We start from the raw sequence: 115,090 nt of genomic DNA, 5'->3' as shown, positions 1-115,090 counted from the left end.
AACTGCAAACGGCCCGCAAACCCGACGCGCGCACCTGGGACGGTCCCGCGTCCCGCATCCGCGAGGCGCTGGACCGCTGTCCCCGGCTGGCCCTGTCCCATGGGCCAACGCCGCTGGAACGGATGGAGCGTCTCGAGGCGGCGCTGGGTGGGCCGAAACTGTGGGTCAAGCGGGATGATTGCACCGGCCTCGCCACCGGCGGGAACAAGACGCGCAAGCTGGAATATCTGGTCGGCGAAGCGCTGGCAGTAGATGCGGACACGTTGATCACCACGGGCGCCGTCCAGTCGAACCACGCTCGCCAGACCGCTGCGGCGGCGGCCAAGGCAGGCTTGGACTGCGTTCTCGTCCTGCTGGACAAGGTGCCGATCCAGGACGCGGCCTACCAGTTCGGCGGCAACGTGCTGCTGGATCACCTGCTGGGCGCGACCATCCGGCGCTATCCCGCGGACGCCGACCCCGTGGCTGAGATGGAGCGAATCGCGGCGGAGTTGCGGGCGGCCGGCAAGCGGCCCTACATCATCCCCGGCGGCGGCTCTAACCCGGTCGGCAGCCGCGGCTACGTCGAATGCGCGCTGGAGTTGGCCGAACAATCGGCGGCGCAGGGGTTCGAGCCTGATGCGGTCATTGTCGGTGCGGGGAGTGCCGGCACACAGGCAGGCCTCGTCGCGGGTCTCGTCGGGCTGGGCCTAAAAACGCAGGTCATCGGCGTCAGCGTGGGACCGGAGCGCGCACCGCTGGAGGAACTGGTTGCGCAGATGACGGCACAGACCATGGCTGAACTGGACCTCGGCCCGCTCGACCGTGCGCGCATCGAGGCCGACGACGGCTACGTCGGGCCGGGCTACGGCCTGCCGACCGACGCGATGGTCGAGGCCGTCGGCATGGCCGCGCGGCTGGAGGCGCTGGTGCTGGACCCGGTCTACACCGGCAAGGCCATGTCCGGCCTGATCGGTGCGGCGCGCGCGGGCCGTTTCGATGGCATGCGGAACGCGATCTTCATTCATACCGGCGGCAGCGTCGTCATCGGCAATTATCGCGGCTCCTTCGCTGTGCCGGGCGATCCCGCATGACCGCGCCCTTCAGCGCAGTCATTTGCAGCTCGCCGGTCCTGTCGGTCCAGAACCTGACGGTCGAATTCCCGACTGACGAAGGCGCGCCGTTTCGCGCGGTGGACGATCTGTCACTGAGCATCGCCCCCGGCGAGGCGCTGGCGGTGGTCGGGGAATCCGGGTCGGGCAAGTCGGTGACCTCGCTTGCGGTAATGCGGCTGGTCGAGTTCGGCGGCGGCAAGATCACCGGCGGCACGGTCCAGCTGACCGGCCGCTCGGGCGAGGCGATGGACCTGACCCGCACCGACCTGCAAGCGATGGAGAAGATCCGCGGCAACGACGTCGCGATGATTTTTCAAGAGCCGATGACCGCGCTGAATCCCGTCTTTACCGTCGGCGAGCAGATCGCCGAGGTGGTGCGGCTGCATGAAAACCTCGGCCAGCGCGAGGCGCGGGCCGAGGCGCTGCGGATGCTGGAAAAGGTCCGCATCCCCGATGCCAAGGGCATCCTCGATCGGCACCCGCACCAACTGTCCGGCGGGATGCGCCAGCGGGTCATGATCGCCATGGCCCTGGCGTGCCGGCCGCGCCTGCTTATCGCGGACGAGCCGACGACCGCGCTCGACGTGACGATCCAGGCGCAGATCCTGCGGCTGATCCGGCTTTTGCAGGACGAGATGGGCATGGCCGTGATGTTCGTCACCCATGACATGGGCGTCGTGGCCGAGGTGGCAGACCGCGTGCTGGTAATGCGCCACGGCAAGAAGGTCGAGGAAGGGACGGTCGAGGCTGTCTTTCACGCCCCGCGGCACCCCTATACCAAGGCCCTGCTTGCGGCGGTCCCCCGGCTCGGCGCGCTGAATGGCCAACCGTTGCCGCGCCGGTTTCCGCTGCTGAATGCGGATGCCGATGTCGCCCCGGTCGAGGCTGCGGCGCAGGATACCGTGACGGGCGAGGCCCCGGTCCTGCAAGTGCGCGACCTCGTCACCCGCTTTGATATCCGCAAGGGACTGTTCGGCCGCGTCACTGGCCGTGTCCATGCGACAGAGCATGTCAGCTTTGACCTCAAGCGTGGCGAGACGCTGGCGCTGGTCGGGGAATCCGGCTGCGGAAAATCGACCACCGGGCGCACGATCATGATGTTGCAGCCGCCAGACAGCGGGCAGGTGCTGCTGCATGGCGCCGACATCTTCAGCACGCGCGGCGCAGACCGCCAGAAGATGCGCCAGCGCATCCAGTACATCTTTCAGGACCCGGCGGCCTCGCTCGATCCCAGGATCAGGGTCGGCTATTCGATTGCCGAGCCGCTGATTACCCACGGCCTTGCCAAGGGCGCGGACATGCAGCGCCGGGTGGCCGAGTTGCTGGTCGATGTGGGGCTGCAGCCCGAACACGCCGCGCGCTATCCGCACCAGTTCTCGGGCGGGCAGCGCCAGCGGATCTGCATCGCCCGGGCGCTCGCAGGCGATCCCGAAGTGCTGATCGCCGACGAGGCGGTCGCGGCGCTTGATGTCTCGATCCAGGCGCAGGTCGTCAACCTGCTGATGGACCTGCAGCAAAAGCGCGGCCTCAGCTACATCTTCATCAGCCATGACATGGCCGTCGTCGAGCGGGTCAGTCACCGCGTTGCAGTCATGTACCTTGGCCAGATCGTCGAGATCGGCCCGCGCGCCGCGATCTTCGAGAACCCGCAGCATCCCTACACCCGGCGCCTGCTTGCGGCCGTGCCGATTGCCGATCCAGAGCAGCGCAACCGCGAGCGCCCGCTGATCGAGGGCGAGATTCCCAGTCCGATCCGTGCGCTCGATAACCCGCCTGTCCTGGCCCCGCTGGTGCCTGTCGGGCCAGGCCATTTCGTCGCCAGGCATCCGATCGGCGACTTCAACTGACTGATTTTCAAGGGGAGGAAAGAAAAATGAACCTGAGATCCATCCTGCGGACCACCGCGCTTGCCGCATCGGTCCTGCTGCCCTCGGCCCTTTGGGCCAAGCCGGTTACGGTCGCGGTCTATGCCAACCTGACCGGCCTCGATCCGGCCAACGTCAACGACTTCCTGTCGCAAAGCTCGACCCGGCTGATGTACCAGGGCCTGTTCAGCTTTGACCAGAAGATGAAGATCACCCCTTTGCTGGCCGAGAGCTACGAGGCCAACGACGACGCCACCGAATTCACGATCAAGCTGAAGTCCGGCATCAAGTTCCACGACGGCACCGATTTCAACGCCGAAGCCGTCAAGGTGAACATCGACCGCCTGCGCGATCCGGCCAACAACCTGTCGCGCCGCAGCCTGGTGTCCATGGTCAGCGACGTGCAGGTTGTCGATGACACGACCGTCAAGCTGATCCTTGAAAAGCCGTTCGGTGCGATGATCGCCTCGCTGGCGCACCCGGGCGCGATGATGATCTCTCCCGCGGCGCTTGAAAAGCACGGCAAGGAGGTAAATCGCAACCCGGTCGGCACCGGCCCCTTCAAGTTCGTCAGCTGGTCGGCCGACACGCTGGAAGTGACCAAGAACGACGACTACTGGAAAGAGGGCTTGCCCAAGGTCGAGGGCGTGACCGTCAAGTCGGTGCCCGAATCCGGCGCGCGCTTTGCGATGCTGCAAACCGGCGAGGCGCAGTTTGTTCCGTCCTTCCCGCCCGAACTTCTGGAAGCCGCCGCCAAGAATCCGAAACTGGACGTCATCACTGAGGATTCAATCTTTGAATTCTACACGACGATGAACACGACCAAAAAGCCGTTCGACGACAAGCGCGTGCGCCAGGCGATGAACTACGCGATCGACAAGGAGGCCTTCTGCAAGGTCGCCTTCGGCCCGGGCTGCATGCCGGCGGATTCGATCATTCCGCCGCTGCTGTCCTTCCACGCGGCTCAGACGCCCTATCCCTATGACCCGGAAAAGGCCAAGGCACTGCTGAAGGAGGCCGGCTACGAGAACGGCTTCGAGACCGACCTGTGGAGCGGCTCGTCCACGGAAGTCCAGCGTGGTGCGCAGGTGCTGCAGCAGCAACTGGCTCAGGTCGGGGTCAAGGCGAACGTCATGCCGCTGGAATCCGGCGTTGCCACCGAAAAGATCTGGTCGGTTCAAAAGCCCGAGGATGCCACGGTGCAGATGTATTACACCGGCTGGTCCTCCTCGACCGGGGATGCCGACTGGGGCATCCGCCCGCTGCTCTACTCGGAAAGCTTCCCGCCCAACCTCTTCAACGTCGCCTACTACAAGAACGACCAGGCCGACGCCGCGATCAAGGGCGCCATCGGCACCGCCAAGGACGAGGACCGCGCCAAGTTCTATGCCGAGGCCCAGAAGATCGTCTGGGACGACGCGCCCTGGATCTTCCTGTCCGTGCCCAAGAACTATTCGGCCAAGCAGAAGGCGCTGTCGGGCGTCTATATCCAGCCCGACCGCATGTTCGTTGTCGAGGAGGCCGAGTTCACCGAGTGATCGACGGCGCCCGCCCCCCGCGACGGGGGGGCGGGCACGCTATCGGGGCGATCTCCACCGCTGAAATCAGGATGGGTGCATGCTGGGTTATCTGGCCAAACGACTCGTATCGACCGGGACGGTTCTCGTTCTGGTGATGATGTGCACATTTGCATTCGTGCACATGCTGCCGGGCGATCCCGCGCGCCTGGTCGCCGGACCGACCGCCGCGGTCGAGGATGTGCAGGCGGTGCGCCAGGCCCTGGGCCTCGACAAGCCGCTGCCCGAGCAATTCGTCAGCTACGTCAGCCGGCTCGCCCATGGGGATCTGGGAACCTCCCTGAAGACCCGCCGGCCCGTCGCGACCGAGATTGGCGAGCGCCTCATGCCCACGGTCTGGCTGACGGTGACGGCGATGAGCTGGTCGACCCTGATCGGCCTTCTGATTGGGGTGATGTCCGCGGTCAGGCGTGGCCGCTGGCAGGACCACCTGGGGATGCTGGTCGCGGTGTCCGGCATTTCCTTCCCGCCGTTCTGGCTGGGCCTTTTGCTGATTAACCTGCTGTCCGTCCGCCTCGGATGGCTGCCGACCGGTGGTTACGGCACCTGGCAGCATTTCATCATGCCCTCGATCACGCTGGGCGTGGGCGTCGCCGCCGTCATGGCGCGCTTTACCCGCAGCTCGTTCGTCGAGGTCGCGCGCGAGGATTATGTGCGCACCGCCCGCGCCAAGGGCGTACCAGAGCGTCAGGTCATCTGGCGCCATGCCCTGCGTAACGCGCTCATCCCCATCACCACGATGGTCGGCTTGCAGTTCGGCTTTCTTCTCGGCGGCTCGATCGTGGTCGAGAGCGTCTTTTCCTGGCCGGGCCTCGGCCGGCTGCTGGTCGATTCCGTTTCCTACCGCGACTACCCCGTGATCCAGGCGCTGATCTTGCTGTTTTCGATCCAGTTCATCCTGATCAACCTCATTGTCGACGTCCTCTATGTCGTGGCCAATCCGGAGATCCGATACTCATGAGCATTGCATCCCCGATCGACACTGCACCCACCGCGCGCGGGGTCAGCCGCCCGACCACCGAGTTCTGGCGCCGCTTCCGGCGGCAAAAGCTGGCGCTCGGCGCGCTGGGTTTCCTGGTGCTGCTCGTGCTCGCGGCGATCTGCGCGCCCTGGATTGCGCCCTATGATCCGACCGCGGCCGACTATAACGCCGTTCTGCAGGGACCGACCCAAGGCCACTGGGCCGGCACCGACGCCTATGGCCGGGACATCTTCAGCCGGATCATCTGGGGCGCGCGCATCTCGCTGACGGTCGGCCTGCTGTCGGTCAGCATCGGCGCCCTGGTCGGCGTCACAATCGGCATGATCGCTGGTTATTACGGCGGCATCATCGATGGCTTCATCATGCGGTTTTGCGATCTGTTGCTGGCCTTTCCCGGCATCCTGCTGGCTATCGCGGTCATCGCGATCCTCGGGCCGGGCGTGACCAACGTCATCTGGGCGGTCGCGGTGTTCTCGATCCCGGTCTTTGCGCGCCTCGCGCGCGGCACCACGCTGCAGCTGAAGCGCGCGGTCTATGTCGATGCGGCCCGCGCCATCGGCGTGTCCGACCGAGCGACCATTCTGCGCCATATCCTGCCGGGCACGCTGCCGAACATCATTGTCTATTTCTCGCTGCGGATCGGAACTTCGATCCTGACGGCGGCGGCGCTGTCCTTCATCGGCCTCGGCGCGCAGCCGCCCAGCCCCGAATGGGGCGCGATGCTGGCGGACGGGCGGACATACATGGGCGTCGCCGATCACCTGACGCTGTTCCCGGGCCTCGCGATCTTCCTGACCGTGCTTGCCTTCAACCTGCTGGGCGACGGGCTGCGCGACGCGCTGGACCCCAAGCTGAACCGCAACTGACGCCTGGAAGCGACGAACATGACCCCGAGTTTTGACGAAACCATCGAGCGCCGCGGCACTCTGTGCCGCAAGTGGGATGATCTGCAGCCGTTTTACGGCGTGACCGATCCCGCGGCGCTGGGTATGTGGGTTGCCGACATGGATTTTCGCGCGCCGCCCTGCGTGCGCGCCGCACTGGAAACCACTGTCGCGCATGGCATCTATGGCTATCCGGGCAACAACGCCCCTTATCTCGCCGCGATCCGCTGGTGGATGGCGAACCGCCACGGCTGGCAGATCACCGACGCGGACATCATGACGGTGAACGGCTTGGTCAATGGCACGGCCATGGCTATCGAGGCGCTGACCCAGCCGGGCGACGGCATCATTCTGATGACACCGGTCTATCACAACTTCGCCCGCGTGATCCGCGCCGCCGGTCGCGAGGTCGTGGGCCTGCCCATGGCGCTGCGCGATGGCCGGTACGAGCTCGACTGGCCGGCGTGGGAGGGGATGCTGACGGGGCGCGAGCGGATGTTCATCCTGTGCTCGCCGCACAACCCCGGCGGCCGCGTCTGGTCCAAGGCTGAACTGCGTCAAATTGCCGATTTCTGTCGCAGCCATGATCTAATCCTCGTCAGCGACGAGATTCACCACGACCTCGTGTTGCCCGGCGGACCCGCCCACCACGTCACGGCGACCGTCGCGCCCGACATCGCCGACCGGCTGGTCACGATGACAGCGGCGACCAAGACCTTCAACATCGCTGGCGCGCATCTGGGCAATGTGATCGTCACCGATCCGGCCCTGCGCGCGCGGTACCAGGCGCGGGTGCAAGCGCTGGGCATCTCGCCGGGCCTGTTCGGCCTGCCAATGGTAACGGCCGCCTACTCGCCCGAAGGCGCGGCCTGGGTCGATCAGCTAACGGCATACATCGACGGCAATGCGCGGCTGTTCAACGCGGCGATGAACGCGATCCCTGGGGTGCAGGCGATGGACCTGGAGGCGACCTATCTGGCTTGGGTAGACTTTGGTGCGTTGGGTATGACCAGCGACAAGCTGCATCAGAGGATCGAGGGGAGCGCCCTGATTGCCGCCAACCATGGCGAGACTTTCGGGCCCGGCGGCGAGAACCGGATGCGCTTCAACCTCGCCATGCCGCGTGCGCAGGTGGCCGAGGCGGCCGAGCGCTTGCAGCGGGCCTTTGCGGATATTCAGTGATGGCAAGGGCAGCTCAGGCGGCCTGCGCGACGCGAGCCTTTGCACCAAGGTTTAGTCTCGAGGCTGCTACCTTGACCGGCACGTCTCACCGCGGCGTGAGGAATTGATAGCTATCCTCGGCTTGGGCCTCCGGGACTATTGACGCCGCCGGCGATAAGTCTCGTCCATTGATGGATTTTTCTCGCTCGCCAGAAAAGTTCCCTAGGGTTCCCGTCTTGAAGCAATCGTGATCGACGCATAGTCTGGTTAACCAGAAAGGCTGCGCCGACTTGTCCTTTGCGACCGTCGCGGTCCCATCCATCCATCCGTGCCGGACCATCAAAGATGAAATGCTTCCGCTCGATTCTGCATGCCGGCCTGATGGCGGGTGGGCTTACCGTGGCACCGCTGTCCGTCTTCGCGCAGGAGGGGGGGCCTCCCGGCGCGCCGCCGCCGCCCCCGGTCACGGTGGTCACCGTGCAGCCCGAGGATGTGACGCTGACCGCGATGCTGCCCGGCCGGGCCCTGCCCTCGGCCGAGGCCGAGCTGCGCCCGCAGGTCAGCGGCATCATTACCGAGCGGTTGTTCGACGAGGGCCGCGCGGTCAAGAAGGACCAACCCCTCTACCGCATCGATCCGCGCAGCTACCAGGCCGCCGTCGCGCAGGCCGAGGCGGTGCTGTCGCAAGCCACCGCCACCGCCGACGCGGCGCGCCGCGATGCCGAGCGGGTCGGCACCCTGCGGGACCGCCGAGTCGCCAGCGAGCAGACCCAGGACACCGCGATCGCGACCCGCGATGCCGCCGAGGCTGCGGTCGATGCCGCCCGCGCAGGGCTGGACGGCGCGCGGCTGGACCTCGAGCGGACGACCATCACCGCGCCGCTGGACGGGGTGATCGGCCTCGCGCTCGCCTCGCAGGGGCAACTGGTCACGGCCAGCCAGACCAGCCCGCTGGCCGTGATCCGCCGGATCGATCCGATCCAGGTTGATGTGACCCAATCCGCGGCCGAGATCGTCCGGTGGCAGCGTCAGGGCGGTGCCGCCTCGCTGCCGGCCGGCGCCGACCAGACGGTCCGGCTGCATCTGGCCGATGGCACGGTCTACGACCACACCGGCTCGCTGACGGGGGCCGAGCCGCATGTCGACGAGACCACCGGCGTCGTGACCCTGCGGATGGAGTTCGAGAACCCGGACCGTCTGTTACTGCCGGGCATGTATGTGCTGGCCGAGATTCCGCAGGCAAAGCTTTCGGGTGTCGTCCTCGCCCCGCAGGAGGGCGTGACGCGCGACCGCCGCGGCCGCCCGATTGCCTATGTGATCGGGGCCGACAACAAGGTCGAGGAACGCCAACTCGATATCGTTCAGGACCGCGGGAATAGCTGGGTGGTGCGCGAGGGCCTCGCCGTCGGTGACCGGCTGGTGGTCGCGGGCTTCCAGTCCATCCAGCCTGGCATCGTGGTGAGCCCGGAGGAACGCGGCGCCGCGCCGCCGGAGGGCGGCGCACCGGGCCAACCGGGTGCGGGGGCTGGGGGCGGCGCCGCCGCCGGATCGGCCGCGACGGGCGATGCAGCAACCGGCGCCGAGCCGGCCAACGCTGGCGCGGATACACCAGCCCGCAGGGAGGGTGCGACTGGCGCAGCGGCCGAGCCGAGCACGGGGGTTGCGGGTCCCACAGGCAAGGCCGCTGCTGACCAAGCAAAGCCCGAGACAACAACTGCACCTGCCGCGGAGCCGGCCAATACAGACACCTCGGCGCCGACAGATACAGCCGCCCCGGAAACCGACTCTCCCGCAGAGAAGCCGGCAACGACGGCGGCACCGGGCGCAGAGCCAAACGCCGCGCCCGCAGATACCCCCGCGGCGGATGCCGCTGCCCCCGATGCGAAACCCGCGCCGGATGCAGGGCCCCCAGCGACCCCAACCGAAAGCCAGGCCGGCGGCAACTAGGCCGTACCCCGGAACGCCAGCGAAAGCACAGTCATGGCCCGATTTTTCATTGATCGACCGGTTTTCGCTTGGGTCATCTCGATCATCATCATGGGCATCGGCATCCTGTCGATCCTGACGCTGCCGGTCGCCCAATATCCGCAGATCGCGCCGCCTTCGGTGTCGATCCGCGCCGTCTATCCGGGCGCCTCGGCGGATACTGTGTCGAACACCGTCACGCAGGTTATCGAGCAGCAGATGACCGGCCTCGACGGGCTGCGCTACATGTCGTCCAGTTCGACCTCGGCCGGCACGTCCTCCACCACGCTGACCTTCGAAACAGGGACCGACGTCGACATCGCGCAGGTGCAGGTCCAGAACAAGCTGTCGCAGGCGACGGCGCTTTTGCCCGGTCCGGTGCAGCGCCAGGGGCTGACCGTGGAAAAGGCCGCCTCGGGCTTTTTGATGGTCATCGGCCTGATCGGTGACGAGAATTACGACGGCACCGACCTGTCCGACTACATGGTCACGAACCTCGTCGAGGATCTGTCGCGGGTCGAGGGCATCGGCAGCGTGCAAGTGTTCGGCGCGCAATACGCCATGCGCATCTGGCTCGATCCGTCGCGACTGGCCGGCTACGAGATGACGCCGGCCGACGTGGTCGCCGCAGTCTCGGCCCAGAACACGCAGATCTCGGCCGGCGAGTTCGGGGGCCTGCCGACCGTCGCGGGCCAGCAGTTGAACGCCACGGTCACCGCGCAGACCCTGCTGTCCACCCCAGAGGAATTCCGCAAAATCGTCCTGCGCGCCGAGGAAAACGGCGGCCTCGTGCTGTTGCAAGACGTCGCGCGGGTCGAGATCGGCTCGGAAACCTACAGCGCCGAGGCGACCTACAACGGCCGCCCCGCCACCGGCATGGCGCTGAGCCTCGCGCCAGGGGCAAACGCGCTGGACACGGCCAAGCGCGTCAAGGAGCGGATGGCCGAACTCTCGCAGTTCTTCCCCGCGGGCGTGGAATACGTGATCCCCTTCGACACTTCGCCATTCGTGCAGATCTCTATCGAGGAGGTGGTCAAGACGCTGGTCGAGGCGGTTGCCTTGGTCTTTGTGGTGATGTTCGTCTTTCTGCAGAACTGGCGCGCGACGCTGATCCCGACTCTGGCGGTGCCGATCGTTTTGCTCGGTACCTTCGGAATCATGGCGGCTTTCGGGTTTACCATCAACACGCTGACCATGCTGGCCATGGTGCTGGCGATTGGCCTGCTGGTCGACGACGCCATCGTCGTGGTCGAGAACGTCGAGCGGATCATGGAGGAGGAGGGCCTGTCCCCACGCGATGCCACGCGCAAGTCCATGGACCAGATCACGGGGGCGCTGATCGGCATCGCCCTCGTGCTGTCTGCCGTCTTCGTGCCGATGGCTTTCTTTGGCGGCTCGACCGGTGTCATCTATCAGCAGTTCGCCATCACCATCGTCTCGGCCATGGGCCTTTCGGTGGTCGTCGCGCTGACACTGACACCGGCGCTCTGTGCCTCGCTGCTGCGAAACACCCACGGCCACAAGACGCGCGGCCTATTTGGCCTTTTCAACCGCGGCTTCGACCGGACAAGCAATGGCTATACCGGCGCGGTCGGCTGGATCGTGCGCCGACCGCTGCGGGTGCTGCTGGTCTATGCGTCGCTGGGTGCGGCGATGGTGTTCCTTTTCCTGCGCACCCCCGACGGTTTCCTGCCGGACGAGGACCAAGGCATCATGTTCGTGCTGATCCAAGGCCCGACCGGCGCCACGACCGAGCGCACGCAGGCGGTGCTGGACCAGGTCGAGCAATATTTCATCAACCAGGAGGGCGCCTCGGTCGACTCCATGTTCGGGGTTGCCGGGTTCAGCTTTGCGGGCCAAGGGCAGAACGTCGGCATGGCCTTCGTGCGGCTGAAGGACTGGAACGAGCGCCTCGATCCCTCGCAATCGGTCAACGCGATTGCCGGACGGGCCTATGGCGCGCTTAGCCAGATTCGTGATGCGATGGTGTTTCCGATCGTGCCGCCGTCGGTGATCGAGCTTGGCAACGTCTCGGGCTTTGACTTCTACCTGCAGGCCCGCGGCGGGCAGAGCCACGAGCAGTTGCTCGAGGCGCGCAACCAGATGCTAGGCATGGCCTCGCAAAGCAAGGTCATCACCCAGACCCGCCCCTCGGGGCTGGAGGATGCGGCCCAGTACCGGCTGAACATCGACTGGCAACGCGCCGGCGCGATGGGCGTCTCGGCCAATGAGGTCGCCAACCTGCTGCAGGTCGCCTGGACCGGCTCCTACGTGAATGACTTCATCGACCGCGGCCGGATCAAGAAGGTCTATGTCCAGGGCGAGGCCGACAGCCGCGCCGTTCCCACGGACATCGACAAGTGGCGGGTGCGCAACTCGAGCGGCGGGCTGGTCCCGTTCTCGAACTTCGCGACGGGCGAATGGACGTTCGGCCCGCAGGGTCTGACCCGCTACAACGGCGTGCCCGCCATGCAGATGCAGGGCAGCCCGATGCCCGGTGTCAGCACCGGCGCGGCAATGGAGGAAATCGAACACCTCGCCACGCAACTGCCGACCGGGTTCAACGTGGCCTGGACCGGCCTGTCGCTCGAGGAACGAGAGTCCGGAAGTCAGACCACGCTGCTCTATGCGCTGTCGCTGGCCGCCGTATTCCTGTGCCTCGCTGCGCTTTACGAAAGCTGGTCCATCCCGATGGCGGTCATCCTTGTCATGCCGATCGGCGTGCTGGGCGCCCTCCTGGGGGCATGGGTCGGGAAGTTCGACAACGGCGTGTTCTTTCAGGTCGGCCTGCTGACCGTCATCGGTCTGACCGGCAAGAACGCGATCCTGATCGTGGAGTTTGCGCGCGAGCAGTCGCAGGCGGGCGTTCCCCTCTACCGCGCTGTGACCGAGGCCGCCCGGCAGCGCTTTCGGCCCATCATCATGACCTCGATCGCGTTCTCGCTGGGCGTGCTGCCACTGGCCCTGTCGTCAGGCGCGGGCGCCAGCGGCCGCAACGCCATCGGCGCAACGGTCCTCGGCGGCACCTTGGCCGCCACGGCGCTGGGCGTGCTGTTCGCGCCGCTGTTCTACGTGCTGATGCGCCGGCTGCTGGGACGCGGGGACCAGTCTGAAGATACGCCAGCGGCAGTGGCAGAGGCGCCAGTGCGCCCGTGAGCAGCGGCCTACTTTAAGGTCGGCGCAGACGTGGCGTCGTGCCCAGCCCGCCCAAGAACGCCGGGCCCCAGGTCAGAACCGCCTATGTCGTCTTGATGCACGCGCTGAAGTGGTCCTTGCCGACCGGGACCAGCGGGGGAATTAGCTGGGCACAGGCCTCGCTCGCCAGCGGGCATCGCGTGCGGAACACGCAACCTGATGGCGGGTTGATCGGGCTGGGAATGTCCCCTTGCAGGATCACGCGCTGACGTTTGGCCCCCGGCTTTGGCAGGGGCACGGCGGATAGCAGCGCCTTGGTGTAGGGGTGATTGGGTCGGGCATACAGATCCTCGGCCGAGGCGATCTCCATGATCCGGCCGAGGTACATGACGATCACTCGGTCGCAGATATGTTCGACCACCGCGAGGTCATGGGCGATGAACAGCATCGTCAGGCCGAAATCGCGCCGCAGATCGTCCAGCAGGTTGATGACCTGCGCCTGGATCGACACGTCCAGCGCGCTGACCGGCTCATCGGCAACGATGAATTCGGGCTCGACAGCGAGGGCCCGGGCGATGCCAATCCTCTGGCGCTGACCGCCGCTGAATTCGTGCGGAAAGCGGTCGAGGTAGTCGGCCGGCAGGCCAACCCGCTCCAGCAGCGCCGCCGCGCGATCAGGCCGGTCGGCGGCCGTGCCGATACCATGAAGCGACAGGGCATGCTGCAGAACGGTGCCAATCCGCTCGCGCGGGTTCAGGCTGGCATAAGGGTCCTGAAAGACGATCTGCATCCGCTTTCGGAACCGGCGCAACCGGTCCTTGGGCAGGGCCGTGACGTCGGTGCCATCGAACGACACCTTGCCGGCCGTCGCATTTTCCAGGCGCAACAGCAGCCGGCCGACGGTGGTCTTGCCGGATCCGCTCTCGCCGACCAGCCCGACGACTTCGCCGCGGCGGATGTTGAAGCTGATCTCCTGCACCGCCTTCACATGGTTCACGACCCTGTTCAGCACGCCCCCGCGGATGGGGAAGTGCTTGGTCAGACCCTCGACCTGCAGCAAATCCGCGTTCATGCCGTCAGCCTTTCGCCGAGATTCAGTTCGCGCCAACGGATGCACCGCACACTGCGGTCGGGGCCGGCTGCTTCAAGCGGCGGGCGCGTTTCGCGGCAACGATCCTGGACAAAGGGGCAGCGGGTCGAGAAACGGCAACCCTTGGGCAGGCGCGTCATCGCCGGCACCTGTCCGGGGATGGCGTCCAGCCGCTTGCCGCGCGAGGCGCCGAGGTGCGGGATCGAGCGCATCAGTCCCGCGGTATAAGGCATCAATGGCTGCGAAAAGAGGTCGCCCACCGGCGCACTTTCGACGACTTCGCTGGCATACATGACGATCACCCGGTCGGCCATTTCCGCCACCACGCCAAGATCATGGGTGATGAACACGATGGCCATGCCAAGGCGCTGCTGCAGCTCGCGCATCAGCTCAAGGATCTGCGCCTGGATCGTCACGTCCAGCGCGGTGGTCGGCTCGTCCGCGATCAGCAGTGCGGGCTGGCAGGCCAGTGCCATGGCGATCATGGCTCGCTGGCGCATGCCGCCTGACATCTCGTGCGGATAGTTGTCGGCGCGGCGGCGCGGCTCGGGGATACCGACCAGCGCCAGCATCTCGACCGCGCGCTCGTGAGCGGCGCGGGCGGACAGTCGCTCATGGCGGATCACGACCTCGGCGATCTGGCGGCCGATTGTGTGGACCGGGTTCAGGCTGGTCATCGGCTCCTGAAAGATCATTCCGATATCGCGCCCGCGCACCGCCCGCATCTCGGCCTCGGGCAGGGTGGTCAGTTCGCGTCCGCGCAGGCGGACCGAACCCCGCGTGATGCGTCCCACCTTGCTGGGCAGCAGGCGGATGATCGACAGCGACGTCACCGATTTTCCAGAGCCGCTTTCACCCACGATGGCGACGGTCTCGCCCGCATTCACGGTAAAGCTGATGCCGTCCGCGGCCGTGACCGACAGGTTGCCCGACAACTGGAACTGGGTCTGCAGGTCGGTGACCTCCAGCAGATGCGTATCGGTCATTGCGAACCTCCGTGCAGGGTGCGGGGGGAAACGAAGCGTCCAGTGCCCGCCGGGCCGGTATGCGCGCCGTCCCAGGCAGAGCGTCCCGCGACCAGCGTGCGCGTGAGCCGCCCGCGTAGGCGCGCGCCATGCGACAGCCGGGCGATAGCGCGAGCGGCTGTCTGGAGGCCTGCCTCCGTGACGTGTGTCTCGGCCCCGAGGTCGGCGAGGATCAGATCGGCGGCAGCGCCGACGGCGATCTTGCCCTTGTCCGCGAGGCCAAAGCGGCGCGCGCCCGCGCCCGACAGGCGGTCCATCATGCTGGCGAGGTCCATGCGGCCGCCCGCGACTGCGTCCAGCATCGACGGCAGCATCGTATCGAGGCCGGGGTGGCCGGGTGGCGCGGTGAGGAAGTTACCCTCCACCGCGCCCTTTTCCGCCGGCGCGAAGGCGGCATGGTCGGAAGCCACATGGCCGAGCGTTCCGTCCGCTACCGCCGCCCAAAGCGCCTCGCGGTCGGCGGCAGTGCGCACCGGCGGGTTGATCTTGGCGCAGACGCCGATCCGTTCGATGTCCTCGATCGTGTGGAGCAGGTAGTGCGGACAGGTCTCGGCCGAAAAATCGGAACTGCCGGCAAAGCGGCGCAGCATGTCGACCGCCGCGGCCGAGGTCACATGCGCGATGTGAAGCCGCGCGCCGGCGGCGATGTTCAGCGTCAGAAGCTGCGCCAGCGCGAGAACTTCGGCCAGAGCTGGGCGGCCGGCCTCATGTGTAGTGGCCCGCGCGGCGTCCAGTGATGCGGCATTCGCTGCGGCCCGGGCCAGCAACTCCGGATGTTCGGCATGGACGACCACAGGTAGGCCCACGCGCGCGGCCAGTTGCAGCACGCGCAGCTGGTCGGCGGCGTCGGGCCATGACAGCCCCGCGAACTCCGCCTCGCGACCGGGAGGTGCGGGAGTGGTAAAGATTTTCAACCCGATCGCGCCGGCCTCGGCCAAGGCCTCGAAGGCGGCCTCGGTCAGGGTCGCCGGGGCGGCATAGAGCGCGAAATCCACATGCGCGCTCGGGGCGAAATGATCGCGCCGCAGCCGCAGCCGCTCCGGGCTGTTGCAGCAGGGGTCGGTGATCGGCATTTCGAACACTGTCGTTATGCCGCCCGCGGCGGCCGCCGCGGTCTCGCTGGCGACGCTGCCGCGCTGGGGGTAGGCGGGCGAGCGGATATGGCAATGAATGTCGATGACGCCGGGCAGGACATGCAGCCCGGCGGCATCGATCACCTCGGCGGCCGGCACCGCCTCTTCCGGCCCGGCCAGACCTGCGACGCGGCCATCCCGCACAAGTACGGTGACAGGCCGCAGCCCTTCTGGCGTCAGCACCGTGCCGCCGTTGATGGCCAGATCAACGCTCATTTCAGCCCCAATTCGGTCAGGGCCCGCGCTACCCCGTCAAGATGGGTCAGCCGCATCGAACTGTAGTTCGGCGACAGTACAACGCCGTGTCCGCCCGCCCGATAAGTCGCCATGACCGAGCGATAGGCGATGTCGGCGGTCATCTTCGCCGTGTCAGGGCGCGAGCGGGGCGCGTCGACGCCAATGCCCATATACACGTCCGCCTTGCCCTCGACCCCGCGCAGCGCGTCGGCGCATTGGCCATAGACATAGGTATCGGGGTCCATGCCGGCGCTGACAATGGCGTCCCACGGCGCCTCGTCGAACCCGAGGATGTGGAACAGCGCCGCCTGCGCCTCTGCCGGGGCAAAGTCGCGCAGGACGGTCTTGCGGAAGAAACCCAGTTCTTTCGCCCAGACTTCGCCCGCCTGATGCTGATAGGTGATCGGTTTGACGAAATCGGCATAGCGCGTTTGTTCAGCCCAAGGCCACTGCGCGCGGCGCAAAATATTGAAATGGTTACGATTCCAGATGTTCAGCCCGAACGGCAGCGTCGGCTTGCACCATTTCACCAGGCCGTACAATTCGCGGTCCAGATCCTTGTTGCGCTCAAGCCAGAACTTTTCCCAGATCAGCGCCTCGGGGTTTTCCAGAAGCACGCGCAGGAAGGCAATCAGGTTGCCATCGGCAAAGGACTTGCCGGCCGCCGCTTCCTGGCAGAAATCATAGAGGCGCAACAGCGCCTGCCGGCAGGCCTCGACATTCACGCCCCGGCTTTCGGCTTCGGCGCGCGCAGGGGCCGAAAAATCCCCGGGGCAGCCGCCCTGGATCAGCGTGTCCAGCGGGCTGTTGCGCTCGTTGCACCACATGAACCCGTCGAGATCATGGTTGCGCACCTGGTCTTCGATCATCGAATGGATCCAGGTCCGATAGCCGGGGTTCGACGTCGAGGGCTCGCCGCCCAGACGGCCAAAGAGGTCGACTTCCATCGCCTGCGGCAGTGTCGGGATCTCGACCGCCGCGGCCGAGCCGTGGCCCGCGTATTTGAAGAACGGCTCCATCAACTCGACGTAAACCTTCATCCCGCGCGCATGGGCGGCGGGAATGACCATCTTCAGCACGTCCTTGCCCGTGAATTCAGGGTCGCGCGAGCGGTAGTCGGCCATGAAGGTGTCGCGGTAATAGCGCGGGTCGGGATCAAAGTAGGCCCCGCCGCGCATCTGGTAGGGCTCGGGCACGCCGTGATCGGGCCAGCCGTCCAATTCGTGGCTGATCGAGCGGCCAGACTTCAGGCCAAGCCAGGACACCGTGCCCAGCATCAGAACATTGGCCCCAACCCGGTCCTGCAGGGTGTCCAAGACCGCGTCGACACCTTCGTCGACAAAGCTGATCGGACTGATCTGCACGCCGACGAATTTTTTCGCCGGATCGGGCCGCGAGCCTTCGGTATTGTGCATGTCGGTCATGCGGCGTCCTTTCGCTCGGCGACGAAGCGCTGAATGCGCCCCATCGCCTCCTGAATGACGGGCAGCGGCTGGACGTAGCCGACGCGGATATAATCGCGGCTGTCGTCGCCGAACATCGTGCCGGGGAAGACCATCACGCCGGTCTCGCGCAGCAGCGCCTCGCAGAACTGCGGGGCTTCCATCCCTGTGCCTGCGATGTTGACGTAGAAGTAGAAAGCCCCGCCCGGGTGGCCATAGGTGAAACCGGCCTCGGTCAGCGCGGTCATCAGCCAGTCGCGGCGCTCGCGGTACTCAGCCAACATCGCCTCGATCGGCTCCTGCGGGCCGGTCAGGGCCGCGAGCGCGGCGTGCTGGCTGATGGTGCAGGTGTTGATCGACAGCGTGTGGCGGGTCTCGACCAGCCGCTCCAGGAAGTCGGCAGGCGCAGCGACATAGCCGACGCGCCATCCGGTCATCGCGTAGGTCTTGGAGAAACCGTTGAGCGTGATCGTCCGCTCCCGCATGCCGGGCAGCGTCGCTATCGAGAGATGCTCGTTCGGGGCATAGATCATGCGTGCATAAATCTCGTCCGCGACGATCAGGATGTCATGCCGGATCGCGATCTCCGCGATGCGGCGGATCGCGTCGGGCGGCGTCACGGCGCCGGTCGGGTTGTTGGGGGTGACCAGTACGAACATCCGCGTGCGCGGCGTGATGCGGGCTTCGATCTCGTCCGGGTCGAGGGCGAAGTCGTCCTTCTCGTACGTCGGCACCGGCACCGGCACCCCGCCGCAGAGGTGAACGGCAGTGTCATAGGTGGTGAAGCGTGGCGACGTGATCAGCACCTCGTCGCCCTGCCGCACGAGCGCCAGCATCAGCAGCATGATGGATTCCTGCACGCCCGCGGTCACCACGATCTCGTCAGCGTCGTAGTCGAGCCCGTATTGTGCCGCCAGGTCGGCCGCGATGGCCTTGCGGAGCGCGGGAAGGCCGGTCGGACCCGTATAGTGATGCTCGTTCGCGTCGATCGCGGCCTTTGCAGCCTCGGCGATATGCGCCGGCGTGTGAAAATCGGGATCGCCCCTTCCCATGGCGATGACATCGGTCATCCCGGCCGCGATACCCAGCATCTTTGTGCGAAAGCTGCCGTCCTCCTCGACGATGCGGGGGGCGAGGCCGTCCAGCAGGCGGCTCATCCGTGCATCCTCCGCCCGGCGACATAGGTTCGGCGCACGCGCTCCAGCGCGAACAGATCTTCGGCGGGGTTACCATCGACCACGATCAGGTCGGCGGCCTTGCCGGCCTCCAGCGTGCCGATCTCGTCCTCCATGCTCACGATGCGGGCAGCGCGCGAAGTGATCGAGGCGAGCGCATCGAGGTTGTCGCGGCAGACGCCGACGCTGACCATGAAAGCGAGTTCCGGTGCTACGACGTCATGTTCGACGGCAGGCGAGCCGGCGTCGGTGCCAAAGACGATGGGCACCCCTGCCTCGGCTGCGCGCTTGAGCCCGGCATACCGCTTGGGATCGGCGATGGCTTTCTGACGCTCTTCGATCTTCCAGTCGGGGATACCGAACTTGCGAGCAATCTCGGGCTGGCTCTGCTGGACCAGGGGCGCGAAGGTGGTGACGATAGGCAGCTTCTTCGCCAGCAGCAGCTGGATCGTCTCCTCCGACATTGACCCGCCATGCTCGATGCAATCGACGCCGAACTCGGCCACGCGGGCGATGCAGGCATCATAGGTCGCATGCGCCGTCACCGGCAGCTTGTTGCGGTGCGCTTCGTCGATGACGGCCGCCAGTTCTTCGTCGGTGAACTCCAGCGTGTCGTGGCAGGCCATGATCTTGATCAGGTCTGCGCCGCCCTTGACCTGCTCGCGCACTGCGCGGCGCATCTCGTCCGCGCCTGTTGCCTCGCGGCAAACCCAGTAGGTGTGGCCGCCCGTCTGGATGATCGCGTTGCCGCAGACCTTGACCCGCGGGCCGGGAAAGATGCCCTGCTCGACCGCCTGTTTGGAGTAGAGATTCAGCCCGTGAAAGCCGAGATCGCGAACCAGAGTTATACCGGCACGCAGCGATTTCAGCATGTTGCCGGCGGCCTTGAAGACCGAGATCGGGACCGGGTCGTCCATTGACTGCCGCGCAAGATCGTGGATGCCGTCCCAGCTGAGATGGGCGTGGCTATTGATCAGGCCGGGCATGATGGTGCCGCCGGTTTCCGTGACCTCACCTGCCGGCATCTCGGTCCGCGGCCCGACCGCGACAATGCGCCCGTCCGCAATCTGGACAAAACCGTTCTCGATCGGCTCGCCCGCCATGGGCAGGATGCGGCCGGCGAGGATCGCCTCCTCCTGCGGCAGGTCGAACATCGGCTTGGTGATCTTCTGGTATCGCCAGGCTGCGGGTTCGGGCATGTCGGTCCTCCTCAGACGGGGATGATGCGGATGTCGGATGGCGTGCGGGTCTGGAACCGGCTGGCGATTTCGACGCCATCGGGTGCGATGATGAAGGTTTCGATGCTGCGCCAGCCGTCGTGGCCGGGGCGGTAGACGCCGGGCTCGCAAGAAAAGACCATGCCGGGCGCGGCGGGGGTCCGATCGCCGGGTGCCAGCCAAGGCGCCTCGTGGCCCTCGACGCCCATGCCGTGGCCGATGCGGTGTCGGATGGCCTCGCCAAGGCCTGCGGCGCGGATCGGCTCCAGGGCAGCGGTATTCACGCCAGCGCAGTCGAGGCCCCGGCAGAGCGCCTCGGCACAGGCGGCGTTGGCGCTGTCCATCGCGGCCATGATGCGGCGATGTTCGGGCGAGGGCTGCCCCATGACAAAGGTCGCGCCGCTTTCGGCGTGATAGCCGCCCACCGCGCAGCCTATGCCGGCGATCACCGGCTCGCCCGGCGAGGGTGTACGCGGCAGGACCGCCCCGTGCGGCAGCGCGGCCCGCGGGCCCGAATGGACCGAGGCCGTGATCCCCAACTTCGTGCCCTGAAACGCTGCGCCATGCGTAGTCATCAGCGCAGCCTCGGCATGCGAGGTCGCGTCGGCCATCAGGTCCAGTTCCGTCCCACCTTGCGCCACGATGTCGCCGCCGGCGGTCAGCAGGCGGTCGAGGACCATGTCGGCGAACCGCGCGGCCTCGCGGATCAGGGCAAGCTCCTCCGGGTGCTTGACCGCGCGCTCGGGCGTGGCGTGATCGGTCAGGTCGATCCGCGCCACGTCCTGTGCCGGGGCCAGCAGGCGCGCGTCCAGCCGTTCCACGCCGATCCGCTGCGCCCGCGCTTCGGCGATCATCCATAGGACCGGGGGCGTCTCGCCGGGGTATTCGTCGTAGCTGCGCAGGCCGACGCCCGGCACATCGGCTGCGTTCTCAACCTCCAGCGAGGGCACCATCAGGACTGCGTCGCCCTCCACTGGCAGCCATAGTCCCAGCGGGCGCTCGTTGGCCGAAAAAGCCCAGCCTGTCGCCCAGACCACATTGCCCGGCGCCAGCAGCAGCAACCCGTCGAGGCCCGCAGCCTCGGCCCGGGCACGCAGCCGATCGCGCAGCATGGCGTGGAAGGCGGCAGGCAGGGGTGTCACAGGACCGCCTCCGTGTATGGGCCGACCAGTTCGAGTTTCGCCGACAGGCCCAGTTCATCACCCAGCGCCTGAAGGTCGGCTAGCACCTCATCGTCGATGGGCACGCCCGCCCGCGATTTGCGCTCGACCCGGCGGGCCTCCTGCTCGCCGGGCAGCAGGATCTCGGTAAATCCGGGGCGCAGGGCGCGCGACTTCACCATCCGGGCGAAGTCGTCCATCCGGCGGCGAAACTCCTCCAGTGGCATGAACCATTCGATGTCGATGGCGGTCAGAGTGTGACTGACGTCCAACTTGCCTTGATCCGCATAGGGCGTCAGGCCATAGCCCCCGCCGCCGAGAACGCCGGTCATCACGTCGGTCATGAAGGCCAGGCCGTAGCCCTTGTAGGTGCCGATCCCCAGCAGGGCGCCGGCCATGGCAGCATTGGGATCGTCGGTCTCGGCGCCCTCCGGGGTCAGCGCCCAGTCGAGCGGCATGGGCCGCCCCTCGCGCGCGTGCCACTGCATCATCCCCTTACCGGCAGTCGTCAGCGCGATGTCGAGGACGGCTGGAAAGCCGAGGCCGGTAGGCGCCGCGATGCCCCACGGATTGGTGCCGACCGCGCCTTCGCGCGCGCCCCACGGCGCCATCTCGGGCCCGGCGTTGGTAAAACTGATGCCGATGCAGCCGGCCTCTGCGGCGGCGCAGGCATGGACCGCGCTGCTGCCATAGTGTGTCGAGTTGCGGACCACCACTTGGCCGATGCCGCAGGTCTTGGCCTTTTCGGCCGCCAGTCGCATCGCCTTGGCCGCAGCGACCGTGCCGATACCGTTATGCGCATCGACCAGGGCAAGCGCCGGGCTTTCCTTGATGATCTCCCACGGCGCGGCAGGGTCTACCAGCCCCTCGGCAATCCGCTCCTGATAGCGGCGCAGGCGGCGGACTCCCTGGCCGTGCCCGGGGTGGAACCGCAGTTCTGAAAAGATCAGCGCGTCGGCGAAGATGTCGGCGTCCCCGGCGCTGAGGCCGAGGGCCCGGAACCCTTCCGCCATGAAGCGCGCCAGACTTGCGCGGGTCACATTGGTCATCGCGATGGGCATGATCACGCCTCCAGCTTCAGAAGGTCGGCGAGGTTCGCTGCCGGCTCGGCAAACGTGCCCATCTCGCCCGCCGGCGCGGTCATCAGGATGGCGATACCGGGGCCAAAGCCAGCGCGCGGGCCATCGGTGGCGCAAACCACCCCGATGGTGCAGGCGCCGCGCAAATAGCCGTGGTTGTAGCGGCTGTCGGTGTCTTCGATCGCCACGATGTCGCCGAGCCGCATTTGGTCCAGGCCGAGGCTGGCCAGCAGCGCCCGATCCGTCGATTGCATATGCAGGCTGCCCCCATCCGAGGTCAGACCCAGGCCGGCACCTGCGAGATGCGCGGGGATGCGCGCGACGACGCCGAATTCGACCCGTTTGCCATCAGTGCGCGAGGGCAGGGCGGCCAGCAGCTCGGGGGCGATTCCCTTCATCATGACGCCGGGATGGTCCGTCAGCTCCATTCCGATCCCTTCGGACCGGATGACGATCTGATCGCCCACGGCCATCGCCTTGCGGGCCTCGCGCGGGAAGTGGACGATCACCTGTTCGGAAAAGCGGCCCGACTTGCCAGTCACGACGCCTTTTGCGCCGGCTGCCGGGCCGGTCATGACCTTGGCACGATTACCGACACAGGCATAAACGTTCAGGCCGCGGTTACGCGTATCCTCGGGCTGGCGCAGCGAGATGCCAGGATGCACGCAGTCGGCTGCCCAGCCGAATGCCCGGTCGCCGACGCTGACATTATAGACGATGCCGCCATAGGCCGGCAGCAGGAAGGGTCGGCCATCGGCGGCGAGGCGGTAGGGCTCTGCCGGCAGGCCTGGAAAGCCGGGATGGGCAATATGGCCCGCGACCGAGACGGCGACCAGGTTGGCCGCATTGGTGGCGAGGCTGCTGGAAGCGGTCATGTCACAGGCTCCGGATGTTCAGGGTGCGGGCAATGTTGGCGCCGGGCTCGACGCTGAAGCCGAGCTTGTCGGCCGGACCGGTGATCAGCGTCAGAATTCCGGGGCCGTGCCCCGTCATGATCGAATCGCCGTGGATGCAGATGCAGATCGCGACCCAGTCAGGCCGAAAGGACCGGCCAAAGCGATGGTCCACGTCGCGAATCGCGATCAGATCGCCAAGGCGCATAGTATCGATGCCCAGTTCGGTCATCAGCGCCCGGTCGCCGGACATGAGGTCCTGATCGACATATTCCGAGTTCAGCTCGGCCCCCGAGCCCATGATTCGCGCCGGCAACTCCATGGCGACGGGGCAGATGACCTGCCCGTTTTCCTGCCTGATGCCGTAGGCCTCGGCCAAGGCGGGCGATGTCTTCTTGAACTCGATCTCGGGGTAGTCGGTCAGGCTTAGGCCCCGGCCGACCGCGCGAATCTGGACCGTGTCGCCGACGGTCATGTCCTCGAGAATCTCGGGCGCAAAATCGACGAGCAAACGGCCATGCTCACCGGTCACCACGCCCGTCGCGCCCCGCGCGAGGCCGGTGGTCACCGTGGCCTCGTTGCCGATGCAGGTGAGGTAGTGCAGCGCGAAGTCGGCGGCCTCAGTAGCATTCGCGATAGAGACGCCGGGCTCGACGTGATCGCCGGCCCAGCCAAAGGCGCGATCGCCGACGCGGGCGTTGTAGGCGATGCCAAACATGCCCGGCAGCACGGCCGCCCGCCCGTCTGGCCAATGCACATGCGCACCCCCTTGCCGGACTGATGGCTGGCTGACCTGTCCGGTCACGGCCATCTCCACCAGCTGTGGGGTGTTCCACTGAAGAAGCTCGACCAATCCGTCCTCCCTTTCGCGGCGACGATGCTTGACACCGGTTGCGGAGCTGACGATAGTCGGATCGTCTAATGTCGACAACATACAAAATACATCGTCGACGACTGCTGAGTGAAAGGCCTGGAACTCGTGTCATACGCCGCGCTGCTAAATCGCATGGGCCAGGTCAACGACCTGCTGAACGCTAAATCGGTCCTCTCTTGGGATGCTCGGGTGATGATGCCGCGCGGCGGCGCGGAGACGCGGGCAAAGCAGGTTGCGACGCTTTCGGTGCTGGCTCGCGACACGCTGGTGGCGGACGAAACCCGGCGCCTGCTCGACGCGGCCCAGGCCGAAATCCAGAGCAAGGATGCCGATTCGGTCGAGGCGACGGTCTGCGCCCAGGTTCGCGAGGCACTGGACTATCACGACCGCATTCCGGCCGAGCTGATTCGCCGCCGCACCGAAATGGGTTCGATCGGCCAGGAAATCTGGGCCGAGGCGCGAGCCAAGGACGATTTCGCGATGTTCGCGCCGTTGCTGGCCGACACGGTCGCCCTCAATCGCGAGATGGCCGAGCATATCGGTTACGCCGAGCACCCCTACGACGCGCTGATGTATCGCTTTGAGCCCGGCGAGACGGTCGCCTCGTTGCAGCCTCTGTTCGGCCGACTGCGTGAGGCGCTGCGCCCGCTGCTGCAGACCGTCATGTCCCGCACTGCCCCGGATGTAGAGTTCCTGCGCCGCCCCTTTCCGGTTGACGAGCAACTGGCCTTTGGCCGGACCATGGCCCAGCGGCTCGGCTACGACCTCGACCGGGGCCGGTTGGACACCACCGTCCACCCCTTCGAGGTATCGTTCACGCGCAACGACGTCCGCATCACCAGCCGCACCAATGAAAACTGGATGCCGATGTGCCTGTTCGGCTGCCTGCACGAGGCGGGGCACGCCCTCTACGAACAGAACTGCGACCCGGCCTTTACACGCACGCCGCTCGCGACCGATCTGGTCGGCCTCTATGCCGTGGCGGGGGTCAGCTTTGGCGCGCATGAAAGCCAGTCGCGCTTGTTCGAGAACCACGTCGGCCGTTCCCGCGCGTTCTGGGAGGCCAATTTCGGCACCGCCCGCGACGCCTTCCCCGAACAGCTGGCCGACGTTGATGCCGAGGCATTCTGGCGGGGCGTGAACCGTGTCGCCCCCGGCCTGATCCGGGTCGAGGCGGACGAGCTTAGCTATGATTTCCACATCATGCTGCGCGTCGATATTGAGGCCGGCCTCATCGATGGCAGCCTGAAGGTCGAAGACCTTCCCGAAATCTGGAACGCCCGCATCCGCCAGGATCTGGGGCTCGAGGTGCCGAACAACCGCATGGGCGTGCTGCAGGATGTGCACTGGTCGTCCGGCCAGATCGGCACCTTCTGCAACTACACCATTGGCAACGTCATGGCCGGCCAGCTTTACGAGGCCGCGACCAAGGATGCCGATGTGGCGGCCGGCGTTGCTGCGGCGGACTATGGCCCCTTGCTGGGCTGGATGGTCAAAAACGTACACCAGCACGGTCGTCGCTACGAGCGCAACGAGCTGTTGCGGCGGGCCACGGGCCGAACCCTCGATCCAGAGCCCTACATCGCCCAGCTGACCCAGAAATACAGCGAAATCTACGGGATTTGATCATGACGGAACCGACCAGCCGCCTGGCCACGCGCGTAAAGCTGAAGGATGCCCATCTGGTCACGCAGATGGCCAATATCGCCGAAAGCCTGCCGGATGTGATCCGGCTCGGGCGGGGCGATCCGGACCTCGACACGCCCGAGCATATCATTCGCGCGGGGCAGGAGGCGCTGGCGAATGGCGCCACGCACTACACCCACCCGTTCGGGATCCTGCCGCTGCGCGAGGCAATCGCGGACGACATCCGTGCGCGCGGCGGCGCCGACTATCAGCCTGACCAGATCATCATAACCCCGGGCGGCCAGCAGGCGATGTTCGTCCTCGCGCTGGGCCTGTTGAATCCCGGCGACGAGATCCTGGTCCCGTGCCCGGGCTACAATCCCTATCACCAGGCCGCCGAACTGGCAGAGGCTGAGGTCGTGAACATCCGCACGACCATGGAAACGAACTTCACCATCACGGCCGAGATGGTGCGCGCGCACATCACCCCGCGCTCGAAAATCCTGGTACTGATCAATCCCAACAACCCGACGGGCACCGTCACTCCCCCAGACGAGGTCGCGCGCATCGCCGAGGTAGCGCGCGAGCACGACTTGCTGGTCATCTCGGACGAGATCTATGCGCAGTTGACGTTCGGCAATCACCGCGCCCAGCCGGTCGCGGCGCTGCCCGGCATGGCCGAGCGCACCTTTACGCTGTCGGGCTTTTCCAAGGCCTACGCGATGACCGGCTGGCGAATCGGCTATATAGCGGGCCCCCCAGAGCTGATGCCGGCGCTGGCCGAGATCAACCACGCGCTCGCCATCTCGACGGCCGCTGTCAGCCAGCACGCGGCTCTGGCGGCGCTGACCGGGCCCCAGGATTGCGTGGCCGAAATGCGCGCGATCTACGAGGAGCGGCGGCGCGCGCTTTGCGCCGGGCTCGACAGCCTCGGCATCCCCTACGCCGAGCCGCAGGGGGCGTTCTACGTCTACGCCAATGTGTCCGTGACCGGCGTGCCGGCCGGCGTCTTTTGCGAGCGGCTTCTGCGCGAGGGACGGGTGCTGATGTATCCGGGCACGATCTACGGCGATCACACCGATGATTTTGTGCGCATGTCACTGACCCAGAGCGTGCCGCGCATCAACGAGGCCATCGAGCGCATGCGCGCCGTGGTCGATGCCATCCGATCCGAAACCCGCGCCGCCTGAGAGAGGTCCACGCCGATGAAATCCGATAATCCGAACGTCAAGGGCATCAAGCACATGGCCTTTGCCGTGCGTGACGCCGATACGGCGCTGGCTGCCTACGCCCGCTTCCTGCACGTGCCGGCTGATACCGAGATCACCGTGTTCCCGAAATCCCAGAACCGGGTCGCGCTGTTCTACCTGGGCGGCATCGAATACCAGCTGTGCCAGTCGATGGTTCCCGATGGCCGCTTTGCCAAGTGGATCGACGAACGCGGCGGCGAGGGTCTCCACCACATCTGCTACGAGGTCGATGACATCGACGCGGCGCTGGCCCATGCCGAGGCGCAGGGCGCCAGCCTGCGTATCTGCCAGGCTTGCCAGAAATACGGCAGCCATCCCCACCCCGAGGGATGGGTCGCGTTCCTCGACAACGACGCCGGCGGCATCGAGATCGAGTTCATGCAGGTCTACACGCCCGAGCAACTGGAACAGTACCAGGTCCAGGGGGTCTGACGTCATGAGCAAAGGCAAAACCGTCACCGTCGGCACCGCCACCGCTGCCCCCGGCACCGTGGTCCGGGGCGCCATTCCCGTCACCCGCCTCGCGGGCGGCACCTCGCTGGAGATCCCGGTCGTCATCGTCAATGGTGCTGACGAGGGTCCCTGTTTCTGGGTCAACGGCGCAATCCACGGCGACGAGCCCGAAGGGCCGCTGGCCTGCCAGATCGCGCTGCGCGAGGTCGACCCGGCGAAGCTGAAAGGCACGCTGGTGCTGGTGCCGGTGGTGAACGTTCCGGCGTTCGAGGCGGCGCAGCGCGGAAACCCGGCCGACACCTTCAGCTATGACATGAACCGCATCTATCCGGGCAAGCCCGGCGGCTACCTGTCCGAGCGCGTGGCGGCGGCGCATGCCGAGGCGATGGGCCCGGTCGCGGATTTCGAGATCTCGATCCACTCGGGCGGGGCGCATTCCTTCCTCGACAAGTCGATCTTCACCGACGAGTCCCCGGCGGGGGTCGAGCTTGCGACTGCGATGGGGCCGGGCTGGGGCTGCATCATGTCGAACTTCAACCCGTCGGGCAGCCCGATGGCCCACCTGAAGTCGCTGGGCAAGGTCGGGATCACGGTCGAACTCGGCGGTCGTTCGGCGACCTCGCCGGAGGGTTTCGCGAAGGTCGGCCGCGATCTCGCGGACTCGATCCTGAACATCCTGCGTCACTACAAGATGTATCCGGGCGAGGCGAGCTACCCCAGCCCGCGTTACAAGGGCATCCAGGAGGCGCTGCTCGCCCCAGCCTCGGGCATTTTCATCCCAGAGCCAGGCGTGAAATTCCTGACGATGATGACCAAGGGCCAGCGCATCGCCCGCATCGTCGACATCTTCGGCGATGAACAGAGCGAGATCGTGGCGCCCGCCGACGGGATGTTCTTTGGCCTGCGCGCGCTGCCCAATGTGACGACGGGTGACTGGTGCTGTTTCTTCTGCAAAGTCGAAGGCACCCGTGACTGACATGGACCGCCATCCCCGCGATCTGATTGGCTACGGCAGACAGGTGCCCCAGATCACCTGGCCCAACGGCGCGCGCGTCGCGGTCAATTTCGTCCTTAACTACGAAGAAGGCTCCGAATATGCGATGGGCGATGGCGACGGTCGCAGCGATGCGACCCTGACAGAGGTCAGCGCGCCGCGTGTTCCCGTTGGACAGCGGGATCTCGCAGCCGAGAGCATGTTTGAATATGGCAGTCGCGTCGGCTTCTGGCGCATTCATCGCCTGTTTGCCGAGCGCGGCCTGCCGTTGACGATCTTCGCCTCGGCACTGGCGTTGGAGCGCAACCCAGAGGCGGCAGCCGCCCTGCGCGAAACGGACTGGGACGCCGTCTGCCACGGCTGGCGCTGGGTCGAGCACTACCTGCTGGACGAGGCGACGGAGCGCGAGCATATCGCCCGTGGCCACGCGGTCCTCACCAAGCTGCTGGGTCGCCCGCCCGAGGGGTTCTACTGCCGCTATGGTCCGTCGTTGGCCACCCGCCGGCTTGTGGTCGAGCATGGCGGATTCAGCTACGATAGCGACGCCTATAATGACGAATTGCCCTATTGGACCGAGGTCGGGACCAAGCCGCACCTGGTCGTTCCGTACTCGCTGGCCACGAACGATTCCAAGCTCGTCTCCGGACCGCTGGTGTCCGGGCGCACCTTCGGCGAGTTCCTGATCGACAGCTTCGAGGGCATGAGGGCGGAGGCCGACCTGCATCCGCGCATGATGTCGGTGGGGATGCACTCCCGCGTGGTGGCCCATCCTGGCCGCATGGTGGGGATCGCGATGCTGCTGGACCATCTTCAGGGTCGCGACGACGTCTGGATCTGCCGCCGTGCTGATCTTGCAGCCCATTGGCGTACGGTGGTGCCCGCCCCGCAGTGGCGCGAGGTAGCCGAGTGATCCGCGCGGCCGCAGCTGATGCGGGGGCCCTGGCGCCCTATGCCGCACTCGTTGCACCGCCGGCAAGGGCGGGCGAGCGCACGATGTGGGATCCGCTGATGCCACCGGTCGCCGGGTTGAAACTACAATTCCACACCAACTGGGTCGAGCCGGGCGATTGCACGCTGAGCCGGGTCGAGCGCCACCCCTATGCAGCACAGGCGTTCCTCCCGCTCGACGTAGGGCGTTACCTCGTCACGGTTTTTCCGGCGGCGCCCGACGGCGGGCCGGAGCGCCGTGCGGCAAAATCCTTCGTTGTCCCGGGAAATCGCGGGGTTATTTACCGTCAGGGTATCTGGCACGCCGGCATCTCCGTCCTTGACGACCCCGGCAGCTTTGCCGTGCTGATGTGGCGGGGTGCGCCCGATGACGACCAGTTCGCAGATATCGCGCCCCTGATGATCGACATCCCCTCATCCCGGTGAAACGCACATGACCTCTCGTCCCCAAGTCCTTGTCCCGCTCGTCACTCCGTTCCGGCCCGATCTGTCGGTGGATCGCGAGCGCCTTGTCACGATCGGCAAACGCCTGATCGCCGATGGCGCCGACGGCCTCGCGCCGTTTGGCACCACCTCCGAGGCCAACTCGCTGAGCGTGTCCGAACGCATTGACGCGCTGGAGGCGCTGGTCGCCGGCGGAATCGATCCTGCCGTTCTGGTCCCCGGCACGGGTTGCGCGGCACTCCCCGACACGATTGCGCTGACCAGACATGCGGTATCGCTGGGTGTGCGCGGCACGCTGACGCTGCCGCCGTTCTATTACAAGCCGGTCAGCGATGACGGATTGGCGGCCAGCTTTGCCCGGGTGATCGAGGCCGCGGGGCCGGCCCTGCGCCTTTACATGTATCACATCCCCCAGACCTCTGGCGTGCCGGTCACGGCCAACCTGATCGCGCGACTGCGCGAGGCGTTTCCGGGGATGGTCGTCGGGTTGAAGGACAGTTCCGGCAATTGGGACAACACCGCCGCGATGCTCGACGCCTTCCCCGAGATGGAGATCTTTTCTTCCTCGGAGTCCCTGCTGCCGCGCAACGTCGCGGCAGGCGGGGCGGGCTGCATCAGCGCCACCGCCAACGTGAACGCCCATGGCATTGCGGCCCTGATCCGGGGCCTTGGCACGCCTGACGAAGCGCGGCTGCTGGACGCAGTCACCGAGGTGCGACGTCGGTTCGAAGGGCCCGACCTGATCCCGGCGATCAAGGCCGCCGTAGCGCGGCGCATGAATGATCCCGAATACGCCCGCACCCGCCCGCCGCTGGTCGCCATGGATACCGCCGCCCCCGCCATCGCCGAGGCCGCGGCCCTTGCCGGCGGGGTGAACGAAGATGCGTGAAGCAACCGCCGCACGTGCGCGCATTCTGGGTCCGATCGAACAGATCCCGCTGCGCCTTCAGATCGCCGACAAGTTGCGCAATGCAATCGTCTCGGGTGAGTTGCGTCCCGGCACCGTGCTGGTCGAAACTGCGCTCGCTGAAGAATTGAATGTCAGCCGCGCCCCGATCCGCGAGGCGATCCAGATTCTCGAGGCGGATGGCCTGGTCGAGACTGCCGCCTACAAAGGCAAGTGGGTCAAGCCCCTCTCGCCGCGCGAGGTGACCGAGACCTACCAGATGCGCGAAGTGTTCGAGGTCATGGCGGTGCGCCTGATCCTCGAATCGGGCGCAGATCTGGGGCTGCTTTGGGAGGCCTGCGACCGAATGACGGCGGCAGCCGTCGCAGAAGACCGTCCGTCGCTGATCGCGGCCGACGAGTCCTTTCACCGCACCCTGATCGGATTGGCCGAGCACCAGTTGCTGGCCCGCAGCTGGAACGACATCTATCTGCGCATCCATCAGATCATGGCGCTGCGCAACGACCGCCGCGTGCCGCTGAGCGATATTGCTGCCAACCACCCGCCCATCGTCAGGGCCATGGAGGATCGCGACGACGAACTGGCGGTCCGGCTCATCTCCGAGCATACGCGGAAACTCGCGACGCTCGACCCCGCGGCCGTGGCGGCCTGGTCCGAATGAGCACGCGGCGCGCCATCGTCACCGGCGCCGGCGGTTTTGTCGGCGGCGCAATTGCGGCGGCGCTTGCGCGCCATGGCCACGCCGTCACCGCGCTGGACCGTAGCTTTGACGAAGAGGCGCGCGGGGCGCTCGCCCGGGCCACGTTGATTGAGTGCGACCTGGGCCCCGGCACCCACTTGCCGCCGGCCGAGCTGGTGATTCACGCCGCAGCCCTGACTACCGGGCCGCGGGCCTTGGGCATCACGCCTGCCGCGCATCTGCGCGCCAACCTCGATCCACTGCTGGCGGTGTTAGAATCTGTTAGCGCAACCCCGCCGAAGGCTTTCGTCTTCCTGTCCTCCTCGGGCGTATTCGCGCCGCAGGACGGGCGGCCCGACCTCGACGACGACGCCGTGCCGACTGGCGCATCGCCATACGCCGCGGCCAAGCTTGCTGGCGAACGTATCGTGCCGGCAGCCCTCGCCGGGCTTTGCGATGCGCATGTCGTCCGGCTTGGCCACATCTACGGCCCGGACGAGCGGTCCCGTGCGAGCCGCAGGCACCTCTCGCCCGTCGCGCTTTGGCGGGCTGCAGCGGCGCAGGGGCAGGCGCTGGAGATCGTCTCGGGGGATCCTCGCCGCGACTGGACCTGGGCGCCCGACATCGGCGCCGCACTGGCGCTACTGGTGGACGAGCCGGGCGGGACGACGCACCGGCCGATCCATCTCGCCAGCCCGCACATCCGCCACGACAGCCAGATGTGCGCGTTGATCGCCCCCGGCGCCCCGACCCGCGAGGCGCCTGCGCAGGGCGCGATCAAGGGGCCGATGATCGCCAGCCAGCTTTCGGCCCTGACGGATTTTCCATGGACCAGCCCGGAGAACGCGCTGCCAGCGCTGGCGGCGGGACGGAGGGCGGCATGAACGAGGCACGTTTCATTCTGGTGGGGCTGGGCGCGCGCTCGCGTCTTTGGCGGCAGGTGATGGCCGCGGACGGCCGCTGCCGCATCGTCGGCATCGTTGACACCAACGAGGCTGCGCTGGCCGAAGCGGCGGAGCAGCTGCCTGACGTCGTAACCGGCGCCGATCTGGGAACGGTCGCCGCGGCCGTGCCTGCCGATGCAGTTCTGCTGATCACCCCTCCCGGCGGCCGCACGGGCCAGATCGCCGCAGCGGCCTCAGCCGGCCTCGCCATCCTGGCGGAAAAGCCGCTCGCTGACAGCGTGGCCGAGGCAGAGGCGCATGTCGCGACCTGTGCCGCCGCCGGTGTCACGCTGACCGTTGGACTGAATTTTCGCTATCTTGCGGTGACGCAGGCGCTGATGGCGCTCTTTGCGCCGGACCGTCTAGGTGCGCCGGCCTTTGGCCGCTTTACGTATGAACGTTGGCGCAACGGCTACCGTCCTGGGATCAACCGCTACCCCCTGACCATGCCCCAGCCGATGCTGTGGGAGCAGTCTATCCACCATTTTGACCTGATGCGCTTTGTCTATGGCGCCGACGCGGTCGCCATCTCGGCCCGGACCTGGAATCCACCGTGGTCGATGTATCGGGGCGACGCCAATGTCTCGGCGCTGATCACCTTGGATAACGGCATCGAGGTTACCTACCAAGGCACCTGGGCCGGCAGCCACGACAGCCCGGGCTTTGACTGGCGCACCGACTGCGCCGAGGGCATCGCCGTCCAGACCGACATGTTCGACGGGCTCGTCCAGGGACGCCGGCACGAGCCGCTGGCCCCTGTGCCGCTGCCCCCGATCGAGCCTTGGGTGGACGATGCGGCCGGTCTGCTGGACGATTTCCTGCGGCACCTCTTGCATGGCGGTCCCGCCCCCTGCACCGGCGCCGATCATCTCAACTCGCTCCGCATGGTCGAGGCGTGCATCGAATCCGCACGCACCGGCCAGACCATTGATCCACGAACCCTGACCGCAGTGGAGCCGGCAGGGTCAACGACCACGGGAGGTACCGAATGAACAAGCTCGGACTGCTTGCATCCGTCGCAGCCTCGGGGCTGCTGCTGGCGATGCCGGCCATGGCGCAACCGGCCGCTGACACGATTGTCGTGGGTCTGTCTGCGGACGTGACGACTTTCGACCCCGATAACATCGCGTCGCGCGACAATGCCAATATCGCGCGCCACATCTTCGGCACCCTTTATACCGTGTCGGCCGAGGGCAAGTTCGAGCCCTCGCTGGCCGAAAGCCTGGAGGTTTCGGAGGACGGCAAGACCTACACCTACACCATGAAGGAAGGTCTGACCTGCCATGACGGCGAGCCGCTGACCGCCGAGGACGTCGCCTACAGCTTCAACCGCGGCAAGGACCCGGCGGGCAACTTTACCGGCAACACGCCCGGCTTCATCTATTCGTCCATTGCATTCGACAAGGCAGAGGCTGTCGACGATCGCCACGTCAAGATCATGCTCGGCGATAAGAACCTGATTGCCGAGGGCCTGCTGGCCGAGGTCTATATCCATTGCAAGGACAGCTACGAAAAGATGTCGCCCGACCAGGCGGCGACATCGCCCATCGGATCGGGCGCCTACAAGCTGGCGAGTTGGGCCAAAGGCTCGGAAGTCGTGCTGGAGCGGGTCGATCCCAGTGCCAAGGCAGCCCGCATCGTCTGGCGCATCATCCCGGAGGCCAGCACCCGCACGGCCGAGCTGATCGGCGGCAACGTGGATCTGATCACCAATGTGGCGCCCGACCAGCTCGATGCGATCAACGCCAGCAAGGTGGCAAAGGTGCAGGCCATCCAGGGCACGCGCCGCATGTATGTCGGCTTTAACATGGGCGAGCAGTTCAAGACCCAACCCGGCGGCGACGCGATCCAGGACCCCAAGGTCCGCCGTGCGATGCAATACGCCATCGACGTCCCGGCGATCTGCAAGCAACTGCTGAACTTCGAATGCGAGCGTGCCACGGGCCTTGTGAACCCGCCAAATGACAACAAGGCGCTGAAACCCTATCCTTACGATCCGGAGATGGCGGAAAAGCTGCTCGACGAGGCTGGCTGGCCCCGCAAGGACGGCGGCGAGCGCTTCAGCATCAAGCTGCAGGGTCCACGTGGGCGCTATCTCAACGACCAGAACGTCATCCTGGCGATCGCGCAGTATCTCGGCGACATCGGCATCAATGTCGAGCCCGAACTGATGGAGTGGAGCAGCGTCTATGTCCCGCTGATCCGCGAGCGTAACGCGGGTCCGATGTTTTTCCTCGGGACCGGCGGCGCCAAATGGTCGGCCCTCTACGACATGAGCGATCTGTCCGAGGTCGACGCCGGAACCAACTACACCCGGTGGAGCGATCCGCGCTGGTTCGACCGCTGGGAGGACATCAAGAACGCCGCGACCGAGGAGGACCGGCGCAAGATCATCGACGAGATGCTGACGGTGTTCTACGAGGACGGCCCCTGGTTGCTGCTGTATTTCCAGCCCGATTTCTACGGCGTCAGCAACCGCATCGACTTCGTCGCCCGGCCCGACGAGGAAATCTTCCTCCACGACGTCGCCGTGAAGTAACAGCCGGACTGCCGCGCGTAGCAGTGCGCGGCAGTCCCCGTTGCCCGAGGAACCGCCATGTGGACCTTCATTGCCCGTAGATTGCTGCAGAGCATCGTTGTGTTGCTGGGCGTGACGCTCATCAGCTTCATCGCGCTGCAGATCGGTGGCGATCCGACCTACCTGTTCGTCAGTGAACGTGCCAGCCAGCAGGAAATCGAGATGGTGCGCCATGCTCTCGGTTTCGACCGGCCGCTGTACGTGCAATATCTCAGCTACATCGGACAGGTCGTCCGCGGCGATTTCGGCAACTCGCTCAGCTATCGTCAGCCCGCCATGGGCCTTGTCCTGGGGGCTCTGCCTGCCACGATCGAACTGACCGTCTTTGCCCTCGTTTTCGCCATGGCATTGGCGGTGCCGTTCGGGGTCTTTGCCGCGCTGAACCGCGGCACGGCGCTCGACGGCGGCATCATCACGCTGGCGATGTTCGGACAATCCGTCCCGAACTTCTGGCTGGGGATCATGATGATCCTGTTTTTCGGCCTCTATCTGCACTGGTTCCCGATCTCGGGTCACGTGCCATTCCTGCAGCCGCTTCTGCAAGGCGACTTTGTCACGGCTTTCAAGAACCTGCCCCGAACTCTTTACTACCTGGTCATGCCAGGGATCGCCGTGGGCTTTTACTCGCTGTCGCGCAACGCCCGGCTCGTGCGCTCGTCCATGCTCGAGGTGCTGAACCAGGACTACGTCCGCACTGCCCGCTCCAAGGGCCTGACCGAGCGTGCGGTCGTCGTCCACCACGCCCTGCGCAATGCCTGGCTGCCGGTCATCACAATGGTGGGGCTCGAGTTCGGCTTTCTGCTTGGCGGGGTCGTCGTGATCGAGACCGTCTTCAGCTACCCGGGCCTTGGACGCCTGGTGTTCAACGCCGTGAACCAGCGTGACATCCCGGTCGTCCAATCGGCAGTGATCGTGCTGGCCGTGATCTTCGTGCTGCTCAACCTGCTTGTCGACCTGATCTACGCCAAGGTCGATCCCCGCGTGAAACTGTGAGGGCGCAACCATGACCGCAGCCGCATCTGACCCCACCCACGAAGTCCGCGCCGGCGGTGTCAATCAGAACCTGCGCCGGGCCATCCGCAGCATGGTGCAGGCCGGCTGGCCCCTGTTAGCGCTGTTGATTCTCGGGGTGGTGCTGTTCGTCGCCGTGGCCGGGCCCAGCATCGCGCCGATGGACCCGAACCGTCAGAACATCATGTTGCGCCTCGCTGCACCCATGGCCGAAGGGCCGCGCCACACGACGTTCTGGCTGGGCACCGACGCATTGGGCCGGGACGTGCTCAGTCGCCTCATCTATGGCGCGCGTGTCTCGCTGCTGGTGGGAATCGCGTCCATCGCGGTGGGCGGCACGCTTGGCGTCACGGCCGGCCTGCTCGCCGGTTATTTCGGCGGTCGCATCGACGATATCATCATGCGCCTCGGCGATATCCAATTGGCGTTTCCCTTCATCCTGCTGGCGATCATGTTCCTGGTCGTGCTTGGACCGGGACTGCTGAACCTGATCCTGGTCCTGGGGATCGGGCAGTGGGTCACCTACGCGCGCATCGTGCGCGGCCAGACATTGTCACTGCGCGAAAAGGAGTTCGTCGAGGCCGCGCGCGCGATGGGCGATTCCACCAGCTCGATCATCTTTCGGACCATCCTACCGAACATCATCGCGCCGCTGACGGTCGTCGCCTCGTTCAACGTCGCCAGCGTGATCCTTTCCGAGGCCGCGCTATCCTTCCTCGGCCTCGGGGTGCCGCCCTCTGTTCCGACATGGGGCAGCATGCTGGCCGAGAGCCGCGATCAGCTGATCGCCAACAAGTGGTGGCTCGCCATCTTTCCGGGCTTTGCGATCGTGCTGACGGTCCTCAGCTTCAACATCATGGGCGACTGGCTGCGGGACTTCTTGGACCCGCGCCTGAAAGAGCGTCGTTAAAGGAGCAGACATGAAAGTCGGTATCATCGGGGCCAGCTTTGCCCGTGACGCCTATTTGCCGGCACTGGCGCATGTGCCTGGGGCCGAGGTTGTCGCTATCGCGTCCGGCCGCGAGGAAAGCGCGCGCGCCGCAGCCGACGCCTTTGGCATCCCCCATGCGACGGCGGACTGGCGCCAGATGCTGGCAGACCACGCGTTCGACCTTGTCTGCATCGCGACGCCCACCGTGCTGCACGCGCCGCAGGCGTTGGCCGCGCTTGAGGCCGGGGCCCATGTGCTGTGCGAAAAGCCCACAGCGATGGACGCGGTCGAAGCGGGCCAGATGCTCGAGGCTGCCAAACGCGCCAACCGGCTGAACATGATCGACCACGAATTGCGCTTTAACCCCAACCGCCAGCGTGTGGCCGAAATGATCGCCGCGGGCGAGTTGGGCGAAATCCGTCATGTCAACATCGCCAACATCTCGAGTGGTTGGGCAGATCCCGCGAGCCGTCCTGCTGGCGACTGGTGGAGCGATGCAGCCCAAGGCGGCGGCCGGCTAGGCGCGAACGGCAGCCACCAGGTGGACATGCTCCGCTGGTGGTTGGGCGAGGTCGCCTGGGTGACAGGTGCCGCGCCCATCATGGTCCCCGAGCGCCGAGACAAGGCAACCGGCGCCCCCTGGACGGCCACCGCGGACGATGTGGCGTGGTTCACGCTTGAAATGCAGTCCGGCGCGGTCGCGCAGCTCTTCCTCTCGGGCGTTGCTGCCCACAATGTAGGCAACAGCACACATGTCTTTGGCTCTCGCGGCACGATCCGCCTCGACAATGCCGACGAGACGCTGTGGTTCGCGCCGGCGGGGGGCGAGTTCCGCGACATTACCGTCAAGGATCCCAATGCGGGGCTGCCGGGTCTGAACAAGGGGGTATGGAACGTCTCGGTCGTCTCGGCTCTGCGGGAAATGGCTGCGGCGATCACTGAAGGGCGCCCCCTTGCACGCGGGGCGACTTTTGCGGACGGCCTCGCCAATCAGAAGGTGCTGGACGCTGTGCGCCTGTCGGGCCGCGAGCGTCGCTGGGTGCGCCCGGAGGACATCGATGCCTGAGACCGTTCTGGTAACCGGCGCGGCGCAGGGCCTCGGCGCCGCCATAGCCCGCCACATGGCCGCACGCGGCGACCGGATGCTGCTGATCGATCGGGACGCGGTGGGGCTGGCCGCGACCGCCTCGGCCTGTCCGGGCGCGCTGACCGCGACGGCTGACCTGTCAGATGCCGAGGACACCGCTCGGGCGATCGCAAGCTTGCCCTGCGAGGAGGTCGGCACGTTGATCCACAATGCCGCCATCCTGCGGGTCGAGCCGATCGAACGGGTCAGCCTTTCCACCTTCCGCGCGACGCTGGACGTGGGCATCCAGGCTGCATTCCAGCTGACTCAGGCCGTCTGGCCCGGCATGGCGGCGCGCGGCGGCGGTGCCCTCGTCTTCGTCTCCTCACGCTCGGGGATCGAGGGCTTCGCCAATGAGACCGCCTATTGCGCGGCAAAGCACGCGCTGGAAGGGTTTTCGAAATGCCTGGCGATGGAAGGCGAGGCATCGGGCATCGTCTCTTACACCATCACGCCAGGCATGTTGATGCACACCCCCATGTCCGAGACGACTTATGATGCCGAGGCGCGGGCGGCATGGGTGGACCCGATCCGCCTCGCGCCCGCCTTTACCTGGCTTTCGGACAGGCGGCCACGCGAATTCTCCGGGCAGCGGCTGAGCGCCTGGGACCTCTCGCAAAGGGAAGCCGCCTGATGTCCATGCAGGAAATCTATGACTGGATCGACGCACATGCCGATGAATGCATTGCCGATCTGCAGACGCTGGTGCGCCAGCCCTCCGTCTCGGCGCAGGATATAGGGCTGCGCGACTGTGCGGAGTTGCTGCAGGACATGATGCACCGCGACGGGCTGCCCGCGGATCTGTACGAGACCGACGGCGGGCCGCCCATTGTCTTTGGCGAAGTGCGCGTCGAAGGACCGGCACAGACGCTGCTGTGTTATTCCCATTACGACGTGCAACCGCCCGAGCCTCTGGAAGCGTGGAGCCATGGGGGCCCATGGTCGGCCGCCATCGTGGACGGTGTTCTTTATGGCCGCGGAGCGACGGATAACAAGTCGGGTGTGCTGGCGTTCAACAAGGCGGCCAAGGCCTTCCTGCAGGTCAGGGGCAAGATACCCTGCAACCTCAAGCTCTTCATCGAGGGCGAGGAGGAGATTGGCAGCGTCCACCTGTCAGATTGGGCCCAGCGCAACGCGGTCCTTCTGGAGGCGGACGGAATGCACTGCCTCGACGGATCGCTCGAGGTGGGAACCGAGGCGCCGGACGTTTCGCTTGGGCTCAAGTCCATCCTGTCCGTCGAACTGGTGGCGCGGGGCGCGAAAAGCGATGTGCATTCGCTGAACTTTCCGTTGGTCCCTTCGCCAGTCTGGGATCTGGTGTGGGCGCTGAACACGATCCTCGACCGCGACCGTCGCATCCTGATCGACGGGTGGGAGGAGGGAATCTGGCAACTGGGCCCGGATGACGAGCAGCAGTTGCGCGACAAGGCGGCACGTGTCGACACCGCCGCCATGCGGGAAGAGTGGGGCATCGACAGCTTTGCCCTCGGCCGCGACGGGATCGACGCAATCCGGGCCCGAACCTATGAGCCGACGGCCAACATCCAGGGTATCGTCGCGGGCTATACCGGCCGCGGCACCAAGACAATCGTGCCGAACGAGGCGCGCGTGCGCATGGATTTCCGCCTGATCCCCAACATGCAGCCCGACGCAGCACTGGCCAAGCTGAAGGCGCATCTCGTTGCGCACGGCTTTGGCCATATCGAGGTCAACGCCCATGAGGGCCGCGAGCCGCCCTACAAGATCAGCGTGCGCGAGGACATCAGCCAGGCCATCATCGCCGCCGCGACCGAGGTTTATGGTGAATTGCCGGTGGTCAATGGCGTCTCGGCCGAGGGAGCGATCCTGCGACACGTCTGGATTCCCTGCGTGCTGACCGGTTTCGCCAATCCTGACGCCAATCTGCATGCGCCCGACGAGAACATCGTCATCGAAAAATACATCAAGGGGATCAAGTACGCGGCCGCGATCATGCACCATTTCAGCCTCGTCGGCGACGGTGCGGAGGGCAGGGCGCGGCCGTGACCGGGATCCGTCTCTTCAGCCCGTCCGGGGTGCATCCGGTAGCCGGCTATCACCACGCGGCAATCGCCGGCGGCATGCTGATCGTCGCCGGTCAGGTGGCGCGAGACCCGCAAGGGAACTGGGTGGGGGCCGGCGATGCCGGTGCGCAGGCTGCGCAGGTCTATCGCAACATCGGGTTGATCCTGGCCGAAGCAGGCGCCGGCCCGGATAACGTGGTCAAGATCACCACCATCATGATTGACCGTGCCGACGGGCCAGCGATCACCGCCGCGCGCCGCGCCTTCTTTGGCGAGCATCGCCCGCCACACACCGGATTCATCGTCAACGGGCTGGGCTCGCCAGAAGTGCGCGTCGAGGTCGAGGTTGTCGCCTGGCTCGGCGACGGCTGATCGGGGCCGCGGCCCGGGGCCGCGACCCTTCATCGCGCCGCATTTCGGCGCCAACAGGGAAGGCCTCGTCATGATCTGTTCTTCTCCACCACGCGTGTTACTCGCAGCGTCTGTGGCCTTTGCCTCGGCGGCTGCGCCCGGCCACGCCGCGCCCGCGCCCGACACACTCGTCATCGCGCAATCGGTCGATATCGAAAGCCTTGAGCCGGACATGCTGAATCAGGCGGTCTCGATCAACGTCGTCAGCCACATCTTCGGATCGCTGACCGCCGTCACGCCCGAGGGCGAGGTAGTGCCGTATTTCGCCACTGGCTGGACATGGAACGAGGACGGGACGGAGCTGGCCTTTGACATTCGCGAGGGGTTGACCTGCGAGGATGGCGAGGTGCTGGACGCCGAGGATGTCGCCTACTCGCTCAACCGCGCGGCTGATCCGGCCAACAAGTTCATCGGCCACACGCCGGGGTTCATCTTTGGATCGATCGGTTTTCAGGGCGCCCGCGCCGAGGGCCCGCATCGCGCGGTCATGAGCCTCAAGGGCTATTCCTCGACCGTGCCGGGGATGATGTCGGACGCGTTCATTCACTGCAAGGACAGCTACGAAAAACTGTCCATAGCCGACGCCGCAACCCATCCGGTGGCGAGCGGTCCCTACAAGCTTGTTCACTGGGACAAGGACCAGCAGGTCGTGCTGGAGCGGAATCCCACCTTTACGCTGGAAGCGCCGGGATTTCAGCGGCTGGTCTGGCGGGTGATCCCCGAAGCAAGCTCGCGGGTCGCCGAACTCGTCGCTGGCAACGTGGACATTGCCGCCAATGTGCCGCCCGACCAAATCGAGGCAGTACGTAGCTTTGACACAGCCGATGTTGAGGGCGTGGCCGGCACACGGCGCATGTTCGTGGGGTTCAACTTCTCGGACAAGTTCAGCGGCACTCCTGCGGGCGAGGCGATCAAGGACAAGCAGGTTCGGCACGCGCTGAACATGGCCGTGGATGTGCCCACCATTTGCAAGCAGTTGCTGGGCACCGACTGCGCGCGCATGACCGGACCTGCGAACCTCGGCAATCCGGCGGTTAAACCATATCCCTACGACCCTGAGGGCGCGGAAAAACTCCTCGACGAGGCGGGCTACAAACGCGGTCCGGACGGGGTGCGCTTCACTGCGGTGATGCAAGGGCCGACCGGACGCTTTTTGAATGATGCGCAGGTGCAGCAGGCGGTCGCGCAATACCTGTCGGACATCGGCGTTGCCACGACGAACGAACTGGCACCGATGAACATCTTTGGGACCAGTGCGCGCGAGCACACGGCAGGTCCGCTCTATTTCATCGGCCAAGGAGGTTCGACCTACAGCCCCATCTATGACATGTCGCTGTTTTCGTCATGCGACGCGCCGGTGAATAATGGCATGTGGTGCAACGAGGAATGGACCAAGCGCTGGGAGGCGCTGAAAGGCATTCGCGATCCGGCTGACGAGCGCAAGGCGGTGGACGAGATGCTGGCGATCTTTGCCGACGATGCGCCGTGGATCTTTCTTTACTTCCAGCCCGATTTCTACGGCGTCTCCAATCGCATCGACTGGACGCCCCGCCGCGACGAGTCGATCGACGCTACCACCGCGCGGCTCAAGGGCTGAATCGATAGGGCCGGCCCTGCGCGGGCCGGCCCCATTCTTTTAGCCTCTGGATTACTCCAGTCGTAGGGTTGCGCGGCTCGTGCCCCCCTTTTGCGAGCGTGCCGTGACAGTGATCTCGCCCGGCCCGCGCACCAGCCATTCCGCCTTTTTCGTCACCGGGGACCACTGCTCGCCCCATGGCGACCAGGTCGTGGCGCGCTCGTTGCGCCCCGACAGATGCCCGAGGTCCGCGACCTGAGGGTTCATCTCGACGGGTGCACCCGCGATGGTGACGGTCACCGTCTTGGCCACGCCATTGGCGATGGCCACGTCAGACAGATTGGTCGGCAGATATCCGTGGTTCGACACCACCGCCGTCACCCGATGCAAATCCGCGCCCAGCGCCTCGGATGTCAGTTCGTCGATCCGCACCTGCGGGGCGGCGGCGGCGTGGCGCAGGTTGAACAGCACATTGCGGCGGCAGATGTCCTCCAGCAGATGGCCGGGCGGGTTGCGATAGCTCCAGATATAGACCATGCCGCCGACCTCGACCGGGCCGAGTTCGGGATGGTCCACGGCGCGCCAGGGGCGAAACCCCTGCTCGCCCACGTTCTGCTTGACCCAGTCCTGAATCACCCCGGCGGTTTCGTCGTCCGCTGGCGCGAGGTTGTAATACCCGGCCTTGCGCGCGCCGGCCTCGGTCTCGATATCCCACAACTCGGTCGAGAAGCAGATTATCCCCATCTCCTCGTAGACCCAGTCCTTCAGCGATCCATGGCGGACCTTGCTCTTGTCGGGCGTAAATTCCTCGTAGGTCGAGATCACGGGGTAACCGGTCAGCCGCGTGCCGACCTTCCCTAGCCCCTTGTAGAGCGCGAGATCGCGCGGGCTCATGTCCGCGTCCATTCGGGTCATGGAGGGGCGCAGGATGATGCCGCCGTGGGTGTGATAGGCGCACATGCCGCAGATGTTGGGATGATCGAGGATGAGCCTGCCCATGCCCATCGCCTCGGGCTCTGAGAAGGGATACTCGCCCGCGCCGTATTCCCGTGGCGACCAGTTGATCGGAAAGTTGCGGTTCATGTTGCCGTCGTTGCCGCGCTCGATCGCGACGTGCAGGCCGTCATGGTTGCGGATGCGGCCTTCGGGATAGAGGCGGAAGTAGGTTCCACCTTCCTCCCCCGGCTCACGCTGGACCATCAGATCGGGGTCGGCCGCGCTGCATTTCCATTCGCCCTTGGGGTCAGGCACGCGCATCTGGGCGATGAAGCCGTCGCCGTCGATGTCCTGCGGCACCAGGCCATCGATCCTGTCCTCGCCCGGCAGAAAGCGTCCGTTACCGCACCAGGGGTGATATGGGCTGGTCAGCGAGAATTCGGCCCCGTCCGGGTTGATGCGGGGCAGGATGTAAAAGACTTGCGTGTCGAGAAGGCGCGTCACTTCCTCGTCGGTGCCGTAGCCGGTCAGCAGGTGCCAGATGGCATAAAGCGCGGTGGCCGAGGTGGCATGTTCCTCGGCATGGATCTGGGCGTCGATGTAAAAGCCTGGCTTTTCGTCCGCCGGCCCCGTTTCCGGGTTGGTCAATTCAACCAGCCAGACGGACCTGCCGCGATGGCTCTTCGCGATCGAACTGAGGCGCATCAGCTTAGGGTACTGTTGGGCGAGCGAATGCAAATGGGCGGTCATCTCGTCGTAGTTGTAATAGCGGTCAAAGGGTATTGCGGGCGGGTTCATGCGATATTCCCTGTCATTGAAAGGCGGCGGCCGATGCCGCCGCACGAATGCCTCACTCGGCCAGCTTCACGTCCCACAGGTCGATCGTTTCGTCGCGGCGGGCGGTCCAGTCGATCCGCTTGCCAACACCGTAAAAATCCGGCTGGTAATAAAGCTGCAACCAGGGTCCGTCCTTGTAAAAGACCTCGAGCATCTCCTCGATGATCTTGCGTTGGCGGGCGGGATCGGTCTCGGCCATCATCTCGTCCCAGCGGCCGAACCAGGCGGGGTCGGACCAGTTGGTGTAGTTCGGGCCGCTGTCGACCTGTGCCATGATCGCCATGTCGTACACCGCGCTCCACAAGACGCCGCCCGAGCCGAGCAGGAACAGCGGCCCGGCATCGTGGTTGCGGATCAGCGGTGTGTAGACCGAGGCCCATTCCAGCAGCTCGACCTCGGTTTCGATTCCCACCTCGCTCAAATAGGCGGCGACTGCCTGCGCCACGTTGGCGTCGTTCAGGTATCGCCCGCGCGGCGATTGCAGCTTGGTGCGCAGGCGCACACCGTCCGGCCCGCGCGGATATCCGGCCTCGTCCAGCAGTTTCTCGGTCATTGCGGGATCATAGGGATAGGGCTCGAGGCCCGGGTGATCGTTCGGAGGATTGACCGGACCGGTCATGCGCCGGCATTCGAAGTTCAGCAGTTGCTTGCAGATCGCGGGCACATCGACCGCATATTGCAACGCGCGCCGCACCTCGGGCTTGCGAAAGGCCTCGGCGTCGGGGCCGGTGAAGCTGTCCTTCTGGTTAAAGCCGACATACATCCGCCGCAGGCCCTGGACCGCTTGCACCTTGGCTACGCCGCTCGCGTTGATGGCGTCGACCTGATCGGGCGGGACATTGGCGATGATGTCCACATTACCGGACAGCAGTTCCGCGGTCCGCGTCGATCCCTCTGGAATCACGCGAAACACGATCTTCTGAAACGTGCCGGGGTCCTGTCGTTTTTCGAGGACGATCTGCGAGTTCGGCGACCACTCGACCATGCGATATTCGGCCGAGGAAATGGGCTCGCGGGCGATTTGATCGTCAGTGCGCTTTTCCATCCCCTCGCGGCAGTGGATGAACACCTGCGAGGTGAAGCCCAGTGCCATCGGGTTGCGCTCGGCGATGTGGATCGCGACGGTGTCGTCGTCCACCGCCTCGGCTTTTTCGAACTTCATCGAGGTATAGACAAAGCCTGGCGTGTTACCCGCGAACTTGCGGGCCGGATCGGCGGCGCGATTATAGCTCCATGCGACATCATCAGCGGTCAGCGCCTCGCCATCCTCGCAGGTGCGACCCTCAGGCAGGTTGAAGGTCAGAACGCGCCCGTCCTCGCTGATCGTCCAGTCCTTGGCCAGGCGCGGCTGGATTGTGCCGACATGGCCGATCTGGGTCAGCGTCGTGAACAGGTACTGGGCGATGTTCATGTTGTCGGCGGACCGGATTTCCGCCGTCTCGAAGGTGCTGGCATCGGCGCTAAGGCCGACCACAATCGTATCCGCCGGGGGCGCAGCGTAGGAAACAGCCGGGATCAATACGGCGGCAGAGAAAAGGAGCGGGAAAATACGGCTCACTGTCGTTCTCCTTCTGGATTGTCACCTGTCGACAATATGCGATATTCACTGGTGCTGTCGAGTTCCTTGGCTTGGCTATGCGCGACAAATGACGGAGCGTGTGGAAGCAGCACTATTGAGCCCGTCTATAGGGCTCTCCCGGCGCTCGGATTCAGGCGAAATAAGCCGGCGATCAACCGGATGGCATAAGCAACGCGCGTCGCCTGGACCTTGATGCGAGATCACATGCACGGCTTTGGGAAGGTCCCGCCTTGGAATCCGGATGAATCCGGGACGAAGGGTGATCGCCGCCGCGAGAACACGGCGGATCGCCGTTCAGGATGGACCTTAGTACAAGTCGGAGCCGCCCGCTCCTCTCCGCAGGGTTCCGATGATAAACACGACGCGACGCACCGCGGTCAGCACGGTCCCCACCAACAGCAACCACAGTGCCGCCTGCAGCAACCCGCCCTTGCCGCTCCACACTGGCTCGAACGCCGCGACAATCGCGGCCACGGTGATCAGCGCCATACGGTGCGGCTTGGCCATCGGGCCACGGAAATCGGCGGGCGCGCCGCAGGTGACGCCAAGCTCGCGGATGTAGGCGGTCAGGAAAGCCGCCGCCACGCAGGCAAAGCCCAGTGCCGGTTGACCGATTCCGAATCCGACGCCGCCGAGGATCAACAGATCGCCGAGGCGGTCGGTGAACTCGTTCCAGAAGCGGCCGTCGGCGCTGCCCCGACCGGCCTCGACCGCCACCATTCCATCCAGCAGGTTGCAGAGCAGCCGCAACTGCACAAAGCCTGCGGCGAGGATTAGCAGCGCCACGCGCGCCGCGCCGACTGTCGACGCATGGCCCATGAAGGCCGCGCCAGAGAGTGCGGCGGCTACGACGCCCGCGGCCGAGATCTGGTTCGGCGTAAGCGAGGTGCGGGCCAGGGCCCGCGTCAGGGCCGCGGCCCATCCGGTCGCGCGACTTTTCAGGGGCCGCCGTCCACCCTCCATCACGCCACCGACCAGAAATAGCGCGTCAGGTGAAAGAAGATCGGCGCAGCGAAGACCACGGAATCGAGTCGGTCGATAAAGCCGCCGTGCCCGGGAATGCCGTGGCCCCAGTCCTTGACGCCGCGGTCGCGCTTGATCGCCGACATCACCAGCCCTCCGGCAAATCCCATCAGCGAAATGACAAGGGCCATTGCGGCGGCCTTCAAGGGCGAAAAGGGGGTGATCCACCAAAGAGCCGCGCCCACCAGTGTGGCGCTGAGGACGCCGCCAATGGTGCCCTCGACGGTCTTGGAAGGCGACAGCGACGGCGCGACCTTTCGCCGACCCGCGAGTTTGCCCCAGATGTATTGCAGCACGTCGCTCGACTGCACGACGACGACCAGGAACGCGATCAGCAGCACACTGCGTCCCGCGTAGCCGGGAATATCGAGAAAAAGCAGCGCCGGCACATGGCTCGCGCAATAGACGCAGATCATCAGCGCCCACTGCACCTCAGCCACGCGGATCAAAAATCCCTGCGTTTGGCCACGGACCGCGGACAGCATCGGCAACAGCAGGAACGCGTAGACCGGGATGAAGATCGAAAAGATGCCGTAGCGGTCGTCCCAGATCAGCCAGTATTGCAACGGCAGGACAACGAAAAACGCCGTGGCGAGCGTCCAGTGATCGGCGCGACCGGCATTGGTCAGCGTCATGAACTCGCGCAGTGCGGCAAAGGAGAGCAGCGCGAACAGCAGCACGACGCCCGTCCGGCCGAGCAGAAAGGCGATCCCGAGCACAATCACCATCGCCCACCAGGCGCGGATGCGGTCGTTGAGGTTGATGATGGTCGCGTCCGGGCTTCCCGCCGGCGCGCGCCGGGCCAGCAGCCAGCCGATCAGCGAGGCGCTGACCAGGATAGCGGCAACACCTGCCAGCAGGCGCAGCAGATCGCCGTTGGCGGAGGTCATGCGCTGGTCCTTTCGGGTCGCAGCGCCAGCAGGGAGGCGCGGGCGCGGTCGAGGAAGGCTGTCTTGGTTTCCGCCTCCTGCAGTCGGAGAGGTGCGCCGAAGACGACCTTGCACATCAGGGGAACCGGCACGAACTCTCCCTTGGGCAGCACGCGGTTGAGGTTGCTGATCCACACGGGGATCAGCTCCGTTTCGGGCCGCGCGGCGGCCAGGTGGTAGAGGCCCGAGCGAAACGGCAGCAGCGCTGCGTCGGTCAGGTTCCGGGTGCCCTCAGGGAAGAGGATCAGCGTCGCCCCGTCGTCCAGAGCGGTCGCCATCTGCGCCACCGGATCGCCCGTCGCGCCACCCGACCGGTCGATCAGGAGGGCGCGAAACACGTCAGTCCCGATGAAGCGGCGGAGCCCGGGGCGGTTCCAGTAATCCGCACCGGCGACCGGCCGAAGCCGGGGACGGTCCCGTGGCGGCAACACGGACCAGATGAGGATGAAATCCCCGTGGCTCGCGTGATTGGCGAAATAGACCCGCGGCGCGGCATGGTCCGGGCCGACCCCGCGCCATTCGGCATAAGCGGCGGTAACAAGACGGGCGAAGAACGCGATCGCTTGTCCGACGTTCGTCGCGAGTATGCGGCGCAAAAGGGATGGCTGCGGCATAGCTGGGGGCGTGCTTGCTGGGCGGTCAGTAGTTGTCATCGCTTTGCTCTTGCTCGCCCCACGGGGAAGTCTGGCACAAGCCTTGCGCGGGAAACAGGGGGCGTGGGTCGCCGCAAGAACTGGGGCCATCCCGCGCGACACTTGCAGTCGGACAAGACACGCCCCCGGGGGAAAGATCGGTACGAGTTCAGGCCTCACACCCGGCAGGGACTGAATTCGGTTGAGAGTCGGCAGAGGCAGAGCAATGCGGGTATAATCGTAACTGATCGGTGCAAAGGGCGCTTGGCAGTGGGAGACTGCTCTGTCTGGTTGGGCACTGATGCCAGATCTCGTTTCCCAATCTCAGACGTTACGTCAACGCAGTCTCCGCCCACTGGTCGGCGCTTCCACCAACGCGCCCATCGGATTAATGATCTGCCTGCGCCCTCAGGCCTTGTAGGGAGTAAATCCTTTCCTTGAGCCTCAATGAGTTATCCGGTCGCGGCCGACTGACGGCATTGTCAGCGGGAACCTTGCATCTGACCCCGGGTTTCTACCCTTGAACACGGGGAGTTTCTGATGAAATCGGACGCTTTCAGCCGGCGTCATTTCCTCACTGCCGGCATTGGGACTGCAGCTGCGTCAGGCCGACGCTCCCAATCCCCCCCAGACGCAGGATTACAAATTCTTCACGGCTGCCGAACTCGCATTTGTCGAGGCGGCGACTGAGAGATTGATCCCCAGGGATGAGCTCGGGCCCGGAGCGAGGGATTGCGGGGTCGCGCTGTTCATCGACCATCAACTGGCTGGCGATTACGGACGTGCCGCAAGCTGGTATATGCACGGGCCTTGGCAGAAAGGCCAGGATACGCAGGGTTATCAGTCACGCATGAATCCCTCTACTCTTTACCGCTCGGCAATCAAGGCAATCAACGACCAAATCGCCTCGCAGAAAGATGGAAAACTTTTCGCGGCCTTGGCGCCGGAGGAGCAGGACCAAGTCATTTCCGTTCTGGAGAATGGCAGGTCAATATCTCAAGTCGCCCGGGCCCTTGGTGCAGGCATGAGTGGGCGCTTCGCCATACGTTCTGTCCGCGCTGCGCTCGCTTGCATGGCGACGCTTGCTTTCGGAACCCCGGCACTGGCGGAGACGAACGATTTTGCCAAGGTGGCCCGCGGCCGCTATCTTGTCGACGCAGGGGATTGCGCTGCCTGTCATACCGCCGATAACGGCAAACCCTTCGCGGGCGATCGGCCTATCGCGACCCCTTAGGGACGATTTATTCGGCCAATATCACGCCCGACCCCGAAACAGGGATTGGCGGGCTGGGGGACATATGGCACGATCTCGCTTGCCTCAGTGCAGGCGGCGAGCGCCGCCAACGAAAGCGATGCACCAGCGAGCTTGAGCAGGCTCCGGCGGTCGATTTCGTTCGGCAGACGAGCCGCCAGCGCGGGAAATTTGGCGGCAATCACCGCTCGCATGACGCTGCGCGCCGCCAGCTCCTCGAGGCTGCGCCACGGGTCGGCCCCGGTGGGCGCTTTGCTGTCACCGATGGCAGACATAGCAGTCCGTCATGGTTTCGGTGTGGATACCGAGGGTCTGGACCAGTTCCTTGCGGACCTCCTTGATGTCGTCCGGCGGCTTCCAGTGCATCAGGAAGACGTCCTGCGGCGGCCTCAGGTTCGGTTCGGGATCGCGGTGACAGCCGAGGCACCACTCCATCGATAGCGGCTGGGCCTTGGCCATCAACGCCATGTCATCGACTTCGCCATGGCAGGTCTCGCAGCCGACGCCTTTGGCCACGTGGATCGAATGGTTGAAGAAAACGAAATCGGGGACCGAGTTGACGCGCTGCCAGTGCAGCGGCTCGCCGCTGGCGAAGCTTGCTCGAACCGGGGCCAGCATGGCGGCGTTGGGGTAGAGTTGCGAGTGACAGGTCATGCAGACCTCCGTTGCCGGAAGCCCGGCCGAGGCTGAGGTCTCGACCCCCGCATGGCAATAGCGGCAGTCGATGCCGATCTCGCCCACATGGTGCTTGTGGCTGAACGGCACCGGCTGTGCGACGGCTTTGCCCACGCCGGTCACGAAATCGGACCGCAGCCACGCGGTCCCGACAACAGCGATGGCGATCACGGCAAGGAGGCCACCTGCCAACAAAAAACGCACAACGCCATCGGTATTTCGAGAGAAAACCTGCGCCATCACCCCAATGCATCAATACGCCAGCTTGGAGAGGCAACGCTTGTTCGGCAGGGCCGTTCCTCGGGAGCCGGCATTGGCAACAAGGTGGCCGGTCCGTGGAATGGTTCGCCGGCGTGCCCATTTGGCCTCGCCCTCGTCAAATCTCCGCCACCTATTCCGGTGCAGACCCAGAAATTAGAGCCGGTAAGCGGGCGTTTAATGGGCCCTTGGACACGTCGATCCGCGACGCCTGGTTGTCCAAAGGCTCAAGCATTTCGCGAGGCCGACAAGCAGTTATTATCCGGCCGTTGAATTTGGGATAGCGGTCGGCGTCATCGCCATGATCTCTTTGCGGCATGACGAGGTTGGGGCTGCGCGATAACCGGGACGGCGCGCAGGCGCGTCGAAAGGAGGAAATCGTGATCATGGCAATTCACCATGTCCAACTTGCGATGCCCCGGGGCGGTGAGGGTTCTGCCCGCAGATTCTATGTGCAAGTCTCGGGATTAACCGAGATTGAAAACCCCGATACCTTGCAAGGCAGAGGCGGAGTCTGGTTTTTCAGACCTGGCGTGCAGGTTCACCTCGGCCTCGAAGAGCCTTTCAGTCCCGCCAGGAAGGCCCACCCCGCGTTCCAAGTGGCCTCGCTGCAGCAAACCGAACAACATTTGGCGAATTTGGGCCTGGAGTTTCATAGGGATGTCGATTTGCCCAAGATCCGAAGGATCTATGTCGACGATCCGTTCGGAAACCGGATCGAGCTGTTAGAAATAATCTAGGTCGGCGCCGCGTTGCAAACCCGAATAACATGCGCGTCGCACTCGAACCTGTTAGCTGGGCCCAACAGGCAGTTGCAATCGGCGACCCCTCCTTATTGTTGCCGTTGCCCCCACCAGGACCCGTCGCCGCGCCTCTTGCCGCCCCGTGTGGGGCGGCGTGAGGATCTGGCGGCGTCCGACAGGGCGCATGCGCCCGCTTATTGCGCACTCGCCGGGAAGGCCGGCAGGCGGCCGATGTGGTCTGGATCATGCTGGATTACCAGTCGCGCGCCCTGGGCTTTTGCAAGCCCCTCAAGTCGCGCCATCGAGGCGAGGCTGTCGGCACGGTTGACATTGAAAGGCGGCACGCTGCCGGTGAGAAGCTGCTGGGCGAAGTGCACCACGTCACCTGACAGAAGGACCGGTCCGAAGTCGGCCAGCCGGACCAGCAGCGCCGTCTCGCCTGGTGTGTGGCCGGGCATCTTCAGCATCGTCACGCTGCTGTCGCCGAACACGTCCAGATCGCCTTCCACCGCCTCGACCTTGCCGCCGTCGCGCCACGGCTGTGCCAGCTTGGGATCAATGCCGAAACCGGGCTTGTCGGAAGTCAGCTCGGCCCAGTCGCCTGCCCCAATCAGCAGCGTCGCTGCGGGAAAGTCGGCGGCCTGCCCCATATGGTCGAAATGCGCGTGACTGATGCCAACGCGGGTGACCTGTTCGGGCATCACGCCAATCTCGGCCAGCTGCTTCGTGATCGCCGGTCCCGGCTTGGGCTGCGGCCCGGGCCCCTGCGGCGCGGCGTCGAGCGGCAGGCCGGCGTCCCAGAGCAGATATTCCTCGCCATGCCGGATCAGATAGCAACTGTCGGTCATCTGCAGCGGGTGGTCCGGATACGCCTCGGTGTCCGAAAAGAAGTTGATGTTGCTGACATCGATCGACCCGCAATCGAGCCGCCATAATTCGACTTGCGGCTTCGCTGGTGGTGCGGTTTGCGCCGTTGCCATGGCCGGCAGCGACAGCAGAATGAGGGTCAGAAGGGACGATTTCATTGCGCGTTCCTTAAGTGGATAGATGCCCGGACCGTGCCCTTCCAGCGGCCTTCGCATGCGCCCGAAGTTCACCAAAATGGGCCTGAAACGCTCAAATCGCGTCAGACATGGAGGCTGCTGCATGTCAGACTGTGCCCCATGAACCAGATGACCCATGACCTGAGTGCCGAATTGCTCGCGCGCCTCGACCATTTCGTCGTCACCTCCGGCGCCACCGGCGAGCAGCGCATTGCCGGGCGGCTGTTCTGCTACTGCGCGCTTGAACGCGAGCGGCTGGCCTCGGTGACGCCCGAGACGCCCCTGCTCGGCATTGTCCTGCGCGGCACCAAGGAGGTCTGGACCGGCACGTTTAACGAGGTCTTGCCCGCCGGTACCGTTTTCGCGCTGCCTGGCGGGGCGCCGGTCGACGTGGTTAACATTCCTGACGCTCGTGGGCTGTACGAATCCCTGATCCTCAGCATCGAGAATCTGCCCGCCCCGATCCAACCGATCGCCGGGCCGCGGCGGATTGAGCGTCTGGCCATCAGGCTGACCGCTGAACTGGTCGAAACCTTGGTCCACACCGCCGCCGCCATCGGCAACAACCATGCGGCGGTCGGCAAGGTGCGGTTGACCGAACTGCTGATGCTGCTGGCGGAGGATTCTGCCGGGCAGATACTGCTGGCGGGCGACATCGCCCAGCGCGCGCAGTGGCTGATCGCGGCGCAGCCGGATGCGCATTGGACGGTGGCCCAACTCGCCCGTGAACTCGGCATGGGTGCGTCATCCCTGCGCCGCGCGCTCGACCGGCTGGGGAGGCCCTTCCGCAAGATCCTGGCCGAGGCCCGCATGCAGGCCGCGCGCCGGACGTTGGCCGACGGGGCAAGCGTGACGGAAGCGGCCGTTGCGGCCGGCTACGCATCACGCTCGCATTTCACGCGGGCTTATCGGCAGGCTTTTGGTGCGACGCCGGGCGCGGATGCGCGAGTCATAAGGCGCGCGGAGCTTCGCTCAGGGGTTTGATCCAGCGGATGGGGCGACAAAACGCGCGATAACCCTCCGCATCCCAGTCGTTCCGCCCTGGCCTCAGTAGCGGCAGTGTCTAAGCGCCAGCCCGCACACTACCGTCAAAGTCGCTCAGGAGCCCGCCTCTCCGAGGGTACCATGAGAGCCTCGCAGGTGTTCTCGTCCTCCACTCCGGTCCTTGGGAGAGTTTCAGCTCATCCGTTCGCTCCGGCCGCTACAAGATGGCCCGCCCCGATGTCCTCCAGCCGGATGCGCTCCGGCGCTTGCCCGACTGGCCAGACGGGGCTTGGAACGTCGCTCGCCATTCGTGGCGCGGGGGGGCGGACGTAGGCGGGATCGGGGATCGGGACGGCGTCGATCAGGCGGCGCGTGTAAGGATGGCGCGGATTGCCGAAGATCTGCGCGCGGGTGCCCATCTCGACCATCTGGCCCAGATACATGATGCCGATGCGGTCGCTGATGTTCTCGACCACCGCCATGTCGTGGCTGATGAACAGGTAGCTGACCCCCAGCTCGGACTTCAGCTCGGCCAGCAGCGCCAGCACCCGGGCCTGCACGGACACGTCCAGCGCGCTTACGCTTTCATCCGCGATGATCAGCTTGGGGTTCAGCGCCAGTGCACGGGCGATGCAGATACGCTGGCGTTGGCCGCCGGAAAACTCGTGGGGATACCGATCCAGTTGACTCCGGGACAGGCCGACCCGGTCGAAAAGCTCGGCCGCGCGGGCACGGCGCTGCACGCGGTCACCGATCCCGTGGATGACCAGAGGTTCGGCCACGAGTTCACCGACTGGTTTGCGTGGATTAAGCGCCGCCGCGGGGTCCTGGAAAACCAGCTGGACCTCTCGGCGAAGCGCGCGGGGCGCGCTTTGGCCGTCGGGCGGGACCAGATGCCCGGCGATTTCGATGCGTCCACGATGCGGGACAAGTCCTGTCATGGCACGGGCGATGGTGGATTTGCCGCAGCCGGATTCGCCCACGAGCGAGAACGTCTCGCCTGCGGCGATGTCGAAGCTGACCTGCTCGACCGCGTGCACACGATGGGTGACGCGGCCCAGCAGGCCACCCTGAACGTCATAGTTGACCGAAACTTCGGTCAGCCGGGCGATCGGCTCGGCTAGGGGGAGCGCGACTGGGGGGCCGCCGTCACCCATGCGCGGCACCGCGGCAAGCAGTGCTTGCGTGTAGGGCTGCGACGGTCGTGCGAACAATTCCGCAACCGGGCTGGCCTCGACCATGCGGCCGTTCTGCATTACGATCACCCGGTCGGCCATTTCGGCGACGACGCCCATGTCATGGGTGATCAGGATGATGGCCGTCCCCGTCTCGCGCTGAAGATCGCGCAGCAGGTCCAGCACCTCGCGCTGCACCGTCACGTCCAGCGCCGTGGTCGGCTCGTCTGCGATCAGCACTTGAGGGCGCAGCGCCAGTGCCATCGCGATCATCACGCGCTGCCGCATCCCGCCCGAGAGTTCATGCGGGTATTGGCGCATCCGCCGGTCTGGCTGGGACAAGCGGACAGCCCGAAGGGCGGCGAGGGCCGCGGCGGGCGCATCGGCGTCGGGGTCGTGGCTGCGAATCGCCTCGACCAGCTGCGTGCCGATGGTCAGCACCGGGTTGAGCGAGGTCATCGGCTCTTGAAAGATCATCGCGATGCTGTCGCCCCGCAGCCGGCGCATGCGCCGTTCGGGCAGCGCCGTCACGTCCTGTCCGGCAAGGCTGATCTTTCCGGCGCGCCGCTTCACGCCGGGTGGCAAAAGCCCCATCAGCGCCAGCGAGGTCAGCGACTTGCCCGAGCCGCTTTCCCCGGCGATGCACAAGGTCTCGCCGGGGAACAGATCGAAGGACAGGTCCTCGACCAGCGGCTGCGCACCTGCCGCCAGTGTCAGCCCCTGTACCGAGAGCACCGGGCCGGTCATTCGAAGACGATACGCGGGAAGTAGAAGCTGACGACCCAGTTGGGCATGTCGACGATCTCCGATATCCGCAGATCACCACAGGTGGACATCAGCATGTAGGCATCGACCGGGGCCATGCCCCGCTGCGCGCACAGCAGATCCACCATCCCCGCGACGGCATCCCGTGAGGCCTGCATCAGGTCCGGTGCGAGCCCGGTCGTCACCTCGTAGCCCTTGGCGTCCAGATGCCGCGACACGGGACCCGGCGTCGTGAAGCGCGGCGTCTTGAGCCGCGCGTCCTTGACCAGATCGAACCGCAGCGACACGTCCATCGGGCTTTCGATGGCGGTGCCGCAGATCTCGCCGTCGCCCTGCGCGGCATGAGTATCGCCGACGCTGAACAGCGCGCCCTCGACCTCGACCGGCAGATAAAGGACCGTCCCCGCTGCCAGATCCCGGATATCGAGGTTGCCGCCCACGCGGCGCGGGGGAACGATGGAATGCGGCCCGTCCTCGGCCATCGCGCAGCCTATGGTGCCGGCAAAGGGCTTGAGGGGGACCTTGCCTTCGCGCCCGAACAGCGACATCTGCGGGTTCGCAGCATCATATTTCCAGATCGTCAGGGCCGGATCGGTAAACTGGTCGGCAAGCAGGCCGAAGCCCGGGATGTTCGCCGTCCAGCCCCAGGCGCTGCCCTCGGCGACCTGCGGGGTGAAGCCGTCGATGGTGATCTTCAGTGCATCGCCCGGCTTAGCGCCCTCGACCCAGACCGGGCCGGTGACGGGGTTGATCCTGGCGAAATCCAGTGCCGCCACATCGGCCACGGTGGATGACGGGCCAAGCTGGCCCGCCGAGGAATCGACACATTCGAAATGGACCGACTGGCCCGGTTCGACGCGCAGGGCAGGGGGGATGCTGTTGTCCCAGCCAAAGTGATGCTGCGCGCGGTGGATAGTGTGGTCGCAGTTTCTGCACATGTTACTGGTTCACATATACATAATCATAGTTGATCGGAATCGAGACGGGATCGACATACAGCGCATCGGCGCCGCCCATGCGGGGGGATTTCATGGTGAAGCGCTGCTCGTTGAAGACCGGCGCCCAGGGGGCGTCCTCCATCACCTTCATGTAGACGTCGGACCAGGCCTTCAGTCGCGCGTCCTTCGCGGCCTCGCCGACCATGCTGTCGGCCTTGGCAGCGGCCGCGTCCAGTTCGGCATTGCAGTATTTCGCCCAGTTCCAGCCGCCCGCCTCGGCGCCGCTGCAGCTCAGGATCGGACCGTAAAAGTTCGACGGGTCCGGGAAATCCGCGATCCACGCCATGCCGCCCGACCAGATCATCGGCGCGCTGCCATTGCCGCCGGCCTCGATCACGTTGGCCTGCGCCAGTGCCTTGATCTCGGCCCGGATTCCGATCGCCGCGAGGTCCTGCTGGATTGCCTGCGCGATCCGCGGGTTGGGGTCGGTGTTCATGGCGAACAGCTGGGTATCGACACCGCCCGAAAGGCCGGCATCCGCCATCAGCTTCTTGGCGCCTTCGACGTCATAGCCATAGCCCTTGTAGTCGGTGGTGTAGCCCGGCATCGAGGGCGGCAGCGGCTGGTTCGCAGGCACCGCGCGATTGTTGATCATCTGCACGATCCGGTCTTTGTTCAGCGCCATGTTCACCGCGCGCCGGACCTCGGGCTTGTCGAAGGGCGGGGTGGTCACGTTCATGGTGACATAGCCGGTCTGCAGCTGGCCGCCTTCGACCACGCGGGCCTTCTGCTCGGGGTCGTTCATCACTTCCTGGAACTTCGCGGGCGGAATGCCGTCGCCGGGAATGTCCACCTCGCCCTTCTGCAGGCGCAGCAGGGCGACGACCGGCTCCTGCCCGATCTCGAAGGTCACGCGGTCCAGATAGGGGATGCCGGGGGTCCAGAAATCGGGGTTCTTTTCCAGCACCAGACGCTGGCCGATAGTCCATTCCGCCATGCGGAACGCGCCCGTGCCGACCGGGTGCTTGCCGAAGTCGGCGCCATGCTCCTCAACCGCCTCTTTCGGCACCACATAGCTGAAGTTCAACGCCATGACGTGGAGGAAGGTGGCGTCCGGGCGCGTCAGTTCGATCTTGACCGTCTTGGGATCGACCGCCGTGACGCCGGCCAGCCCCTTGGCAGCGCCCGAGGCGGCTTCGTCATACCCCTTGATCGAGCCAAAGAAGCCGGCGCCGGGCGATTGCGTCGCCGGGTCGGTCACGCGGTCAAGCGAATACTTCACATCGTCCGCGGTCATCTCGCGCCCGTTGTGGAACTTGACGCCCGGGCGCAGGTGGAAGGTGTAGGCCAGCCCGTCGTCCGACATCTCGTAACTTTCGGCGAGGCCGGGACGCAGGTCGGTGGTGCCGGGGACATAGTCCATCAGCCCGTCGAAGATTGACTTGATCATCGACCAGTTCTGCCAGTCATAGCCGATCGCGGGGTCCAGCGTCGCCACGTCATCCTTGTAGGTGATGACGATGTCGCCGCCGGGCTTGGCGTCGGGATCCGGCGCGCTCTGCGCCAGGGCAGGCGCCGCAAAGGCAGCCAGCGAAAGCGCCAGCGCGGAGGACATGAGCCAGGTTTTCATTTTCGTTTCCCTCTCCCTGTTAGTTCAAGCGCAGCTTGATGCGCGGATCGATGAATGGCGCGATCAGGTCGGCCAGCAGATTGCCCAGGACGATGGCCACGGCCGAGGTAATGGTCACTCCCATGATGATCGGAATGTCGACGCGCTGGATCGCCTGCCAGGCCAGTTGCCCGATGCCGGGCCAGCCAAAGACGCTTTCGACGACGACCACGCCGCCCATGAAGATGCCGATGTCCATGCCGATCATGGCGACGATGGGCAGGATCGCGTTCGGCAGCGCATGGCGCAGGATCACGCGCATGCGCGACAGGCCCTTGGCGCGGGCTGTGCGGATATAGTCGGCACGCAGCACGTCCAGCATCGAGGATCGCATCATCCGCGAATACCAGCCCGCGCCCATGATCCCGAGCGTGACGGAGGGCAGCACCAGATGGTCAAGCGTTCCATAGCCGCCGATGGGAAACCAGCCCAGCTTGACCGCAAAAACGTAGAGCAGCAGCAGTGCGACGACGAACTGCGGCGCCGAAACGGCGACGAAGGAGGACACCATCAGCCCGGTGTCGAGCGGGCGCCCCCGGTTCAGCGCTGCGATGACACCCAGCGTCAGGCCGATCGTCAGCTCGGCCAGGATCGCGCCGACCATCAGCTGCAGCGTCGCGGGCAGGCGGGCGGCGATCAGGGTCGCCACCTCGGTTCGCTGCAGGTAGCTGCGCCCCATGTCGCCATGCAGCAGCCCCCACAGGTAGCGGCCGTATTGCACCCACACCGGCTGATCGAGGCCCAGTTGGCGGCGGATGTTCTCGACCACCTCGGCCGTTGCCGAGCGGCCGGCGATCTGGCGCACCGGATCGGCCGGAAGCACATAGAGCAGGCCAAAGGTGATGATGCTGACCCCGAGCAGGATCAGCGCAGCCTGAAACAGCCGCCGCAGCAGATAGGCCGCCATCAGCGCGCCCCCCTTTGCGTCGGGTCCAGCACGTCGCGCAGCGCATCGCCCACGAGGTTGAAGGCCAGTGCGAGGATCAGGATCGCCGCACCCGGGATAAAGACGAGCCAGGGCGCCGACTGGAAATAGGTCTGGTTCTCGAAGATGATGTTTCCCCAGCTGGGCGTCGGCGGCTGCACGCCCACGCCCAGGTAGGACAGCGTCGCCTCCAGCAGCACGGTGGTCGAAATGCCCAAGGTCGCCCAGACGATGATCGTCGGCACCAGATGCGGCAGGATATGGTGCCACAGGATGCGCGCGCCGGACGCGCCGAGCGTGCGTTCGGCGGCGACAAAGTCGCGCTCGGCCAGACCCGTGGTTTCGGTATAGATCACGCGGGCGGTCTGGACCCAGTTCACCAGCGCGATCACCAGCGCCACGATCCAGAGCGAGGGGCGAAAGACCGCGGCAAGGCAGATGGCCAGCAGCAGCGCGGGAAAGGCCATCATCAGGTCCGTCAGCCGCATCAGGATCGTGCCGGTCCAGCCGCGGACCCATCCCGCGGTCAGTCCCACCGCCGTTCCCAAGGCGACCGCGATGCCGTTGGCGAGGACGCCGATCATTAGCGATGTGCGCGCGCCGTAAAGCAGCCGCGACCACAGGTCACGGCCCAGCAGGTCGGTACCCATCAGCCACGGTCCGCCCGGCGGCATCGGCGCCCCCTCCAGCGTCAGGCCGTCGAAGTTCTGCTGATCCGGCGGATAGGAGGTGAGCCACGGCGCACCCACCGCGCCCGCTACCACCAGCACGATCAGGACGATGCCCAGCAGGGCCAGCGGCCTGCGCAGCAGTCGTGCCAGCACCCCCCGCTCGGGCGGCGCAGCGGTGACGGTCGTTCCCGCAGCAGGGGTCAGCGGTGATGTCATCGGGGCCCCTTTCGGACTGGCAGGCTGTCGGTGCGGGCGAGCACCCGCTTGGCTGCAGCCTCGAAACTCTCGCGACGGTCGGTCGCGAGGCGACGCAGCCGGGCAAACGCCTCCTCATCGGTCAGCCCTTGGCTCACCAGTGCCATCACCGCGCGCACCACAGTCTCGCGCCCCGCCAGGCGGTCGCGAAGATCGCCAATCTCGGCCGACAGGCTTTGCTGGGCGGCAAAGGTCGCCTGCGCGATCAGCAGCGCCGAATAGACGCCGTGATCGCCCACCGGCTTCAGCAACTGCGCATGCGCGCCGCGCGCCAGAGACCATTCGATCCGCCCCGGCGCCTCGGACCCGATCAGGGCGATGAGTGGTATGGGACTTTGCCCCGGCAACCAGGGGAACTGGGCGTCGAACCCCATGTCGACGTCAAAGAACAGGAAATCCGCGGCCATCCCGGGGACCAGCTCTGGCCAGCTGGCGTTGGCCGACAACCCGATCGCGGCCAGTTGGCGTTCGATGGCGGCGACCGTCGGGTGTGGCCGGTGCAGGATGGCAGCCCGGGCGCCGGCCAGCCCGAGGATGTTCAGGGCCCGGCTCACGGCACGAGCCGCAGTTGCGCGCGCGCGGGCGCTCGCCGGTCGTGCCGCGCAAGATACGGGTCGCCCGGCACCGGCGGCAGACGGCGGAGCACCTGGAAGGCACCGTCCCGGACCTCGGCGATCAGCACCGGCAGGGCGGTGTGGTGGGTTTCAAAATCGATCGGGCCCGCGCCTTGGTCCAGTGCCAGCAATTCGGCCAGCGGCATATCTTCGCCACCTTCGTGCCGCTCGAACAGCCGCGCCATCTCGATCACAGAGGCATGGGCGGCAGCCGCGTGTGAATTGGCGAAGCCGGTGCCGGTTTCCGCGAAATAGGGGCCCGCTGCGATCAGCCCCTCGGCGGCCCCGCCCATCCGCGGCAGTTCGCACTCCGTGAGGTTGCAGGACAGGACCGGCAGGTCTGGCCTGACGGCCCTCAGCGCCGCGACGAAGGCATATTGCGTGGTGCCTACCAGTGAGTTCAGCACGAAATCTGGCCGAAGATCGGCGATCTCCTCGACCATCGAGGCAACGGCGATCTCGCCCATTGGCAAGTGCCGTTCTGCCGTGATCGAGCCGCCCGCGTTGGCTACAACTTCGCGCGCCAACCTGTTGATCTCCCAGCCCCAGATATAATTCGAGCCGACCAGATGCACCCGCGTGCCGAACCGCGGCAGCGCCCAGTCCAACAGGGGCAGCAGATGCTGGTTCGGGCAGGCGTGCATGTAAACGGCATGATCGGACGCTTCGAACCCCTCGTAGGGCAGGGCATACCACAGCGTCGCCCCGTGGCGCTCGATCACCGGCAGGACTTCCTTGCGGCTGGAAGAGGTCGCACAACCGATGACGTGGCGAGCGCGGCTTGTGGTGAGGATGTCGTGGCAGAGCGGCGCATAGAGGTCGACCTGCCCCCGAGGGTCGCGCAGCACCGGCATCATTTCGATAAAGGACTGCGCGCTTGCGTTAACATCGGACACGCCCGCAAGTGCGCCCGCGCGGCTTGCCGCTGCAATGGCGCAGTAATCGCCCGAGGACGAATGCAGGATCCCGATCTCAACTCTCCGCCTCACCCGTCATCCCCAAAAGAAAAAGGCCCTACCCCCGCAACAACAGGTGTAAGGCCCTCATGCCATGCGCATCGCGCTATTTGGGAAAAGAGTGCGCTGGCGGCGCGCGGGGGGTCAAGCGGTATTCTTGGGCTTGCACCAATTCCTGATCGCCGGGAGGACTGCCCAAGAAAGGGCTAGCGGTCGGCGCGCTGGCCGACAGCGTGCAGCAGGATATTCAACCCCGCCTGGAAGTCGCCTGGCTCGCAATATTCCATGTTGTTGTGCGTGATTCCGTCCTTGCAGGGCGTAAAGATCATCGCCGTCGGATAGCGGGTGGCAATGTGATAGGCGTCGTGGCCCGCCTGGCTGGCGATGTCGCGCCAGTCATGGCCCTGGCGGATCGCCTCGGCCCGGATAAGGTCGACCAGATCGCGGTCGAAGATGTCGCCCCCGAATGACCACTCGTCCTCGATAGTCATGGTGCAGCCGGCACGGGCAGCGGCCTCTCGCGCGGCACGGCGCATCTTCTCGGCCATGACGCGGGCTGTCACCCGATCCGGGTGACGCACGTCGGCCACGCATTCGGCGGTTTCGGACAGGATGCTGGGCATGTTCGGCCAAGCCGCAAGGCGCGAGCCCGTCGCCTTGCCATCAAGCACTGCGAACTCCCACCCAATGTCGTCCACCGCCGTCAGGAAACGCGCGCCCGCGATCAACGCGTTGTGGCGCATGTCCATCGGCGTCGGCCCGGTATGGGCCGTTTCCCCACCAAAGCGTACGCGGATTCCGTGACTCGGATACCCGGTCGTCACGACCCCGACTTCGCGGCCCTCTGCGTGAAGAATCGGTCCCTGCTCGATATGCAATTCGAAGTAAGCGTCGATCTCGCCGCCGAGAGGAGCATTTCCGGCATAGCCGATCCGCTCCAGTTCATCCCCGAACCTCGCCCCGTCGTCGCCAATAAGGTCGTGGCACCATTCCAGCGGATAGCGCCCGACATAGGCCCCCGAGGCGATCATCGGGGGCGAAAAGCGCGCGCCCTCCTCGTTCGTCCAGTTCGCGACGACGATGGGCCGTCGCGTGATGTGGCCGGAATCGTTCAGCGTGTGGACAACTTCCAGTCCCGCCAGGACACCCGCAATCCCGTCGAAACGACCGCCGTTGATCTGAGTGTCCAGATGCGATCCGATCATGACGGGGGCCAACCCGTCGTCGCGGCCCGCCCGCCGCGCGAAGACCGAGCCCACGCGGTCTACGGTAACAGTCAGCCCCGCCTCCCGGCACCAGTCGACGAACTGATCGCGCATCTCGCGATCGCTGTCGCTCAAAGCCAGGCGCGCAAGCCCTCCCGGCCGTCCTGCGCCGATCTCTGCCGAGCGCTCGATCGTCGTCCAGAAGCGATTGAGGTCTACGCGGGCGTCGGCGGAAGGGATCATCATAACCTCTTGTCTTGATTGGACGCGAAAGACGGCGAGCTTCTTCGACTGAAACAACTTGGCGCGGAAATAGCAAACCGGCGGGGTTATACCTGCGAGGCCATGAGCGACCTAGGGCCGCGGCGCTATCACTTCAGGCGGGTGAGGGATTTTCGGTTGAGCGCGGCTTGCCGAACCCGATCACGTGAGGCTTAGGGCAACGGCCCATATTCCGGTCCCTGCTCAGGCTATTTGCAGGGATTTTGACCTGAGCGCATCCTCGCGTCACCCTGACAGGCGCCCTCGCACGCGAACATTAGCGCCGTCATCGTCGGCCCTCCAGCGACGTCAGACGCTCCCGCAGCGGGAAGGTCGCCTGTGGGCCCACGCCGCCCCGCGCGCCTATCTTGCAAAGTCCGCGCGGATCTTTCCCCTAATGTCCGAGGATCTTTGAAAGGAATTCCTTGGCCCGGTCGCTGCGCGGATCGCCAAAGAACTCCTCCGTTCTGCGGTCCTCGACAATGACCCCCGCATCCATGAACACCACCCGGTTTGCGACTTTGCGGGCGAAGCGGTGGATGGACCGCCGGCCGCTTGGTGGCAAGTTGGTCGGCCCGATTGATACGAGAGAGCCCGGGCTCCCGAACGCGGGGCGGCCTTAAACATTACGCAACCTGACAATGGTTATCTAAAGCCTAAACCCGGCGCTTAGCAAACGCCCGTTTGCGGGTGGAAGTGAAGCAATTTATCGACCACTCGAATCTATCGATGACCCACTAGATTTCGGCCAATCCATGCCCGAAACATTTGACAGGGGAGTTCCTGCCAACTTAATGCAAATAAACAATATAGGTCTATGGTGGAGCCAAGGGGAGTCGAACCCCTGACCTCTTGAATGCCATTCAAGCGCTCTACCAACTGAGCTATGGCCCCACCGGAGGTCCGCATCAGGTCTGTGCCCTGCTGCGTGCGGCGTCGTATATGGGGTGGTCTCGGGGGGCGCAAGCGGTATTTCCGGCCCGCGCCCCCTTTCATGATAGGGCCTTCAACAGGCCTCAGTTTTCGTCTTCGTCCGCGGGCACGTCGGCGATTTCATCGAGCGAAACGTCGCCATCATCGTCGTCTTCCAGCAGGTCGTCGTCCAGGTCCGCCTCGGCCTCGTTGGCGTCCAGTTCGCTGTCCGTCTCGATCACGTCATCGTCATCGCTGGTATCGACCGCAGCCGCCTTTTCGCGGACAATGGCGCGGCCGCGGCCGGCGACCAGGCTTTCCGCAGTAAAGGTCTCGCTGCAGACCGGGCAAGTCATCGGATCGGCCTGCAGATCGTAGAAACGCGAACCGCAATGGGGGCACATCCGTTTGGTGCCCCACTCTTCTTTAGGCATGGGGATCTCCGGGTAGGGTTGGCAAATCGGCGTCCCCCTGCCACAGCCCCTGCGGGGTGTCAAAACCTTTCGGGAAAAAGGGCGGCGCGCCGGGACGCGCTGGGGGTTGATGGGCTCGATCACGCTGGCGACGGGGCAGGAGGTTGTGGTGCGGCGCTCGGCGCGGGCGCGGCGCATGATCCTGCGGGTCAGCCGTCGCGACGGGCAGGCGGTGCTGACATTGCCACCCGGCGCGACCGAGGCGGAGGGCGCCCGGTTCGTGCAATCGCGCGCCGATTGGCTGGGCCGGGCGGTGGCCTCCATGCCCGCGCCGGCAGTGGTGGCCCATGGGGCCAGGCTTCCGGTGGACGGCACGCCGCTGGTGATCACGCCTGCCGCCCTGCGCCTGCCGCGGATCGAGGGCGAGGCGCTGCTGGTGCCCGCAGGGCGAGAGCCCGGGCCGGTACTGGCGGCTTGGCTGCGCGAGCGGGCGCGGACCGTACTGGAGCCGGCCTGCACGGCCCATGCGCGCCGGCTGCCCAGTGGCGTGCGCAAGCTGACTGGCATCAGCCTGCGCGATACCCGCTCGCGCTGGGGCAGTTGCACCGCTCAGGGCAAGCTGATGTTCAACTGGCGGCTGGCGATGGCCCCGCCTGCCGTGCTGGATTATGTCGCCGCGCATGAAGTCGCACATCTGGCGCGGATGGACCACTCGCCAGCTTTCTGGGCGGTGGTCGCGCATCTTTGCCCGGAGCATGAGGGCAGCCGCGCCTGGTTGCGCCGGCATGGGCCAGCCCTGCAGGCATGGCGCTTTCGACGGGATTGACGCCGACCCTTAGCGGTGTGATCACATCCCATGCCCACCAGCCGTCCCATTGAGCCAACCCAGCACGAGCGCCTGTATCGCACCCTGCGCGCCCGCATCATGCTGGGCGAACTCGCCCCCGGCCAAGCCCTGACGCTGCGCGGGATCGCCACGGAATACGGCGTATCTATGACCCCCGCCCGCGAGGCGGTGCGGCGCCTGGTGGCTGAGGGGGCATTGACGCTGTCCTCGTCCGGGCGCGTCGCCACCCCGGCCTTGTCTGACGAGCGGATCGAGGAATTGGCCGCGCTGCGGGCACTGATCGAGCCAGAGCTGGCCAGCCGCGCCCTGCCGCGCGCACATTTCGCGCTGATCGATCGGCTGGCGGCGATCAACACGGCTATCGCCGAGGCTGTCGAGCGTCACGATGCCGTTGCCTATATCCGCACCAATCTGGAGTTTCACCGCACGCTCTACCTGCGTGCCCAGGCCCCGGCGATGCTGGCGGTGCTGGAGACGGTCTGGCTGCAACTGGGGCCGACCATGCGCGCCCTCTACGGCCGGGTGCAGCGCCACGAGCCGCCGCGCCACCACCGCCTGATCCTCGCCGCGCTGCGGGCGGGCGACGAGCCGGGGCTGCGGCTGGCGGTCCGCGCCGACGTGACCCAGGGGCTGCGCCATCTGGCGACGCCGGAGCTCGCGCGCGGCCGGCAGCTTGGCCCTGCGCGTCAGAGGGCGTAGGCGCGTAGAAAGCTCTCGACGGTGTGGTCCAGCATCTTTTCGCGGTCTAGCGGCCAGACGCGAGCACCGTCGAGATGCTCCTGGTGAAGCGCAGCCAGCAGCAGTGGCGAGGCGAGCGCAAGCGCCGCCATCCGCGGCTCCACGTCCCGCATCTCGCCGCGCAGGATATGCGTCGCCAGGCGGTCGCAGAGGGCGCGGATATAGGGGTCGAATACGTCGTTCAGATAGCCCGGCCCGAGGGCGGCGTGGCCCAGTCCCTCGCTGAGCCCGATCCCCAGCGTCCGCGCCGCGCCGAGGTCGGACAGCACCATCCACGCCTCGTGGACAGCATCGCGGATCGACTGGTCGAGGGGGCCGGTGGGCTCGCGCACCCGCTCCAGATGGCGCCGCGCGCGGGCGTGAGTATCCTCGAAGATGGCCAGCACGATGTCCTGGCGGCGGCCGAAATAATGCTTGAGGGTCGAGACACTGCAACCGCAGGCGATCGACAATTCGCGCAGCGTGGGGTTCGAGGCTCCGGGTTGCCGGATGCGATGACGCAGGCATTCCAGCAGTTCGGCCCGTCGTTCGTCGTAGCCGGTGTTCCGGCTGCCCTTGGCACGGACCATCAGCTTGCTCCGTCTGTGCCCGACACCAGAGGTGGTGTCCGAGAGGAAACGCCCGCCAACGGCTGGGGTTTCAACGGGGGCCGCTTTGACGGAGGGGGCACCTTCAAGGGGCCGGCTCGCCGATCCGGATCACCTCCCACTGCAAGGCGTGGCCGGAGGTCTCGCGCACGCGGGCGCGAACCAACTCGCCCAGTGCCTCGAGATCGGCGGCGGAAGCGTCCCCGGTGTTCAGCAGGAAGTTCGGGTGCTTTTCGCTCATCTGCGCGCCTCCGAGGCGGTGGCCGCGCAGGCCTGCGGCGTCGATCAGGGTCCAGGCCTTGAGGTCGTGGCGGTCATCGGCGCGCCCGGTCGACGAAAAGCCGGCCGGGTTGCGAAAGGTCGAACCCGCGCTGCGTTCCTTGACCGGCTGACTGGCGTCGCGGCGGGCCAGTTGCTCGTCCATCCGTTGTGCCAACTGGGCCGGATCAGCCGCGTCGGCGCGCAGGCGCGCGCCGGTGACGATCCAACCGTCGGGCAGGCTGCTGCTGCGATAGGCGAGGGCCAGATCCCCGGCCGGGATGGTGACGGGGCGGCCGTCGCGGGTGACCGCGCGGATGTCGATCAGATGATCGGCGACGTAGCTGCCATAGCAGCCGGCGTTCATCCGCACCGCGCCGCCGATGCTGCCGGGAATGGTGCGCAGGAAGGTCAGATCGCGTCCCGCCTCGGCAGCGCGGCGGGCGACATGGGCGTCCAGCGCCGCTGCACCAGCGGTCACGATGCCGCTTTCCGGGTCAACCTCGATGCCGTTGAAGCCGCGCCCGAGGCGGATGACCACGCCGCGGATGCCGCCGTCGCGAACGATCAGGTTGCTTCCGACGCCGATCGGGAACACGGGCACGTCCGCCGGCAGTTGGGCCAGGAACTGCGTCAGGTCAGCCTCGTCCGCCGGCTGGAACAGCCAGTCCGCCGGGCCGCCGACCCGAAGCCATGTCAGATCGGCCAGCACCCGCCCCGCCGTCAGTGCGCCACGGGGAGGGCAGGGGGTGATCGGGGTGGCAAGGGTCACGGCGTCACCTCCTCGGCGCTGGGCGCCCCTGCCTAGCGCCTCGGCGGCGGGCCGCCAAGTGGATCAGTTGGCCTTGGGCGCAGGACTGCCCGGCCCGCGCGCACTGTCACGAAACCGGCCCGCCTGCGATGCAGACGGGCCGGTCACCAGGCCAGGCAAAAAGCTGTCAGCCGGCCTTGGCGAGGTTGCGCAGCACATATTGCAGCACGCCGCCGTTCTTGAGGTATTCGATCTCGACCTCGGTATCGATCCGCGCCTTCAGCTGGATCGTGCGTTCGCGCCCATCGCCATACAGGATGTGGCACTCGACCATCGCCTGCGGCTTCAGGTCGCCCTCGAGGCCGTCGATGCTGATGACCTCGTCGCCCTTCAGTTCCAGCGACTTGCGGTTGACGCCGTGGGTGAACTCGAACGGGATGACGCCCATGCCAACCAGGTTGCTGCGGTGGATCCGCTCGAAGCTCTCGGCGATCACGGCCTTGACGCCCAGCAGGTTGGTCCCCTTGGCCGCCCAGTCGCGCGAGCTGCCGGCCCCGTATTCGACGCCGCCGATCACCACCAGCGGAATCCCCGCCTCCTGATAGGCCATGGCCGCGTCGTAGATCGCCGCCTCCTTGCCTTCCGGGCACTTGGTGTAACCACCCTCGATTCCGTCCAGCATCTCGTTCTTGATGCGGATGTTGGCGAAGGTGCCGCGCATCATGATCTCGTGGTTGCCGCGGCGCGAGCCGTAGCTGTTGAAATCGGCGGGCGAGACCTGCCGTTCGGTCAGGTAGCGGCCAGCGGGAGTGGTCGGCTTGAAGCTGCCGGCCGGGCTGATGTGGTCGGTGGTGATCATGTCGCCCAGGATCGCGAGGATGCGGGCGTTGTCGATGTCGTGGATGGTGCCCGCATCGCGCGACATGCCGCGGAAATAGGGCGGATTCTGGATGTAAGTCGAGGTCGGCGGCCAGTCATAGGTCTCGCTGTCCGTGGTCTCGACTGCCTGCCAGCGCTCGTCGCCCTTGAAGACGTCAGCGTATTTCTGCTGGAACATCTCGCGCGTGACAACGTCATGGACGAGGTCCGCGACCTCCTGCGAGGTCGGCCACAGATCACGCAGATAGACCGGCTTTCCCTCGCGGTCGGTGCCCAGCGGCTCGCGGGTGATGTCGATGTTCATGTCGCCGGCGATGGCATAGGCGACTACCAGCGGCGGGCTGGCCAGATAGTTGGCGCGCACGTCCGGGCTGATGCGGCCCTCGAAGTTGCGGTTGCCCGACAACACCGACACAGCGACCAGGTCATTATCGCTGATCGACTTGCTGATCTCGGGGTCGAGCGGCCCCGAGTTGCCGATGCAGGTGGTGCAGCCAAAGCCGACGAGGTTGAAGCCGAGGGCGTCCAGATGCTCCTGCAAGCCGGCGGCGCGCAGGTACTGCTCGACCACCTGCGATCCCGGCGCCAGCGAGGTCTTGACCCAGGGCTTGCGGGTCAGGCCGCGCTCGTTCGCTTTCTTGGCGACGAGGCCGGCAGCCATCATCACATAGGGGTTCGAGGTGTTGGTGCAACTGGTAATAGCGGCGATCACGACGCTGCCGTCACCGAGCGTGAAGTCGCGACCCTCGACCGGCGCGCAGGGAATCTCGACCCCGCCGCGATCGCTGCCCGGGATCTCGGAGGACGAGGGTGCGGGCGCGCCGCCCTCCTCGGTCATCTCGAACTTCTGCGCTTTCGGCACCGACGGCGCGGGGCGCAGGCCCTCGATATAGGCCTTGAAGGTCTTCGCGGCGGCGTCGAGCGCGACGTGGTCCTGAGGCCGCTTGGGGCCAGAGATCGCCGGGACCACGCTCCCGAGGTCGAGGTGCAGCGTCGAGGTGAACACCGGCTCGACGGCGCTGTCGCGCCACATGCCATTGGCCCGGGCATAGGCTTCGACAAGCGCGATGCGGTCCTCGTCGCGGCCGGTCTGACGCAGATAGCGCAGGGTTTCGTTGTCGATCGGGAAAAAGCCGCAGGTGGCGCCGTATTCGGGCGCCATGTTGGCGATCGTGGCGCGGTCGGCCAGCGGCATGTTGTCGAGGCCCTCGCCGTAGAACTCGACGAACTTGCCGACCACCTTGTGGTCGCGCAGCATCTTGACGACGATCAGCACCAGGTCGGTCGCGGTGACCCCTTCGCGCAGCGCGCCGGTGATCTTGAAGCCGACAACCTCGGGGATCAGCATCGAGACGGGCTGGCCAAGCATGGCCGCCTCGGCCTCGATCCCGCCGACGCCCCATCCGAGGACAGCAAGGCCGTTGACCATGGTCGTATGGCTGTCGGTGCCGACCAGCGTGTCGGGATAGGCGACGATCGCGCCGGTCTGGTCGGTGTCGGTCCAGACGGTCTGGGCCAGGTATTCCAGGTTCACCTGGTGGCAGATGCCGGTCCCGGGCGGGACAACGCGGAAGTTGTTGAACGCGCCCTGACCCCATTTCAGGAACTGATAACGCTCGATGTTGCGCTGATACTCCCGGTCCACGTTGACTTGGAAGGCGCGCTGGTTGCCAAATTCGTCGACCATGACGCTGTGGTCGATGACCAGATCAACCGGGTTCAGCGGATTGATTTTTTGCGCGTCGCCGCCCAGCGCCTTGATGCCGTCACGCATGGCGGCGAGGTCCACGACCGCTGGCACCCCGGTGAAGTCCTGCATCAGCACGCGGGCGGGGCGATAGGCAATCTCGCGATCGGATTTGCCGCCGTTCTTCGCCCAGGCGGCGAAGGCCTTGATGTCGTCCACCGACACCGTGAAGCCGCCGTCCTCGAACCGCAGCATGTTCTCGAGCACCACCTTCAGCGAGGCGGGCAGGCGCGAAAAGTCGCCGAGGCCGGCCTCGGTCGCGGCGGGGATCGAGTAATAGGTGAACTGTTGGCCGGCGGCGTCGAGGGTGCGGCGCGTGCGGGCGGTATCGGTGCCGGTGACGATGGGCATGGCTGACCTGCTCCTGGCTGGCGAATGGGGCGTTGGATGCGCTGCGTCTGCCCGACGATGGCGAGGCTGGCAACCATTGCGTTTGAATTGTATGCGACGGTATACCGAATGTGGCTGATTTGCAAGCAGGCCCGGCTCGCGTTGGCCTTGACGAAGCGTTGATTGGGCAATGTGAACAGGGATCGGGTATGACCATGCCATGATCGCCCTTGGCCCCTTGTTTCCGATCACCCGCGGCACCCGCCGTCCTGCCGCCAGGGCACTGCTGCTGGCGGCGCTTTTGCTCGGCGGGACTGCGCTGCCGCTGGCGGCGAAGGGGCCCGACGACGCGGGCGGCAGCCACAGCGAGGCTGGCCAAGGCGAGGGCAAGTCCGACGATAGCGGCAAGTCTGGCGAGCATGGCAAGGGCGCCCAGGAGAAAGGCGATAGTAGCGATCAGGGTCAGGACGAGGGCCAAGGCCAGGACGACGCCGACGACAAGGGTAACGGGGCGCAGCAAGGCAAGGGCGACCGAGGCCAGAACTCCGGAAATGGCCAAGGCGCGCAGCAGGATGACAGCCAAAGCCAGGACGAGAGCGACGACACGACGGCAGAGCCCAAGTCCGATGAACCTCAAGCTGACGGCAACGGCGGGCAAGGCAAGGGCACCGGTAATGTAGGTCCCGGCGACGAGCCTCCGGAGGACGACACGCCCGTCATCTCGCCCGACGATTCCGGGATCGGGGATATGGTGTTGGACGGGCCGTCCGAACCTGCCTCGGCCGAATCATCCTGGGGATCGCTGGACAGCCAGTCGATGTCCCTGGCCCCGCCTGCCGCCGACCCGGCCGCGGCCCCGCCTCCCGCCGGCGCCCCCGTGCCAACCGGAAAGCTTATCCCGCCCCTTTCAAATGCCACTGCCCCGGGTGTTGCCCCCAACGCCGCTGCCCCGGCCCAACCGGCCGGCCGAACGAAATCTGTCCCGGCGGTCACCGCCTCGCCGGTCGTGGTCGAACTGTTCACCTCGCAGGGATGCTCCTCCTGTCCGCCGGCGGATGCGCTGCTGGGCGAGTTGACCTCGCGCCCTGACGTGCTCGCCCTGACTTTTCACGTCGATTACTGGGATTATCTCGGCTGGGTTGATGATTTTGCCCGGCCCGAGTTCACCGCCCGGCAGCGCGCCTATGGCCGCCGCACCGGCGAGCGCGCGACCTATACCCCGCAATTCGTGGTTGGCGGTCTCGACACGCCGCTCGACCTCGGGCCGGCCAGCCTCGAGATGCTGGTCGACATGCATGAGGCCGAGGGTAGCCCCGCGCAGGTCGCCGTCGCCGACGAGGGCGAGCGCATCCGGGTCGACCTGACCCCCGGCGCCAAGCTGTCCGGCGCCTTCAGCGTCGATCTGGTGCGGTTCGTCCCTCGCCGCGAGGTGCGCATCGGCGCGGGCGAGAATCGCGGCCGCACGGTGGCTTACCGCAATGTCGTCGTCTCGCTGGACCGCCTGGCGGTCTGGGACGGACGCGGGCCGCTGCGCCTGACCGTGGTGCCGCGCGGCGGTGGCAGAGAGGCGCTTCCCGCCGACACCCGCCACGCCGTCCTGGTCCAGCAGATCGCCGCGCGCCGCAGCCTGGGGCAGATCATCGCCGCCGTGCCGTTCGACTGACCGGCTTGCGCGCCCCGCCGCCAGCGGCCACAGAGCAGGGCCACTACCCGAGAGGACGCCGATGCAACCCCAACCCCGCAAGGTCAGCCCCGTCCTGAAGGCCGCGCTGGAATACGGGCCGCTAATCCTGTTCTTCGTCGTTTACAGCCGGCTAAAGGCCGAAACGGTGATGTTGGGCGGCACCGGCTATTCCGGTCTGATGGTTGCAACGATGATCTTCGTGCCGGTCACAGTGCTGGCCACGCTGATCCTGTGGCGGCTGACTGGCAAGCTGTCGGTAATGCAGATCGCGACCGTGGTCCTGCTGGTGGTGTTCGGCGGCCTCAGCCTCTGGCTGAACGACCCGCGATTCTTCAAGATGAAGCCGACCTTGCTGTACCTTCTGTTTGCGTCCGTGCTGGGCGTCAGCCTGGCACTGCGGCGCAACTGGCTGGCGCGACTGATGGGCGAGGCGATGCCCATGCGCGAGGAGGGCTGGCGCATCCTGACCGGCCGCATGGCGCTGATGTTCGCCGGCCTCGCCGTCCTGAACGAGGTCGTCTGGCGCACGATGTCCGAGGGCACCTGGGTTAACTTCAAGATCTTCGGCATGACCGCGATCCTATTCATCTTCTTCATGGCGCAGGTTGGCCTGCTGCGCCGCTATGCGCTGCATCCGGACAGCCCCCGCGATGGCGAGAACCCCGACGGGCAGGCTTGACGGGCAGGTCCGGTCCGTTTAAGGACGCCAAACAGTTTTTCGGGCGCTGCCTCGCGGCGCCCTTTCATATTGCGGCAGGCTGCCCGTCAGACCCGCGCCGCCTCGAGGACACGAAGGATTACGCCCATGTCGCGCGTCTGCGAACTGACCGGCAAAGGCCCGATGTCGGGCAACAATGTCAGCCACGCCAACAACAAGAGCCGTCGCCGGTTCCTGCCGAATCTCAACGACGTCACGCTGCTGAGCGAATCGACTGGCAAGAGCTACGCGCTGCGCATCTCGGCCGCTGGCCTTCGCTCGGTCGACCACCGCGGCGGCCTTGACGCGTTCCTGGCGAAAGCCAAGGACGACGAGCTGTCGGACCGCGCGCTGAAGATCAAGCGCGAGATCGCCAAGGGCCAGGCCACCGCCTGAACCGTCCCGGATTGCTGTATCAAGGCCTCGCCCCAATGGCGGGGCCTTTTGCGTTCTGACGTTGCCGCCAACGCGACGCATCGCCCCTGTGCAACCATTGCCCTGATCGGGTAGCACTGACCCCGATATGCGCAACGCCGCCAGCCTCGCCCTCTTGATCGTGACCTTGCTGACCGGCATCGCCTTGGGGCATGCGCGGGGGCGGGTGCTGGCGGGTGGCACGGTCATCCTGTGCTCGGGCGAGGCTTTGCGCGTTGCGGTCCTGCCTGGCCCGGACGGGGGGCCGGTCTCAGGACATGCAGAAATCTGTCCCGACATGGCGCTGGGGCTGATGGCCGCGATCGGCGCGCCGCCGGTTCAGTTCGTCGGGCCGACCCCGACTGCACGCCTCCTGGCAGCGCAGCAGGCCGCCCTTCACCTCGTCTTGCCCGCGCCGATGCCGCCGCGGGCCCGCGCCCCGCCTGTAGTGCCCGCCTGACCCGAACCGAAAGCAACGCACACAGGACACACCGACATGAAAACGACTGCACTGACCCTCGCCGCCGCCTGCCTGCCCCTGATCGCCGCCGCGGCCGAGCCCGCGCCGACCGTGGCCGACGCCTATGCGCGCAGCGCCAATGCCCACGCGGGCGCCGCCTTCATGACCATCCACAACCCCGGCGCCGCGGACTGCACCTTGCAGGGCGCGCAAAGCACGGTCGCCGAGCGGACCGAGCTGCACGGCCACAAGGAAGAGGGCGGCGTGATGAAGATGGTCAAGGTCGAGAGCCTGACCGTTCCAGCCGGCGGCGATCTGAAGCTGGAGCGTGGCGGCAATCACGTCATGCTGATGGGCCTCGAAAAGCCGCTGAAGGCGGGCGAGACTGTCGCCCTGACACTCGACTTCGGCCCCTGCGGTCAGGTCCCGGCCGATGTCCCGGTCGACAACGAGCGCGCCTCGGGTGCGCCCATGTCCCATGCCGGTCACGACATGGCGCCGGCCGCGGGCCATCACCATGGCGCCCCCGCCACGGCCGACGCGAAGCCGGCCAACTGACACCGCGCAAAGGCGCGGCCCAGGCAGTGCCCCTCGTCCCCGCGTCTTGTGGCGGCAATCCGCGCTGCCTATAACCACCGCATGCTGATGACGGGCGCGATACATCGAATTATCCGCCCGGCGGCCTGAGCCCTTGCGGGCCGCGCTGCCGGGTCGTTGCCGCTTGCCCAACCCTGAACGCCTGCAAGGATAGCCTCGATGTGCGCCGACACGTCCGCCCCGCCCGCGGTCCAATCTGACAATGCCGATGCCGCCGACTATCGCGACACCGTCTTTCTGCCTGAAACCGAATTTCCCATGCGCGCCGGCCTGCCGCAGCGCGAGCCCGAATGGCTGGCCCGCTGGGCGCGTCTCCGCATCTACGACCAGTTGCGCGCCAATGCGGCGGGGCGCCGGCCGTTCATCCTGCATGACGGCCCGCCCTACGCCAACGGCCACCTGCACATCGGCCACGCGCTGAACAAGGTCCTCAAGGACATCGTAACCCGCAGCCAGCAGATGATGGGCCGCGATGCGCGCTATGTCCCCGGTTGGGACTGCCACGGCCTGCCGATCGAATGGAAGATCGAGGAGCAGTATCGCGCCCGCGGTCAGGACAAGGACGCGGTCGACATGATCGAGTTCCGCCAGGAATGCCGCGCCTTCGCCGCCGGTTGGGTGGACACCCAGCGGGCGGAGTTCGAGCGGCTAGGCGTCATTGGCAACTGGGCCGATCCCTACCTGACCATGAACTTCCACGCCGAGTCAGTCATCGCGGCCGAGTTCATGAAGCTGGTGATGAACGGCAGCCTTTATCAGGGCAGCAAGCCGGTCATGTGGTCGCCCGTCGAGAAGACCGCGCTGGCCGAGGCCGAGGTCGAGTATCACGATCATACCAGTCATCAGGTGTGGGTGAGATTTCCTGTGATTGAGGCTGCTCGAGTTTTGGCTCCATTGGTCTCGCGGAGTTCGCCTGGCGTGCCCATTGTTGATGATCGGATGAACCTGCAGGACGCGCTGGTGCGGAATAACGTGTCGGTGGTGATCTGGACAACTACACCCTGGACTATCCCGCAGAACCGTGCGGTCGCTTACAATCCTGAAATTGATTATGCAGTTTTGCGCGTGAATGCAGTTACTGAAGGGAGCACCGCCAAAGTTGGCGAACAACTTCTCGTTGCGTCCTCTCAGATTGAAGATATTGCTCGAGCAGCCAAAATTGAACGCTATGAGATTGGTGAGGCGTTCAAGGGTGATCTTCTAAGCAATATTTTACTTTCTCATCCCTACCGCGGACTTGATGGAGGTAGCAGGGAGTGGGACTTCCCTGTCCCTCTCCTTCCCGGGGATCATGTCACTGAGGACGCCGGCACGGGCTTTGTCCACACCGCCCCCAGCCACGGCGAGGACGACTATCAGATGGGCCTGCGCCATGGCCTGCCGATGACGCATAACGTCGGGCCCGACGGCAGCTACCGCGGGGACCTGCCGGTCTTTGGCGGTCAAGCCATCCTGACGCCCGAGGGCAAGGAAGGTCCTGCCAACGTCAGCAACATCAAGGCGCTGGCGGGGCAAGGGGCGCTGCTGGCCAAGGGCAAAGTGAAGCACAGTTATCCGCACAGCTGGCGGTCCAAGGCCCCGGTCATCTTTCGAAACACGCCGCAGTGGTTCGCCGCCATCGACAAGCCGCTGGACGATGGCATGGGCGAATATGGCCAAACAATCCGCGCGCGTGCGCTGGCGTCGATCGACGAGCTGGTCAAATGGACCCCCCGCACGGGGCGCAACCGCATCCACAGCATGGTCGAGAATCGGCCCGACTGGGTGCTTTCACGCCAACGGGCCTGGGGCGTGCCGCTGACCTGCTTTACCCGCGCCAACGCACGCCCGGATGCGCCCAACTTCCTACTGCGCGACGAGGCGGTGAACGCCCGCATCCGCGAGGCCTTCGCGATCCACGGCGCCGACGTCTGGTACACCGAGGGTTTCAAGGATCGGATGCTGGAAGGCCTCCATGACCCGGCCGAATGGGACCAGGTCATGGACGTGCTGGACGTGTGGTTCGACAGCGGCTCCACCCACGCTTTCGTGCTGCGCGACCGCGCGGACGGCGCGCCTGACGGGATCGCCGACCTCTATCTCGAGGGCACGGACCAGCATCGCGGCTGGTTCCAATCCTCGTTGCTGCAGGCCTGTGCGACGCAGGGCCGCGCGCCCTATCGCGGGGTGCTGACGCATGGCTTCACGCTGGACGAGAAGGGCATGAAGATGTCCAAATCGCTCGGCAACACCATCGTTCCTGCCAAGGTGATCGAGCAATACGGCGCCGATATCCTGCGCCTCTGGGTCGCGCAGGCCGACTACACCGCTGACCAGCGGATCGGGCCCGAGATCCTCAAGGGCACCGCCGACAGCTATCGCCGCCTGCGCAACACGCTGCGCTTCTTGCTGGGCGCGCTGGCTGACTTCGACGAGGCCGAGCGGGTCGAGCCCGCACAGATGCCCGAGCTTGAGCGTTGGGTCCTGCACCGCCTCGCGCAACTGGATGCCGAGGTCAGCCAGGGCTTCGAAGCCTACGACTTCCAGGGCGTATTCCAGTCGCTGTTCAACTTTGCGACCAGCGATCTGTCGGCCTTCTGGTTCGATATCCGCAAGGATGCGCTCTATTGCGACGCGCCCGGCAGCCTGCGGCGTCGGGCCGTCCGTACCGTCCTCGACGCGGTCTTCCGCCGCCTGACGCTGTGGCTGGCGCCGATCCTGCCCTTCACGGCCGAGGATGTGTGGCTGTCGCGCTGGCCTTCGGACACCGACAGCGTGCATCTGCACGACTTCCCGCCGACGCCGGCTGATTGGCGCAACGATGCCCTCGCCGCCCGCTGGGACATGGTGCGCCGCGCCCGCCGCGTGGTCACCGCCGCGCTGGAGGTCAAACGCAGCGACAAGACCATCGGCGCCAGCCTCGAGGCGGCGCCCGTCGTCCATGTCGAGGATCCGGACATGTTCGCGGTGCTGGAGAACGTCGATTTCGCCGACATGTGCATCACCTCGGACCTGACCCTGACGCCGGCCCCGGCACCGGAGGGCGCATTCCTACTGGCTGACGTCCTGGGCGTAGGGGTGATCTTCGCCCTGGCTGAAGGGCAGAAATGCCAGCGTTGCTGGCAGATCCTGCCCGACGTCGGCAGCCACGCGCACCCTGGTGTCTGCGCCCGCTGCGACGAGGCGCTGACGGCGCTCGGCCGCTGAAGCCGGAGGCGATCCGTGGCGAAATCATGGTGCTCGCCCAAGGGCGGGCACCGCAGACGTTCTGCCCATCGGAGGTTGCGCGCCGCCTCGCAGATGACTGGCGTCCGTTGATGGATGCCGTGCGGTATGAGGCCGGCGCGCTTCAGGATGAGGGTATGATCGAGGCCTCACAGAAGGGCGTTCCGGCCGACCCGCGCACCGCGGTCGGACCGATCCGATTGCGTCTGTCGCGCGACGATTCCGGCGCGCAGTAGAGCCGTCGACCAGACGACCCCGCGGCCGATCTTGCACAACATGAGGGGGAATGGTGGGCGACCCTGGAATCGAACCAGGCGTGGGTCTCCCCGGCGGAGTTACAGTCCGCTGCCGCACCTTGCAGCTCGTCGCCCGTGCCCGCATTGCTGCGGCACAGCGCGGGATTAAGGGCTGGCGTCGGGGGCGTCAAGCGGGCAATCGGGGTGATGACGGTCTGCCGCGCGGTGCGGCGGCGGACGGGTGGGATATCCGGCGGAAGGCAGGGCGGAACTGCGATGAGCGAAGGCAAGAAGGCGAAAAAGCCCACCTGGGTGATCGACAAGGAACGCGCACGCCGCGCCTCGGCGGCCGAGACGATCTGGCTGTTCGGACTGCACGCCGTGCGCGATGCGCTGACGAACCCGGCGCGCGAGAAACTGCGCCTCGTGCTGACCCGAAATGCCGCCGACCGGCTGGGCGAGCTGGCGATGACGCCAGAGATCATCGACCCGAGGGTGTTCGACAAGACCGTGCCGCTGGCGCCCGACAGCGTCCACCAGGGCGCCGCGCTGGAGGTGCGGCCGCTGCGCTGGGGCAGCCTCAGCGAGGTCTGTTTGCGCGAGGGGCCGGCAGGCGCGCGACCGCTGGTTGTCGCCCTCGACCGGGTAACTGACCCGCATAACGTTGGTGCCATCCTGCGCTCGGCCGAGGTGTTCGGCGCGCGGGCCGTCATCGCCCCTGCGCGTCATGCCGCGCCCGAGACTGGGGCATTGGCCAAGACCGCCTCGGGCGCGCTGGAGCGACAGCCCTACCTGCGCGTGCCGAACCTCAACGATGCCCTGCGCGAGATGCAGAACATGGGATTCACTGTGATCGGCCTCGACGGTGCGGCCGAGCCGACGCTGGCCGAGGTGCTGGCCTCGGGGCCCGCCGGCGCTGCGGTTTGCCTGGTCCTTGGCGCCGAGGGACCGGGCTTGCGTGAGGGAACGCGCGCGGTCTGCGATCACCTTGCGCGGATCGATCACCCCGGGGCTTTTGGCTCGCTCAACGTCTCGAATGCGGCTGCGGTGGCGCTCTATGCCGGCAATGCCGGGCGGTAGAATACGTTCACAAGCGCGCAAGGGCGGGCTGTGCGGGATTGCGCAGTTGGGACAAGCAGGCCACATCCGCAGGGTAAGTCGCGAAAAGGCCCCTTATGCTGAAACCTGCCATCCTTGCCACCCTGATTGCGGGGCTGCTTCCCTCGCTGGCGCTTGCGGCCAGTTGGGCGCTTGGCGGCATGGATGCGGTCGCCTATCGCACGCAGAACGCCGCGGTGCCGGGACAGGCCACGATCGCGACCCGTTGGGGCGGCCAGGAATGGCATTTTTCCAGCGAAGATCATCGCGCCCTGTTCGAGGCCAACCCCCGCGCCTATGCACCCGGTTTTGACGGCCATTGCCCGGTGTCGTTGGCCGAGGGGCAGCTGCGCGAGGGGAACCCGCGCTACTTCGCAATCGTTGGGCAGCGACTTTATTTCTTCCGGTCGAACGAGGCACGGGGCCAGTTCGCCGCCGATCCACGTCGCTGGCTGATGGAGGCGAAGGCGGCCTTCGTGAAGCTGGCGCAGTGACCACAAAATGTTTTTTTTCGGCAAGATGGAACTTTACGTAAAGCTGTGGCATTATGGTTTCGGAACACGACCTCGGAACGGTCATGTTCAGATCACTGTCCCTCGTTCCGCTACTTGCGCCCGGTCCATGACCGGGCGCTTTTTCTTTGGGACTTCCCCGGATGGAGGACTGCATGAGCGAGGACCAGATCGGCCGAATCGCCCGTGAGACGCGCACGATTGCCGTCGTAGGCTTGTCGCCCAAGGCTGACCGACCATCGTTCAGCGTGGCGCGGTACCTGCAATCTGCGGGCTTTCGCATCATCCCTGTCAATCCTGGCCATGCCGGCGAGCTGATTCTGGGTGAGGTCTGCCAGCAGGACCTTTCAGCGATTCCCGATTCCGGTACGGTTGACATGGTCGACATCTTTCGCCGGCCGGAGGCCGTGCCGCAGATCGTCGACGAGGCCTTGGCAAGCCTGCCCAGTCTGCGGGTGATCTGGATGCAGATCGGTGTGGCGCATGCCGCGGCGGCGGCCAAGGCGCGAGACGCGGGAATTACCGTGATCGAGAATCGCTGCCCCAAGATCGATTTTCCGCGCTACCTTTGATTCGGATCCGCGCCGGCCGTGGCACGCAATGCCCCAAGGCGTGACACGGATTCCTGAATCGGCGATTAAAGCGCGTCAGACTCCCAGACGGTCGCGCAGGCCGAACCAGGACATGCCCGCAACCAGCAGCGGCCACCGCAACGTGGCGCCGCCAGGGAAGGGGCGCGCGGGAAGGGCGGCCATCGTGTCGAACCCTTCGGACTGGCCCATCACTGCCTGCGCCATCAGCTTCCCCGCTAGGTTCGCCAATGCGACGCCATGCCCGGAAAAGCCGCTTGCCGACAGGCAGTTGGGCGCCGGGCGGGCGAAATAGGGCATGCGCGACATGGTGATCGCCAGCGTTCCGCCCCAGGCATGGGTGATCGCCACGTCGTGCAGTTGCGGATAGATGCGCAACATCGGTGTGCGCACCAACGCCTTGATGTCAGTGGGAAAGCGATAGGTGACTGTCTCGCCGCCGCCGAACAGCAGCCGGTCATCGTCGCTGAGGCGCCAGTAGTTCACCACGAATCGGGTGTCATGCGCCCCGATGCCGCCGCGCAGCACCTCCTGCGCCCGCTCGCCCAGTGGTTCGGTCGCGATGATATAGTTGTTGATCGGCATGACCCGCGCCGCGACCCGTCCGTCGAGGCCGCCCAGATAGCCGTTGCCGGCCAGAATCACCTGATCGCAAAGCACACGCCCTGTCGCGGTCTGGACCACGCTCGGCCGGCTGGCGCTGCCATGGGTGATGTGATGGACCTCGCTGCCCTCGCGCAGATCGGCGCCAGCATCGCGCGCGGCTGCCGCGATGCCCAGCGCCAGGTTCAGCGGATGAAGATGCGCGCCGCCATGGTCGAGGTCGCCGCCGGCATAAATCTCTGCCGGCACATGGGCGCGGAGGCCCTCGCGGTCCAGCGGCTCGATCTGGTCATAGCCATAATCGCGGTCCAGCCGTTCGGCATTGGCCGCGGCATGGGCCACCTCAGCCGGGGTGCGGGCGCAATGGGCAATGCCGCGACGGACGGACACACCAGCGTCGCGCGCGAGGGCGAGGGTCAGCGCCTTGGCCTCTTCGGCCATGTCCCATAGGGCGTGGGCGCGTGTCTTGCCGGCCAGCTTTTCCAGTTCATCAACCTCGAGCCGCTGGCCGCTGCCGAGCTGCCCGCCATTGCGGCCCGAGGCGCCAAAGCCGACCCGGTGTGCCTCTAGGAGGGTCACATGGCGGCCTGCCCGCGCCAGATGCAGCGCAGCAGAGAGCCCGGTGTAGCCGCCGCCGATGACGCAAACATCGGCCCGAACCTCGCCGCGCAATGGGGGGAACGGGTCAAGCGGGCGGCGGGTCGCCGCATACCAGCTGTCCGGATACTGGCCCTGACGATCGTTGGCGTGCAGCAGATTCATACGTTCAGCAGCAGGTGCTCGCGCTCCCACGGGCTGATGACCTGCAGGAACTCCTTGTATTCGTTGCGCTTCACCGAATCGTAGACATCGACAAAGCCGCTGCCCAGCACCTCGCGCATGGGCTGGCTGTCGACCATGGTGTCGAGGGCATCGCCCAGGTTCGTGGGCAACTCGTCCTCGGAGATGTAGGCGTCGCCAAGGCATTCGGCACGCGGCATTTTGCCTTCGGTCAGGCCGAGATAACCGCAGGCGAGGCTGGCGGCAAAGCCGAGGTAGGGGTTGCAGTCCATCCCCACGAGGCGGTTTTCGATACGCCGCGCCTCGGGCCCGCTGATCGGCACGCGCAGTCCTGTGGTGCGGTTGTCGCGGCCCCATTCCAAGTTGATGGGCGCTGCAAAATCAGGGACATAGCGGCGATAGCTGTTGACATAGGGTGCCAGCAGCGCGACCGCCGCGGGCAGGTGCGTCTGCATCCCGGCGATGAAATGCAGGAACTCTGGCGTCTCGGCCCCTTGGGGATCGCTGAAGATGTTGGCCCCGCTCGCCCGGTCGATCACCGAGTGGTGGATGTGCATCGCGCTGCCCGGCTCACCCTCGATCGGCTTGGCCATGAAGGTGGCAAAGCAGTCGTGGCGCAGCGCCGCCTCGCGGATCATACGCTTGAAGAAGAAGATCTGGTCGGCCAGGTGGACCGGATCGCCATGGGCCAGGTTGATCTCGACCTGTCCGGCGCCGCCCTCCTGCAGGATGCCGTCGATCTCGAACCCCTGCGCTTCGGCGAAATCGTAGATGTCGTCGATCACCCGGCCGTACTCGTCGACCGCGCTGACCGAATAGGCCTGCTTGGCGGCGGCGCGGCGGCCGCTGCGGCCCATCGGCGGCTGGATCGGCTGGTTCGGGTCGATGTTGCGGGCGACCAGAAAGAACTCCATCTCCGGCGCGACGATCGGCTGCCAGCCGCGCGCCTCATAAAGGCCGACGATGCGGCGCAGCACGTTGCGGGGCGCAGCGGGCACCGGCTCGCCCTGCTGGTCGAAGACATCATGGATCACCTGCAGGGTGACGTCATTGGTCCAGGGCGAGGCACTGGTGGTCGAGAAATCCGGCACGCAGACCATGTCCGGTTCGGTAAAGGCGCCCTGGGGGTTGTCGGCCCATTCCCCGGTGATGGTCTGCAGGAAGATGCTGTTGGGCAGGTAAAAGCTTTCCTGCCGGGCGAACTTGCTGGCAGGCATGGCCTTGCCGCGGGCGACGCCGGCGATGTCGGGGACGATGCACTCGACCTCATCGAGACGGCGGCCCTCGACATACTCGCGGGCAGCGGCGGGGGATTGTTTCAGCCAGTCAGCCATCACACGGCCCTCCGGTCGTGGTGGGGGCAGTTCGGGGCGATGCGGGCGGTCATGGGGGTCGCTTTCCGGGCGCGCGGCCCTTCGGTTCAGCGTTCGGTTTCAGGAATGGCGCGGGACTGCGCGCGCCTTTGGCTTCAGGGCCGGATCGGGGCCGGCACCGTGTCCGGGCCGGCCGCTTCCGAGCGGTTCCGGCCGGCCTTCCATTTGCCGGCGGCGGACAGGATAGACATCAGGCGGCTCCCCGCGTGGCATGCTCCGTAGCCTTGTTGCCAAGGGCAGTGCGGGGCTGGCGCAGGAAGGCCTCGATCCGGTCAGCGATCAGCGCCTGGTCCTTGGCCGGGCCCAGCCGGTCACGGGCGGTGTCGAGCAGCGGCTCGGGCACAACGCCGGGGGCGCGGTGGGTCATCAGCGCCTCGATGAACCCCTCGCCGAACTCGGGGTGGGCCTGGACCGTAAAGGCGCGATCGCCATAGACCAGGGCCGCGTTTTCGCAAAATGCGTTGCTGGCGGCGATCTCTGCCCCCGGCGGCCGGGTCGTGACCTGGTCCTGATGCCAGGCGTTCAGCGTGACTGGCTGGCCCTCGAACTGGTAGTCCTGCGCCCCCACGGCCCAGCCGCCGGCAAATTTCTCGACCTTGCCGCCCAGCGCATGGGCGATGATCTGGTGGCCAAAGCAGATGCCCACCATCGGCACGGCCGCCTCATAGGCGCGGCGGATGAAATCCTCGAGCGGGGGGATGAAGGCGTGATCTTCGTAGACGCCATGGCGCGAGCCGGTGATCAGCCAGGCCTCCGCGGCATGGACCGAGGCCGGAAACTCCATCGCCTCGACGTGGTAGCTGTCGAAGGTGAAGCCGCGGCCGGCCAGCATCACCTCGAACATGTTGTCGTAGTCGCCGAACTCGGCCCGCGTCATGTCGGGCGATTGGCCGGCCTTCAGGATTCCGATACGCATCAGGCACCTCGGGTTGCAGTTACCGGCAACCTAGGGTGCGGGCGGGGGGTGCCGCAAGAGGATGCGCGTGCGGGCTTCACCCCCCGCCGGCGCATGCTAGAACGGCGCAAACCTGACGGAGACAGCCCATGACCCCTGCCGGCGCCATCCACCAAGATATCGACCCCGACGGCCTGATGGAATTTTCGGTCGTCTTTACCGACCGCAGCCTCAATCACATGTCGCAGCGCTTTCAGGCCGCGATACGCGACATCTCGGGCATGGCGCGCGAGGTCTATCGCGCCGAGGCGGTGGCGCTGATCCCCGGCGGCGGCACCTGCGCGATGGAGGCGGTCGCCCGCCAGTTCGCCCAGGGCGCCCACGCGCTGATCGTGCGCAACGGCTGGTTCAGCTACCGCTGGAGCCAGATCCTCGAGACCGGCGGAATCACCGACCAGACGACCGTCGTCATGGCGCGCCCGACCGGCAACGCGCCGCAACCGTCCTACGCCCCGCCGCCGATCAGCGAGGTCGTGGCCAAGATCCGCGAGACCCGCCCCGAGGTGGTGTTCGCCCCCCATGTCGAGACCGCCGCCGGACTGATCCTGCCCGACGATTACATCACCGAAATGGCCTCGGCCGCGCATGAGGTCGGGGCGCTGATGGTCCTCGACTGCATCGCCTCGGGGGCGATCTGGGTCGACATGCAGGCGACCGGCGTCGATGTGCTGATCTCGGCCCCGCAAAAGGGGTGGAGCGCGCCCCCCTCGGCCGGACTGGTGATGATGTCGCCCGCCGCCGTCGCGCGGCTGGAGGAGACGCAGTCGGACAGCTTCGCCCTCGATCTCAAGAAATGGCGCGCGATCATGGCGGCCTACGAGGGCGGCGGCCACGCCTATCACGCGACGCTGCCGACCGACGCGCTGATGACGCTGCGCGATGCCATGGCCGAGACGCGCGAAATGGGATTTGACGCCGCCCGCGACGCGCAATGGCGCCTTGGCCGCGAGGTGCGTGCCACCCTTGCCCAGCGCGGCGCGCCCTCGGTCGCCGCCGAGGGCTTTGCCGCCCCCGGCGTCGTCGTCAGCTACACCGCGGATCCGGAGGTCCAATCCGGCCGGGCTTTTCTGGCGGAGGGTACCCAATCGGCGGCCGGTGTGCCGTTGCAGGTCGGCGAGGGAGATTCCTTCCGTACCTTCCGGCTGGGCCTCTTCGGCCTCGACAAGCTGAAGGACGTTGATGGCACGCTGGCCCGACTGACCCCCGTGCTGGACACGGTGTTGAAGGCATAACTCGGCCCGAAACGAAAGGGGCGCGGTTGTCCGCGCCCCGCTCCGTCAGACCATGTCGAGATACAGCTCGACCGTTTCCTCGTCGCTGAGATCGGCCATGTAGTGCAGTTCCTGCCGCTTGGTCATGACGTAGTTCTCGATCAGATGCGCGGGGAAGATGCGGCGAATCTCCGGGCTGGCCTCGAAGGCATCGATCGCCTCGGCCCAACTGCCGGGCAGTTGCGCCAGACCCTTGTCATAGGCGTTGCCCTCGAACGGGGGCGGGCAGTCCGCCTGATCCTCGATCCCGTTCAGCGCAGCGCCGAGGACGGCGGCGATAGACAGGTACGGGTTCACGTCCCCGCCCGCGACCCGATGCTCGATCCGGCGGGCCTTTGGCCCGGACGAAGGAATGCGGATCGCCGCGGTCCGGTTCTCGTAGGCCCAGCCGATGCCGGTGGGGGCATGGGCGTTGGGGACCAGCCGGTCGTAGCTATTCTCGTGCGGCGCAAAAAGCAGGGTCGAGCCGGGCATCGCCGCAAGGCAGCCGCCGACCGCATCCCGCAACTTGCGCGAGCCCGTGTCGGTGCCATCGTCAAAGATGTTCGCGCCTTCGGCATCCAGCACCGAAAAATGCATGTGCATCCCGCTGCCGTTGTAGAGATGATAGGGCTTGGCCATGAAACTGCCGGCAAAGCCGAAGTTTCGCGCGAGCCCCTTGATCAGCATCTTGAAGAGCCATGTGTCATCGGCGGCCTTCAAGAGGTCTGGCTGATGCATCAGGTTGATCTCGAACTGGCCGGGCGCGGCCTCGCTGATGGCGGTGTCGGCGGGAATGTCCATCGCCTCGCAGGCGTCATAGAGCGCCGTGAAAAAGCGATCGAATGCGTCCAGCGCCCGCAGCGACAGCGTCTCGGCCCCGGTGCGGCGCTTGCCGCTGCGCGGGCTGGGCGGCACGCGCAACTGACCACCGGAATCGTCGACCAGGAAGAACTCCAGTTCGGTCGCCACCACGGGGGTCAGCCCTGCGGCGGCATAACGCTCGGCCACGCGTGCGAGGGCCTGGCGCGGGTCGCCGTCATAGGGCTGGCCGTCGGGGTGGAACATCCACAGCGGCAGAAGGCCGGTCGGGGCGTCGAGCCATGGCATCGGCATGAAGCCGCGCTCGGTGGGCAACAGCAGTCCGTCGGGATCGCCCGACTGCCACACCAGCGGGCTGTCTTCGACATCCTCGCCCCAAATGTCCATGTTGAGGACCGAGAACGGGAACTTGGTCCCTTCGGTCAACAGCTTGTCCGCAAAGCGCGCCGGAACGCGCTTGCCGCGCGCCACCCCGTTAAGGTCCGAGGCTGCCACGCGGATCGTCTTTACTTCGGGATGGTCCCGGAGCCAGTCCATGATGTCACCTGATGAGTTGGGGGCGATAGCGCAACCGCGCCCGCGCCCCCGGCAAATGGCGGTTGAGCCGCCGGTTGATCAACCCCATGACCCCAGTAAGAGCCAGGGTCACGAGGATGAAATACGCGCCCACGATCGGGTAGGCGACGAATGGGTTGAATGTCTTGTCGGCGAAATAGCTGGCATAATAAAGGGCATCGCCCTTTTGCTGGAACGCAGGGAAGCTGGAAAAGAACACCAGCGTCGTGGCGTGGGTCAGAAAGATCGCCTCGTTCGTGTAGGCGGGCCAGGCAAGGCGCATGGCGGTCGGCCAGATCACGCGCCGAAACCGGTTCCAGCCGGTCAGGCCATAGGCGTCTGCGGCCTCGACCTCGCCTTTGGGCACGTTCATCAGCGCGCCGTGAAAGATCTGCGCCGAATAGGCGGCAGTGTTCAGCATCAGGACGATCAACGCCCCGGCCCAGGCCTTGGTCAGCCAGGACGTCGCGACGGTAAAGCCAAACACCTCGATTCCTGCGCGGGGCAGGCGAACGAGAATCTCGTAGGCGAGGAAGAACTGGATGAACAGCGGCGAGCCGCGAAAGAGGAAGATGAACCCCTCTGCCGGACGGCGCAGCCACGCCGCGGGGCTGGCCTTGGCGAGGGCCAGACCGTTGGCCAGCACAAAGCCGATCAGCAGCGCGGTGATCGCGAAATAGAGGTTCCAGATCAGGCCGCTGCCGATCAGGACCACCTGCTGGCACAGGGTGAAATCACCGCGCGGCAGCGCGCGCTCGCCGATGCCGATGGCGCGCAGGCCGTAATCGGCAAGCGTGTGCAGGCACTGGTTTGCGATCATGCCGGCACCGCACGGCGCTGTGCCTCGCCGGCCAGCGTCGCCTGGCCGCGCGACAGGCGCCCGGCAAGACGCCGGATCACCCGCTCTGACAGCCAGGTCATGCCCAGGTAAAAGCAAAGGACGACGAGGAAATAATAGAGCCGCCAGTCGCCATGGGGATAGGCAAAGGCCGATGTCTTGGACCCGCCGAGGTCTCGCGCCCAATAGACGATGTCCTCGACCCCCAGCAGGAACAGCAGCGGCGTTGCCTTGATCAGGACCATCCAGAGGTTGGAAAGGCCCGGCACGGCATAGCTCCACATCTGGGGGATCAGGATGCGACGGGTGACCTGGCGATCGCTCATGCCGTAGGCCTCGGCCGTTTCCAGTTGCGCGCGGGGGACAGCCTGCATGGCGCCAAGCAGGACATTCGCCGCAAAGGCGCCGAACACCACCGCAAAGGCCGCCGCGGCGAGGCCGAAGCCGTAGACTTGGTGGATCCATTGCGGCGCGGTCGATAGTGGCATCTTGGCGGCGGCACAGACCAGAAATTCATTCCCTTGGCGGATCGGTACTGAGGGATCGCAAAGCGCCTTTGCCCGCAGCCATTCGATGCCCTGGTCGACCGCGATCGGCACGAACAGGAAAAACACGATATCCGGCACGCCGCGCACGATCAGCGCATAGCCGCGTCCCAGCCACCGCAGCGGTGCGATACGGGATCGCGCGGCCAGTGCGCCGCCAAAACCCATCATCAGCGCCAGCGGCGCGGTGATAAGGAGCAGCAGCAGCACCGTGCCGAACGAGGCATAGAACAGCAGGTTCTTGCCCGATGTGAGATAACACATCAGCCAGGCAAGGCCTTCAAGGGCCTTCGGATCGGCGCAGGTTGCGAACATCATGGCATCCCCTGCAGGCCGCCAAGGGGCGACCCGCAGGTTGGCGCTGGATCAGGTCGCCGGCGTCGCCGGCGCAGCCGGGTCCGTACCCGCCGCCGGCGCAGCCGCCGGGTCCGCAGGAGCTGCGGGGTCGGCAGGCGCCGCGGGAGCCGCCGGAGCAGCTGGGGCCGCCGGAGTGGTCGGTGCAGCTGCGTCCGCCGGGGCGGCCGGCGTTGCCGGTGCCGCAGGCGCTGCGGCATCAGCCGGCGCAGCCGGGGTCGCAGGCGTTGCTGCAGGTGCCGCCGCCGCATCGGTCGCGGCCGGGGCTTTGCCTGCCTCGGCTTCCATCGCGGCGAAGGTCATCGCCTCGGGGCCGAACCATTTGGTGATCATCTTGTCGAGCGAGCCGTCGGCCCGCATCTCGCCGATGGCCTTGTCGATGCGCTCCTTCAGGGCGGTATCGGACTGGCGCATGCCGATGCCCAAGCCTTCGCCCAGCACGACCTTGTCCTGGCCGTTGACCCAGACCAGTTCGCCCTTGGAATCGGCGACGGCGGGGGCGAGGAAGTCGCGGTCGGCGAACACGGCCTCGGCCTCCCCGTTGCGGACGGCGGCGATGGTCTCCTCGCCCGTCGCGAACTCCAGCACCTGCGCGCCGGTTTCCGGGACATGGGCGGCCTGGATGGTGTTGGTCTGGGCCGAAATCACGCCCTTGGTGACGTCGACGTCAGGCTTGAGCGCGGCATAGGCCGAGGGCGGCGGCGGGGTGTAGGGGACGCTGAACGCAATGGCCTTGCGCCGCTCGTCCGTGATGTTCATGCCGGCGATGATGGTGTCGTAGTTTCCCGACACCAGGTTCGGGATGATGCTGTCCCAGTCGTTCTTCACCCAGGTGCACTGGGCGTCGATCTTCTTGCAGATCTCGTCGCCGAGTTCGCGCTCGAAGCCGTCGACCTCGCCCTTGTCGTTGATGAAGTTGTAGGGAGGGTAGGCGCCCTCGGTCCCCATGCGGATCGTATCGGCGTGGCCGAGGCCCGCGCTCAGGGCCAGGGCGGCGGCAGCCAGCAGCAGTCGGTTCATCAGGTCTCTCCTGTCGATCAGTGCGCCATGCTGGCGCTGAGGAATTGCCGCAGCCGGTCGGTGCGCGGGGCGCCGAAAAGCTGCGCGGGCGGGCCTTCCTCTTCAATCCGCCCCTTGTGAAGGAACACTACATGGTCCGAGACGTCGGCCGCCAGCCGCATGTCATGCGTGACCAGCACCATGGTGCGGTGCTCGCCCGCGAGATCCTTGATGACCTTGACGACCTCCTGCTGCAACTCGGGGTCGAGCGCGCTAGTCGGCTCGTCAAAGAGCAGGGCGCGCGGCTGCATGCACAGGGCGCGGGCGATGGCAGCGCGCTGTTGCTGGCCGCCAGACAGCTGCGCGGGCCAGGCTTCGGCCTTGTCGCCGATGCCGACCTTATCGAGCAGGGCGCGGGCGCGAGGCTCGACCTCGGCGCGGGGCTGGCGCAGGACCGTGAGGGGTGCCTCCATCACGTTCTGCAGGACTGTCATGTGCGCCCACAGGTTGAACTGCTGGAACACCATGGAAAGGTTGGTGCGAAAGCGCGTGACCTGCGCCCTGTCGGCCGGCTGGCGGGCATGGCCGGTGCCGCGCCAGCGGACTGCCTCGCCCTCGAACATGATCTCGCCCTGCTGGCTGAATTCCAACAGGTTAAGGCAGCGCAGCAGGGTGGACTTGCCCGACCCGGACGAGCCGATCAGGCTGACGACATGGCCACGCGGCGCGGTCAGGGTGACGCCCTTGAGCACCTCGAGCGGGCCGTAGGCCTTGTGCAACTCGCGCACCTCGATCACGGGCGGGGCAGCGGTCTGGACGGCGGCCGCGGTCAGAGGGGAACCGGTGTCGGCAAGGGCGCTGGGCGAGGCAGACGTCATGATGCCGCCATGTGGTGGGATTTGGCGTCCGAATGCAACGGTTTTTGCGTGACGCTTTCGCGTCAGGAACGGTTCGGGGGCGGGTGGTCGCGCGGTGGCTGTCGCCCGCAAATATCAGCGCCCAGCGGGAAGTCGGGGAGCGCGGCGTTATTTAATTAAAATTGTTTAATGTCTGCGGCCAAGGCCAAAGACAGCTAATGAATCGCCCCGCTTAAGTCACAGCGCGAATTCGCAGTGAATTTTGCGCCAACACACGCATCCCACAAAATGTCAGACGGTCGGCCCCATCTCGGCAATCACCCTTTGCCGCGCGAGGTTGCTGTCCACATCGCTGACCCCGAGCAGACCGCTGGCGAGGCGAACCATCGCCTCCTCGTCGGCACCGCGCCCGCCGTCGGCATAGACGACTTCCCACAGAGCCGAGATGACCGTCAGGCGATCCTCGAGCAGCACGCGCTGCTTGATCGTGCGTGTAAGGCGTACGGTGTCCGGGGCCTCCGCCTCGATCATCTCGGCGGCCGCGCGGCGTTCAGCGGCCTCGTCGGGGCTCAGCCCGCGGCGACGGCCAAGAATGCGGTCGATACGCGCCCGCTCCGCGTCGGAATAACGATCATCAGCACGCGCCACGCGGATCAGCAGGGCGGCAATTGCCACTTCTGCGTCCTGACCGTTCAGGGCCGGGGCATCGTCGGATTCGGTGAAAAGGCGGGACAGGAGGTTCCGGAACATGCCGCCACGTTTAGGGATTTTACGGGCCGTTACAAGGGCAAGCCGGCGCACCCGGTTCCGACTGAACATAACCCGAAATCCATTAAATTGTCGCATTCCGGCGCGCTGCCGAATCGGCGGCGCCCGGCGGCGCCGCGCGCTAAGCCGCCTTGAAGGAGGTTTGCGATTGCGCCGCGTCGTTCAGTGCGCCCGTGATCGCCTGCATCTGCGCGGTCAGGGTCAGGATGGAATCAAGCCGGTTGTGGATCGCGGCATGAAAGCCGGAAAGCTGCTCCATGACCGAAACGAGGTCCCCGTCGCGATTGCGGTTCCGGCCGCTCTCGACTTGCCCAAGGATGCGGATCTGATCGAGACCCGACATCTGGCGCAGCAGTGCCTCGTCGTCGCGGCGCACCCCTTCAACCAAGGCGCCGAGTTCAGCAATCCCGGCCCGAGCGCGTGCCAGGCTCGACGCGGAGGTCGCGCAGAGGATGGCTGCTTCAGCATGGCCTGCGCCCTCGGGAGGTCGGCCCGCCTCGGCGCGGAGTTGCGCGCAAGCCATCTGCTGGACGCCAGCGGCTGCAGTGCGAAAGGCGGCCTCATCAAGGCGCGTCGCCATCAGCCCGGATCCCTGCGCCGCGCTGCCGGTCAGGCGATGCAATAGCCCGACGATCTCGGCCGAGGCGCGCTTGTAGCTGTCGGAAATCGCGGTGATCGGGCCGCCTGACGGCTCGATCCGCGAAGCGAGCAACCGCATGTTGGTCGGCACCAGATGCAGCGAGGTGAACAGGTCCATCAACTGCAAGTTCTCGCGCGCAAGCTGGCTCGTTGCCTCGCGCAGCCGCGCCAGTTGGGACAGGGTCGTCGCCAGTCCCTTGTCCCGTCTGTGCTCCGCTTGCGCCTGTGCCTCCGCCAGCATCGCGGCGCCCTGGAGGCTGGCGTGGGACGCAAAGCCTGCCTCAGACAGGCCCGCAAGTAGCAACGCCGAGGACTCCTGCGGCGTCGCGCCTGCCGCCTCGGCCGCGAGCATCTGCGGATAGAGCGCCGTCACCGGCCCGAACAACCCACCCTGCGGGCGCATCCGGACCGAGACATGACCGCCCGCGGCCGGCTCGATCAGGGCAAAGCACCAGTGGGATTTTCCATCTCGCGTCAGGTTTTTGACATAGGCGCCAACCGGCAGCCCGGCCTGAAGCGTCTGCCACAGCAGCCAGAACAGCCCCTTGGGCATGTCTGGATGTCGAATGATGCTGTGCGGCGCGCCGTCCAAATCACCCCGCGCATACCCCCAGAGTTCGTGGAAGACAGAATTTGCACAGGCGATCACACCGCGCGCGTCTGTGCGGGAATAGCAAAGCTCGTCAACTGCCAGTATCCGTTCACTGGCGCCCACCAAGCGATCTGTCACGACGCCCCCCTGTTCCTGACGGGCATGGTCTACCATGCCTGCCCTTAACAGCCGGTTAGCGCCGGGTCGTTTCGCCTCAGACCATCCGCTCCAGATCCTTTGCCGCGCGGACGAAATCGGCGAACAGCGGCGCGGGATCAAAGGGCTTGGACTTCAACTCGGGGTGGCTTTGCACGCCGATGAACCACGGGTGATCGCTCAACTCGACCACCTCGGGCAGGCGGCCGTCGGGCGACATTCCAGAAAACTGCATTCCGGCGGCCTCGAGCGGTTCGCGATAGCGGGTGTCGACCTCGTAGCGGTGGCGATGGCGGTCCTCGATCTCGGTTGCGCCGCCATAGACGGCGCTGACCTTGGAATCGGGCTTCAGGACCGCAGTGTATGCGCCCAGCCGCATAGTGCCGCCCTTGTCGTCAGACAGCTTGCGCTCGACCTTGTGGTTGCCCTGGATCCACTCCTTGAGGTGATAGACCACCGGGGTAAAGCGGGTATGGCCGGCCTCGTGGTCGAACTCCTCGCTGCCGGCATCCGCGATGCCGGCGAGATTGCGCGCGGCCTCGACCACCGCCATCTGCATGCCCAGACAAATACCCAGATACGGCACCTTTTTCTCGCGCGCGTATTTGGCGGCCGTGATCATCCCTTCGGTGCCGCGCTCACCAAAGCCACCTGGAACGATGATGCCGTGGTAGCCGTCGAGTTGGTGGACGCCCTCGGGGGTTTCCAGCGCTTCGGCGTCGATCCAGTCGGGGCGAACGCGAACCCGGTTGGCCATGCCACCATGGGTCAGCGCCTCCGAGATCGATTTATAGGCGTCCTCCAACTTGGTGTATTTACCAACGATCGCGACCCGGACTTCGCCCTCGGCATGGGTTAGGCGGTTCATCACGTCCTCCCACCGGGTCAGGTCGGGACGCGGCGCGGGGCTGATCTGGAAGGCGTCCAGCACCGCCCGGTCGAGGCCGGCGCGGTGATAGGCCATCGGCGCCTCGTAGATCGACTTCAGGTCATAGGCCGGGATCACGGCGTCGGGGCGGACGTTGCAGAAGAGCGCAATCTTGGCGCGCTCCTTTTCCGGAATCGGCTGCTCTGACCGGCAGACCAGCACGTCCGGCGCGATTCCGATCGAGCGCAATTCCTTGACGCTGTGCTGGGTCGGCTTGGTCTTCAACTCGCCCGAGGCAGCGAGGTAGGGCAGCAGCGTCAGGTGCATGAAGATGCATTGTCCGCGCGGGCGGTCCTGGGCGAATTGGCGGATCGCCTCGAAGAAGGGCAGGCCCTCGATGTCGCCGACGGTGCCGCCGATTTCGCACAGCATGAAATCGACCCCGTCCTCGTCGATGGAAAGGAAGTCCTTGATTTCGTTGGTGACGTGCGGAATGACCTGGATGGTCTTGCCGAGGTATTCGCCGCGGCGTTCCTTTTCCAGGACGTTGGAGTAGATGCGCCCCGAGGACACGCTGTCCGTGCGCCGCGCCGAGACGCCGGTAAAGCGTTCGTAATGGCCGAGGTCGAGGTCGGTTTCCGCCCCGTCGTCGGTGACGAACACCTCGCCATGCTCAAAGGGCGACATCGTTCCGGGATCAACGTTCAGGTAGGGGTCCAGCTTGCGCAGGCGCACGGTATAGCCGCGGGCCTGCAGCAGGGCCCCCAGCGCCGCGGAGGCGAGGCCCTTGCCAAGGGACGAAACCACGCCGCCGGTGATGAAGATATAGCGTGCCATTTGGCCCCCGTGCTGTCGTCGTTCAGGCGGAAATGCTGCGCGAATTCGCCGGCATCACGGGGGTAAAGCTATAACGTCATCCCCGCCCCGCCGCAACGGACCGCTGTTGATGGCGGGGGGCTGGGACGCCCGACCCGGTATGGCTTAATTCGTGGCGGGCGTCGCCGGGGTGACCGGGGGCGTGGCAGGCGCGGTGGCCGCCGGCGCCGGTGCGGTCGGGGGGGCAGGATCCGCCGCGGGAGCAGCCGGCGCGGCCGATTCAGAGGCTGGCGCGGTCGGAGTGACGGGCGCCGCGGGAGTGGCCGGAGCAACGGGTGCTGTCGCTGCCGGAGCAGTCGTCGCCGGGGCAGTTGCCGGGGCCGAAGGCGGCGTGATCGGCTGGCCCGCGCCGGGCGGCGGGGCATAGGTCGGCAGTTGCGGCAGGTTCGAGGCCGGCGCCTCAGTGCCAGCCGGCGCGCCGCCAAAGCGGTCGACGACCGAGCCGCCACCGGTGCCGCGCGCGGCGATGATCGTCAGCGAGATCGAGGTCACCAGAAAAGCCGCGGCCAGAAGCCAGGTCAGGCGGGTCAGGGCGTTGGCGGCCTGACGACCGGTCATGACACCGCCGCCGCCGCCGCCACCACCGACGCCGAGGCCGCCGCCTTCGGACCGCTGCAACAGCACGACGCCGATGAGCAGCGCGGCAAGGATCAGGTGCACGGTCAGGACGACGTTCTGCAAGGCGGGCCTCGTTTGCGGGACGCGCCTATCTAGGGCGGGGGTGGGGCATTGGCAAGCCGAACGGCAGGGGCTTGTGCGCGCTGGATGACCGGCGTGGTCAAGGCAAAGGCATCGACGTCGACCAGCCCCAGATCGCTGATACGCAGCTGCGGGATCACCGCCAGCGCCAGCAGGGAATGCTGCATGAAGGCGTTATTCATCGTGCAACCGCAGTCCTTCATCGCGCGGGTCATGGCCTCGGCTGCGGCGGCAACCTCGGCCGCGAGGCGATCGGACATGAGCCCGGCCACCGGCAGCGGGACCCGCGCCAGGACCTCGCCATCGCGGATGACGGCTATGCCGCCCTGCATCTCCTCGATCTCGGCCGCGGCGCGGGCCATGGCCTGCCGGCAAGTGCCGACGATCAACAGCTGGTGGCAGTCATGCGCGACGCTGGAGGCGATGGCGACCCCCTCGACATAGCCAAAGCCGCTGACAAAGCCACGGCTGATTCGCCCACTGGCCGTGTGGCGGTCCAGCACGGCGACATGGGCAATTTCACCCCCGGCCGTCACGAAACCATCACGGACCGGCAAGGTGGCGGTCAGCGCGCGGGTCGGGGCCTGGTTTTCGATCACGCCGATCACGCGCACCTCGGCCTCGGTGCCCTCGGCGGCGATTCCAAAGGCTGCTGCATCGGGCAACCTGCCCAGATTGACCGAGTTGCGTGCAGATTGGGGCCAGTCGATCCGCGGGCAGTCCACCAGCAACTGCCCGTCCTCGGCGACAAGTTGCCCCTGGGCGAACACCGCCTCGATCGGCAGTGCGGTCAGGTCCGAGGTGACGATCACGTCCGCGCGGCGACCAGGGGTCAGACTGCCCAACTCCCGCTCGAGCCCGAAGTGCTGGGCGGCGTTGAGGCTGGCCATCTGGATGGCGATCAGCGGATCGCAGCCATGGGCGATGGCGTGGCGCACGACCCGGTTCATGTGCCCCTCGTTCACCAGCGTGCCCGAATGGCTGTCGTCGGTGCAGAGGATAAACAGCCGCGGGTCCAGTCCCGAGCGGGTGATTGCCGTGATCTGCGCCTCGACGTCATACCACGCGCTGCCGAGCCGCAGCATGGCTGCCATTCCCTGGCGCACGCGGGCGACGGCCTGCGCCTCGGTGGTGGTCTCGTGATCATCGGCCGCGCCGCCGGCGGCATAAGCGTGGAACGGGCGGCCCAGGTCGGGGCTGGCATAGTGGCCGCCGACCGTCTTGCCGGCGGCGCGGGTGGCCGCGATCTCGGCCAGCATCTGTGGATCGCCCGCGGCGACGGCCGGAAAGTTCATCATCTCGCCAAGGCCGATGATCCCCTCCCAGCCCATGGCTTGGGCGACCTCGCCCTCGGTGATGATGGCGCCCGAGGTCTCCATCCCCGGGGCCGAGGGCGCGCAGGACGGCATCTGGGTGAACATGCTGATCGGCTGCAGCAGCGATTCGTCCCGCATCAGGCGCACCCCCTCCAGCCCGAGGACGTTGGCGATCTCGTGCGGGTCGTGAAAGATCGTGGTGGTGCCGTGCGGGATCACGGCGGCGGCAAAGCCGGCCGGGGTCAGCATGCCCGATTCGACATGCATGTGGGCGTCTATCAGGCCTGGGATCAGGAACCGCCCGCCGGCGTCAAACAGCTGAGTCTCCGGGCCGATGCAGGGGCCGGCGTCGGGGCCGACATAGGCGATGCGGCCGTCGGCAATGGCAATGTCGGTGGCCGGCACCAGCTCGCGCGTATGGATCGCAAGCCAGACGCCGTTGCGGATCACCAGATCGGCCGGGGCGCGGCCAGCGGCGACTTCGACCAGGCGGGGTTGGGCCTCGGGCCAGGGTTTCAGCATTTTCATGGTCCTTCCGCCGTGCTGCTGCCAATCTGGCCGCCGGGCAGGGCAAAGGAAAGCGGCGATGGAATGGCGCGAGGAGGGGACGGTGCTGCGCCGCCGCCCGCATGGCGAGACGGCGGTCCTGCTGGATGTGCTGACCGCGGCCCGAGGGCGCCACGCCGGCCTCGTCCCCGGCGGTGCAAGCGGCCGGCGCACGGCGATGCTGCAGCCCGGCAGCCGCGTGATGCTGCATTGGCGCGCGCGGGGCGAGGATGCGTTGGGTCATTTCGCGGTCGAGCCGGTGCGCGCCCGCGCCAACCTGTTGGCCGATGCAACCGCGCTGGCCGGGCTGAACGCGGTCACCGCGCTGCTGGTCTGGTCCTTGCCAGAGCGTGACCCGCATCCGCGCCTCGCCGCCGCGGCCGAGGCGCTGTTGGACCGGATCGAGGCCGAGGCCGGCAGCGCCGGCTGGGCCGAGGACTATCTGCGGTTCGAGATGCTGCTGCTGGACGAGATGGGCTTTGGCCTTGATCTGTCGGCCTGCGCCGTGACCGGGCACGCCCAAGGCCTCGCATACGTCAGCCCCAGCAGCGGCCGTGCCGTGACTGTGGAAGGGGCGGGCGAGTATGCCCCGCGCCTGCTCGCCCTTCCGACGCTGCTGGGCGGCACGGGCGGGGGCCTCCGCGAGGGGCTGGCCCTCACCGGCCATTTCATCGAATCGCGGCTGGCAGCGCAGCTGATTGGCCGCCCGGTCCCGCCGGCGCGAGCCGCCCTCGTGCGGCGGTTGGCGGGGTAGGAGACGCCGGGTCCGAATCGCGAGTGGCAGCACAGTGGAGCGGATGCTCAGTCGTGCCGGCGCGCGCTGCTCTCGTACGGCGACAGATGGGGACGGCAAAGCGGCGACCTTGGCGGCAAAGCAACACCAAGCGCCGCTGCGCGGCCACGAACTGGCGCCGGCCAGGCCACACTGCTAGGCCGGCGGCATGATCCTTGGCCTTGATCCGCACCTGTTCTGGCTGGCCTTCGCGGTGACGGGGTTCGCGGGATTTGTGAAGGGCGCGATCGGCTTTGCCATGCCGATGATCATGATGTCGGCCTTCGGCTCTTTCCTGCCGCCGACCACGGCGCTGGCGCTGCTGATCATGCCGACGCTGGTGACCAACCTCGTCCAGGCGCTGCGGCAGGGCACGGGTCCCGCCATCGACTCGACGCGCAAGTTCGGCTGGCACATCGCTATGGTGGTGATCTTCATCATCGTCTCTGCCGGCTTCGCCAGCAGCATTCCGCAAAGCTGGATGTATTTCCTGCTGGGCGCGCCCATCACCCTGTTCGCGCTGTGGCAACTGGCCGGGCGGTCCCTGCGACTGCCGGTTCACCACCTGCGCCGGTTCGAGATCGTCAGCGGCATCATCGGCGGCCTTTACGGCGGCGTCTCGGGCATCTGGGGGCCGCCGCTGATCGTGATGCTGCTGTCTACCGACACCCCCAAGGAAGAGCAGATCCGGGTTCAGGGCGTGGTGTTCCTGATCGGTGCGGTGACGCTGGTAATCGCGCATCTCGCCTCCGGCGTGCTGAGCGGGCCGAACCTCTGGGCATCGCTGGCGATGGTGGTCCCGGCGATGATCGGCATGCGCGCCGGGTTCATGGTGCAGGACCGGCTGAACGTGGCCCAGTTTCGCCGCTGGACGCAGGGCCTGCTGGCGCTGAGCGGCCTTAACCTGGTGCGCCGCGCGATCGAGCTGGGGCTGATCTGACCGGTAGTCGGCGGGTGGGCGCTTGCGCTCGGCCATCGGCTCGGCCAGCTTCGCGCCCGATGTCGCCACAGGAAATGCCAATGCCCGTCGATCCGGTCGACCTGACCGCCCGCCTGATCCGCTGCCCATCGGTCACGCCCGAAGAAGGCGGCGCAATCACCCTGCTGGCCGATGCGCTGTCGGCCGCCGGGTTCGAGGTTCACCGCTGCGATCGCGGCGGCATCGCCAACCTGTTCGCGCGAATCGGAGCCAAGGGCGCCGGGCGCAGCTTTGGCTTTAACGGCCATACCGACGTCGTGCCGCCGGGACCGGCGCAAGACTGGACCCATCCGCCGTTCGGCGGCCTCGTTCAGGATGGCGTGATCTGGGGGCGCGGGGCGGCCGACATGAAGTCCGGCGTCGCCGCATTTGTTGCGGCTGCAATCGATTACATCACGCAATCGCCGCTGCCAGCGGACGGCGCCCTCGTCATCACCGTCACCGGCGATGAGGAGGGTTCGTCCGTCGACGGCACGCCCGCAATCCTCGACTGGATGACGGATGCCGGCGAGACCATGAGCGCCTGCCTGGTGGGTGAACCGACCTGCCCGCAGGTCATGGGCGAGATGATCAAGAACGGCCGCCGCGGCTCGCTCAACGCGGTGATCGAGGCGCGCGGGGTGCAGGGTCATGCCGCCTATCCCGACCGCGCGCGCAACCCGGTGCATGCGCTGGTCAGCCTGCTCGCCGGCCTGACGGCGCAACCCCTGGACGCGGGCACCGCGCAGTTCCAGCCCTCGACCCTGCAGGTCACCAGCTTTGACGTCGGCAACCCGGCGACCAATGTGATCCCCGGCGCGGCGCGAGCAATGCTGAACATCCGCTTCAACGACGCGCATAGCGGTGCCTCTCTGAGCCGGATGCTGCAGGACCGCGCGGCGCAGGTCGCCACCGACATGGGCGTCGAGATGACGGTCGAGGTCAGCATCTCAGGCGAGAGTTTCGTCACCCCGCCCGGCCCGCTGACCGATCTGGTGCAGGGCGCGGTCGCCGCGGTGACGGGGGTGACGCCCGCGCTGTCAACGACCGGCGGCACCTCGGATGCGCGGTTCATCAAAAATCACTGCCCCGTAGTCGAGTTCGGGCTGGTCGGGCAGACCATGCACCAGGTCGACGAGCGGGTGGACGTGGCCGATGTGATCGCGCTGAAGGCGGTCTATGGCGAAATTCTGCGCCGGTATTTCGCATGACGCTGCATGTGACCGAGACGGATGACCTGGCGGCCTGCCACGCGCTGCGCCGGACGGTGTTCATCGACGAGCAAGGCGTCAGCGAAGCGGACGAGATGGACGACCTCGATGCCGGCGCGGTCCACTTGCTGGCGCTCGACGGGGATCGTCCGATTGGCACGGCGCGCCTGCTGCTGCAGGGCGATACCGGAAAGATCACGCGCGTCTGCGTGCTGGCTGAGGGACGGGGCACGGGGGCGGGCGCGGCCCTCATCAACGCCGCGATCGCCAGCCTGCGCGACCGCGGCGCGGCTCAGGCCAAGCTCGGCTCGCAATGCCACGCGATCGGCTTTTACGAGCGGCTCGGGTTCGAGGTGTATGGCCCGGTCTATGACGACGCCGGCATCCCGCATCGCGACATGGTGCGTCGCCTCTAGCGGCGCGTGCGCCGCGGGCGGGACGGCGGCGCTGTGATTTTGCCCTCACACCGGCGATTTGCGCGTGCTAGCCTGCGCGCATGGCACGCCTCCCCTCAAAATCCGAGATCATCGACTGGCTGGACACCCATCCGACCGCCAGTTCAAAGCGCGACATCGCCAAGGCCTTTGGCCTGAAAGGCGCCGAGCGGGTCGAGTTGAAGCGGCTGCTGGCCGAACTGGAGGGTGACGGCCGCCTGGCCCGCCGCCGCCGGCACTATCAGGACGCCCCCAAGCTGCCGCCGGTGTCGGTGCTGGAATTGCGCGGCCCGGATGCCGCCGGCGATCTGTGGGCGCGGCCGATGGAATGGCAAGGCAACGGGGCCGAGCCCAAAATCCTGTTCCTGCCGCGCGCGAGTGATCCCGCCATTGCGGTAGGCGAGCGGTTCCTCGCCCGGCTGACCGAGGCGCGTGACGAAAAGCACGACTACGAGGCGCGGCTGATGCGCCGCATCGGCGTCGCGCCCGCCGTGCGCGTGGTCGGCATCTTTCGCAAGGCGACCGAGGGCGGGCGCATCCTTCCGATCAACAAGGGCGAGGACCGCGAGTGGCGGGTGCGCGAGGGCATGACCTTCGACGCGCGCGATGGCGAGCTGGTCGAGGCCGAGCCCGTCGGCCCCAAAGGCCGCATGGGGGCCCAGCAGGCGCGTATCGTCGAGCGGCTGGGCGATCCATCGGCACCGCGCGCGGTCAGCCTGATCGCCATCCACCAGCACGGTATCCCCGACGCCTTTCCGGCAGAGGTGTTGGCGGAGGCAGATGCCCAAACGCCGGCCTCCATGGCGGGTCGCGAGGACCTGCGTGCGCTGCCGCTGGTCACCATCGATCCGGTCGATGCCCGCGATCACGACGACGCCGTGGGCGCGATGCCCGAGGACGATCCCGCCAATCCGGAGGGGATGGTCCTGTGGGTCGCCATCGCTGACGTCGCCCATTACGTGCGCCCCGGCTCGGAACTGGACCGCGAGGCGCGCAAGCGCGGCAATAGCACCTATTTCCCCGACCGCGTCGTGCCGATGCTGCCCGATATCCTCTCTGGCGATCTGTGTAGCCTGCACGAGGGCGTTGATCGGCCGGTGATCGCGGTGCGGATGCGGCTGAACGCGCAGGGCGACAAGATCGGCCATGATTTTCATCGCGGCATGATGAACAGCCGCGCCTCGCTCAGCTACGAACAGGCGCAGGCAGCGGCCGATGGCGCGCCGAATGACGCGACCGCGCCCCTGCTGGACGATGTGATCGGGCCCCTCTGGAAGGCCTATGGGCTGCTGAAGGCCGCCCGCGAGCGTCGCCAGCCGCTGGAACTGGACCTGCCCGAGCGCAAGATCGAACTGACCAATGACGGTCGTGTGAAATCAGTCAACTTCCGCGAGCGCTTTGACGCGCATCGCCTGATTGAGGAGTTCATGGTCCTCGCCAACGTCGCCGCGGCCGAGGAATTGGAGCGTCTGCGGCGCCCGCTGCTGTATCGTGTTCACGAGGAGCCGACGGTCGAAAAGCTGGATGCGCTGCGCGAGGTCGCCCAGGCGTCCGGCTTTACACTCGCCAAGGGGCAGGTACTGAAGACGGCGCATCTGAACCGGCTTCTGGGGCAGGCCGAGGGCACGGACTTCGATGAACTGATCAACGTGACTACCCTGCGCTCGATGCAGCAGGCCTATTATCATCCGGGCAACCTGGGGCACTTTGGCTTGGCGCTGCGGTCCTACGCCCATTTCACCTCGCCCATCCGGCGCTATTCCGACCTGATCGTGCACCGCGCGCTGATCGCCGGGCATCGCTGGGGCGACGACGGACTGTCGAGCGCCGACGAGGAAATGCTGCCCGAGACCGCCCAGCACGTCAGCGACACCGAGCGGCGCAGCATGCTGGCCGAACGCGACACCACCGACCGCTACCTGGCCGCCTTTTTGTCCGAGCGGGTCGGGACCGAGATGACCGGCCGCATCAGCGGCGTTCAGCGGTTCGGAGCGTTCGTGAAACTGGACGAGACCGGCGCCGACGGGCTGCTGCCCATCCGCGAGATCGGGGCGGAGTATTTCGTTTACGACCGTGACAGGCAGACCCTGATGGGGTCGACCACGGGGACCGAAATCGCCGTTGGCCAGCGGGTCACCGTGCGGTTGGCCGAGGCCGTGCCGATGACAGGCGGCTTGATGCTGGAACTGGTCGAGCTGGACGGCCGCGCCGTCCCCACCGGTCCGCACAGGGCGCGCGGCAAGGGCCCGCGGCGGGGGGGCGGGACTGTGCGGTCGAAGGCCACCGCGGCGTCGGTGAAGCGTAAACGGGTGCGGCGCGAGCGGTAGGTGCCGCCGTCATCCCGTCCGAAAGCATTAGTGCAAACGAAAACAGCGGCCCCGTCGGGGCCGCTGTTTTTCTACCGTCGGTATTGGAGCGGGCGATGAGATTCGAACTCACGACCCTAACCTTGGCAAGGTTATGCTCTACCCCTGAGCTACGCCCGCACTCCAGTCCCTTGCGACCTTCGCCGCCGGTGGAGCGTCATTTAGGCGAGGCGCGCAGGGGGCGCAAGAGGATTTTTCACCCTTCCGGACGCGCTCGCGCCAATGCTTGACAGGCACCGCCCGCCGGTCAAGCTGACCGCGAGAAACGAAGGGGCTGGCCATGGCGTCACGCGAACAGCTGGCCGAATTCATCCATGAGGGGCTGAAGCAAGGGCACCCGCCCGCGCAGTTGGGCGAGGCGCTTCGTGCCGCCGGCTGGTCGGCGCGCGAGGTCGATGCGGCGCTGGCTGCGTGGCTGCCCGCGCCCGCCGGGATCGCCGCGCTGCCGGTGCCGCGTCCGACGCCCTATGTTTCGGCGCGGGACGCGGTCCTGTACGGGCTGCTGTTCATCGCGCTTGGCAATGTCATCTGGGGCGTCGGCGCGCTGGGCTGGCAGGTGATCAACCAGGTGATCCCCGATGTCGGCGATTTCTACGACCCGCCCCGATCCGCGATGCGCTGGTCGATCGCCTCGCTGGTGGTGTTCGGGCCGGTGTTCTGGTGGCTGAATGGTCGGGTCATGCGCCAGACGCGGACCGACGCGGGTCAGGCGCGCTCGCTGGTGCGCAAATGGCTGGCCTCGGTGGTGGTGGTGCTGGCGACCCTGACGCTGCTGGGGGATCTGGTCACGGCGATCTACGCCCTTCTCAATGGTGATCTGACGGCGCGGTTCGCGGCCAAGGCGCTTTGGGTGGCGCTGTTGGCCGGGGTGGTGCTGGTCTATCTGCGGGACGAAGTCGATGTCTCGTAGCACGCAGGGGCGGGCCTCGACCGCGTTGCTACTGTTGACCGCGCTCAGCGTCGGTGGGGCGCTGGTGTTCACCGGCGGCCCGATGACAGGACGGTCCGAGCGGCGCGACGAGACGCGGATGAATGACCTGCGCCGCCTGTCGTCGCAGGTGCAGTGCCTCGCGACGAACGGCCCGCGCCGCCTGCCATCGGAACTGGCGCCGACGCCGGCCTGCCCGAGCGAGGTGCGGCTGGCCGACCCGTATACCGCCGCGGCTTACCGCTTCGAGCCGGTCGAGCCCGACAGCTATCGCGTCTGTGCCGATTTCGAGCATCCGCTGAAGGCAGATGACTGGCAGAGCGACCTCGACGTCGCGCGCGGCTGCCTGGTCGGTCACCTGCCGCCACCACCGCCGCCCGACTTGCCCACCGGGCGTGCGCCGCAGGAGCAAACGACCGAGCCAAAGGCGGCCCCGGATCAGGCTGAGGACACCGAGCAGGTCCCGGTGCAGGTGGTGCCGGCGCAGCCCTAACCGCGCCGTCCTGGCGGGCCGGTCAGGCCTCCATTTCGATCAGCAGGTCCTTGGCGTCGATCTGCTGGCCGGGGGCGACGTGGACGGCGCGGATGGTGCCCGCGCGGTCGGCATGCAGCGCCGTCTCCATCTTCATCGCCTCGATGGTCAGCAGCAGGTCGCCCGGCTTGACCGCCTGGCCCGCGCGGGCGGCGACGCTGGCGACAACGCCCGGCATCGGGGCGCCGATCTGGCCGGCATTGGCGGGGTCGGCCTTGGGCCGGGCCGTGGCCGTTGCCTTGATTTTGCGGTTCGGGATCCGAACGCTGCGCGGCTGGCCGTTGAGTTCGAAGAACACCTTGGCCTCGCCGGTCTCGTCCGCCTCGGCGATGGTCTGCAGGCGGATTTCCAGCGTCTTGCCGGGGTCGATCTCGGCGCTGATCTGATCCCCCGGCTCCATCCCGTAAAAGAATGTTCGCGTCGGCAGAGTGCGCACCGGGCCATAGATCTTGTGGCGCGCCATGTAGTCGAGGAACACCTTGGGATACATCAGGTAGCCCATCAGATCCTCGTCATCGATCTGCGCACCCTCCAGCTCGGCCGAGACGGTCGAGCGCGCGGCCTCCAGATCGACGGGCGGCAGGTGCGCGCCAGGCCGGTCGGTGATCGGTGCATCGCCCTTCAGCACCTTGGCCTGCAAGGCCGAGGGCCAGCCGCCCGGCGGTTGGCCAAGGTTGCCGTGCAGCATGTCGACCACGGATTCGGGGAAGCTGACCTCGACCGCCGGATCCTCGACCTGCGCGCGGCTGAGGCCCTGCGCGACCATCATCAGCGCCATGTCGCCGACCACCTTGGAGGACGGCGTGACCTTGACGATATCGCCGAACATGGCGTTGGCGTCGGCATAGGCCTGCGCCACCTCGTGCCAGCGATCTTCCAGCCCGAGGCTGCGCGCCTGGGCCTTCAGGTTGGTGAACTGGCCGCCAGGCATCTCGTGCAGCCAGACCTCGGACGCTGGGGCCTGGGTGCCGCTTTCAAAGGCGGCATATTCGGCGCGCACGGCCTCCCAGTAGTTGCTGATCGCCCGGATCGCCTTGATGTCGAGGCCGGTATCGCGGGGGGCGTGATGCAGTGCCTCGACGATGCTGCCAAGGCAGGGCTGCGAGGTCCCGCCGGAAAAGGCGTCCATCGCCGCATCGACCGCGGCAACGCCCGCCTCGGCCGCAGCCAGCACGGTGGCCCCGGCAAGGCCGGAGGTGTCATGCGTGTGGAAATGGATCGGCAGGCCGACCTCGTCGCGCAGCGCCTCCATCAGGACGCGGGCAGCGGCGGGTTTCAGCAGGCCCGCCATGTCCTTGACGCCCAGCACATGGGCGCCGGCATCGCGCAGTTCCTTGCCGGTCTGGACGTAATAGCGCAGATCATACTTGGCCCGGTCGGGGTCGAGGATATCGCCGGTATAGCAGACGGCGCCCTCGCACAGCTTGCCGGCCTCGACCACCGCGTCCATGGCGACCCGCATGTTCGGCACCCAGTTGAGGCTGTCGAACACGCGGAACACGTCGACCCCGCTCACGGCCGCACGGGCGACGAAGGCCTGCACGACGTTATCGGGATAGTTGGTGTAGCCGACGCCGTTGCTGGCCCGCAGCAGCATCTGGGTCATGATGTTGGGCATGGCTGCGCGGATGTCGCGCAAGCGCTGCCAGGGGCATTCCTGCAAGAAGCGGTAGGCGACATCGAAGGTCGCCCCGCCCCAGCACTCGACACTGAAAAGACCCGGCAGGTTGGCGGCATAGCTGGGCGCGACGCGGATCATGTCGATGCTGCGCATGCGCGTGGCCAGCAGCGATTGGTGTCCGTCGCGCATAGTGGTGTCGGTGATCAGCAGACGGGTTTGGGCCGCCATCCAGTCAGCGACCGCCTGGGGGCCCTCTGCCTCCAGCAACTGGCGGGTGCCGGCCGGGGGCGGGGACACGACGGGCTCGGGCGCGCGCAGGCTGCGCGGCTCTGCCGGGGGCAGGGGGCGGCCCGCGGTCTCCGGATGGCCGTTGACCGTGATGTCGGCGATGTAGGTCAGGATCTTGGTCGCGCGGTCCTGCCGCTGGCGGAAGTGGAACAGCGCCGGCGTTGTGTCGATGAACTTGGTTGTCGCCTCGTTCGCGAGGAACGTGGGATGCTTCAGCAGGTTGATGACGAAATCGATATTCGTGCTGACGCCCCGGACGCGGAACTCGCGCAGGGCGCGGTCCATGCGGCGGATGGCCTGGTCCGGGGTCTGTGCCCAGGCGGTAACCTTGACCAGCAGCGAGTCGTAAAAGCGCGTCACCACCGCACCGGGATAGGCGTTTCCGCCGTCCAGCCGGATGCCCATGCCGGTCGCGGTGCGATAGGCGGTCAGGCGGCCGTAGTCGGGGATGAAGTTGTTCTGCGGGTCCTCGGTCGTGACGCGGCACTGGATCGCGTGGCCTGACAGCGTGATATCGGCTTGGCTCGGCGCGCCGGTCGCGGCGGCCAGCGTCTCGCCCTCGGCGATGCGGATCTGGGCCTGGACGATGTCGATGCCCGTTACCTCCTCGGTGACGGTGTGTTCGACCTGAACGCGCGGGTTGACCTCGATGAAGAAGAACGCGCCGCTGTCGATGTCCATCAGGAACTCGACCGTGCCTGCGTTGCGATAGCCGACCGCCTGGCCGATCTTCAGCGCGAGGCCGCAGACCTCGGCCCGCTGCTCGTCGGTGAGGTAGGGGGCGGGCGCGCGCTCGACGACCTTCTGGTTGCGGCGCTGGACGGTGCAGTCACGCTCGAAGAGGTGATAGAGGTGGCCGTGCGAATCGCCCAGCAACTGCACCTCGACGTGGCGGGCGCGCAGGATCATCTTTTCCAGATAACCCTCGCCATTGCCAAAGGCGGCCTCGGCCTCGCGGCGGCCCTCGCGGACCTTGCCTTCCAACTCGCCCGGGCCGGTGATCGGACGCATGCCGCGCCCGCCCCCGCCCCAACTGGCCTTCAGCATCAGCGGATAGCCGACCGCCTCGGCCTGACGCGCGACCTCGGCCATGTCGTCGCCCAGCACGTCGGTGGCGGGAATGACCGGAACGCCGGCCTCGATCGCGACGCGGCGGGCACTGGCCTTGTCGCCCAAGGCGCGCATCGTCTCGGCCGTCGGGCCGATAAAGGCGATGCCTGCTTCGGTGCAGGCGTCCACGAACTCCGGGTTCTCGGACAGAAGGCCATAGCCGGGGTGGATCGCGTCGGCGCCGGACGCGCGCGCCACGCGGATGATTTCCGGGATAGAAAGGTAGGCCGCAACGGGCCCGAGGCCCTCGCCGATGCGATAAGCCTCGTCCGCCTTGAAGCGGTGCAGGCTCAGTTTATCCTCCTCGGCGTAGACGGCGACGGTGCGTTTGCCCAGTTCGTTTGCCGCGCGCAGCACGCGGATAGCGATTTCACCGCGATTGGCGACGAGGATCTTGCGGAACATATTGGTCCTTCCGAAACAGGTGGCCAGGGAGGCCCTAGCGTCTGGCGGCGCATCCTAGGGCCGCAGCGGCGCATCGCAAGCGGTGTCGCGTGCAGTGCCATTGTGTCGCAGGCGCGCGCGCAGCGGCGGCGGTGCGAATTTGATGCGTGCGTTGCGGGGCGCTCGCGGCGCGCTTGACCGTCCGCGCGGGGCGGGCCAATCAGGCGGCATGTTGGCGCTTCGACCGGTGATATACGCGACGGCCAAGGTCGTGGTCGGCATGGCGGCCACCATGGTCGTTCCGATGGTCGTGGACTGGTCCGAAGGCAACAGCAACTGGCATGCGTTTGCGATTGTCAGCGCGCTGACCGCCCTCGTGGCTGGGCTGATCATGACCGCGACACGCGGGCACGAGCGATCGCTGACGGTCGAGCAGGCGTTCCTGCTGACCACCGCGCTGTGGTCGGTCTGCTGCGTGGTCGGCGCAATCCCGTTCATGGTCGGCGCGCCGCATGTCGGCTTTACGGACGCCATCTTCGAATCGATGTCCGGACTGACGACCACCGGCACGACGGCATTTCCGCATCTCGACGCGCTGCCGCCCGGTGCGAACCTGTGGCGGGCCATCCTGCATTGGCTGGGCGGCCTTGGGATCGTCATCGTCGCGATGCTGTTCCTGCCCGCGATGCGGGTCGGGGGCATGCAGTTCTTTCGCAGCGAGGGTTTTGACACCATGGGCAAGGAGCTGCCGCGCGCCTTCGACATGGCGGCAGAGCTGACCTGGGTCTACATCGCCATGACCGCGGCATGCCTGGTGGCCTTCCTTATCAGCGGGATGAGCCCCTATGACGCGGTGTTTCACGCCTTGTCGACCTGTTCGACGGGCGGCTTTTCCAACCATGACGCCAGTTTTGGCGCGCATCTGCGCGGCGCGCAGTATTCGGCGTGCCTTTTCATGATAGGTGCCTCGATCCCCTTTATCCGCTTGGTGCAGATGGTCCACGGACGGCCGCGCGCACTGTGGCGCGATCCGCAGGTGCGCGCTTATCTGCGCTGGATCGGGATAGCCGTCGTCGCGATCATCCTGTGGCGCTGGCTGAACGAGGGCGCCCCCGACGGGTTCGAGGTGCTGTTCCGCGAGTCGCTCTTCAACGTGATCTCGACCTTTTCCGGAACCGGCTTCGGCTTTGGCGACGTGTCCGCCTGGGGGCCGTTCGCGCTGGGGGTTCTGATCGTCTGCGGGCTGATCGGCGGCTGCACCGGCTCGACCGGCTGTTCGATCAAGGTGTTCCGGTTCCTGGTGCTGAAGGAGGCGGTGCGGGTGCAGTTGCAGCGCATGTCCTCGCCTCACCGGATACTGCCGCTGCGTTATGACGGGCGACCGCTTGAGCAGGACGTGCTCGATTCGGTGGTCACGTTCATGACCTTGTTCATCCTGTGCTTCGGTCTGCTGATCGTCGGCCTGTCGCTGGCCGGACTGGCGCCGCGGACTGCGCTGACCGCGGCCTGGACCTCGATTTGCAACGTCGGGCCGGTCTGGGGACCGGGGACCAGCGACAATGGCGCGATCGACCAGTTTCCCGGTTTCGCGAAATGGCTGTTGATCGCCGGCATGTTCCTCGGCCGGCTCGAGCTGGTGTCGGTGCTGGTGCTGCTGTTGCCGCGATTCTGGCGCAGCCAAGTGGTGGCAGGCTGAGGGATTAGTTGGCCGGCGTGGCGGTCTCGCCCGAGGCCGCGGCCGACGCTTCGACCGGAGCAGGGGCCGGGGTCGCGGAAAAGCTCTCGCTTGCCTCGACGGCGAGGCGCGCGGCGTTTTCGGCGTCCTCCTCGGGCCAGATCAGCACCCAGCCTTCGACCTTATCGCCTGCCACCCGTGCCTCGGCATGGCCGCGATGCTGCGCGTCGTGGCCGGCCAATTTGACCGCGCCGCGCGTGACCGTCCGCTCGGGGTGTGGCACCCAGCCGAGGGCGGTCACCAGTCCCGCAATATCCAGCATTTCCTGTTGGCCGCCTGCCTGGCGGAAGAGGATCAGGGCGGCGCCAGAGCCATCCTTGGGCCCATAGATCGACAGCCCGCGCTCGACCCGGTCAAAGGCCAGTCGGTCCATCGGCGCGCTGAGGCCGAGGCCCGAGGCTTCGTCGTCTAGGCGGGTCAGGCCCATCTCGGTCCGCCACGCCTCGCGCCGGGCGATCAGGGCGATCATCGCCTCGGCCGGAGGCTGGTCCGGCTGCTCGCTGGCGGCGATTTCCTTGTCGATGGCCTCGCGGGTGCCGGGCCCGGATTTTCCGTCGACCGGTCCGTCGTAAAAGCCCGCCCAGCGCAGCGCGGCCTGCACCTGTTCGATCGGCGGCATGACCGCGGGGGCGGGGGGCGCCGGTGGCTCTGATGGGGACGCGACAACATCGAGGCCGGCGGTCGAGGCGGCGGCCGGGACGGCCCCCGGTGTCGCCGGGGCCGATTGATCGGCGGTGCCTTCTGGTGTCGCTGCGTCCGCGGGCGGTGGCTCCTGCGCTTGTCCGGGCGTGACCAAGACGGCCCCAAGCTCTGCCGTGGTGGCCAGGTAGGTGTCGCTGGGCACGCTGCCGTCGCGCTTCAGGTGGGCAAGGCGCGCGGCCGCAGCCTCGGGGGTTTGCGGGGCGAGGGCGACGACGAACATGCCGCCGGGCAGGCGCCACAAACCGGCCTCAGGGAAGCGCGTCTGCCAGTGCGCCAAGGCCTCGTTGGCCGAAATCCGACCGGGCGTCGCCTGCAACTGGATATGGGTGCCATCGGGGCCCGCCTGCGTTTGAGCGGCCGGAGGCTCGGCCGTGTCACCCCCCGCAGAGGCCTGCGCGGCGAGGGCGGCGCCGGTGAGCGGCGCGATGCCGCCCGGTGCTGTCAGAAAGCTGTCAGCCGGGATCGTGCCCGCAGCCTTCAGCTGCGCCATGCGCGCGGCTGCCGCCGCGGCGTCCTGTGGACCGAGCGCGATGCCGGTCATGCCGTTCGGCAGCTTGAAGCTCTGCACGTCCTGGAATTTCTCGCGCCAACCGGCCAGTGCCGCTTCGGCCTGATTGCCGCGCTTGGCCTCGATGCGGATCCAGGCGTCCTCGGCGGCGGCCAGGCCCGGCAGGCCCACCGCGGCCATCAGCATCATCAGTCCCGCTCGCCGCATCTCGTCCTGCCTCGTCCTCGTCGCGCTTGGCGCGCTGTTTGCCGCGTGCTGCGCGGCCTCATGTGTTGCGCGCCCGGTCTGGTCGCGTGCGGCGGGTCGCATTGACCGTGCCCCGGCCCCTGCCTAGAACGCGCCCAACCGTCGCCGCAGTTATGCAAAAGGACCGGGTTCATGACCAGCCCCCAGACCGCCCCGCGCTGCTTTCAGGACGTGATTTTGCGCCTTCAGGGCCACTGGGCTGCATCGGGATGCGCCATCCTGCAACCCTATGACATGGAGGTCGGGGCCGGAACCTTTCACCCCGCGACGACGCTGCGCAGTCTTGGCCCGCGCCCTTGGGCCGCGGCCTATGTCCAGCCCTCGCGCCGGCCAACCGATGGGCGCTACGGAGAAAACCCGAACCGACTGCAACACTATTATCAGTATCAGGTCATCATCAAACCTTCGCCGCCCGACCTGCAGGAGTTGTATCTGGGCAGCCTGCGTGCGATCGGCCTCGACCCGCTGAAACATGACGTGCGCTTTGTCGAGGATGACTGGGAAAGCCCGACCCTCGGCGCCTGGGGCCTCGGCTGGGAGGTCTGGTGCGACGGCATGGAGGTCAGCCAGTTCACCTATTTCCAGCAGGTCGGCGGTCATGACTGCCGCCCGGTGTCGGGCGAGCTGACCTACGGGCTGGAGCGGCTGGCGATGTATGTGCTGGGGGTCGAGCATGTCATGGACATGCCCTTCAACGATCCGGCCTCGCCGATCCCGTTGACCTATGGCGACATCTTCCGCGAGGCAGAGCGAGAGTATTCGCGCTGGAACTTTGACATTGCCGACACCGCGACGCTGTTGCGGCATTTCGAGGATGCCGAGGCGGAATGCGGCCGCATCCTCGCTGCCGATCCGCAGGACGGGGCAGGGCGCACCATCGCCATGCCTTTGCCGGCCTATGATCAGGCGATCAAGGCGAGCCACCTGTTCAACCTGCTCGACGCCCGAGGCGTGATCAGCGTGACCGAGCGGCAAGCGTTTATCGGCCGGGTCCGGACGCTGGCCAAGGCCTGCGCGGACGCCTTCGTGGCGGCCGAAGCCCAACAAGGCGCGCTGTCGTGAACGGCAAGTGGCCGGCATTGGCCCTGGTGGCGGCGGGTTTGGCCGCCGGCGCGGGGGTGTGGTACATGCAGGTCTGGGGCTTTTACGAGACCCTGCCGCAGGACCGCGTCGCCCCGCAGATCACGGCCACCCTTGCCGATGGCACGCTGCGCGTCCTGCCGGTCGCCTCGGCCGAGGGGATCGACGCCAATTCCTCGCCGGTCCGTTGGCGGGCGTGCTTTACCCTTTCGCAGCCCGCGCCGGTCGCGGACATGGTGCCGTTCGCCGCGCCGACGCCGTTGAACGGGCCGTCCTGGTTTGACTGCTACGACTCGGGTGCCGTGACGGCGGCGCTCGCCTCGGGCGAGGCAAAGGCCTATCTCGGCGCGGCCGAAGTGCGACCCGACGTCGACCGGGTCCTTGCCATCTGGCCGGACGGTCACGGCGTCGCCTGGCACCAATTCAACGAAAAGACGCCCGAGCGCGGAGTGATGGACTGATGCCCGACCTGTTGATCGAGCTGTTTTCCGAGGAAATCCCCGCCCGGATGCAGGCCCGCGCGGCCGATGACCTGCGGCGGCTGATGACCGAGGGTCTGGTCACCTCTGGCCTGACCTATGCCTCGGCCGGGGCCTTTGCGACGCCGCGCCGGCTGGTGCTGGCGGTCGAGGGGCTGTCCGCCGAAAGCCCGACCACCCGCGAGGAGCGCAAGGGTCCGCGCACCGACGCCGCGCAACCGGCGATCGACGGCTTTCTGCGCAGCACCGGTCTGACGCTGGAGCAGTTGGAACGACGGGCGGAAAAGAAGGGCGAGGTGTTCTTTGCCAGCGTGACCCGCCCCGGCCGCCCGGCCGAGGCGATCGTCGCCGAGGTGCTGGGCGCCGTCATCCGCGATTTCCCCTGGCCCAAGTCGATGCGCTGGGGCGCGGGCAGCCTGCGCTGGGTGCGCCCGTTGCACAGCATCATCGCGCTGCTGTCCGACGACGCCGGCAGCCGTGTCGTCCCGTTCGAGATCGAGGGGATCAGCGCCGGGAACACCACGCGCGGCCACCGCTTCATGGCGCCGGAGCCGTTCCAGGTGAGCAGCTTTGACGACTATGCCGCCAAGCTGCGCCGCGCCAAGGTCATGCTCGACCCCGCCGAGCGGCGCGAGACGATCCGCCATCAGGCCGAGACCCTGGCCTTTGCCCGCGGGTTGGAGATCGTCCCCGACGACGCCCTGCTGGCCGAGGTCGCGGGTCTGGTCGAATGGCCGGTGCCGCTTATGGGCGAGATTGAGGCGCGTTTCCTCGACCTGCCGCCCGAGGTTCTGCAAACCTCGATGCGCGAGCACCAGAAATTCTTTTCAGCGCGCAACCCCAAGACCGGCCGGATCGAGGGCTTTGTCACCGTCGCCAATATCGAGGCGGAGGACGACGGCGCGACGATCCTGAAGGGCAACCAGCGGGTGCTGGCGGCACGACTGTCTGATGCGGTGTTCTTTTGGGAGGGAGACCTGCGCGAGGCCAGGGCCGGGATGACGGACTGGGCCGAGGGGCTGAAGTCAGTGACGTTCCACGCCAAGCTCGGCTCGCAGGCGGAGCGGGTGGAACGGATCGCAGCGCTCGCGCGCGAGATCGCGCCTGCGGTGGGCGCGGATGCAGACGAGGCCGAGCAGGCGGCAAAGATCGCCAAGCTGGATCTGCGGTCGGCGATGGTGGGTGAGTTCCCCGAATTGCAGGGCACCATGGGCCGCTATTACGCGCAGGCGGCGAGGCTGTCGGAGGCGGTAGCCGATGCGGCGCGCGATCATTACTCGCCGCTGGGGCCGAGCGACGCGGTGCCCTCGGCGCCCGTATCGGTGGCCGTCGCGTTGGCGGACAAGATCGACACGCTGACGGGGTTCTGGGCGATTGATGAAAAGCCCACCGGGTCGAAAGACCCCTATGCGCTGCGCCGGGCGGCGTTGGGGGTTATCCGGTTGGTGTTGGGGAATGGGGTTCGGGTTGGAGTGGGTGTGATCCTTCAGGCCTCGATTGAGCGCAATCAAGATTATGGCGCCGTTTCCGAGGCCTTGACGGGCGTCCGCGATTTGCAAAACTATTTGCTGGGTAAAGGACATCACCCCCGCACAGCCGAGGGCGAAACTTGGAATGTGCTGGCGCTGACAGACTGGATAGCCCAAAATGTTTCCTCGGCAGCGCGCAGACATATCGAGGCTGCTATCGCGGTAGTCGCGCCGCGCCAAATTGCCGACCTTGATCGTGTGCACGATTGGCTTGAGGATCGTTCTGCAACCATCGGGATGCAGTCGCCGTCCATAGCCTCTGACCTACTCTCCTTCCTCCACGATCGCCTCAAGGTCCACCTGCGCGAGCAGGGCGTCCGCCACGACGTGATCGACGCGGTTCTGGCGATGCCTGGCAATGACGACCTTACCCTTGTCGTCGCCCGCGCCACCGCGCTGAATGCGATGCTGGGGACCGAGGACGGGACCAACCTGCTGCAGGGCCTCAAGCGGGCCGCGAATATCCTGTCGCAGGCCGAGGCGAAGGACGGCGTGGAATACAGCTACGGTGCCGATCTCAAGTTCGCCCAGACGAATGAGGAACACGCCCTGTTTGCCGCCCTCGATGCAGCAGAGCCGCGCATCCGCGATGCCGTAGCGGCAGAGGATTTCCCCGCGGCCATGACCGCTATCGCCGGGCTGCGCGCGCCCATCGACGCCTTCTTTGAGGCGGCGCAGATCAACACCGACAACCAGACGGTGCGGCGCAACCGTCTGAACCTGCTGCATCGCATCCGCGAGGCTGCGGCGCCGATTGCCGATTTCTCGCGGATCGAGGGCTAGTTGTCAGTGCGACCCCTCCTGCTTGACACAGGCGTGACCAAGCGTCGCCTCGCGCCGGCACGGAAGGGGGTATAGGCAACGGGCATGGACGCCATCGACCTTGCCTCTTCGGGGTTTTTGCCCGCAGCGCTCGTTGCCCTTGCGGCCGGCCTGCTCTCGTTCCTGTCGCCTTGCGTGCTGCCGATCGTGCCGCCCTATCTGGCTTACATGACCGGCGTCGGGGTCAATGGCCTGAAAACGCGCGAGCGTAGCGCCGTCCTGCCGGCGCTGTTCTTCGTGATGGGCCTGTCGACGGTCTTTCTGATCATGGGTGCCGCGGCCTCGACGCTGGGGCGGGCGTTCCTGCAGCAGCAGATCTGGCTGTCCCGCGCCTCGGGCGTGATGGTCATCATCCTGGGACTGCATTTCCTGCGCCTGTTCCGCATCCCCGTGCTGGACCGCGAAGCGCGGATCGACGCTGGCGCCAAGGGTGGGGGCGCCATCGGCGCCTATTTGCTGGGCCTTGCCTTTGCCTTTGGCTGGACGCCGTGCATCGGCCCGCAGCTCGGCATGATCCTGTCGCTGGCCGCCCAGAGCGGCGCGACGGGCCGAGGCACTGCGCTGCTGGCGGTCTATGCGCTCGGCCTCGGCATCCCGTTCATCCTGTCGGCGATCTTCATCAGCCGCGCGATCGGGCTGATGAACCGCATCAAGCCGTGGATGGGCGTGATCGAGCGGGTGATGGGCGCGTTGCTGGTCCTTGTCGGCGTGGCGTTGCTGACCGGTGCCTTCAGCGCATTCTCCTATTGGCTTCTGGAAACGTTCCCCTCGCTCGCCCTGCTCGGCTGACTTGCACCGCGCCGCGCGAGCGGCGAGGCTGTGTGCGGGGCAGTGGCCGGGACAAGCATGGTGCGGATGGACGCGGCGGCGCTGAACGCCTTTCTGGCGAGCGATTTTCCGCAAGTGGCGAATGACTACCGGGTCGAGGCCGTGGATGAGGCGGGACTGATCTGCCGGATGATCGCAGGACCGCAGCATCTGCGGCCGGGTGGGACAGTCTCGGGGCCGTCGATGTTCGGGCTGGTGGACCTGGCGGTCTACCTGCTGATCTTGTCGCGCATCGGGCCGGTGGGTCTGGCGGTGACGACCAACGCCTCGATCGACTTTATGCGCAAGCCTAGGGCCGGCCGCGATCTGCTGGTCGAGACGCGCCTTTTGAAGCTGGGGCGCAGCTTGGCCGTGGCCGACGGATTGGTTCGCGCCGAAGGGGACGAGGCAATCCTGGCCCGGGCCTCGATGACCTACTCGATCCCGCCGCGAGACCGCTAAAGCAAGCGCTTCTGAATAGGTATTATATTACCTATCTTGTAACACCATGTTTTAATGCAATTTAATAGCGCCTCTGCCGCTTGACCCGTGAAGCGCGATCCACGATACAGCCGCATCCCGAAATGGAACGCTGCCCCGAAGGGTCTGAGAGCAATGAAAACCTATACCGCCAAGCCTGCGGACATCGACAAGAAGTGGATCCTGATTGACGCCGAGGGCGTCGTTCTGGGCCGCCTCGCCGTCATCGTCGCCACCCGTCTGCGCGGCAAGCACAAAGCCACTTTCACGCCGCACATGGACATGGGCGACAACGTGATCATCATCAACGCCGACAAGGTGCAGATGACCGGCAACAAGCGCGACGACAAGCGCTACTACTGGCACACCGGCCATCCGGGCGGGATCAAGTTCCGCACCGCCCGCCAAGTGCTGGAAGGCGCCCACCCCGAGCGCGTCGTGACCAAAGCCGTCGAGCGCATGATCAGCCGCAACAAGCTGGGCAAGCAGCAGATGACCAACCTGCGCGTCTATGCCGGCG

At 66.4% G+C, this 115,090-nt stretch carries 100 protein-coding genes, 3 tRNA genes and 2 pseudogenes (2 of these 105 only partly in view); 56 read left to right on the top strand and 49 right to left on the bottom strand.

The window, feature by feature from the left end:
• The 8 genes from cuyA to DRW48_RS00875 form a co-directional block, all read left to right on the top strand.
• On the top strand, positions 1-1,073 hold the 3' portion of the coding sequence (cuyA, locus tag DRW48_RS00910) for a D-cysteate sulfo-lyase (protein WP_114074770.1). It extends 16 nt beyond the left edge of the window; the window shows 1,073 of its 1,089 coding nt (coding positions 17-1,089); its start codon lies off the left edge, out of view; the stop codon is at positions 1,071-1,073.
• A complete protein-coding gene (locus DRW48_RS00905; protein ID WP_114074769.1) occupies positions 1,070-2,941 on the top strand; it encodes a dipeptide ABC transporter ATP-binding protein in 1,872 nt (623 codons plus the stop codon). Before cuyA ends, DRW48_RS00905 begins: the two co-directional genes overlap by 4 nt.
• 26 nt (positions 2,942-2,967) lie before the next feature.
• Positions 2,968-4,497 carry a glutathione ABC transporter substrate-binding protein gene (locus DRW48_RS00900; protein ID WP_114074768.1) on the top strand — a complete coding sequence of 510 codons (1,530 nt, stop codon included), beginning with the start codon at positions 2,968-2,970 and terminating at the stop codon, positions 4,495-4,497.
• A gap of 79 nt (positions 4,498-4,576) precedes the next feature.
• Positions 4,577-5,497, top strand: a complete 921-nt coding sequence (gene gsiC, locus DRW48_RS00895) for a glutathione ABC transporter permease GsiC (RefSeq protein ID WP_114074767.1) — start codon at positions 4,577-4,579, stop codon at positions 5,495-5,497.
• Positions 5,494-6,384, top strand: coding sequence for an ABC transporter permease subunit (locus DRW48_RS00890; protein WP_114074766.1), 891 nt, complete (start codon positions 5,494-5,496; stop codon positions 6,382-6,384). Before gsiC ends, DRW48_RS00890 begins: the two co-directional genes overlap by 4 nt.
• Before the next feature lie 18 nt (positions 6,385-6,402).
• Positions 6,403-7,584 (top strand): MalY/PatB family protein, encoded by a 1,182-nt coding sequence (locus DRW48_RS00885; protein WP_114074765.1) that lies wholly within the window; start codon positions 6,403-6,405, stop codon positions 7,582-7,584.
• A gap of 324 nt (positions 7,585-7,908) precedes the next feature.
• Positions 7,909-9,510: an efflux RND transporter periplasmic adaptor subunit gene (locus DRW48_RS00880; protein ID WP_241963321.1), complete on the top strand. Its 1,602-nt coding sequence runs from the start codon at positions 7,909-7,911 to the stop codon at positions 9,508-9,510.
• Positions 9,511-9,543: 33 nt separating this feature from the next.
• Complete coding sequence (locus DRW48_RS00875; RefSeq protein WP_114074764.1) at positions 9,544-12,684, top strand: efflux RND transporter permease subunit; 3,141 nt, start codon at positions 9,544-9,546, stop codon at positions 12,682-12,684.
• Positions 12,685-12,766: 82 nt separating this feature from the next.
• Here the strand turns inward: DRW48_RS00875 and DRW48_RS00870 are convergent, their stop codons facing one another.
• The 10 genes from DRW48_RS00870 to DRW48_RS00825 are packed head-to-tail and all read right to left on the bottom strand — an operon-like array spanning position 12,767 to position 23,967.
• Positions 12,767-13,735, bottom strand: a complete 969-nt coding sequence (locus tag DRW48_RS00870; protein WP_114074763.1) for an ABC transporter ATP-binding protein — start codon at positions 13,733-13,735, stop codon at positions 12,767-12,769.
• Positions 13,732-14,739 carry an ABC transporter ATP-binding protein gene (locus DRW48_RS00865; protein ID WP_114074762.1) on the bottom strand — a complete coding sequence of 336 codons (1,008 nt, stop codon included), beginning with the start codon at positions 14,737-14,739 and terminating at the stop codon, positions 13,732-13,734. The genes DRW48_RS00870 and DRW48_RS00865 overlap by 4 nt, the downstream gene beginning before the upstream one ends.
• Complete coding sequence (locus tag DRW48_RS00860) at positions 14,736-16,127, bottom strand: dihydroorotase (protein ID WP_114074761.1); 1,392 nt, start codon at positions 16,125-16,127, stop codon at positions 14,736-14,738. Before DRW48_RS00860 ends, DRW48_RS00865 begins: the two co-directional genes overlap by 4 nt.
• Positions 16,124-17,572 (bottom strand): alpha-amylase family protein, encoded by a 1,449-nt coding sequence (locus tag DRW48_RS00855; protein WP_241963320.1) that lies wholly within the window; start codon positions 17,570-17,572, stop codon positions 16,124-16,126. Before DRW48_RS00855 ends, DRW48_RS00860 begins: the two co-directional genes overlap by 4 nt.
• Positions 17,569-18,747 carry a pyridoxal phosphate-dependent aminotransferase gene (locus DRW48_RS00850; RefSeq protein WP_114074760.1) on the bottom strand — a complete coding sequence of 393 codons (1,179 nt, stop codon included), beginning with the start codon at positions 18,745-18,747 and terminating at the stop codon, positions 17,569-17,571. Before DRW48_RS00850 ends, DRW48_RS00855 begins: the two co-directional genes overlap by 4 nt.
• The gene (locus DRW48_RS00845; RefSeq protein WP_114074759.1) at positions 18,744-19,964 is read right to left on the bottom strand and encodes an amidohydrolase family protein; all 1,221 of its coding nucleotides are present in this window, start codon (positions 19,962-19,964) and stop codon (positions 18,744-18,746) included. The genes DRW48_RS00850 and DRW48_RS00845 overlap by 4 nt, the downstream gene beginning before the upstream one ends.
• 11 nt (positions 19,965-19,975) lie before the next feature.
• The gene (locus tag DRW48_RS00840; RefSeq protein WP_241963319.1) at positions 19,976-21,124 is read right to left on the bottom strand and encodes a M24 family metallopeptidase; all 1,149 of its coding nucleotides are present in this window, start codon (positions 21,122-21,124) and stop codon (positions 19,976-19,978) included.
• Positions 21,121-22,203: an Ldh family oxidoreductase gene (locus DRW48_RS00835; protein WP_114074757.1), complete on the bottom strand. Its 1,083-nt coding sequence runs from the start codon at positions 22,201-22,203 to the stop codon at positions 21,121-21,123. The genes DRW48_RS00840 and DRW48_RS00835 overlap by 4 nt, the downstream gene beginning before the upstream one ends.
• A 2-nt stretch (positions 22,204-22,205) precedes the next feature.
• Positions 22,206-23,096 carry a DUF4438 family protein gene (locus DRW48_RS00830; RefSeq protein WP_114074756.1) on the bottom strand — a complete coding sequence of 297 codons (891 nt, stop codon included), beginning with the start codon at positions 23,094-23,096 and terminating at the stop codon, positions 22,206-22,208.
• A 1-nt stretch (position 23,097) separates the two neighbouring features.
• A complete protein-coding gene (locus DRW48_RS00825) occupies positions 23,098-23,967 on the bottom strand; it encodes a DUF4438 domain-containing protein (RefSeq protein WP_241963318.1) in 870 nt (289 codons plus the stop codon).
• A gap of 108 nt (positions 23,968-24,075) precedes the next feature.
• On the opposite strand from DRW48_RS00825, the gene DRW48_RS00820 reads away from it, so the two are divergent.
• The 18 genes from DRW48_RS00820 (at position 24,076) to DRW48_RS00735 (ending at position 41,929) form a co-directional block, all read left to right on the top strand.
• Complete coding sequence (locus tag DRW48_RS00820) at positions 24,076-25,614, top strand: carboxypeptidase M32 (RefSeq protein ID WP_241963317.1); 1,539 nt, start codon at positions 24,076-24,078, stop codon at positions 25,612-25,614.
• A gap of 2 nt (positions 25,615-25,616) precedes the next feature.
• Positions 25,617-26,804 carry a pyridoxal phosphate-dependent aminotransferase gene (locus DRW48_RS00815; protein WP_114074753.1) on the top strand — a complete coding sequence of 396 codons (1,188 nt, stop codon included), beginning with the start codon at positions 25,617-25,619 and terminating at the stop codon, positions 26,802-26,804.
• A 15-nt stretch (positions 26,805-26,819) separates the two neighbouring features.
• Complete coding sequence (locus DRW48_RS00810; protein WP_114074752.1) at positions 26,820-27,296, top strand: VOC family protein; 477 nt, start codon at positions 26,820-26,822, stop codon at positions 27,294-27,296.
• A gap of 4 nt (positions 27,297-27,300) precedes the next feature.
• On the top strand, positions 27,301-28,293 hold the full coding sequence (locus tag DRW48_RS00805) for a succinylglutamate desuccinylase/aspartoacylase family protein (protein WP_114074751.1): 993 nt from the start codon (positions 27,301-27,303) through the stop codon (positions 28,291-28,293).
• Position 28,294: 1 nt separating this feature from the next.
• Positions 28,295-29,221: a polysaccharide deacetylase family protein gene (locus DRW48_RS00800; RefSeq protein WP_114074750.1), complete on the top strand. Its 927-nt coding sequence runs from the start codon at positions 28,295-28,297 to the stop codon at positions 29,219-29,221.
• Positions 29,218-29,685 carry an ureidoglycolate lyase gene (locus tag DRW48_RS00795; RefSeq protein ID WP_162784653.1) on the top strand — a complete coding sequence of 156 codons (468 nt, stop codon included), beginning with the start codon at positions 29,218-29,220 and terminating at the stop codon, positions 29,683-29,685. The genes DRW48_RS00800 and DRW48_RS00795 overlap by 4 nt, the downstream gene beginning before the upstream one ends.
• A 7-nt stretch (positions 29,686-29,692) precedes the next feature.
• A complete protein-coding gene (locus DRW48_RS00790; protein WP_114074748.1) occupies positions 29,693-30,592 on the top strand; it encodes a dihydrodipicolinate synthase family protein in 900 nt (299 codons plus the stop codon).
• Positions 30,585-31,271: a GntR family transcriptional regulator gene (locus DRW48_RS00785; RefSeq protein WP_114074747.1), complete on the top strand. Its 687-nt coding sequence runs from the start codon at positions 30,585-30,587 to the stop codon at positions 31,269-31,271. Before DRW48_RS00790 ends, DRW48_RS00785 begins: the two co-directional genes overlap by 8 nt.
• A complete protein-coding gene (locus DRW48_RS00780) occupies positions 31,268-32,173 on the top strand; it encodes an NAD-dependent epimerase/dehydratase family protein (RefSeq protein ID WP_114074746.1) in 906 nt (301 codons plus the stop codon). Before DRW48_RS00785 ends, DRW48_RS00780 begins: the two co-directional genes overlap by 4 nt.
• Positions 32,170-33,225, top strand: coding sequence for a Gfo/Idh/MocA family protein (locus tag DRW48_RS00775; protein ID WP_114077258.1), 1,056 nt, complete (start codon positions 32,170-32,172; stop codon positions 33,223-33,225). The genes DRW48_RS00780 and DRW48_RS00775 overlap by 4 nt, the downstream gene beginning before the upstream one ends.
• Positions 33,222-34,772 (top strand): ABC transporter substrate-binding protein, encoded by a 1,551-nt coding sequence (locus DRW48_RS00770; protein ID WP_199286135.1) that lies wholly within the window; start codon positions 33,222-33,224, stop codon positions 34,770-34,772. Before DRW48_RS00775 ends, DRW48_RS00770 begins: the two co-directional genes overlap by 4 nt.
• A 57-nt stretch (positions 34,773-34,829) precedes the next feature.
• A complete protein-coding gene (locus DRW48_RS00765; protein ID WP_114074745.1) occupies positions 34,830-35,804 on the top strand; it encodes an ABC transporter permease in 975 nt (324 codons plus the stop codon).
• Between the two features lie 10 nt (positions 35,805-35,814).
• Positions 35,815-36,732 carry an ABC transporter permease gene (locus tag DRW48_RS00760; protein ID WP_162784652.1) on the top strand — a complete coding sequence of 306 codons (918 nt, stop codon included), beginning with the start codon at positions 35,815-35,817 and terminating at the stop codon, positions 36,730-36,732.
• Positions 36,733-36,742: 10 nt separating this feature from the next.
• A complete protein-coding gene (locus tag DRW48_RS00755) occupies positions 36,743-37,819 on the top strand; it encodes a Gfo/Idh/MocA family protein (protein ID WP_114074744.1) in 1,077 nt (358 codons plus the stop codon).
• Complete coding sequence (locus DRW48_RS00750; RefSeq protein ID WP_114074743.1) at positions 37,812-38,513, top strand: SDR family oxidoreductase; 702 nt, start codon at positions 37,812-37,814, stop codon at positions 38,511-38,513. Before DRW48_RS00755 ends, DRW48_RS00750 begins: the two co-directional genes overlap by 8 nt.
• Positions 38,513-39,904: a M20/M25/M40 family metallo-hydrolase gene (locus DRW48_RS00745; RefSeq protein ID WP_162784651.1), complete on the top strand. Its 1,392-nt coding sequence runs from the start codon at positions 38,513-38,515 to the stop codon at positions 39,902-39,904. Before DRW48_RS00750 ends, DRW48_RS00745 begins: the two co-directional genes overlap by 1 nt.
• Positions 39,901-40,293, top strand: coding sequence for a RidA family protein (locus DRW48_RS00740; protein WP_162784650.1), 393 nt, complete (start codon positions 39,901-39,903; stop codon positions 40,291-40,293). Before DRW48_RS00745 ends, DRW48_RS00740 begins: the two co-directional genes overlap by 4 nt.
• A 70-nt stretch (positions 40,294-40,363) precedes the next feature.
• Positions 40,364-41,929: an ABC transporter substrate-binding protein gene (locus DRW48_RS00735; protein ID WP_114074740.1), complete on the top strand. Its 1,566-nt coding sequence runs from the start codon at positions 40,364-40,366 to the stop codon at positions 41,927-41,929.
• A 51-nt stretch (positions 41,930-41,980) separates the two neighbouring features.
• On the opposite strand, the gene DRW48_RS00730 is transcribed toward DRW48_RS00735, so the two are convergent.
• The 5 genes from DRW48_RS00730 to DRW48_RS00710 all read right to left on the bottom strand — a co-directional run bounded on the left by DRW48_RS00730 (position 41,981) and on the right by DRW48_RS00710 (position 47,826).
• A complete protein-coding gene (locus DRW48_RS00730; RefSeq protein ID WP_114074739.1) occupies positions 41,981-43,642 on the bottom strand; it encodes a M14 family metallopeptidase in 1,662 nt (553 codons plus the stop codon).
• Between the two features lie 52 nt (positions 43,643-43,694).
• Positions 43,695-45,239 carry an ABC transporter substrate-binding protein gene (locus tag DRW48_RS00725; protein WP_199286134.1) on the bottom strand — a complete coding sequence of 515 codons (1,545 nt, stop codon included), beginning with the start codon at positions 45,237-45,239 and terminating at the stop codon, positions 43,695-43,697.
• Between the two features lie 327 nt (positions 45,240-45,566).
• A complete protein-coding gene (locus tag DRW48_RS00720; protein ID WP_114074738.1) occupies positions 45,567-46,223 on the bottom strand; it encodes a CDP-alcohol phosphatidyltransferase family protein in 657 nt (218 codons plus the stop codon).
• Positions 46,223-47,173: a phosphatidate cytidylyltransferase gene (locus tag DRW48_RS00715; RefSeq protein ID WP_114074737.1), complete on the bottom strand. Its 951-nt coding sequence runs from the start codon at positions 47,171-47,173 to the stop codon at positions 46,223-46,225. The genes DRW48_RS00720 and DRW48_RS00715 overlap by 1 nt, the downstream gene beginning before the upstream one ends.
• Positions 47,170-47,826, bottom strand: a complete 657-nt coding sequence (locus DRW48_RS00710) for a lysophospholipid acyltransferase family protein (RefSeq protein ID WP_114074736.1) — start codon at positions 47,824-47,826, stop codon at positions 47,170-47,172. Before DRW48_RS00710 ends, DRW48_RS00715 begins: the two co-directional genes overlap by 4 nt.
• A gap of 604 nt (positions 47,827-48,430) precedes the next feature.
• On the opposite strand from DRW48_RS00710, the gene DRW48_RS00705 reads away from it, so the two are divergent.
• Positions 48,431-49,078, top strand: coding sequence for a gluconate 2-dehydrogenase subunit 3 family protein (locus DRW48_RS00705; protein ID WP_199286133.1), 648 nt, complete (start codon positions 48,431-48,433; stop codon positions 49,076-49,078).
• Here the strand turns inward: DRW48_RS00705 and DRW48_RS16055 are convergent.
• A complete protein-coding gene (locus tag DRW48_RS16055; RefSeq protein ID WP_199286132.1) occupies positions 49,075-49,371 on the bottom strand; it encodes a TAT-variant-translocated molybdopterin oxidoreductase in 297 nt (98 codons plus the stop codon). The genes DRW48_RS00705 and DRW48_RS16055 overlap by 4 nt on opposite strands.
• On the bottom strand, positions 49,355-50,011 hold the full coding sequence (locus tag DRW48_RS00690; RefSeq protein ID WP_114074735.1) for a cytochrome c3 family protein: 657 nt from the start codon (positions 50,009-50,011) through the stop codon (positions 49,355-49,357). Before DRW48_RS00690 ends, DRW48_RS16055 begins: the two co-directional genes overlap by 17 nt.
• Before the next feature lie 344 nt (positions 50,012-50,355).
• Here DRW48_RS00690 and DRW48_RS00685 point away from each other — a divergent pair, with 344 nt between their 5' ends.
• Positions 50,356-50,769 (top strand): VOC family protein, encoded by a 414-nt coding sequence (locus DRW48_RS00685; protein ID WP_241963316.1) that lies wholly within the window; start codon positions 50,356-50,358, stop codon positions 50,767-50,769.
• A 197-nt stretch (positions 50,770-50,966) separates the two neighbouring features.
• Here the strand turns inward: DRW48_RS00685 and DRW48_RS00680 are convergent, their stop codons facing one another.
• Positions 50,967-51,989: an N-acyl homoserine lactonase family protein gene (locus DRW48_RS00680; RefSeq protein ID WP_199286131.1), complete on the bottom strand. Its 1,023-nt coding sequence runs from the start codon at positions 51,987-51,989 to the stop codon at positions 50,967-50,969.
• Between DRW48_RS00680 and DRW48_RS00675 the strand changes: the two genes are divergently transcribed.
• Entirely contained in the window at positions 51,969-52,799 is an 831-nt protein-coding gene (locus DRW48_RS00675) for a helix-turn-helix transcriptional regulator (RefSeq protein ID WP_162784649.1), read from the top strand. The genes DRW48_RS00680 and DRW48_RS00675 overlap by 21 nt on opposite strands.
• Before the next feature lie 197 nt (positions 52,800-52,996).
• Here the strand turns inward: DRW48_RS00675 and DRW48_RS00670 are convergent, their stop codons facing one another.
• The 11 genes and pseudogenes from DRW48_RS00670 to DRW48_RS00620 form a co-directional block, all read right to left on the bottom strand.
• On the bottom strand, positions 52,997-54,721 hold the full coding sequence (locus tag DRW48_RS00670; protein ID WP_114074732.1) for an ABC transporter ATP-binding protein: 1,725 nt from the start codon (positions 54,719-54,721) through the stop codon (positions 52,997-52,999).
• On the bottom strand, positions 54,718-55,677 hold the full coding sequence (locus tag DRW48_RS00665) for an acetamidase/formamidase family protein (protein ID WP_114074731.1): 960 nt from the start codon (positions 55,675-55,677) through the stop codon (positions 54,718-54,720). Before DRW48_RS00665 ends, DRW48_RS00670 begins: the two co-directional genes overlap by 4 nt.
• A 1-nt stretch (position 55,678) precedes the next feature.
• A complete protein-coding gene (locus DRW48_RS00660; protein ID WP_114074730.1) occupies positions 55,679-57,307 on the bottom strand; it encodes an ABC transporter substrate-binding protein in 1,629 nt (542 codons plus the stop codon).
• Positions 57,308-57,326: 19 nt separating this feature from the next.
• Entirely contained in the window at positions 57,327-58,253 is a 927-nt protein-coding gene (locus tag DRW48_RS00655; RefSeq protein WP_114074729.1) for an ABC transporter permease, read from the bottom strand.
• A complete protein-coding gene (locus DRW48_RS00650; protein ID WP_114074728.1) occupies positions 58,253-59,158 on the bottom strand; it encodes an ABC transporter permease in 906 nt (301 codons plus the stop codon). Before DRW48_RS00650 ends, DRW48_RS00655 begins: the two co-directional genes overlap by 1 nt.
• The gene (locus DRW48_RS00645) at positions 59,155-59,751 is read right to left on the bottom strand and encodes an ANTAR domain-containing response regulator (RefSeq protein WP_114074727.1); all 597 of its coding nucleotides are present in this window, start codon (positions 59,749-59,751) and stop codon (positions 59,155-59,157) included. The genes DRW48_RS00650 and DRW48_RS00645 overlap by 4 nt, the downstream gene beginning before the upstream one ends.
• Positions 59,748-60,800 carry a transporter substrate-binding protein gene (locus DRW48_RS00640; protein WP_114074726.1) on the bottom strand — a complete coding sequence of 351 codons (1,053 nt, stop codon included), beginning with the start codon at positions 60,798-60,800 and terminating at the stop codon, positions 59,748-59,750. The genes DRW48_RS00645 and DRW48_RS00640 overlap by 4 nt, the downstream gene beginning before the upstream one ends.
• 173 nt (positions 60,801-60,973) lie before the next feature.
• Positions 60,974-62,215 (bottom strand): Zn-dependent hydrolase, encoded by a 1,242-nt coding sequence (locus tag DRW48_RS00635; RefSeq protein ID WP_114077253.1) that lies wholly within the window; start codon positions 62,213-62,215, stop codon positions 60,974-60,976.
• Positions 62,216-62,627: 412 nt separating this feature from the next.
• Positions 62,628-62,765, bottom strand: a pseudogene (locus DRW48_RS00630) (amino acid ABC transporter ATP-binding protein); the annotation flags it as partial.
• 286 nt (positions 62,766-63,051) lie between these two features.
• Positions 63,052-63,127: transfer RNA gene (locus DRW48_RS00625), tRNA-Ala, on the bottom strand.
• Positions 63,128-63,249: 122 nt separating this feature from the next.
• Positions 63,250-63,579, bottom strand: a complete 330-nt coding sequence (locus tag DRW48_RS00620; protein WP_114074725.1) for a TIGR02300 family protein — start codon at positions 63,577-63,579, stop codon at positions 63,250-63,252.
• 109 nt (positions 63,580-63,688) lie between these two features.
• Here DRW48_RS00620 and DRW48_RS00615 point away from each other — a divergent pair, with 109 nt between their 5' ends.
• Together DRW48_RS00615 and DRW48_RS00610 are read left to right on the top strand one after the other, a co-directional pair.
• Entirely contained in the window at positions 63,689-64,384 is a 696-nt protein-coding gene (locus DRW48_RS00615; RefSeq protein ID WP_114074724.1) for a M48 family metallopeptidase, read from the top strand.
• Positions 64,385-64,414: 30 nt separating this feature from the next.
• On the top strand, positions 64,415-65,104 hold the full coding sequence (locus DRW48_RS00610) for a GntR family transcriptional regulator (protein WP_114074723.1): 690 nt from the start codon (positions 64,415-64,417) through the stop codon (positions 65,102-65,104).
• Here DRW48_RS00610 and DRW48_RS00605 read toward each other — a convergent pair.
• The 3 genes from DRW48_RS00605 to acnA form a co-directional block, all read right to left on the bottom strand.
• Positions 65,092-65,712, bottom strand: a complete 621-nt coding sequence (locus tag DRW48_RS00605; RefSeq protein ID WP_114074722.1) for a TetR/AcrR family transcriptional regulator — start codon at positions 65,710-65,712, stop codon at positions 65,092-65,094. The genes DRW48_RS00610 and DRW48_RS00605 overlap by 13 nt on opposite strands.
• 103 nt (positions 65,713-65,815) lie before the next feature.
• Positions 65,816-66,760, bottom strand: a complete 945-nt coding sequence (gene murB, locus DRW48_RS00600) for a UDP-N-acetylmuramate dehydrogenase (protein ID WP_422385740.1) — start codon at positions 66,758-66,760, stop codon at positions 65,816-65,818.
• Positions 66,761-66,926: 166 nt separating this feature from the next.
• Positions 66,927-69,716, bottom strand: coding sequence for an aconitate hydratase AcnA (gene acnA, locus DRW48_RS00595; RefSeq protein ID WP_114074721.1), 2,790 nt, complete (start codon positions 69,714-69,716; stop codon positions 66,927-66,929).
• 199 nt (positions 69,717-69,915) lie between these two features.
• On the opposite strand from acnA, the gene DRW48_RS00590 reads away from it, so the two are divergent.
• The 7 genes from DRW48_RS00590 (at position 69,916) to DRW48_RS16505 (ending at position 76,987) form a co-directional block, all read left to right on the top strand.
• Positions 69,916-71,358, top strand: coding sequence for a DUF1223 domain-containing protein (locus tag DRW48_RS00590; RefSeq protein ID WP_114074720.1), 1,443 nt, complete (start codon positions 69,916-69,918; stop codon positions 71,356-71,358).
• Between the two features lie 61 nt (positions 71,359-71,419).
• The gene (locus DRW48_RS00585) at positions 71,420-72,058 is read left to right on the top strand and encodes an inner membrane-spanning protein YciB (protein WP_114074719.1); all 639 of its coding nucleotides are present in this window, start codon (positions 71,420-71,422) and stop codon (positions 72,056-72,058) included.
• Between the two features lie 126 nt (positions 72,059-72,184).
• Positions 72,185-72,472 (top strand): 50S ribosomal protein L28, encoded by a 288-nt coding sequence (gene rpmB / locus DRW48_RS00580; protein ID WP_114074718.1) that lies wholly within the window; start codon positions 72,185-72,187, stop codon positions 72,470-72,472.
• A 127-nt stretch (positions 72,473-72,599) separates the two neighbouring features.
• Positions 72,600-72,950 (top strand): hypothetical protein, encoded by a 351-nt coding sequence (locus DRW48_RS00575; RefSeq protein ID WP_114074717.1) that lies wholly within the window; start codon positions 72,600-72,602, stop codon positions 72,948-72,950.
• A 36-nt stretch (positions 72,951-72,986) separates the two neighbouring features.
• Positions 72,987-73,508, top strand: coding sequence for a copper chaperone PCu(A)C (locus DRW48_RS00570; protein WP_114074716.1), 522 nt, complete (start codon positions 72,987-72,989; stop codon positions 73,506-73,508).
• A gap of 198 nt (positions 73,509-73,706) precedes the next feature.
• The gene (gene ileS / locus DRW48_RS00565; RefSeq protein WP_114074715.1) at positions 73,707-76,733 is read left to right on the top strand and encodes an isoleucine--tRNA ligase; all 3,027 of its coding nucleotides are present in this window, start codon (positions 73,707-73,709) and stop codon (positions 76,731-76,733) included.
• Positions 76,634-76,987 (top strand): DUF3253 domain-containing protein, encoded by a 354-nt coding sequence (locus DRW48_RS16505; protein WP_114074714.1) that lies wholly within the window; start codon positions 76,634-76,636, stop codon positions 76,985-76,987. Before ileS ends, DRW48_RS16505 begins: the two co-directional genes overlap by 100 nt.
• A 51-nt stretch (positions 76,988-77,038) precedes the next feature.
• Here the strand turns inward: DRW48_RS16505 and DRW48_RS15820 are convergent.
• Positions 77,039-77,122: transfer RNA gene (locus DRW48_RS15820), tRNA-Tyr, on the bottom strand.
• 141 nt (positions 77,123-77,263) lie between these two features.
• Here DRW48_RS15820 and DRW48_RS00555 point away from each other — a divergent pair.
• From DRW48_RS00555 to DRW48_RS00545, 3 genes are all read left to right on the top strand, one after another.
• Entirely contained in the window at positions 77,264-78,067 is an 804-nt protein-coding gene (locus DRW48_RS00555; protein ID WP_114074713.1) for a TrmH family RNA methyltransferase, read from the top strand.
• Between the two features lie 95 nt (positions 78,068-78,162).
• The gene (locus DRW48_RS00550) at positions 78,163-78,579 is read left to right on the top strand and encodes a YHS domain-containing (seleno)protein (RefSeq protein ID WP_114074712.1); all 417 of its coding nucleotides are present in this window, start codon (positions 78,163-78,165) and stop codon (positions 78,577-78,579) included.
• A gap of 173 nt (positions 78,580-78,752) precedes the next feature.
• Entirely contained in the window at positions 78,753-79,169 is a 417-nt protein-coding gene (locus tag DRW48_RS00545; RefSeq protein ID WP_241963314.1) for a CoA-binding protein, read from the top strand.
• A 75-nt stretch (positions 79,170-79,244) separates the two neighbouring features.
• Here the strand turns inward: DRW48_RS00545 and DRW48_RS00540 are convergent, their stop codons facing one another.
• From DRW48_RS00540 to DRW48_RS00530, 3 genes are all read right to left on the bottom strand, one after another.
• Positions 79,245-80,552 carry an NAD(P)/FAD-dependent oxidoreductase gene (locus tag DRW48_RS00540; protein WP_114074710.1) on the bottom strand — a complete coding sequence of 436 codons (1,308 nt, stop codon included), beginning with the start codon at positions 80,550-80,552 and terminating at the stop codon, positions 79,245-79,247.
• Positions 80,549-81,904, bottom strand: a complete 1,356-nt coding sequence (locus tag DRW48_RS00535; RefSeq protein WP_114074709.1) for a glutamine synthetase family protein — start codon at positions 81,902-81,904, stop codon at positions 80,549-80,551. Before DRW48_RS00535 ends, DRW48_RS00540 begins: the two co-directional genes overlap by 4 nt.
• 229 nt (positions 81,905-82,133) lie before the next feature.
• Positions 82,134-82,859, bottom strand: coding sequence for a type 1 glutamine amidotransferase (locus DRW48_RS00530; protein ID WP_114074708.1), 726 nt, complete (start codon positions 82,857-82,859; stop codon positions 82,134-82,136).
• Between the two features lie 128 nt (positions 82,860-82,987).
• On the opposite strand from DRW48_RS00530, the gene DRW48_RS00525 reads away from it, so the two are divergent.
• Positions 82,988-84,130 carry an aminotransferase class V-fold PLP-dependent enzyme gene (locus tag DRW48_RS00525; protein WP_114074707.1) on the top strand — a complete coding sequence of 381 codons (1,143 nt, stop codon included), beginning with the start codon at positions 82,988-82,990 and terminating at the stop codon, positions 84,128-84,130.
• A gap of 45 nt (positions 84,131-84,175) precedes the next feature.
• On the opposite strand, the gene DRW48_RS00520 is transcribed toward DRW48_RS00525, so the two are convergent.
• The 10 genes and pseudogenes from DRW48_RS00520 to ade all read right to left on the bottom strand — a co-directional run bounded on the left by DRW48_RS00520 (position 84,176) and on the right by ade (position 95,554).
• Entirely contained in the window at positions 84,176-85,510 is a 1,335-nt protein-coding gene (locus DRW48_RS00520; RefSeq protein WP_241963423.1) for a glutamine synthetase family protein, read from the bottom strand.
• 1 nt (position 85,511) lies between these two features.
• Positions 85,512-86,345, bottom strand: a complete 834-nt coding sequence (locus DRW48_RS00515) for an ABC transporter permease (RefSeq protein ID WP_114074705.1) — start codon at positions 86,343-86,345, stop codon at positions 85,512-85,514.
• The gene (locus tag DRW48_RS00510) at positions 86,342-87,223 is read right to left on the bottom strand and encodes an ABC transporter permease subunit (RefSeq protein WP_114077251.1); all 882 of its coding nucleotides are present in this window, start codon (positions 87,221-87,223) and stop codon (positions 86,342-86,344) included. The genes DRW48_RS00515 and DRW48_RS00510 overlap by 4 nt, the downstream gene beginning before the upstream one ends.
• Before the next feature lie 333 nt (positions 87,224-87,556).
• A pseudogene (locus DRW48_RS00505) lies at positions 87,557-88,282 on the bottom strand (transporter substrate-binding domain-containing protein); the annotation flags it as partial.
• Positions 88,283-88,299: 17 nt separating this feature from the next.
• Positions 88,300-89,139, bottom strand: a complete 840-nt coding sequence (locus DRW48_RS00500; RefSeq protein ID WP_114074704.1) for an ABC transporter ATP-binding protein — start codon at positions 89,137-89,139, stop codon at positions 88,300-88,302.
• A gap of 270 nt (positions 89,140-89,409) precedes the next feature.
• Positions 89,410-89,868, bottom strand: coding sequence for a tellurite resistance TerB family protein (locus DRW48_RS00495; RefSeq protein ID WP_114074703.1), 459 nt, complete (start codon positions 89,866-89,868; stop codon positions 89,410-89,412).
• A 139-nt stretch (positions 89,869-90,007) separates the two neighbouring features.
• On the bottom strand, positions 90,008-91,291 hold the full coding sequence (locus tag DRW48_RS00490; protein ID WP_338418426.1) for a PAS domain-containing protein: 1,284 nt from the start codon (positions 91,289-91,291) through the stop codon (positions 90,008-90,010).
• Positions 91,292-91,331: 40 nt separating this feature from the next.
• Entirely contained in the window at positions 91,332-92,978 is a 1,647-nt protein-coding gene (locus DRW48_RS00485) for a CTP synthase (protein WP_114074701.1), read from the bottom strand.
• 144 nt (positions 92,979-93,122) lie between these two features.
• A complete protein-coding gene (gene secG / locus DRW48_RS00480) occupies positions 93,123-93,698 on the bottom strand; it encodes a preprotein translocase subunit SecG (protein WP_114074700.1) in 576 nt (191 codons plus the stop codon).
• A gap of 29 nt (positions 93,699-93,727) precedes the next feature.
• A complete protein-coding gene (gene ade / locus DRW48_RS00475) occupies positions 93,728-95,554 on the bottom strand; it encodes an adenine deaminase (protein WP_114074699.1) in 1,827 nt (608 codons plus the stop codon).
• A 64-nt stretch (positions 95,555-95,618) separates the two neighbouring features.
• Here ade and recO point away from each other — a divergent pair, with 64 nt between their 5' ends.
• The 5 genes from recO (at position 95,619) to rnr (ending at position 101,280) form a co-directional block, all read left to right on the top strand.
• The gene (gene recO, locus DRW48_RS00470; protein WP_114074698.1) at positions 95,619-96,332 is read left to right on the top strand and encodes a DNA repair protein RecO; all 714 of its coding nucleotides are present in this window, start codon (positions 95,619-95,621) and stop codon (positions 96,330-96,332) included.
• 187 nt (positions 96,333-96,519) lie between these two features.
• On the top strand, positions 96,520-97,290 hold the full coding sequence (locus DRW48_RS00465; protein WP_241963313.1) for a sulfite exporter TauE/SafE family protein: 771 nt from the start codon (positions 96,520-96,522) through the stop codon (positions 97,288-97,290).
• Positions 97,291-97,370: 80 nt separating this feature from the next.
• Positions 97,371-98,519, top strand: coding sequence for a succinyl-diaminopimelate desuccinylase (gene dapE / locus DRW48_RS00460; RefSeq protein ID WP_114074697.1), 1,149 nt, complete (start codon positions 97,371-97,373; stop codon positions 98,517-98,519).
• The gene (locus tag DRW48_RS00455) at positions 98,516-98,935 is read left to right on the top strand and encodes a GNAT family N-acetyltransferase (protein WP_114074696.1); all 420 of its coding nucleotides are present in this window, start codon (positions 98,516-98,518) and stop codon (positions 98,933-98,935) included. The genes dapE and DRW48_RS00455 overlap by 4 nt, the downstream gene beginning before the upstream one ends.
• 80 nt (positions 98,936-99,015) lie before the next feature.
• Positions 99,016-101,280 carry a ribonuclease R gene (rnr, locus tag DRW48_RS00450; protein WP_114074695.1) on the top strand — a complete coding sequence of 755 codons (2,265 nt, stop codon included), beginning with the start codon at positions 99,016-99,018 and terminating at the stop codon, positions 101,278-101,280.
• 84 nt (positions 101,281-101,364) lie between these two features.
• Here rnr and DRW48_RS00445 read toward each other — a convergent pair.
• A tRNA-Gly gene (locus tag DRW48_RS00445) sits at positions 101,365-101,439 on the bottom strand.
• 160 nt (positions 101,440-101,599) lie between these two features.
• Between DRW48_RS00445 and DRW48_RS00440 the strand changes: the two genes are divergently transcribed.
• A complete protein-coding gene (locus tag DRW48_RS00440) occupies positions 101,600-102,229 on the top strand; it encodes a DUF5671 domain-containing protein (protein WP_114074694.1) in 630 nt (209 codons plus the stop codon).
• Positions 102,219-102,740: a hypothetical protein gene (locus DRW48_RS00435; RefSeq protein WP_162784648.1), complete on the top strand. Its 522-nt coding sequence runs from the start codon at positions 102,219-102,221 to the stop codon at positions 102,738-102,740. The genes DRW48_RS00440 and DRW48_RS00435 overlap by 11 nt, the downstream gene beginning before the upstream one ends.
• A 22-nt stretch (positions 102,741-102,762) precedes the next feature.
• Here the strand turns inward: DRW48_RS00435 and DRW48_RS00430 are convergent, their stop codons facing one another.
• On the bottom strand, positions 102,763-106,203 hold the full coding sequence (locus DRW48_RS00430; protein WP_114074692.1) for a pyruvate carboxylase: 3,441 nt from the start codon (positions 106,201-106,203) through the stop codon (positions 102,763-102,765).
• 208 nt (positions 106,204-106,411) lie between these two features.
• On the opposite strand from DRW48_RS00430, the gene DRW48_RS00425 reads away from it, so the two are divergent.
• On the top strand, positions 106,412-107,878 hold the full coding sequence (locus DRW48_RS00425; RefSeq protein WP_114074691.1) for a TrkH family potassium uptake protein: 1,467 nt from the start codon (positions 106,412-106,414) through the stop codon (positions 107,876-107,878).
• Between the two features lie 4 nt (positions 107,879-107,882).
• Here DRW48_RS00425 and DRW48_RS00420 read toward each other — a convergent pair whose 3' ends face one another.
• Entirely contained in the window at positions 107,883-109,334 is a 1,452-nt protein-coding gene (locus DRW48_RS00420; RefSeq protein WP_162784647.1) for a peptidoglycan-binding domain-containing protein, read from the bottom strand.
• A gap of 171 nt (positions 109,335-109,505) precedes the next feature.
• Between DRW48_RS00420 and DRW48_RS00415 the strand changes: the two genes are divergently transcribed.
• The 6 genes from DRW48_RS00415 to rplM form a co-directional block, all read left to right on the top strand.
• Complete coding sequence (locus DRW48_RS00415; protein WP_114074689.1) at positions 109,506-110,435, top strand: glycine--tRNA ligase subunit alpha; 930 nt, start codon at positions 109,506-109,508, stop codon at positions 110,433-110,435.
• Complete coding sequence (locus DRW48_RS00410; RefSeq protein ID WP_114074688.1) at positions 110,432-110,914, top strand: DUF6446 family protein; 483 nt, start codon at positions 110,432-110,434, stop codon at positions 110,912-110,914. The genes DRW48_RS00415 and DRW48_RS00410 overlap by 4 nt, the downstream gene beginning before the upstream one ends.
• Positions 110,914-113,244 carry a glycine--tRNA ligase subunit beta gene (gene glyS, locus DRW48_RS00405; protein ID WP_114074687.1) on the top strand — a complete coding sequence of 777 codons (2,331 nt, stop codon included), beginning with the start codon at positions 110,914-110,916 and terminating at the stop codon, positions 113,242-113,244. Before DRW48_RS00410 ends, glyS begins: the two co-directional genes overlap by 1 nt.
• Before the next feature lie 84 nt (positions 113,245-113,328).
• Positions 113,329-114,072, top strand: coding sequence for a cytochrome c biogenesis CcdA family protein (locus tag DRW48_RS00400; protein WP_114074686.1), 744 nt, complete (start codon positions 113,329-113,331; stop codon positions 114,070-114,072).
• Between the two features lie 57 nt (positions 114,073-114,129).
• Positions 114,130-114,552, top strand: a complete 423-nt coding sequence (locus tag DRW48_RS00395; RefSeq protein ID WP_241963312.1) for a PaaI family thioesterase — start codon at positions 114,130-114,132, stop codon at positions 114,550-114,552.
• 153 nt (positions 114,553-114,705) lie between these two features.
• Positions 114,706-115,090, top strand: the 5' portion of a protein-coding gene (rplM, locus tag DRW48_RS00390; RefSeq protein WP_114074685.1) for a 50S ribosomal protein L13. The gene runs 80 nt beyond the window's last position; only the first 385 of its 465 coding nucleotides appear in the window; its start codon is at positions 114,706-114,708; its stop codon lies off the right edge, out of view.

Origin of the sequence: Paracoccus suum, assembly GCF_003324675.1 — a bacterium.
Classification (GTDB): Bacteria; Pseudomonadota; Alphaproteobacteria; order Rhodobacterales; family Rhodobacteraceae; genus Paracoccus; species Paracoccus suum.
The sequence above is the reverse complement of the archived record's forward strand: the minus strand, read 5'-3'. Positions and strand labels throughout refer to the sequence as shown.

Coding starts and splice junctions, on each gene's coding strand:
- DRW48_RS00430 (WP_114074692.1), bottom strand. CDS start 106,203: ATGTTCCGCAAGATCCTCGTCGCCAATCGCGGTGAAATCGCTATCCGC.
- DRW48_RS00670 (WP_114074732.1), bottom strand. CDS start 54,721: ATGACCGGCCCGGTGCTCTCGGTACAGGGGCTGACACTGGCGGCAGGT.
- DRW48_RS00570 (WP_114074716.1), top strand. CDS start 72,987: ATGAAAACGACTGCACTGACCCTCGCCGCCGCCTGCCTGCCCCTGATC.
- rpmB (WP_114074718.1), top strand. CDS start 72,185: ATGTCGCGCGTCTGCGAACTGACCGGCAAAGGCCCGATGTCGGGCAAC.
- DRW48_RS16505 (WP_114074714.1), top strand. CDS start 76,634: ATGCCAGCGTTGCTGGCAGATCCTGCCCGACGTCGGCAGCCACGCGCA.
- DRW48_RS00550 (WP_114074712.1), top strand. CDS start 78,163: ATGCTGAAACCTGCCATCCTTGCCACCCTGATTGCGGGGCTGCTTCCC.
- DRW48_RS00650 (WP_114074728.1), bottom strand. CDS start 59,158: ATGACATCACCGCTGACCCCTGCTGCGGGAACGACCGTCACCGCTGCG.
- DRW48_RS00780 (WP_114074746.1), top strand. CDS start 31,268: ATGAGCACGCGGCGCGCCATCGTCACCGGCGCCGGCGGTTTTGTCGGC.
- DRW48_RS00515 (WP_114074705.1), bottom strand. CDS start 86,345: ATGATCGCAAACCAGTGCCTGCACACGCTTGCCGATTACGGCCTGCGC.
- DRW48_RS00905 (WP_114074769.1), top strand. CDS start 1,070: ATGACCGCGCCCTTCAGCGCAGTCATTTGCAGCTCGCCGGTCCTGTCG.
- DRW48_RS00790 (WP_114074748.1), top strand. CDS start 29,693: ATGACCTCTCGTCCCCAAGTCCTTGTCCCGCTCGTCACTCCGTTCCGG.
- gsiC (WP_114074767.1), top strand. CDS start 4,577: ATGCTGGGTTATCTGGCCAAACGACTCGTATCGACCGGGACGGTTCTC.
- DRW48_RS00785 (WP_114074747.1), top strand. CDS start 30,585: ATGCGTGAAGCAACCGCCGCACGTGCGCGCATTCTGGGTCCGATCGAA.
- DRW48_RS00735 (WP_114074740.1), top strand. CDS start 40,364: ATGATCTGTTCTTCTCCACCACGCGTGTTACTCGCAGCGTCTGTGGCC.
- DRW48_RS00400 (WP_114074686.1), top strand. CDS start 113,329: ATGGACGCCATCGACCTTGCCTCTTCGGGGTTTTTGCCCGCAGCGCTC.
- DRW48_RS00730 (WP_114074739.1), bottom strand. CDS start 43,642: ATGAACCCGCCCGCAATACCCTTTGACCGCTATTACAACTACGACGAG.
- DRW48_RS00495 (WP_114074703.1), bottom strand. CDS start 89,868: ATGTTCCGGAACCTCCTGTCCCGCCTTTTCACCGAATCCGACGATGCC.
- rnr (WP_114074695.1), top strand. CDS start 99,016: ATGGCACGCCTCCCCTCAAAATCCGAGATCATCGACTGGCTGGACACC.
- DRW48_RS00615 (WP_114074724.1), top strand. CDS start 63,689: ATGGGCTCGATCACGCTGGCGACGGGGCAGGAGGTTGTGGTGCGGCGC.
- DRW48_RS00485 (WP_114074701.1), bottom strand. CDS start 92,978: ATGGCACGCTATATCTTCATCACCGGCGGCGTGGTTTCGTCCCTTGGC.
- DRW48_RS00635 (WP_114077253.1), bottom strand. CDS start 62,215: ATGATCCCTTCCGCCGACGCCCGCGTAGACCTCAATCGCTTCTGGACG.
- DRW48_RS00555 (WP_114074713.1), top strand. CDS start 77,264: ATGAGCGAAGGCAAGAAGGCGAAAAAGCCCACCTGGGTGATCGACAAG.
- DRW48_RS00830 (WP_114074756.1), bottom strand. CDS start 23,096: ATGACCGCTTCCAGCAGCCTCGCCACCAATGCGGCCAACCTGGTCGCC.
- DRW48_RS00805 (WP_114074751.1), top strand. CDS start 27,301: ATGAGCAAAGGCAAAACCGTCACCGTCGGCACCGCCACCGCTGCCCCC.
- glyS (WP_114074687.1), top strand. CDS start 110,914: ATGCCCGACCTGTTGATCGAGCTGTTTTCCGAGGAAATCCCCGCCCGG.
- DRW48_RS00525 (WP_114074707.1), top strand. CDS start 82,988: ATGACCCCTGCCGGCGCCATCCACCAAGATATCGACCCCGACGGCCTG.
- DRW48_RS00660 (WP_114074730.1), bottom strand. CDS start 57,307: ATGAAAACCTGGCTCATGTCCTCCGCGCTGGCGCTTTCGCTGGCTGCC.
- DRW48_RS00545 (WP_241963314.1), top strand. CDS start 78,753: ATGAGCGAGGACCAGATCGGCCGAATCGCCCGTGAGACGCGCACGATT.
- DRW48_RS00420 (WP_162784647.1), bottom strand. CDS start 109,334: ATGCGGCGAGCGGGACTGATGATGCTGATGGCCGCGGTGGGCCTGCCG.
- DRW48_RS00540 (WP_114074710.1), bottom strand. CDS start 80,552: ATGAATCTGCTGCACGCCAACGATCGTCAGGGCCAGTATCCGGACAGC.
- DRW48_RS00425 (WP_114074691.1), top strand. CDS start 106,412: ATGTTGGCGCTTCGACCGGTGATATACGCGACGGCCAAGGTCGTGGTC.
- DRW48_RS00415 (WP_114074689.1), top strand. CDS start 109,506: ATGACCAGCCCCCAGACCGCCCCGCGCTGCTTTCAGGACGTGATTTTG.
- DRW48_RS00750 (WP_114074743.1), top strand. CDS start 37,812: ATGCCTGAGACCGTTCTGGTAACCGGCGCGGCGCAGGGCCTCGGCGCC.
- DRW48_RS00720 (WP_114074738.1), bottom strand. CDS start 46,223: ATGGAGGGTGGACGGCGGCCCCTGAAAAGTCGCGCGACCGGATGGGCC.
- DRW48_RS00850 (WP_114074760.1), bottom strand. CDS start 18,747: ATGAGCCGCCTGCTGGACGGCCTCGCCCCCCGCATCGTCGAGGAGGAC.
- DRW48_RS00440 (WP_114074694.1), top strand. CDS start 101,600: ATGGCGTCACGCGAACAGCTGGCCGAATTCATCCATGAGGGGCTGAAG.
- DRW48_RS00655 (WP_114074729.1), bottom strand. CDS start 58,253: ATGGCGGCCTATCTGCTGCGGCGGCTGTTTCAGGCTGCGCTGATCCTG.
- DRW48_RS00890 (WP_114074766.1), top strand. CDS start 5,494: ATGAGCATTGCATCCCCGATCGACACTGCACCCACCGCGCGCGGGGTC.
- DRW48_RS00610 (WP_114074723.1), top strand. CDS start 64,415: ATGCCCACCAGCCGTCCCATTGAGCCAACCCAGCACGAGCGCCTGTAT.
- DRW48_RS00690 (WP_114074735.1), bottom strand. CDS start 50,011: ATGGCGCAGGTTTTCTCTCGAAATACCGATGGCGTTGTGCGTTTTTTG.
- ade (WP_114074699.1), bottom strand. CDS start 95,554: ATGCTGAAACCCTGGCCCGAGGCCCAACCCCGCCTGGTCGAAGTCGCC.
- DRW48_RS00710 (WP_114074736.1), bottom strand. CDS start 47,826: ATGCCGCAGCCATCCCTTTTGCGCCGCATACTCGCGACGAACGTCGGA.
- DRW48_RS00500 (WP_114074704.1), bottom strand. CDS start 89,139: ATGACGTCTGCCTCGCCCAGCGCCCTTGCCGACACCGGTTCCCCTCTG.
- DRW48_RS00810 (WP_114074752.1), top strand. CDS start 26,820: ATGAAATCCGATAATCCGAACGTCAAGGGCATCAAGCACATGGCCTTT.
- DRW48_RS00875 (WP_114074764.1), top strand. CDS start 9,544: ATGGCCCGATTTTTCATTGATCGACCGGTTTTCGCTTGGGTCATCTCG.
- DRW48_RS00395 (WP_241963312.1), top strand. CDS start 114,130: ATGGTGCGGATGGACGCGGCGGCGCTGAACGCCTTTCTGGCGAGCGAT.
- DRW48_RS00775 (WP_114077258.1), top strand. CDS start 32,170: ATGAACGAGGCACGTTTCATTCTGGTGGGGCTGGGCGCGCGCTCGCGT.
- DRW48_RS00680 (WP_199286131.1), bottom strand. CDS start 51,989: ATGGTCGAGGCGCGCGAGCAATTCGGCACTCAGGTCATGGGTCATCTG.
- DRW48_RS00885 (WP_114074765.1), top strand. CDS start 6,403: ATGACCCCGAGTTTTGACGAAACCATCGAGCGCCGCGGCACTCTGTGC.
- DRW48_RS00855 (WP_241963320.1), bottom strand. CDS start 17,572: ATGACCGACATGCACAATACCGAAGGCTCGCGGCCCGATCCGGCGAAA.
- DRW48_RS00880 (WP_241963321.1), top strand. CDS start 7,909: ATGAAATGCTTCCGCTCGATTCTGCATGCCGGCCTGATGGCGGGTGGG.
- DRW48_RS00535 (WP_114074709.1), bottom strand. CDS start 81,904: ATGGCTGACTGGCTGAAACAATCCCCCGCCGCTGCCCGCGAGTATGTC.
- acnA (WP_114074721.1), bottom strand. CDS start 69,716: ATGCCCATCGTCACCGGCACCGATACCGCCCGCACGCGCCGCACCCTC.
- DRW48_RS00770 (WP_199286135.1), top strand. CDS start 33,222: ATGAACAAGCTCGGACTGCTTGCATCCGTCGCAGCCTCGGGGCTGCTG.
- DRW48_RS00530 (WP_114074708.1), bottom strand. CDS start 82,859: ATGCGTATCGGAATCCTGAAGGCCGGCCAATCGCCCGACATGACGCGG.
- DRW48_RS00465 (WP_241963313.1), top strand. CDS start 96,520: ATGATCCTTGGCCTTGATCCGCACCTGTTCTGGCTGGCCTTCGCGGTG.
- DRW48_RS00765 (WP_114074745.1), top strand. CDS start 34,830: ATGTGGACCTTCATTGCCCGTAGATTGCTGCAGAGCATCGTTGTGTTG.
- DRW48_RS00715 (WP_114074737.1), bottom strand. CDS start 47,173: ATGACCTCCGCCAACGGCGATCTGCTGCGCCTGCTGGCAGGTGTTGCC.
- DRW48_RS00435 (WP_162784648.1), top strand. CDS start 102,219: ATGTCTCGTAGCACGCAGGGGCGGGCCTCGACCGCGTTGCTACTGTTG.
- DRW48_RS00860 (WP_114074761.1), bottom strand. CDS start 16,127: ATGAGCGTTGATCTGGCCATCAACGGCGGCACGGTGCTGACGCCAGAA.
- DRW48_RS00605 (WP_114074722.1), bottom strand. CDS start 65,712: ATGGTCCGTGCCAAGGGCAGCCGGAACACCGGCTACGACGAACGACGG.
- DRW48_RS00575 (WP_114074717.1), top strand. CDS start 72,600: ATGCGCAACGCCGCCAGCCTCGCCCTCTTGATCGTGACCTTGCTGACC.
- dapE (WP_114074697.1), top strand. CDS start 97,371: ATGCCCGTCGATCCGGTCGACCTGACCGCCCGCCTGATCCGCTGCCCA.
- DRW48_RS00490 (WP_338418426.1), bottom strand. CDS start 91,291: ATGGTAGACCATGCCCGTCAGGAACAGGGGGGCGTCGTGACAGATCGC.
- DRW48_RS00870 (WP_114074763.1), bottom strand. CDS start 13,735: ATGAACGCGGATTTGCTGCAGGTCGAGGGTCTGACCAAGCACTTCCCC.
- DRW48_RS00800 (WP_114074750.1), top strand. CDS start 28,295: ATGGACCGCCATCCCCGCGATCTGATTGGCTACGGCAGACAGGTGCCC.
- DRW48_RS00620 (WP_114074725.1), bottom strand. CDS start 63,579: ATGCCTAAAGAAGAGTGGGGCACCAAACGGATGTGCCCCCATTGCGGT.
- DRW48_RS00455 (WP_114074696.1), top strand. CDS start 98,516: ATGACGCTGCATGTGACCGAGACGGATGACCTGGCGGCCTGCCACGCG.
- recO (WP_114074698.1), top strand. CDS start 95,619: ATGGAATGGCGCGAGGAGGGGACGGTGCTGCGCCGCCGCCCGCATGGC.
- DRW48_RS00755 (WP_114074744.1), top strand. CDS start 36,743: ATGAAAGTCGGTATCATCGGGGCCAGCTTTGCCCGTGACGCCTATTTG.
- DRW48_RS00900 (WP_114074768.1), top strand. CDS start 2,968: ATGAACCTGAGATCCATCCTGCGGACCACCGCGCTTGCCGCATCGGTC.
- DRW48_RS00590 (WP_114074720.1), top strand. CDS start 69,916: ATGATCGCCCTTGGCCCCTTGTTTCCGATCACCCGCGGCACCCGCCGT.
- DRW48_RS00585 (WP_114074719.1), top strand. CDS start 71,420: ATGCAACCCCAACCCCGCAAGGTCAGCCCCGTCCTGAAGGCCGCGCTG.
- ileS (WP_114074715.1), top strand. CDS start 73,707: ATGTGCGCCGACACGTCCGCCCCGCCCGCGGTCCAATCTGACAATGCC.
- DRW48_RS00835 (WP_114074757.1), bottom strand. CDS start 22,203: ATGCCCATCGCGATGACCAATGTGACCCGCGCAAGTCTGGCGCGCTTC.
- DRW48_RS00845 (WP_114074759.1), bottom strand. CDS start 19,964: ATGCCCGAACCCGCAGCCTGGCGATACCAGAAGATCACCAAGCCGATG.
- DRW48_RS00760 (WP_162784652.1), top strand. CDS start 35,815: ATGACCGCAGCCGCATCTGACCCCACCCACGAAGTCCGCGCCGGCGGT.
- DRW48_RS00815 (WP_114074753.1), top strand. CDS start 25,617: ATGACGGAACCGACCAGCCGCCTGGCCACGCGCGTAAAGCTGAAGGAT.
- DRW48_RS00665 (WP_114074731.1), bottom strand. CDS start 55,677: ATGTGCAGAAACTGCGACCACACTATCCACCGCGCGCAGCATCACTTT.
- DRW48_RS00745 (WP_162784651.1), top strand. CDS start 38,513: ATGTCCATGCAGGAAATCTATGACTGGATCGACGCACATGCCGATGAA.
- DRW48_RS16055 (WP_199286132.1), bottom strand. CDS start 49,371: ATGTCTGCCATCGGTGACAGCAAAGCGCCCACCGGGGCCGACCCGTGG.
- DRW48_RS00510 (WP_114077251.1), bottom strand. CDS start 87,223: ATGTTCGCAACCTGCGCCGATCCGAAGGCCCTTGAAGGCCTTGCCTGG.
- DRW48_RS00865 (WP_114074762.1), bottom strand. CDS start 14,739: ATGACCGATACGCATCTGCTGGAGGTCACCGACCTGCAGACCCAGTTC.